Here is a 114015-nt window from a genome sequence, read left to right as displayed (position 1 = left end):
CGGCTGATCGCATCGATGCAAAAGCGTTGAAGCGGCCGCTGCATATAGCCTTCTCTCATGATGAAGAGATCGGTTGCGTCGGCGTTCGGTCGCTAATCGATGTTTTGGTGAAAGAGCAGTTCAAGGCGACGCTCTGCATCGTCGGCGAGCCGACGTCCATGTCGATTGCTCTCGGCCACAAGGGGAAGCTCGCGGCGCAGGCCCGCTTTCGAGGCGAGGCCGGTCATTCTTCGCTGGCGCCGCGTTTCGTCAATGCCATCCAGCTCGCCTGCGATTTTGTCGGCATGCTTCGCGGCTTACAAAAGGAGATCGCCGACACCGGCCGGCAGGATGCGGATTATGAGGTCCCCTACACCACAGTTCATGCTGGCAAGATCGCCGGCGGAGAAGTTCTCAATATCGTTGCCGAGAGGGCCTTGGTCGATTTCGAGATCCGCCATCTGGCGGAAGACAATGTGGAGGCTATCCTGGCCCGCATTCGCGCTTCTGCAGGTGCCGAGCCCGAAATCGAGGTCTGCAACGCCTATCCCGGGCTTGCAACATCGGACGACAGTGCCGCTACGATCTTCGGAAGGCACCTGCTCGGTGAGGCGCGAACAACCAAGGTGTCGTTCGGCACAGAGGCCGGATTGTTCGCGACAAGACTGAATCTGGAAACTGTGGTGATTGGCCCCGGCAACATGGACCAGGGGCATCAGCCGGACGAATATATTGAAGAGCAAGAGCTGCAGCGCTGCGATGCCATGATGGACCGGCTGATCGAGAAACTCTGCTGAGGATAAGGAGGCAGTTGCAGCATTCGGCAATTACGACTGCAGCACCTCAGAGGCGCTGCTCGCTTTCCTTCGAGAAGATGGAGGCAGTGGCCGGATTGAATGCCAGGCGTGCGTCGTCCGACAGCCCGCGCGCCTTTGCGGCGGGTAGGCGAACCGATAGCTTCTGCCCGGCGAGAGTAAACCAGACAAGTGTATCTGCGCCCATCGGTTCGACGAAGGTGATCGGCGCCGCAAGCGTCGGCAGGGTTGCCCGCTCGTCGGCTAGCTGGATGTCTTCGGGTCTAAAGCCGATGACGATCTCCTGGCCATCGACGGCCGGGCGTCGGAATGGATAGGCGTCGATGGGCAGAAGATGATCGCCGATGGCGGCCATCGGCTCGCCGTCCTCGATCTTGATGCGAGCGGAGAGCAGGTTCATGCCCGGCGAGCCGACGAAGCCGGCGACGAACAAGGTCTCGGGCTTCTCATAGAGTTCGTCCGGCGACGCATACTGTTCGATCTTGCCGCTCTTCATGACGGCAACGCGGGTTGCCAGCGTCATCGCTTCGATCTGGTCGTGGGTGACGTAGACGATGGTGCTGCGCAACTCCTGATGCAGCTTCTTGATCTCCAGTCGCATCTCGGTGCGTAGCTTGGCATCGAGGTTCGACAAAGGCTCGTCGAAAAGGCAGATCGGGCTGCGGCGCACCAGCGCCCGGCCGATTGCCACGCGCTGGCGCTGGCCACCGGAAAGCTGCGACGGGCGGCGATCCAGCAGCGGCGCCAGCTGCAGCAGGTTGGCAGCCCATTCGACGCGCTTGGCGATCTCCGCCTTCGGCACCTTGTTAACGCGCAGGCCGAAGCCGAGGTTCTTGCGCACCGTCATCGTTGGGTAGAGCGCGTAGGACTGAAACACCATCGACATCTTGCGGCGGCTGGAATCAACATTGGTTACATCCTGATCGCCGGCGATAATCTTGCCGGTGTCGAGATCTTCGAGCCCGGCGATGACGTTTAGCAGCGTCGACTTTCCGCAGCCGGAAGAGCCGAGGAGGACAATGAATTCGCCGCTGGCAATCGAAAGATTGATATCGCGAAGGATATGCTGCTGCCCGAAGGACTTGTTTGCATCGATAACGGAAATCTGTGTCATTGCTTTAGCCCTTCACCGCGCCGGCGGCGAGGCCGCGCGCAAAATAGCGTCCGGAAAGAATGTAGATGAGAAGCGGCGGCAGCGCGGTGAGGAAGGTCGCGGCCATGTTCACATTGTATTCTTTGACGCCGGTCGTTGTATTGACGATATTGTTGAGCTGCACCGTGATCGGCAGGTGATCTCGCCCGGCGAAGATCAGGCCCAGCAGGAAGTCGTTCCAGATGCCGGTCGCCTGCATGATGATGGCGACCACAAGGACGTTGACGGACATCGGCAGCATGATCTCGAAGAAGATCGTGAAAAAGCCGGCGCCATCCATCTTCGCCGCCTTCGAAAGCTCTGGCGATACGCCCTGGTAAAAATTGAAGAACAGCAGCGTCATGTAGGGCAGGCCGAAGATGATGTGGATCAGGATGATCCCCGGCAGCGTGCCGTAAAGGCCGACAGTGCTGAATATCCGGACGAGCGGATAGAGAATGACCTGGTAGGGAATGAAGGCGCCGAGCATCAGCGACAGCAGCATCACGCGGCTGAGTTTCGACTGCCACTGCGACAGCGCGAAGCCGGTCAGTGCGCCGAACAGGATCGAGAAGACGACGCTGGGCACGACAATCTCGACGGAGTTCCAGAAATTGCCGTGAATGCCGTTGCACTCGATACCCGTGCAGGCCGTTAGCCAGGCCTTGGTCCAGGCGTCGAAATTGAGGCTCTGGGGCAGGGTGAAGATGTTGCCGCTGCGCAGTTCGTCGGCTGTCTTCAGCGATGTGGAGATCACCAGCAGCAGCGGGATCGCGTAATAGACTACCGCGAGTGAAAGGATGATATAGAGGAGAACACGGCCGGGCTTTGTCTTGCTTGCGTGAGGCACGATGTGGACAATTGAAGCCTCGGATTGGGCGAGAGGGGTCGCAGTCATCGCTTCTGCCTCTTGAGCTCGATATAGACATAGGGGGAAAGGGCGCAGATCACCGACAGCAACATCAAGATCGCTGCAGCCGCTGCCGTGCTGATATTGGCGCGCTGGAACAGCAGGTCGACCACGAACTTTCCAGGCACATCGGTGCTGATGCCGGGGCCACCACCCGTCATGGCGACGACGAGGTCGTAGCTCTTGACCACGGCGGTTGCCAACAGGATGACGCAGGTGAGGATCAGCGGGCGCAGCATGGGCAGCACGATGCTGATGTAGGAGCGCCAGACGGGGATGCCATCGATCTTTGCGGCGCGCCAGATGTCGCTGTCGACGCCGCGAAGACCGGCGAGCATGATGGCCATGACGAGCCCCGAAGACTGCCAGATGGCGGCGATCGAAACGGCATAGATCGCCTTTTCCGGGCTCGCCAGCCAGTTGAACTGAAAGCTTTCCCAGCCGAAGCTGCGCACGAGGGCTTCAATACCAGTCGTCGGGTTCAGCAGCCATTGCCAGGCGAGGCCTGTCACGACGAAGGACATGGAAAGCGGATAGAGGAAGAAGACGCGAAAAAGCCCTTCGGCCTTGACGTTTCGATCGAGAAGCGCAGCCAACGTCGTGCCAATGACGAGCGAGCCGGCGATAAACAGACTACCGAAGATCAGCATATTGGCGAAGGCCGTGTGCCAGCGCGGCATGGACAGCAGCGTCAGATACTGGCCGAACCCGTAGAACCTATAGTTCGGCAGCATCGTCGAATGCGTGAGCGAAATATAAAACGTCCAGAGGATCGTGCCGTAGAAGCACACGGCGATAACCACGGCACTAGGCACAAGCGTCAGCTTGGCCGCCAGGTTCTTTCTAAACATTGCTTGCCCCCCGTTCGTCGACACCGCAACTCATTTACGAAACTGCCCCGGCAATCATGCCGGGGCAGCAGACACCTAGCGGCAGGACTTAGTTCCGTGCAACGATATCAGCATACTGCTTGGCAGCATCAGCAGGCGTCATCGACGGGTTGCTCCAGAACTGGGTTACCAGATCCTTGATGGCACCGACCGTTTCGCTGGTGAAGGAAAGCTCGGCGTTCGGAGCGAGTGCGTTGGGATCCTTGAGCAGCCCGGCAGCCTTCTGTGTGCAGATATCGGCGTTCGTGAGGTTTACGTCGATGCGCGGCGGTAGGGCGCCCTTGATCGCGTTGAAGGCAACCTGCGTTTCCGGCGCGATCATCACGTCGACCAGCAGCTTGCGAGCAGCGACCTGTTCGGGCTTGTCGCCAACCGGGAAGACGAAGGTATCGGAGACGATGTTCAGCACTCCGTTCGTGCCCGGTGCCAGTTCGCAGCCATAGTCCTTGCCCGGCGTCAGGCCGGCAGCCTGGAATTCGCCCTTAGCCCAGTCGCCCATGATCTGCATCGCAGCCTTGCCGGTGATGACCATATTCGTGGCGTCGTTCCAATTGCGATTGACATTGCCATCGTCGACGTAGCCGCGCAGCTTGGCGAAGGTTTCGAAGGACTTCACCATCAGCGGGCCGCCGGCGACATCGACGTCATGCTTGGTGTAGACGTCGGTGTAAAACTTGTTGCCGCCGGTTGCGATCATGATCGAGCGGAAGACGAGCGCTTCCTGCCAAGCTTGGCCGCCGAAGGCGAGCGGCACATATCCCTTTGCCTTGATCTTGTCGGCTGCGGCGAAGAACTCCTCCCAAGTTGCTGGCGGCTTTACGCCGACATCGTTCAGGACTTTAGTGGAGTACCACATCCAATTGGCAGTGCCGATATCGATCGGAACGGCGTATAGGTGACCGTCGACGCTTGCTTTGTCGACGACCAGCTTGGGCAGGAATGTCTGCCAGCCCTTGGTGGCGGCGATGTCGTCGATCGGCGCGAGGATGCCTTGGTCGACCAGCGGCTTGATTTCGCCGAGATCTACGACCATCGAGGTCGGTGCGTCGCCACCGGCAACACGACTGAGAACGGCGGCGCGGGCAGCTTCATAACCGGTGACCGGGCTGTCCTTCCACGTTCCGCCCTTCTTGGCGACGTCATCGGCGATGACCTTGATCGCAGCTGCTTCACTGCCGCTTGTCCAGTAGTGCATGACCTCGGCCGTCTGTGCAAAAGCCTGGTTCGAAAGCAGCAAGGCAATCGCGGTGCTTGCGCCGGTCAATGAAAGTTTCATTCCCATTGTGGTCCCCTTATCGGTTTTATTTCCAGGACCGAGTTAATTTTGTCATCTCAAAAATAGCAATTTTGATTTTATGTGCCATTGCGTCGCCAAAACCGATTTACTCCGATTGCTAGCCCAGGCCGCGCGCAGCTCTTCTCCAATTTGCGCCCCCGATACGGAATATCGTTGCAGGCTTTACGCCCCTCAAACGTCAACGGGCTTTCGCCAAAAACGGCTAACCACGCGCTTCGACAGCGCCGCGCAACCCTGCGAGCGAGTAGATTGAAGCGCAGCGCTATCGCACGAACAACCTCTGACGGAGCGATTCAGAGCGGACGCGATCACAGCAATGATCTAGGGCGCCCAAATATCTTCCTCGGGCCCGCCTCTACAGGCCTGACCCCGCGCCCGCATGGCAGCGGCGGCAAGGAGAAACCTGCCAGCATCGCGAGACCGCAAGACGAGGTGATCGCCGTCCAGCCAATACGGAATAGTCATCCAAGATCGTCAGCTCGGCCGCCGGAGGACGATTACCCCAACCAATATCTCGGCCCTGGCCCCTTGCGCCCAGCCACATCGGCTGGATTTGCCAGGCTACACCGGTCGATCGACAGGCAGCCGCAACCGATGCACTCGGTAAGCCCCGACCGCAGGCGCTGCAACTCGCTGATGCGCTCGTCGATGCGCTTTGCCCACTCGCCCGACAGCCGAGACCAGTCCCGACGCGACGGCACGTGATCGGACGGTAACTTGCCGAGCTCGGCGCCGATCTCCTCGAGCGTCAGCCCAATGCGCTGCGCAAAGACGATGAAGGCGATCCGGCGCAGCACGGATCGGTGATAGCGCCTGTGTCCGGAGCCCGCGCGCTCGGAGGCGATCAGCCCACGCTCCTCATAGAAGCGCAGGGCCGATGAGGCGACGCCGCTGCGCCTCGATACGTCGGTAATGGTGAGCATCGTATCCATGCACACAGGAAAGCACGATTCCCACTTGACTTCAAGTTAACTTGAACTTGTAGCAACTACTCGATCAACATTGAAGGAACATCGACAATGCAAACGAACATTAATCTTCAGGGGCTTCGTGTGGCGGTTACGGGTGGTACGTCCGGCCTCGGACTCGCGCTGGTGCGACAGCTTGCAGCAATGGGTGCACGCGTCGCCTTCGTCGCCCGAACCGCCGAAAATGTTGAACGCATCGCAGATGAGACTGGCGCACACGGCATTGTCGGCGACGTCGGCAAGAAGGAGGACATCTATGCGATCGCGCTGCAGGTCACGGCAAGCCTCGGCGAGATCGACGTCCTGATCAACAATGCATCCAGCCTTGGTCCCGTCCCTCTGGCCCTTCTTGCCGATACCGATTGCGAGGAGCTGGAAGCGGCGCTCGCCGTCAACCTCGTCGGCGCATTCCGGCTGACGAAAGCTTTGTTCGGTGCGCTTGCCGCGTCCGCCCGCGCGGGCCGCGGCGCCCTGGTGATCAACATCTCCAGCGACACGGCTGTGAATGCCTATCCCGGATGGGGCGCGTATGGTGCAAGCAAGGCCGCTCTTACCCATCTGGCGGCGATTTGGGACGAGGAGGCGAAAGCCGATGGCATAAGGCTCCTCGCGCTCGATCCCGGAGATATGGACACCCCATTGCACGCGCTGGCGCTCCCGGACGCCGATCCGTCGACCTTGAAGAGCCCCGAGCTGGCCGCTGCCGAGATCATCGAAAAGATGCTCGACGCGTTGCCGGCGCGCGATACGCTTACCACCGGAGCAGTTGCATGATTGCCGCTGACCACTCCAATCCGCACTCAGCCAGGCTGTTTGTCATCGAGGCGGACGGCACTATGCGTGACCTGCCGCGCGGTGGACTCGGGACACTATTCGATCCTGGTGATCTGGTCGTCGCCAATGACGCTGCGACTTTGCCGGCGAGCCTTCACGGCACGCATCTCCCCAGCGATCAAGCGATCGAGATTCGCCTTGCTGGCTGGGTATCACGTTCCGACCCAGCTCGCTTCGTGGCGATTGCCTTCGGGCCGGGCGATCATCGCACGCGCACCGAAGACCGGCTGCCGCCGCCGCCGCTTTCGGCAGGCGATCGCCTCCGGCTCGGCCCGCTTGAAGCGGCTATAGAGCGCCTTCGCGGCCATCCTCGCCTAGTGGAACTGCGCTTCCTAAACAACCACGCAGCGGTGCTTGCAGGACTCGCGCGGCACGGTCGGCCGATCCAATACGCGCATGTTCCCGAACCGGTGGCACTGTGGGATGTTTGGACGAAGATTGCGGCCTCGCCATTCGCGTTCGAAGCGCCGTCGGCCGGCTTCGCGCTCGACTGGCGTACGCTCCAAGCCTGGCGTCGGCGCGCCATCGGTTTCACAACACTCACGCATGCCGCTGGCGTTTCTTCCACCGGCGATCCCACGCTCGACTTGCGGCTTCCTTTCGACGAGCCCTATCGCATCCCTGAGCACACCGCGGCGCAGGTCGCGCGGGCGAAGCTGCGCGGCAGCCGCATCATCGCGATAGGAACGAGCGTCGTACGCGCGCTCGAGGCTGCCGCCAATCCCGATGGCAGTGTTCGCGCCGGAGATGGCATTGCGACAGGGCGTATCGCGCGGGGCATGCCGGTTCGCGTGGTCGATTCGATTCTCACAGGCATCCACCAGCCAGGCGAGAGCCACTTCGAGCTCCTGCGCGCCTTTGCCGACGATGCCCGACTTGCGAGGACGTCCGCAAGCCTCACTGCGTACGGCTACCGCGCGCATGAATTCGGCGATTCCATGCTGCTCAATCGCCAGCCGCTGCTTCTATCGACGGGCCGAGGCGCTTGACACGAAGCGTCTACTGGACGTGGCTATACTGGCGATGGCTTCGCCATCTAGCGAGGCGCGGGTTCGCACAACCCATGCAAGATGAGATCGACGTGAGCCTTCAGGTAGGTATCCCTGTCCAAAATGCGTCGGTCTTCAAAAATGAGTTTGAATACAAGAAAGGCGATTGCGGGTGCGATAACCGCATCGCTGAAGGCTGCCGGCGTGGGCCGGAACTCGCCATTTTTTATGCCCTCATCGAGAAGAGACTGCATTTGTCTCTCGAGAGGATCAATAAATATGTCGTGGTGTCGATCGACGATCTGGGGAAACCGCGATCCTTCGGCGATGACGAATCTTATCAGCTCCCGCAGTTTGCGATCCTTGATTATGAGATCGTAGATTAGTTCGATACGTTTCTGAAGCCGCTCCGCAGCGGTCCCTTTTATTTCATTTGAACTGGCTAAAAGCTCTTCGAGCGGCACGGAAATATGCCGGATCATCGCTTCGAAAAGCTGCTCCTTGGTCTCGAAGTAGACGTAAATAGTGCCCTTCGTTACTCCGACCCTGCTGGCAATGTCTTCAACACGTGTGGCGACATAGCCGCGCTCGACGAACTCTTCAAACGCAGCATCCAAGATCTGAACGGGTCGGCGAGCCTTTTGCTCTGCACGCGTGAGCTTCTTTTGATCATCCATATCTTCACCTTGAGCGTCATCGGTGGGTTATCGTCAAGACAATTTCTATTGACTAACGAGTCAGTCAATAATATTCCACTGGCAAACGAATGCAAGAGGGTCAAATCATGAAAACTGTCCTTGTTGCGGCCTGGCTTGGCGTCAGTGCCGTCGCGCTTGCCTCATGCGAAAAGCAAAGCGCGAGTGAGGCAAAGCCAAAGAACGTGGAGACCGTCGTGGCCAAGGTCGCGCCGGTCGTCGAAACCAGCGCCATCACCGGAGAGATCAGCGCACGCGTCGAGAGCGACCTCTCTTTCAGGGTCAGCGGGCGCATTGTCGAACGTCTCGTCGATGTTGGCTCATCGGTGAAGGAGGGGCAGGTTCTTGCCCGTATGGACGCCGAAGAACAGAAGGCGGATCTCGACGTTGCCACTGCGAACCTGCAGTCGACGCTTGCCCAGCAAACGCAGGCCCAGCTAGCCTTCGACCGGCAGCAGAATCTCTTCAAGACGCAGGTGACGACCCGTGCTGCGCTCGATCAGGCCCAAGAAGCGCTGTTGACCGCCCAGGGAAGCGTGAAATCGGCGCAAGCTCAACTCGACACGGCCCAGGACGCGCTCTCTTATACGGAACTGCGCGCCGATGCCGACGGCGTCATCACCGCCAGAAACGCCGAAGTTGGGCAGGTCGCGCAAGCGGCACAGCTGATCTTTACACTTGCCCATGACGGTCCTCGCGACGCTGTCTTCAACGTCTTTGAGTCGCTTTATCTGGGTCGAAACCTTGAAAACAAGGTCGCCGTTAGCCTCCTTTCGGCACCGTCTCACAAGGCAGAAGCTTCGGTGCGCGAAATCTCGCCCACGATCGACTCGTCGACCGGGACGATCAGGGTCAAGGTGGGTCTCGAAGGGGCGCCGGACATGCAGCTTGGCGCTCCCGTCGTCGGCTTGTTTCGGTCCGTCGCGCGAGATGCAATCGAACTGCCTTGGTCGGCAATGACCTCAAAAAGCGGGCAGCCGGCCGTTTGGATCATCGATCCTACTTCATCAAGCGTGTCTCTTCGTCAGATCGATGTCTCCGGTTATGAGACCGGCCGCTTTGCAGTGCGGGCGGGCGTGTCTCCAGGCGAGATCGTCGTCGTCGATGGCGCGAAATTCCTGCGACCGGGCCAAGCCGTCACCTACGACAAAGGAGCTGCAAAATGAATATCCGTATCACAGCCGGCCTTGCGATGCTCGGGTCATTGCTGCTGACGTCTTGCCAGAAACAGGCTGAAGCCCACTACGAGCCGCCGCGCCCCGTCCTTTCGATTGTCGCCAAGTCCACCGCGGCTTCTGCGCTGACCCTGCCGGGAACGATCGAGGCGAAGATCGAGACCCAGCTCGCATTTCGGGTTCTGGGACGGGTCATAGCGCGCAAGGTCAGCGTCGGCGACATCGTCAAGAAGGGCGACGTTGTTGCGGCGATCGATCCGCTTTCACTGGAGCTCGCGGTCAAGAGTTCGCAGTCCGAGCTTTCGAATGCCCAGGCGCAGTTGGCAAATGCCGCATCCTCCGAAGAACGCCAGCGGTCCTTGCTCGAGAGCAGATCGGGAAGTGAAGCTGCCTACGAAGAGGCGGAACTTGGGCGCAGAAGCGCGAGTGCTTCGGTTGCCAAGGCGCAGGCCAATTTGGATAAGGCCGAAGAGCAACTGGGCTACGCGCAGCTTCGCGCGGAATTCGACGGCGTCGTGACAGCGACTTCGGCCGAGGTGGGCCAGGTCGTGGCCGCGGGCCAGAGCATTGCCACCATCGCCCGCCCTGACCAGCGGGACGCCATCATCGACATACCTGTGGCAAGCTTCGATGGTCTCAAGGTGGGGTCGCCCTTCGAGGTCGCTCTCCAGTTGGATCCAACCATCCGCGCACGCGGTGTTGTCAGAGAGATCGCCCCGGAAGCTGAGGCTACGACCCGCACGCGACGCACGAAAATCACGCTCATCGATCCGCCAGCCACGTTTCGCCTAGGCTCTGTCGTCACCGCGACCGCGACCGTTGTTGCAGATCCGATGATCCTGCTGCCGTCGTCATCGGTCCTGATGAAGGACGGGAAGCCGAACGTCTGGGTTGTCGATACCGCGGCTCGCGAGGTCTCCATTCGCGCGATCAAGATCGACGGAGACCTCGTCGAGGGCGGTTCCGTGAGGATCGCCGAAGGCATCAACCCCGGCGAACGCATCGTCATTGCCGGCGTTCACAAGCTCGCCGACGGCCAAGCCGTCAGGGTAGATTAAGGAAAGACCCCGTGAAAAAATTCAACCTGTCCGACTGGGCACTCGAACATCGTTCGCTCGTCTGGTACTTCATGATCGTCTTCATTCTGGCCGGCGCATTTTCCTATATCGGGCTCGGTCGCGAAGAAGATCCAGCCTTCACCATCAAGACCATGATCATTCAGGCGCAATGGCCTGGCGCGTCAGCCGAGGAAGTGACCAAGCAGGTCACCGACCGCATCGAAAAGAAGCTCGAGGAACTGGATTCGCTCGATTATACCAAGAGCGAGACCGTTGCTGGCCAGACGACCATTTTTGTGGAGCTTCTGCCGACGACCAAGGCCAAGGATGTCAATGCCATCTGGACGCGAGTCCGCAATATGATCGGCGACATCAAGGGCGATTTTCCAAGCGGTGTCGTCGGACCGTTTTTCAACGATAGCTTCGGCGACGTCTATGGGAATATCTACGCCTTTACCAGCGATGGACTGACACAGCGCCAGCTTCGTGATCTCGTCGAGGATGCGCGCGCGAAAGTGCTGACGGTCCCTAATGTCGGCAAGGTGGATATCATCGGCGCGCAGGACGAGGCCATCTATCTCGAATTCTCCACGCGAAAGATTGCAGCTCTGGGGCTTAACCAGCAATCTGTCATCAACACGCTTCAGGCACAGAATGCCGTGACCCAGTCGGGTTTCGTCGATGCGGGTCCTGAGCGCATCGCCTTGCGGGTGAGTGGCCAGTTCACATCCGAGGAAAGCCTCAAATCGATCAATCTTCGTGTCAACGACCGCTTCTTTCCGTTGACCGACGTCGCGACGATTAAACGCGGCTATGTCGATCCTCCCTCATCCCTGTTCAGATATAATGGCCAGCCAGCCATTGGGCTTGCCATCGGCATGAAGACCGGGGCGAATCTGCTTGAATTCGGCAAGGCGCTCGACAAGGAAATTGAGCAGGTCACTGCAGATCTTCCCATCGGCGTGGACGTCCAGCGCGTTTCCGATCAGCCTGCCGTCGTCGACGATGCCGTGTCGGGCTTCACACGCGCGCTATTCGAAGCGATCGTCATCGTGCTTGCGATCAGCTTCATCAGCCTCGGCGTCCGGGCGGGGCTGGTGGTTGCCATCTCCATTCCGCTCGTGCTGGCGATCACCTTTCTCGTCATGGCCTATAGCGGCATCTCCATGCAGCGCATTTCGCTTGGGGCATTGATCATCGCTCTTGGCCTTCTCGTTGACGACGCAATGATCGCGGTGGAGATGATGGTTGCCCGGCTGGAGGTGGGCGATGATCTGAGAAAGGCAGCGACACACGTCTATACCTCGACGGCCTTCCCGATGTTGACGGGCACGCTTGTGACGGTCGCCGGCTTTATCCCCGTCGGCCTCAATACCAGTGCGGCCGGCGAATTCACTTTCACTCTTTTCGTGGTAATTGCGGTTTCACTGCTGGTTTCATGGATCGTCGCGGTGTTGTTCACGCCGCTTTTGGGCGTGACGATCCTTCCGAAGAGTATGAAATCCCACCATGATCAGAAAGGTCGCTTTGCGCGTGCCTTTTCATGGCTCCTGAACGTTGCCCTGCGTTGGCGCTGGATAACCATCGGCGCGACCGTAGCTGCGTTTGCCCTCTCCATCGGCGGGATGAGCCTGGTGCAGCAACAGTTTTTCCCTTCCTCCGACAGGCCCGAACTGATCGTCGACTGGAACCTGCCGCAGAACAGCTCGATTTCGGAGACGAACAAGCAAATGGCCAGGTTCGAACGTGAGATGCTCGCCAACAACAAGGATATCGATCACTGGACGAGCTATGTCGGACAAGGCGCTCCCCGATTCATCCTGTCCTTCGATGTCCAGACGCCCGACGTCTCGTTCGGCCAGACGGTGATCGTGACCAAGGGGCTTGACGTTCGTGACAAGGTCAAAGCCGAATTGCAGGATTATCTGACCAAGACTTTCCCCGGAACGGACGCATTCGTGAAGCTGCTCGACATCGGCCCCCCGGTCGGCAAGCCGGTGCAATACCGGATCAGCGGGCCTGATATCCAGAAGGTCCGGGACATCGCGCAGCAATTTGCAGGTATCGTCGGTCAGCATCCCTTGCTGTCCAACATGACCTTCGATTGGAACGAACCTTCGCGCGTCGTCAAAGTTGATGTTCTTCAGGACAAAGCGCGGCAATTGGGCGTCTCGTCGCAGGATATCGCAACGGCCCTCAATGGCATTGTCGAGGGTACGGCGGCGACGAATATTCGGGACGGCATCTATCTGATCGATGTGATCGGCAGGGCCCAGACGGCTGAGCGCGGTTCGATCGAGACACTGCAGAACCTTCAACTGGCGGGTTCCAACGGCAAGTCCGTGCCTCTCTCGGCAGTCGCCAATTTCCACTATGAGCTGGAACAGCCAACGATCTGGCGCCGGACACGCATACCGACCATCACCATCAAGGCTGCCGTCGTCGGATCGACGCAGCCGGCGACGATCGTCACCGAACTGCAGCCGAAAGTCGACGAATTCCGCAAGCGCCTTCCTAGCGGCTACCATATTGTCGAGGGCGGTTCGGTCGAGGAAAGTGCGAAAGCGCAGGGGCCAATCGTGGCAGTAGCGCCGCTGATGCTGTTCATCATGGCAACGATCCTGATGATCCAGTTGCAAAGTTTCAGCAGGCTCTTTCTGGTCTTTGCCGTTGCTCCCCTGGCACTGATCGGCGTTGTCGCGGCCCTGTTGCTCAGCAATGCGCCACTGGGGTTTGTCGCCATCCTGGGTGTCTTGGCGCTGATCGGCATTCTGATCCGCAACTCGGTGATTCTTGTCGTGCAGATTGAGCACCTTCGAAGCGAGGGCGTGCCGGCCTGGCAAGCCGTCATCGAAGCGACGGAGCATCGAATGCGGCCCATTATGCTGACGGCTGCCGCGGCAACGCTTGCGCTCATCCCGATCTCCAGGGAGATATTCTGGGGTCCGATGGCCTATGCGATGATGGGCGGCATTGTCGTCGGTACGGTCCTGACGCTGCTCTTCCTTCCGGCCTTGTATGTTGCCTGGTTTCGCATTCCACGACGGCCTGCAACACAGACGAGCTGATCCGATGTCACAGGTTGGAAAAACGTCTCTTGTCGGCAGCGGCCATCTGATCGTCAGCTTGCCACGTAGCCTAATCCCATTTGCTCGCAAGCGATCGTGTCTTTTTGTTCTAATGGCCCTTTCGGTATTGGCGGGTTGCGCAGGGCGGCTGGAGAATGTTCTCCAGCCCGTCGCAGCAGCGGGACCAAGCACGAGCACCGTGGACATGTTGGTGGCGACGACCCGCCGCCCGACCGACAAACCGGGCGAACTTTACTCCGGCGAGCGCGGAACGGCGATCTCTCTCAACGATATCGTCGTCTCCATTCCTCCGGATCGAAATCGCAAAGTCGGTGAAGTGCAATGGCCATCGCATGTGCCGTCCAATCCCGAAAAGGAATTTGCTGTCCTTAAGGTCGGAAGGGTGGCATCCGAGCGCAACATTCTCGAATGGTTCAGCAAGAATCGCAACGCCAAGCGGCAGGTCGTCATTTTCGTGCACGGCTTCAACAATACCTATTCCGACGCAGTCTTTCGCTTCGCGCAGATCGTTCACGATTCCCAAACGGATGCCGCGCCGATCCTCTTTACCTGGCCTTCGCGCGGCAACGTCTTCGATTACCTCTACGATAAGGAGAGCACGAATTTCTCACGGCGGGCGCTGGAGGATCTGATTCTGCAATCCGCCAAAAGTCCGGATGTCGGCGAAGTGACGATCCTCGCCCACTCCATGGGATCTTGGCTGACCGCTGAGGCGTTGCGTGGCGTTGCCATGCGCAACAAGACAATTCCGTTGAAAGTGAAGAATGTCATATTGGCATCGCCTGATATCGATATCGACGTATTTCGGCGGCAGATGATCGAGATGGGGCCGCAGCACCCTCACTTCACGATCTTTGCGTCGACGAAGGATAAGGCGCTGCAGGTTTCGCGATGGCTCTCCGGTGGCGTCACTCGTGTCGGCGGCTTCGATTCGACGCCTTACGCGGCAGATTTGGCCAATCTCGGGATTACGGTCATCGATACCAGCTCCGCCAAACCGGACGACGCGCTGGGCCACAATACGTTTGCGGACAATCGGGATATGGTCCAACTGCTTGGAAGGCGGCTGGCAGGACAGTCGTTGGACACGGAACAAGTCTCTCTTGCGGATAGAGTGGGTATGGCAGCCGTCCGAACCGCAGACTTGGCGGGTTCCGCAGCGAAAGTCGCTGTCGCAGCGCCCATGTCGCTTATCAGCGATGATGCGAGGCAGGTGTTAAAACAGCAACTTTCCTCGGGTTCATCGCCCATTATCGATGGACGTGTCTCATATTAGACCGTCTCTTAGATTCCCCGCGCAATCACGGATACTGCACTCAAGTCGAAGCGATCAATCTTTTTTCGCGCAGCCAATCAACCGTCACGCGGCTGGCTTCAAATGCCGCGGAGGAGGGCGCATGCCCTTGCAAAATCGCAAGAAGGAAGGATCCGGCGAAACGGTCGCCTGCTCCGATCGTATCGGTAGCCTCGACTGTTGCCGGCGGCTGGATATTTGTGTTCGACCGGCCGTCAAAGAGGGTGATGGGACGGGGACCATCGGTCACAACGAGTGTTCTCAGCCGGGGTCCGCACACCTGGCGGGCACGGTGCCATGCCGCCGAAATGTCGTTGGAAACGTCGCTACGGGACGTGATCACAAAGTCAGCTGGCCGCGGTGTCGCTGGGTCCAACGGAAGCTGCGAGACGATAAGGGGAATCGCCTCCAAATCGCCGACCAGTTTTTCGCCAAGGTGAACGGCGTTAACATAAGCGGCATCGGCATCTAGCGTTGAGCTTATTTCCAGAGGAATCGAGCGTGCGCGACTAGGGGCGATGATGGTCCGCTCTCCATTCGGCTCCAGGAGAATTTCCAGCGGTTCGGTCTTGCCAGGCGCCATTGTTATATGGGCGTCGTCGAAGCCCGCAGCGGAAAGCGAAGCGCGTGCCGCCCTTCCGTCTTCGTCGTCCATCAACCGGGTCACGAGCGTGACGTCGGCGTCAAGATCCAGAAGCTGGCGGCCCGTATAGTAGGCGCCGCCGCCGAGCTGGGTCCTCCTGTCGGAGAAGCGCAAGCGGGCGCCGGCTGTGAACGGGCCATCAAGCAGCCAGATGCGGTCGTGGCAAACCGATCCGATGACAAGTATACGATGCATGGCAGCCTATTTCTCGTCGATACCCGGTGCAAGCGCATCCACGATGAACCGTTGCGCAGACAGGAAAACCAGAAGCACTGGAAGGATCGAAAGGAGGCTGGTGGCCATAAGCGGACCCCAGGCTCTGTCGGCACCCTCGAGGTCGGCGAAGGTGGCGATACCGGTCGTGAGCGTCTTCTTGAATGCATCATCCAGAACAAGCTGGCCCCAGAGATAGATGTTCCAGGCACCCATGAAGGATATCACGGAGAGCGCCGCGATCGCCGGGATTACATTGGGAACGGCTATTTCGATGAATTGACGCCAGAGGTTGGCCCCGTCGATCTTTGCCGCTTCAAAGATTGACGAGGGCAACGACCGAAACGCCTGGCGCATGTAGAAGACGTAAAAGCCGATGTAGGGGATGGAAGGAATGATCATCGCGCCGTAGCTGTCGACCGCCTGCAGTTTCACCACGGCGATATAGGTTGGAATGATTGCGATAACAGTTGGAAACGACATGGTTGCGATGATGAACCAGAACAGCGCCTGCCGGCCTGGAAACTCCATGCGGCCGAAAGCATAGCCCGCGGGTACGGCGAGGATAAGCTTCCCAATGGTGATGAGCGTGGCTGTAAGAAACGAGTTCCATAGCCAGATCCAGATCGGGTGACGGCTTGCGGCGATCATAAAATTCGAGAGTGTCGGGTCGTCCGGCCAGAAACGAACCGCCTTGGCCAAAATCAAGTCGTTCGGTGTGAAGGCCGCCGTCACCATCCAAAGAAGGGGAAAAATGGTGGCGAAGCACGTGACCAGCAGTGCGGCATGAATAAATAGCCGGTGAAATGTATGGCTCGGAGTGGGACGGGAGATCATCTGTAATGCACCCGCTTTTCGCCGATGCGAAACTGCAGCCACGTGATAGCGAGCACGAGGACGATGATGATCACCGCGACGGCGCTTGCTGGTCCGAACTGGAAGAACTGTAGACCCTGCTGCCAGAGGTAGTAAACGATGCTCGAACTTCTTCCGGCGGGCCCGCCATGGGTCAAAACATCGATAACGCCAACAATGTCGTCAAGGACGTGGAAGAAAGTCGTAACGCTGATGAAGAAGGCGGTCGGCGTCATCAGCGGAAGGCTGATGGTGAAAAAGTGCAGGCGGGCGCTGGCCCCATCGAGCTGGGACGCCTCGCGTAGTACGGGCGGCAAGTTTGCGAGCGCTGCCAGCCAGAGAAGCATGTTGAGGCCGAAGGTCTTCCAGAATGTCACGACACAAACACATAGCAGCGCCAAGTCAGGGTCAGTATGCCACCTGGACGGAGGAAGTCCGAAGAAACCCAGGATTTCATTGAGAAGCCCGTTGACCGGGTTGAACAGCCAGGACCACGCGACGCCTGCCACCGAGAAGGCGACGATCGTCGGCAAGAACAGGCTGCTGCGGTAGATCGCTTGCACGGGGCTCTTGCGCACTGAGTGCAGCATCAACGCCAGGATCAACGGCAATATGATTTCGGCCGGGATGAGAACCACGCAATAAAGTAGCGTGTTCCAGGCCGACAGCCGGAAATCGGCGTTCTCCAAGACCGATGTGTAATTGTCGGGGCCGATGAAACGGATGTCAGAGGAAAGAAGATTCCAGTCCACCAGTGACAACAACACGGATGCGATCAGGGGACCGTAGAGGAAGACGGCGACGGAAAGCACGGCTGGCCCCACGAACAGGTAAGGGGCCAGCGATCGAAATTTGAGACGCATGGGTACCTAGCTTACGCTGAAATCAATCCCGCAAGTTCGTCATGGGCGCCTTTCACTCCGTCGGACACGGTTGTCTCCTTCAGAAGCATGCGCGAAACCCATTTGCGCCAAACCGCCTGACCTTCAAGACCGCGCTTGCCCGGCCAGATCGTCTCCGCCGTCAGCCCATCCGCAAGCTGCGCGGCGGCGGGCTTCATGAACTCGTTGATCAGCGGGATGTCGTGAACCGAAGTGTTGAGATAGCCGACCTGCGACCAGATCATCTGTCCTTCCTTCGAGGCACAGAATTCGAGGAAGGCGAGCGATGCTTCCGCCTGCTCTTTGTTCTTGGTGTAGACAGCGAGGAAGTTGCCGCCACTGTTCATTTTCCGCGCGTGCCCGGCGAGCCCGGGGAATTTCGTCGTAATCGCTTTCGCTTCGCCGAAGGGGAACGTGACGGCGGATGTCGAGCTGGTCGTGCAGATCGCGAGTGCTCCCGACTGGAATGCTGCTGTCTGATCTTTGTCGCTCACGGGAAGCCAGAGACCTTCATGCGCTGGCGCGCAGTATTCGGTCATACCGGCAATTGCCTCTGGGCTGTTGAGAGCAAGCTTGCCATCTGGATCGATGATGAAACCGCCCGCATTCTGAATGAAGGACTGGCTTGTCCACTCGTTGTTGGACAGGGCAATCGGCGAGCGGTAAGTCGGGTGTTTGCCCTTGAGCGCGGCATCGAGTTTTCGGGCGCTATCGTACAGCCACCTGGTGTCCGGCGTCTCCGGCAACTGAGGATCGAGGCCCGCCGCCTTCCACATTTCGCTGTTGATGTAGGTGATCGGCGTAGACATGGCCCAGGGAAGGCCAATCACGGCGCCATCGACGGTCACGAGCGGCAGAACGGAAGGCCGGAAATTGGCAAGGATTGCCTCTGCCTTCGCGGCATTGACCTCGCGAAGGTCGCGCGCGCCCAGCGTCCGTTTGGCGAAGTAGCCGAACTTCCATCCCGTGATCATCATGGCCGGGGGGCGCCCTGCTGCGACGCTGGCCACCGCCTTTGCCGTTGCCGCCTCGTAGTCGCCGTCGAACCGGTTTACCGCCGTCACGCCCAACCTCTTGGAATTAAAGGCATCAACGACCTTCTGGAACGGCTTGTCGGAGCCCCACGTGCTCGAGATGACGATCTCGGCGTCGGCAGATCTCGCTGCTCGTGCAGTGATTATGCTTGCCCCAAAGGCTAAGGTGGCCCCCGCGGCGAATTGGCGTCGGCTAATTGCAGTCATGCTTTTGGCCTCTTCATTCGAAAGAAGTAAATACATTCGAATAACTGCTATCGGAGCGGCGTAACAATCGTATGACTATCGAGATGACATCGCTTGGCGACTAGCCCATTGATTGTGGTCTTTAGGACGTTTGCCATTATTTTATGTTGAATATCGATTTCGTCGCAGATATGTGACATTCGAATGACATGGCAGATCGCATTGAGGTAGGTATGCAGAAAAAGCTGCTTCACGGGCAGTGGCGAATGGTTGAAAGCGACATCGCCGAAGATATTCTCGCTGGCCGGATTGCACCACAAACGCAACTGCCCAAAGAAACCGAGCTGATGGAGAAATTCGGTGTTGGCCGACACACGGTTCGTCGCGCCATATCACAACTTGAAACTCGCGGCCTCGTGCGGGTAGAGCAAGGGCGGGGAACGTTTGTACAAAGCCGGATTGACTACCGCCTGTCCGAAAGAACGCGCTTTTCGCAGAATCTGCTCGACCAGGGGAGGGAGACGCTTGGCCAACCGATCCATGAGGAAGTGATAGAGGCTCCCACCAAGATCGCGGAAGCGTTGCGGCTGCCGATCGGAGAGCCGGTCTATCACATCGTCAGGCGCGAGTTCGTCGACGACAAGCCAATCTCCCACTCGCACTCGTATTTTCCGGTGCGTCGCTTCCCGGGCTTCAACGATGCCCGCCGCAGTGGCCGAAGCATCACATCAATTTTGGCGGACTATGGCGTTCCGGACTACATCCGCCTTCGCACCGACATTGTTGCCAGGTTACCGACCGCCGAAGAAGCGCGACATCTCATGCAGGATCCGTCGCTTCCTGTCGTTGCTTTGAAGAAGGTCGATGTGGATCTGAAGGGTATGCCTGTTGCTTATTCCGAATCGGTTTGGCCGGGGGAGCGGGTCCAGTTTTCGATCGACAATACCAGCCAGTTGCTTGACGCTCTCGCGAGGCGAAGCGAGTCTTAAATCACGTCTAGACCGGCAACGACGCGGTCCAGCCCGCGATCAGCCCGCCACACGCAGTCCGGGACTGTCTTCCTCGACGTCACCAAGTCGCCGGTGGGACGTCCGGACTTCAAATCCCGGGAGGGGCCGAGTGACGGTCTTTGGTGGGTTCGACTCCCACTCTCTTCCGCCGTCGCCCTTCCGTCATTGACTGCCTTGTCTTCGGTTCTTCACTTCCCACGCCGAAGAGGTTGATCGAACGTGAAAGGCTGCCCCACGAGCATGAGACTGCTGAACTATTTTATGAACTAAACGTTCTTCTCTGGGGTGGACTGGGGAGGAGCGGAACGTGGCCGAAATTGAACTGAAGCTCGAAATTCCACGTGCCAACCGAAAGGCTTTTCTTACGAGCGGCGTTGTCGGCGAATCTGCAGGCTCGGTCCGTCAGCAATCGGTTTATTTTGACACGAACGACCGGACGCTGTTCAAAAAAGGCTTTACTCTGCGCGTCAGGCGATCTGGAGACGCCAGGATGCAGACAGTCAAGGCGACTGGCAAAGGTGTATCCCTGTTTGCACGGTCTGAATGGGAGACGCCGATCGTTGACGATTTGCCCGTTCTTGAGAGCACCAGCCCCATCGCCACCGAATTCGGCTTGAACTCCACCGACGTCTCGCCCCAGTTCAAGGTTTCCGTTGAGCGGCACATTTGGAATGTAAAAGAAAACAGCTCGCAAATTGAGGCTGTGCTCGACGAGGGTACGGTGATCGCGGGGGACCGGCAGACCTCAATCTGCGAGATTGAACTCGAACTCAAGGACGGCGATGCCCGCGATCTTTTCGTTCTTGCAAGAAAGTTCGAAGCGGTCGCTCCGGTGAAGTTCGGCGTGCAGTCGAAAGCGGAACGCGGATATTGGTTGATGGAGGCCGCGAAATCGGCCGTTAAAGCGGAGGCGGTCGAACTCGGTCAAGCCACCACCGCCATCAGCGCGTTCCAAACCATCGCCCAATCATGCTTCCGGCAATTCCGTCTCAACGAGACGATCCTGCTGCGAGGTAAAAGCGCGGAAGCGCTGCATCAAGCCCGCGTTGCAATCCGACGTCTGCGCTCGGCATTTTCTCTCTTCAAAGTGCTCGTTCTTGATGGTGAGGCCGGACGATTGAGCGACGAGTTTCGCTGGCTTGCACATGTATTGGGAGAAGCGAGGAACCTGGATGTATTGCTTCCCAAGGCGCAGAACGGCGAGCTTCGCCGGAAGCTCGGTACCGCACAGGAACACGCCTATGATGACGCCTTCGACGCATTGAAGTCGCCTCGAGCCAGCGCGCTGATGCTCGATTTCAACGAATGGCTTCATTGCGGGGATTACCTGAGACTGCCGGCGAGGCAGGAGGAGCGTGAAAGGTCCGCGGAGGGGTTCGCATCCGAGGCGCTCGACAAGATGCGAAAGAAGATCAAAAAGCATGGCCGTGATCTCCTCGGCGTTGACGACGAACAAAGACATCAGGTTCGCAAGGACGCGAAGAAACTGCGTTATGCAGCCGAATTCTTCGGTCCGCTCTTCACCGAAAAGCGCAGTGCGCGTCGCCATAAGCACTTCATCGCCGCCATGGAGCGTTTGCAAGATCAGCTCGGAACATTGAACGACCTTGTCATAGGCCCGGACGTTCTGGAAAAACACGGACTGCGCTCGCATCCCGAGGCGGAGACTCTCGTCTCGCATGCAAACAAGACCTCCCTGATCGAAGAGGCGCAGTCATGCCTCGATGACGTGCTCGATACGAAGCGGTTCTGGCGCTAGCCGGTTACGCGTCTAACGGCCGTTTTTCTCGTGCTTTGCGCGCTGGGAGACCTTCTATGGTGGACTTCGTTATCCGGGATAAAGGCTCCTCTGTGTCCCGGCATGCCTTAGCCCTGTCTCGCAGCGGCTCCGGCCGCGACCGTCAGGATGAAGTCGTCGAGCTCCCGTTCCAGGCTTTCGGCCGGAAGGCCAACGAACCGTCCTTCCAGGCTGATGCTGACAACACCATGAACGGCACCGAACAGGGTTCTCGCGCGGATGGCGCGCGCTGTCTCCGACATGGTCGGCTGCAGTTCGGTGAGCGGCTCGGCAATGACGCCCATCAGGAACATATGCTCTTGAAGGTGCCATTCGGGGCTCGGGCGGTCGTCTGGCGGCCGATGGTCGAAGAGTGCTTTCCATAAATTGCGATGGGCGACCGCGAACCGCAGGTAGCCGAGTGCGAGGTTGCGCAGTCGGTCCGTCGGCGTGTGATCCTTGACCTCAGCCAGCGTCAAGGAGGCCTCAAGCATCTTCAGTGTGGCCGAATTGACGTGAACGACCAAATTGTCGAGATCGGCAAAGACAGTGTAAAGGCCTCCAAGAGCGCAGCCAACATCCTGTGTGATGTCGCGCGCCCGCAGGTTGGAAAGTCCGTCGGCCGCTATGCGATTGCGTGCCGCCTCGATCAGCCGCAGCTTCAGATCCTCACGCTTTTCCAGGGTTTTTCTCGCCATTAACCATTCCAATTCGATTTTTGAACGTCGTTCAAAATTATCCTTGAACGGTGTTCACGATTCTGGCATACCTTGCTTCGTGAACATCGTTCATAAATCGGAGGCGACAAATGTTCAATTCAATTCTGACGCTTATTCGCGGTCGGGCCCACGATGCGGAGCAGGCTTTCATGGACCGCAACGCCGTGCCTCTACTCGCGCAGCAGATCCGCGACGCGGCTGGTGCCATTCAGTCGGCACGGCGGGCGGTGGCAATTGCGGTTGCGCAGAATGAGCAGGAAAAGAGCCGGCAGGCGGTGATTGTCGGTCGCATCGCGGATCTGGAAACCCGGACGATTGCTGCCTTGCAGAAGGGGAGCGGCGAGCTTGCCAGGGAAGCGGCCGAGGCGATCGCCCAGTTCGAAGCCGAGCGCGATGCTTCCGAGAAGGCGCAAGCGCAATTCACCCAGACGATCGGCAAGCTCAAGGCAACCGTTAGCGCATCGGAAGCGCGCCTGCAGGAATTGCAGCGTGGCGAGCGCCTGGCCCACGCCATCAAGGAGACCCAGAAACTCGACACCGTATGCGATAACAATTCCGGGCTGGCGACTTTGAACGACGCCGAGGAAACGCTTGCCCGCCTTCGGGCCCATCAGGATCGCTGCGAGATTGCTGCAGCGGCCATGAAGGAAATGGACGCCGCTAACCGGCCAGAAGTCGCCATCGAAAAGCTGGCCAACGCCGGCTTCGGCACGCCGCTTGGCCCTTCGGCCGACGGCGTGCTTGCCCGCCTTCGCGAACGCGCGAATTCGGCCGCCTGAGACTGAACACACCAACATATGAACATATAAAAGAGGATATGATTATGAACGACAGCTTTCAGAAACATTCCCAGGCTTGGGTCAGCTTTTCCTATATCTCCTTTGGAGTCGCCGCCTTCATGCTTTTCGTCGGGCTTTACATGATGCCGATCGATCTCTGGGGCAAAGGCTATCTGGCGATGGGTATCCTGATGCTGGTGCAGACGGCGGTCAACGTTACAAAGACGATCCGCGACAATACCGAGGCCGACAAGCTGATCCGCAAGGTCGAGGACGCCCGTACGGAGAAGCTCCTGGTCAAGTTCAATCGTGACGGTCAGGACTAATCTTTGTTAACTACGCCGCAGAGTTGTATTCGCACTCAACCTTTGCGTAATCACTCTGTGGCGTCTTGTTGGCTGAACGAGGGGGTACGCCATGCAAAAGCACCTGATGAGATCGAGGAAGTTCGCGCCACTGTTCTGGACGCAGTTCCTCACCGCCTTCAATGATAATTTCCTCAAGCAGACACTGGTTTTTGTCATTCTCGCGCAAATGGCGACAGAGGGTGCGGCGCTGGTGACGCTTGCCGGCGGCATCTTCATTGTGCCGTTTCTGCTGCTGTCGGCGATTGCCGGTGAGCTCGCCGACAAATACGACAAGGCCGAGATGGCCGAGCTTCTGAAGCGCTGCGAGCTTGGAGTGGCGGCGATCTCCGTCGTCGGTATCGCCTTCTCGTCTATCTGGATCCTGATGCTTGCCCTCTTCGGCTTTGGCGTCATTTCCTCCCTCTTTGGGCCGATCAAATACGGCATCCTGCCGGATCATTTGCAAAGCCGGGATCTTCCCAAAGCGAACGCCTGGATCGAGGGAGGCACCTTCATCGCCATTCTCACCGGCACCATGGTCGCGGCGGTCGCCTTCCGCGAGGGCGAGAATGTCTGGATCTTCGGCCCGATGATGATGGGGCTTTCCATCCTCTGCTGGTTTGCTGCGCGCATGATCCCCTCGACCGGTTCCAAGGCTCCCGATCTTGTCGTCGACACCAATGTCGTGCGTTCAAGCTGCAGGTTGGTCAACGAGCTTCGCGCCGATAGCCGCATCTGGCGTGCCTCGCTGATGAACTGCTGGTTCTGGTTCGTCGGTGCCTTCATCATGTCGATGCTGCCTGTCATGGTAACCGATATTCTCGGTGGCTCGGAAATCGTCGTTCCCGCCTATCTGGCGATCTTTGCCATATCCGTTGCCGTCGGCTCGGCCATTGCCGGATGGATGGCTGCCGGCCGCATCGTGCTTTTGCCGGCGCCTATCGGCATGCTGATCGTTGCGCTCTTTGGTCTCGATCTCGCCTGGAACCTCTGGGGCCTTCAGTCGACCGACCACGCCGAAACCATTCTCGCCTTCTTCGCCGGGCCGAAGACCTTCCGCGTTGCCATCGATCTCGCCGGCATGGCGATCGGCGGTGCCTTCCTTGCGGTTCCGACCTTTGCGGCAATGCAGAGCTGGGCACATGAGGATCGCCGTGCCCGCGTCATCGGCGCCTCGAATGTTCTCTCCGCTCTCTTCATCGCCGTCGGCCTGACGCTCGTGGCTGTCCTACAGGCTGTCGGCCTGTCGGTTCCGGTGATTATTCTCAGCATCTCCGTGCTCAACATCGCGATCGCCTGGGTCATGCTGAAGATGCTGCCGACCAACGCCTTCCGCGACCTCATCTCTATCATCTTCCGCGCCTTCATGCGGCTGGAAGTCGAAGGTCTGGAAAATATCCGCAAGGCCGGCCCCGCACCGATCATCGCCCTCAACCATGTAAGCCTGCTCGACGGCGCTCTGGCACTCGCCATCACCGAGGAAGAGCCTGTATTTGCGATCGACTATTCCTTTGCCAAGAAATGGTGGGTGCGGCCGCTGCTGACGAAGTGCAAATTCCTGCCGCTAGACCCGACAAAGCCGATGGCGACGCGCTCGCTGATCAAGGTGATCCAGGACGGCAGCCCGGTCGGCATTTTCCCCGAGGGGCGTCTGACCGTTACTGGCACGCTGATGAAGGTCTATGACGGCGCCGCCATGGTCGCCGACAAGACGGGCACCATGATTGTGCCGGTGCGTATCGACGGTCTGGAAAAGAGCTACGCCTCCTATCTGACGTCGAGCCATGTTCGCCGCTGTCTCTTTCCCAAGGTCAAAGTGACGATCCTCGAACCGGTCAAGCTCGACGTTCCGGCGGAGCTGAAGGGCAGGAAGCGTCGCATCGCGGCCGGTGCTGCCCTCTACCAGATCATGTCGACACTGATGTTCCGCACGGCCGACACCGACAACACGGTCCTCGGTCGCGTCATCGAAACCGCCCACGAATACGGCGGCAGGAGACTCGCCGTCGAGGACCCGATCGCCGGCAAGCTGTCCTATGCCAAGCTTCTCACCGGTGCTGCGGTGCTGGGTGCGAAGTTCAGGAAGATGTTCCCCAAGGAGAAGACGCTTGGCGTCATGCTGCCAAACGCGAACGGCACGGCCGCGACCGTCTTTGGCGTCATGTCGGCAGGCAAAGTTCCGGCCATGCTGAATTTCACGGCCGGCGCTACAAATATCCTTTCGGCTTGCAGGACTGCAGAGGTCAAGCATGTCCTGAGCTCGCGCGCCTTCATCACGCAGGCAAAGCTCGGCCCGGTGGTCGAGGAACTCGAAAAGCAGGTGACCTTTGTCTGGCTGGATGAGCTGCGTACGCAGGTGACCCTCCTCGATAAGATCGTCGGTCTGCTTCGCAAATATCGGCCGCTGGTCAAATGTGGTGCTGATGATCCGGCAGTGATCCTTTTCACCTCCGGCTCCGAAGGTGCGCCAAAGGGAGTGGTGCTGACTCACCGCAATATCCTGTCGAACGCGGCCCAAGCGGCTTCGCGCATCGACTTCCACCCCGGCGACAAGGTATTCAACATCCTGCCGATGTTCCACTCCTTCGGCCTAACAGCGGGCACGATCCTGCCGCTGGTCTCGGGCGTGCCAGTGTTCTTTTATCCGTCGCCGCTGCACTATCGCATCGTTCCGGAGCTGATCTACGTCTCGAACGCGAGCATCGTCTTCGGCACGGATACGTTCCTGAACGGCTATGCGCGCACCGCCCATCCTTATGACTTGAGATCGATCCGCTACATCTTCTCGGGCGCCGAGCCGGTGAAGGCGTCGACCCGGGAGGTCTATATGGAGAAATTCGGTTTGCGCATCCTCGAAGGCTATGGCGTGACCGAGGCAGCCCCGGTGATCTCGCTGAATACGCCGATGTACAATCGCTCGGGAACGGTCGGCAAGATCATGCCGGGCATGGAATGGAAGCTCGAGCCGGTTCCTGGTATCGAAGAGGGCGGCCGTCTTCTCATCCGCGGTGCCAACGTGATGGCCGGCTACCTGCGCGCCGACAATCCCGGCATCCTCGAGCCGCTGCCGGAAGGCTGGCATGATACCGGCGATATCGTCACCATCGATGAGGACGGCTTCGTGAAGATCCGCGGCCGCGCCAAGCGCTTCGCCAAGATCGGCGGCGAGATGATCTCACTTGCTGCAGTGGAAACCCTTGCCGCGCAGCTTTGGCCCGGTGCTCTCAGCGTCGTCTCCGCGGTGCCGGACCCGAAGAAAGGCGAGCGTCTCGTGCTGCTGACCGATGCGGCAAACGCCACTCGAAGTGATTTCCTGACATTCGCCAAATCGAAGGGCGCCACTGAAATGATGGTCCCTGCAGAAGTCACCGTCTGCAAGGTGCCGGTCCTCGGCTCTGGCAAGGTCGATTTTGTGGCGGCCCGCGCCATGGCGATGGATGGACTGTCGCAGTCGCAAGCGGCTTAAAATTCCGTACCTCAACGATCGTGCGGTCGATGGTTCGAACCATCGACCGCACGATGCACCAGCGTGCCGTCGGCGAGGACGGCCTGGGCGCGGATGCCGGGGCGATAGGACTCCAGGTCCCTCAGCGTCAGTTCCAGGCAATAACGCCGGCAGCGCCCGAGATAGCTGCATTTATTCAGCGAGTCCCACATTTCGGAAAGACCTGAGCGCATGTTGGCGCCGATTACCCTGCGAAAGCCGGGATAGGCGATCATCTCGGCGATACGGCGGCGGTCACGGATATGTACGATGAATTTACGAACATGCTAATTCAATGCATGATGGCAAAAAGGCGAAGTGGAACGGCATTTGGATGACCACGACAACCCCGTATTTTCGGTGTTTTTTGTTCATCTCGAGCTACCGCCTCAAGCGCCGCCCTCTTCCCTCGGTCGCCCACGTCTGCTACTATAAAGAGAATTAGGGGAGGGTAAGATGCGTATTTTCGTTCTTCTCATCGCTATAGGTCTATGCTTGTCGACCGTGGCGGCCGTTTCACCCGCGGCTATGGCAGGCCCATGCGACCCGAACGTGGCTCGCTGCTAGCAGGGATTAGCTCGGATCTACCGGCTCTGATTGGTTCTGCTTGAGAACTATGTGATTGTCTCAAGGGGGGCGGATGGATAATCCTTGGCCTGCAGATATCCCTTGGTCGCTCTGGAAGTACCAGGGTCTAAGTCTCACCGACGTGCCGCAACTTCCCATGATGGGCGTTCGGTTCGATCCGTCTTTTCTCTACGCCTTCGCTTTCGGCTGCGTTTTCGTGATGTTCTTCTCGTGGCCGCGGTTCAAAAGCAAGGGGAAGAACATCAGCGCCACATCCGAAGCGCTACGCAACTTCGACGCTACCGATCTCGGCGGCCAAAATTCACTCCACAGAGCCTATTTCATCTACGCGGGTGCGCTGCTCATCCTCTATATATCGCTCACGTTTTTCGGCAAGCTCATCTTCCAGGCAACGCAGATGATTCCCGTTGCCGGCATCTCGGTCGATATTGCCGAATTGAAGTTCGACAGCCCGCAATGGCCGCTCACGCTTGCCTTCGCCTTTGCTGGGCTCGCCGATCTGCTTCCCCCCGTGCGGCTTGCCGAAGAGTGGCTTCGAAATCGTGCTTTCCGGGCCGCGGGTATCCCCGTGCGTATCGAGCAGACGACGCGCAGCCTCATCGCCACGCTGGAGGAACCTTCGGTTCGTCTAACTCAGGATGCGAAGGGAGACCGAGGCAACAAAAGCGCGGGCTCGCTTCGTGAGTTGTTGGACGACTATCGCAAGAACTGGAACGAGCAAATCGAAGGCAATGAACGCGTCAAACGGTTACTCGGGAAGCGGATCTCCCGCAAAAAGGAGCTGCTCAACCTCCTGTCGGAAATCGAACTCCTGGTCGTTTGGGCGAAGACCACCCGTGGCAGTTGGCCAGGAGCCGAGGTGTCAACGCACGTGCGGGAGGCTGAGAGCGATTTCGTCGCCAGGGCGGATAAGCTGCTGAATGACTGTCAGCGGAGGCTGCGGGAAACTGGGGATCCAACTAAGCCAGAAGCGCATTCCAGTGAAAGGGAAGCACGGTTTGATGATTATCTTTCGCAAGTCATCAAGGACGCAACCGCTATCCGTTTTGAGCTGGTGACCTTGCTCGCGATCTTCCTCGAGCGCGATCCGGATTTTCGAGGACCGGGGAACGCGCCAAAACCGAACGATGTACATCCTATCGATGCCCTTGCCGATCTGCTGCGAGAAACAGATCGGCCCGATGCTGTCGGCAGCGGCCCCGAAGCCGGGCTTCTGGTATCGCTCATTCCAGTCTTCATCCTATTTGCAGCTGGCGCCTGGCAGGGCACGCAAGAGCTTGTCGGCCAATATGTCGAAACGACAAATTTGGCCGGCGTCCTGCTCACTGCACTTGTGGGAACGCTGACAATCGCTTCGCTTACCTGGTTGCCTCTTCTTGCTGCATTTTCGCTCCGCCAATATCGATGGGACACGAAGGATTGGGCTGGAGCCCAATCAGGCAGGGAATATAGCCATTCATCGCGATTGTCGCAGATGATGGCGTGCCTCGCACTTGCCCTGGCTGTGTCAGTCGTCGGATTAACCGGTGTCGCGATGCTGCGCGCATTCGCCGTCGCTCAGAACGCGAATTATTTCAATGCCCTGCTAGTTGGAGGATCGAGCCCCTTCATGCTCTATTATCCGACTCTTGCCGTCACCGTTATTCCCATGGTGCCTATATGCCTGATGGCAGCCGATGAGCGGGCTCGAGGCAGACCCGTGCTTGGCTATGCCGTGACTTGCGCTATTGCGGTCTTTGTGTTCTCCATCGCCCATAGTTCGTTCTGGGATCCCCGCTGGGCCGATGAATGCTTGAAAATGGCGACCATTGCGACCGCCGAATGCAGCCGGCGCACGGACACGCTCAGTCGCCTGATATTGATCATCCTGGTCTTTCTGTCGACTTGGGTTTTGGGTCAGCCCGGGTCCAGCCGCGTGCGCCTGCGGATCGACCGTAAGGCCGCCGGATTGGCCTTCAGCATCATGCTGGCGACCGCTTTTGCCTTGAGTACGCCAGTTCTCGCCAGGGAGATCAGAGTTGGCTTTCGCGACGATGTCGAGCCATTTTCCTACCTTGTCGATGACGGACGCGGAAAGCCTCACTACATCGGCTACCTGGCCGATCTGTGTCATCAGATATTCGAGGGCGGAGAGTACACGGTCGAGGAGCAGTCGGTTGAGGTGGCCGAACGTTTCAAGCTGGTGAATGGGGAACGGGTCGGCAACAAGCAACCTATCCAGGTTCTGTGTGACACGATCACCATGCGCTTTTCCGGATCGTCGCTCAGCGCTAACAGTGACGACGGTGAGGCCAAGCGTAACTGGAACAGCATTTACTCGCCCATCGTCTTCACTTCCGGCGTCTCATACCTGGATCGGTCGTCAAGGGATCCAACAACGCGCGGAGGCGACGTCGCCATTGGTTATGTCTCAGCGACCACCGCCGCTGACGTCGCTTTGAAGAGCTGTCAGGTCGACCTCTTCAAGGCGATTGCGCCTACTCAGCGAAAAGCGCTCTACGAAAGGTGCCGGTTTCTTGATGCGGCCGCCGCGGCAAAGCGCAGGATCCAGATGTTTCGGGCAAGTGGCGAGGCTCTGGAAGCCACCCAAAAAACGATAGAAAAGGCGGTGGAGAATGCTCGGATTGTGAATGGTCTGACAATTCTGCCGCCGGATGAAGCTCCATCGTTTCTCCCTCTGCCGTCCAAGGAGATGGCTAGAAAAGTGCTAGCGACGTTGAAGGAAATCTGCTCACCCGGCACGAACAATGGAGACGAGCCAGCGGAGCAAATCGAAGTGTGCAATACGGCATTCCAGGAGGCAAACCTGGAGACGCTGGAATCGGACCTTACCGATCCCGTATGCCCACCGACCAACTCAGCTGCCGAGGACAACAAGACCGATAAAAAGTCCTGGCGCGAATATCATTTCTGCCCCATGGAAAGTTATGGGGAACTCATCCAATGGTTTTGCGGCGCAAAAACGGGACTGCGGCCTATATTCATGGGCGATCGCGAGCTTATTCTCGGTAAGCTCGACACCTGGAATGCCAAGAACAGCCCATGTTCGGTTGAGCAGCCAACCGGCGCCGAATATCTGACCTACGAGCCCTATGCGTTGCTCGTAGACAGAAACGACCCCGAGCTGGTGCAGTTTGTTCAGAAACGTATCTATCAGATATTCTCCCACCGCTCGACGGCAACGGCGCTGTTTGCTTCCTATTTCCCGAAACGCAGCATGTCTCCTGCGCTCGCCTATCTCTTCCTGCTCAACGCGATTGATCCGGAGGAGGGTTATCTCGTTCCAGGCGACAGTCGTGCTGAAACGCGCAGCGATGCTGAAGAAGGCCGAACCTGGATGGTAAAAGTATACGGCGAGATAACGTCTCTATCGAGCGGTGCCGCCAGACATTTAAATGAGGTCCGCCTTGGCCTTGCCCGGATGTTCGCATTCGCGGGCCGGCTCTAATCGATTAAAATAAATTCAATCGTTTAAACTTTTTAATGCTGTGATTTACAAAGCATTTCTCCCGTGGCATTCAGCTAATGTAGTTATCAAGGAGGCCTCGATGCAAGAGCGTGATACCGTGCGGAAGGAGATACCCGCACACGTAGTCGATCGTTTGGAAAATGAGTGGCGGCTGGTTCAGGCCGAGCGCTCACCATTAAAGCCCGTTCCGAAGATCGACGGAACCGATGACATCATCTCTGCATCCACCGACGACCTCAACATGCGCTGAATACCATCGATCATCGCTCTCGGTTATCCTCAGATGGTACGAGGGAAGCCCCAGAGTTGGGGGGACAGCATCCATTTTTCGAATGCGTTATTGTCACTATCCAAATTGATCGGACCCCGATGTGCAGGGGGCCAGTCCCAGCCTGGCCTCCGCTAGCTTTTATGCGGAAATTGCAAGCGCGAGCGCGAGAAGTTCTTCGCCAGTTTTGGCTGAATGGTCCGGCTGATCGAGAACTGCCTGGCTGACGGTGTCGACGATCGCGTATTTCTCGGCTTGATAGTTCCAATATTCCGAGACGAAGTTTCGGGAAAGCCAGAAGCTGCTTTTGCCCGGAGCGCCGAGCCAACCGACGCTTCCGAGTTCTGTTGCCTGCTTGAAAAGCCGCTTCAGATGAGCACTCGAAATCATGAATTGGCTCTGGATGATTTTCGGTGAGATCGGGCCAATCAAGACTTTGTCCGAGCTGGGATCGATCTTGCTGATTCGGGAGATAAGGTAATCCATCACCACGCCACCGGAGGTCGCCCAGTTGAACAGAGCGAAGGTCACGCCGGGATTCCTCAGGCTTTCGCTGTCCAGGATCATCTTGGCGATCACAGGCTGCATTTGTAGAACTGCGCCGGCGCTGGCGGTCGTTCTGGCCATCCTGTCACCGCCGTCCAGCGCATCCAGGACGAGCAAATGCGTATAGATCCAGCGGGCCATGTAGTCATTGGTCGTCTCGGTGGGCTCAAGCAAGGTAATGCGGCGGTCGGAACTGCCGGCGGTAGGTCGAACGAAACGATAGGCAATCATTTCCTTCAGGAAGGCTGCCGCCGTATTGCGGCTCGCGATTTTGTGCTTGACCGCGAAATCAACAAACCGACCCGAATAGAGTGCCGGCACGGGGTCATCCGGATAGCCGAGAAACAGGGCGTAGCCGGCATGCGCCAGAAGCCATCTCTGCTGCGCAGCAAAAATCGAGGCTATGCGAGGGTGCTCATCGTAGATCGCCATAAGTTCATGTGCGCTATGTAATATAGCAGACAGAAAGTTCTCGTTTTGGCTGAGCTCTTTTGCTGTGAAGGCCATTGGCGCCAGCATTCTTTCATTAGTTTAGGATAAGCTAAGTCTTTGTTGTAATATAATTATGTTCCCATAAATACCAAAGTTTTGCTTGTCTTTCGAGATGCGTTGTTAAGCTTAAGGCGTCGAACACGATATGTCGCGAAGTATTGTTCATGCTATGATTGTGACGGCGCAGGCAGCGCTACTTGTCGTCGCGGTCTGCGGCTTTCGTCGCTGCGAACGCTTCTGGAAAGCCGTCGAGCAACAATTTGATCGGCATGCTTTTCCCGTCCGGAGTCGTCACGGTGACGGTGGCCGCGGCGATCTTATCTGAGTGATCGTGCATGCCTTGCTTCTGACGGGATCTGCTGCTACTGACCCGCCTATAGCTTTTGGAAGGCTAAATATCCGGTCGCAGCCCACCCGGTCAAAACAAGGGATCCAAATTATGAAGACTATCGTGATCTGCTCCGGCGGATTGGACTCCGTTTCGCTGGCCCAAAAGGTCGCCGCGGAACATCAACTCATCGGACTCGTTTCGTTCGATTACGGACAGCGGCATCGCAAGGAATTGGATTTTGCCGCCGCCTGCGCCAAGCGCCTCAGCGTGCCGCATCATATCATCGACATCACCGCCATTGGCAGGCACCTGACCGGATCGGCCCTGACGGACGATGTCGAGGTGCCGGATGGACATTATGCGGAGGAAACGATGAAGGCGACCGTCGTTCCGAACCGCAACGCAATCATGCTCGCAATCGCCTTTGGCCTTGCGGCCGCGCAAAAGGCGGATGCCGTAGCCGTTGCCGTTCATGGCGGCGACCATTTCATCTATCCGGATTGCCGCCCTGGCTTCATCGATGCCTTTCAGCAGATGCAGAACCACGCTTTGGATGGTTATGCCAGCGTTTCGCTCTATGCACCCTATGTGAACGTCTCCAAGGCAGACATCGTGACCGACGGCGTGAGGAACGGCACGCCGTTTGCCGACACCTGGTCTTGCTACAAGGGTGGCATTCGTCATTGCGGCCGTTGCGGCACCTGCGTCGAACGGCGCGAAGCTTTCCATCTCGCCGGCGTCGAAGATCCGACGGAATACGACGATCCGGATTTCTGGGTTGCGGCGACGGCAGGGTTTTCGGCTGAGGAGGTGAAGTGATGTTCCGCATCACCAAGCAATTTCATTTCTCCGCCTCGCATCAACTCAGCCACCTTCCCGCCGATCACCAATGCGCCCGGCTGCACGGGCACAATTATATCGTTGAGGTGGAGCTTTCGGCTGCTGAACTCGATGCTGACGGCTTTGTCCGTGACTATCACGAGCTTGCGCCGCTGAAGCGTTACATCGACGAGCGTTTCGACCACCGTCATCTGAACGAAGTTCTCGGTCACGACCGGGTGACGTCGGAATATCTGGCCAAGCACTTCTATGACTGGTGTAAGCAGAGGCTGCCCGAGACTTCGGCGGTGCGCGTCAGCGAGACGCCGAGGACCTGGGCGGAATATCGGCCATGAGCGAGGCGCGGGAGACCCGGATTCGCGTCAGCGAAATATTCGGACCGACTATCCAGGGCGAGGGAATATTGATCGGCCTTCCTACCGTGTTCGTCCGGACCGGAGGCTGCGATTACCGCTGCTTCTGGTGCGATACGCTGCATGCGGTCGACCGCGACTATCGCGACCAATGGCAGCCAATGTCGGTCGACGAGATCTGGCAAGAGGTGACCCGACTCTCTGGCGGCAAACCGCTGACGGTCTCTCTTTCGGGCGGCAATCCGGCGATCCAGCCGCTCGGGCCGCTGATCGCCCGCGGCCATGATCACGGCTACAGCTTTGCTCTGGAAACGCAGGCAAGCATCGCCAAAGAGTGGTTTGCCGATCTCGATGTGCTGGTGCTCAGCCCAAAGCCGCCTTCGAGCGGCATGGCAACGGATTGGGATGCCTTCGACGACTGTCTTCGTCAGGCGGCCGATAGACCGCAGATCGCGCTGAAGATCGTCGTTTTCGATGACCGCGATTATGCCTATGCTCGCGATGCCTCCGCCCGCTATCCGCGCTTGCCGGTCTATCTGCAGCCCGGCAACCACACGCCGCCTCCGCCCGAAACAGATGACGCAGCGATCGATATCGACGGCATCTTGGATCGGATGCGCTGGCTCGTGGACAGGGTGACGGCTGACGGATGGTTCGAGGCGCGGGTTCTACCGCAATTGCACGTTCTGCTTTGGGGTAACAAGCGCGGCGTTTAGCATGGATGTTTGTTTCCGCACGTCGACATAGACCCCGACGATCCAAACGTAGTGGTTGTGAAGTGGAGTTTTCAGATAATCGCGGAAATAAACTGTATCGGAGTTTAGTTTCGGCCAAAAACCTACCCGCCAGTGGCGCCGGCTACATACATTATACTCAGAATGGATGATGGGCGCCAACGGCTATCTTATGGTAAAACATAGATAATCTTTGTGGGGGTCTGGATGGTATATCTGCGTGACGCCGCAATTGCTGTGCTGAGCGTCACGCTGTTCGCTCCGCTACCTTCGAAAGCCGACGAGAAGGTCGGCGAGGCGGTCTTGATCAAAACTGAAGTCTCCGGCGCAAGCGGTCCGATGGCGGTCGATGATCCGGTCCACCGGGACGAGCGAATTCGCACGTCCATTTCCGGTCTTGGTCAGTTCACATTTCGAGATGGCACGAAATTGGCTGTCGGAGCCGGCTCCTCGGTGACCATCGACAAATTCGTCTTCGACGACTCGGGTTCAGTAAAAAAGCTCACCATTAACGCCGCGAAGGGCACTTTTCGCTGGATGAGCGGAAACTCAAACCACTCGGCCTATCAAATCGTGACGCCGGCGGGAACGATCGGTGTGCGCGGAACAGCGTTTGATTTCTATGTCGGCCCCAACGGCACGACGGCGGTAGTTCTGTTGAACGGCGCCGCTCAATTTTGCGGCGCGGGCGGCTGCAGGCAATTGAAAGCGCAATGCGACTGCGTGGTCGCCAAACGCAATGGCGAGATAAGTGATCCGCGCCGGGTCAATCGCGATATTCTCAAGACGCTCGGCAACCAGCGCGCCCTACCGTTCCTGTCCGGCGATCAAAGGCTTTCGGGAAGAATGGCTTTTGCCGGCGGCGGCGATTGTGGCCTATCGACCGCGATGAGAGACCGGCCAAACGGTACACCCCAACGCAGCGCTCCAGCCACTAGTCCCGCTCCGTCACCGCCCGACACTCCTAGTGCCCCCAGTACACCGAGCGCACCTGAATCGCCACGTGCCGAGGCGCCGGCCGCGCCCAGTACGCCCCAAACACCTAGCACACCGGACGTTCCAAGCCCGCCGAGCACACCTGACAAAGACGACGGCGATGATCATGATCATCACGGTCACCATGATCATCGCGGTCATCATGACAGCGACGGCCATGACGGCGATCATGGCGACAATGGTGGCGGGGATCACCATAGGTAGCCCAAAGCTATCTGAGCCCCGAAATCCTGTCCGCTTTCAATGATTGCGGTTACGGGCACTGGTTGCAAAATCAGCTAGAGCGGTTCAGCGTTTCGCGGAATCGCTTTCCCGCTCTATCCCTTTGTTTTTACGCATTCCGGACGGAAAACCGCTTGTCTTATGACTTTGTCTTGTTTTGAGGCGACAATGGATTGCCGCCTGTGGGCCTGAACACCCACAGACGGCGGGAGGGGTGGGATCGAGAAACCGCTGGTTTGACAGAACCGTTGCGCAGTAGGATCGCCCCTTTCTTTTCCATGAGGCCTGAACGGATAGCCGGGCTTTGACGGCCCGCATGACAAGCATGGGACACGGAAAAGATGGCTCATACGATAGCACGAACCCTCGGTATCGACATCTCGAAAGATCGCCTCGATGTCCATCTCCTGCCGGACGGCATCGACAAGCAGTTCCCCAACGACGCCAAAGGGCTGCGGGCATTGATCCGCTGGCTGTTGCCTTACGCGCCCGAGCGCATTGTCTTCGAGGCGACCGGCGCCTACCATCGGCGCCTCGAACGCATGCTGGCAACGGCGGACCTGCCCGGCGTCAAGGTGAACCCGCAGCGCCTACGCGCCTTCGCCAAAGCCTGTGGCCGGCTGGCCAAGACGGACCGCATCGACGCGCGCGTCATGGCCCGGTTCGGCACATTGATGGCCCCGGACATCCGGCCAATGCGCAGCCAAGTGCTTGATCTTCTCGCCGAACTGCTCGCCGCTCGCCGCGCGCTCGTTAAGGACCGGAACGCTCTCCTGCATCGGCAGAAGAATGTGACCATCCCCCTGCTGCAGCGCCAGGCCGAGCAACGGCTGCGGCAGGTCGACGCCCAAATCGAGGCTGTCGATGCCGAAAGCCGTCGATTGATTGCCGCCGAGCCGCAATTGCAGCGCCGTCTCGACATCCTCACCAGCATTCCCGGTATCGGGGCAACCTGCGCCCTGGCGCTGATTGCCGACATGCCGGAACTTGGAACACTGGCCAACAAACAGGCCGCCAGCCTGGCCGGTCTCGCGCCGGTCGTGCGACAGTCCGGCCAATGGAAAGGCAAAAGCTTCATTCAAGGCGGCAGGACCCAGCTTCGCCGCGCCCTCTATATGCCGGCCCTCGTCGCCATTCGCTTCAATCCACCCCTCAAGAGCAAATACCAGCAACTCACCGCCGGCGGAAAAGCCGCCAAGGCCGCCATTACCGCCATCATGCGAAAGCTCGTCATTCTCGCAAACGCACTCATCCGAGAGGATCGATTTTGGACACCTGAACACGCTTGACTAAGACGGATACTGCGCACTTTTCCTGGAATTGCTCTAGGTATCGGCATGATCGGCTCTATCTGCATGCTCATCGGCGAAGTGCGCGGCTCTGTGCGAGATATGGCCATAGAATTCCTGCAGCAACCCTGCTGCCGCGGCCTGCGCCTTGAGTTTTGCGGCGCCGATCAGTTTGCGGGTGCCCGTCGAGTGTGTTCGCAAGGCCTCGACAAGCCGCTTGTGCTCTGCGTGAAGTTCAACAAATTCGCCGGATCTTGCCAGACGTGCATCACCGATCACCGCAAAGAGCTTGGTTCGCATGCTCTTCCCCTTCAGCATTAGCGCTCCCGCTTCGAGCAGTGCGCAATCGGACAGCAGCTTTGCCGTGGGTTCGGACACCAGAACGTCGAAACTGATGTCCTTGCAGGCGGATTCGATTCGCGCGGCAATGTTCACGGCATCGCCGACTGCAGAGTAATTGAAGCGGGTCTCCGCACCCATATTGCCGACGCAGGCAAGCCCGGTATGTATGCCGATCCCTATCGCGACTTGTCGCTCATCTCCGAAGCCGAACGCATCGCTGCTGTTGAGGCGAGCAAGCGTCTCACGCATGCCCAGCGCCGCGCGCACGGCCTTGCCGGCATGGTCTGGCACATCAATGGGAGCGTTCCAGAAGGCCATGATCGAATCCCCGATGAACTTATCGAGCGTGCCGTCATTCGCGATGACATGGTGGCTCAGCGCATCTAGCAGCGTGTTGAGAAATGCGACCAAGGCGCTCGGCGTCATCTGCTCGCTGATCTGCGTGAAGTTTCGCACATCGACGAACATGACGGTCAATTCGCGCTCGTCTCCCCCGAGACGCAGGGCATTGCGCGTATGCTCGATGCGATAGAGCAGGGAAGGTGAAAGATAATGGCCGAAGGCCCGCCGCACGTCGCGCCGTTCCCGGTCTGTCACGAGAAAGCGGAATGCCGTCGCAGCGAAATGCGTGATCGATCCGGCGACGATCGGTGCCAGCGGGTCGAAGAGAAGGCCTGCGTAGAGAAAGGCGGTCCAGGAGGCGACGAGGGCGAGAAAGGTAATCAGCAGACCGCAGGCGAGCGCGACTGCCGGAGTGACGAAGGTGGTCAGGATTACCAAAAGGCTGCCCAGCACGGCGATGGACAGGATTTCCAGACCGTCTGCCCAGTCCGGTCGGGAAAGGAAGCGGCCTGAAAGGATCTGCTCGACGATCTGCGCGTGCACGGAGACACCCGGTACGTTTTCGTCCAGAGCGGTCGTGCGGATATCCTGCAGGCCAGCGGCAGATGTCCCGACGAACACGATGCTGCCTTCGATGGCGTTTTTGATATCGGCGGAGACGTCTCCTGTCGCGAGCACTTTGCTTGCGGAAATATATCTTTCTTTGGTGTCGGGGCTGACATAGAGCCAGAGCTCGCCCGCCGCGGTTACCGGCACCACGAAATCTCCGATCTTGACCCGCGTTATGGTGTTCGGCGCGTCTGACGCACTGTCCAGTATGTAGGTGGAGGCTCCCTGCGCAACCCGGAGTGCCTCGATCGCAAGGTTGGGGTAAAGCTGCTTGCTGTCGCTGAGGAAAAGCGGAACCGCGCGCACCACCGCGGACGAGGCGCCCGGATTGAGGCTGATATGCCCGATGCCGGCGGCGTTGGCTTCCAATTGCGGCTGCAGCGGTGTCGCGGCCTTGATCGCGGGCGGCGCACCGAAAGGACTTGCGCCAGTGTAGGCAAAACCGGCTTTGACAGGCGGCAGATAGTTTCCTTCGTTGGAGAGGCCGAAACCCAGCACCACAGGCCGTCCGGACAGTGATTTGGCAAATATCTCATCATTGTCAGGCAATTGGCCAAGCAGCGCCGGATCAACGCCAGGGACGTCGCGAACGACATTGCGAGGCGACAGGCGATCGGGCTCTGCGAAGAGCACATCGAAAGCGATAGCGGATGCACCCATGCCGGAGAGCCTGTCGACAAGGGCGGCAATCCGATTTCTTGGCCACGGCCATTGACCGAACTCGCGCAGCGATGCTTCGTCAATGTCGACGACCCGCACAGGCAGGTTCTCGAAGGTCCGGGGCACCAGGCGCTGATACTGGTCGAATGTCAAATTACGGGCGAGCCTTAGAAACTGGGGATCGCTTGCCCGCAGGATTGTCAACGCCGCGACAATCGCCAAGCCGATAACGACGCCAATCTGCTGCGCGCGTGTCACCATTACGATGTCGATCCCCTTCGTGCCAGCGTTCCTGGCGATAAGTAGCATGCGAAAGAAATACTAAGGTCTATTGGCCTGCCGCCGCGCCAATGAAGAATATGCTGCCTTGTTCCTGTGAATGACGCAATGATCAAAGTATCGAGGAGGTACAGACAAGGCTTCTGTGTGATCATGTCTAGCATGCGTCTCGCAGGCGCGCTCGCACGGCCTCCGATCTGTCGCTATCGATCAAGCCGATCTTTGAAATAGAAGTGACGGTGCCTGGATGGGGTCGGCGGGCATATTGCCGTAGCTCCTCGGTAGAAGCAGGTCACATGTGGGATTCACAGCGCCGGGCGCGCTTACGGAATGAGCCCTGTCTGCCGATAGGTCTGTACCGTCCGGTCGTAGATCGCGATGTCGCGACATCCGCGGGCGATGAGCTGTGCTCCCTCAATGGCCGCAAAAATCGCCATCGCGTGTTCGTTCAAGACATGCTCGGCCGCGTCAGGGTTTGCCAGTTTCAAAACGCGCGCGAGCCAGGCGACGTTCATGGCAGCGAAATTATCGACCTCGCTTCTCACCTCTGGGGGTAGATCATCCAATTCCGCGCTCATGATGCCGCACAGGCACATGCGATTTTCATTGGCGAGCGCCGCGCGAAAAACTTCAGCATATCGATCCATGCACCATTTGGGATCCTGGGATTTGACCAGCAATTCATCGAGATAGGTGGCGCCGTCCTCCGTATAGCGCCGCGCCAGTGCAGCCCCGAGAGCGCCCTTTGTCGGAAAATGATAATGCACGCTGGCGCTCTTGATACCGACATCCTTTGCAAGCTCGCGAAAACTCAGCGCGTTATAGCCGTGCGCCTGCACCGCCGCCTTTGCCACCGCCATGACCGCTTCGCGCATATCGGATTTCGTCTTCGCCATCATTGGTCCTCTGTCTATCACCCGATAGATAGTTATTGACTACGAAAAAGGGAAGCGATAACTACAGCGCTGTAGTCTATCTATCGATAGATAAAGAAAGGCAACGTCATGAAAATCTTCGATCGCCCCGGTTTTCCCAATCCGGCTCGTATTCGCATCGTTCTGGCAGAGAAGCAGCTCGAACCGCAGGTGGAGTTTGTTTCCGTCGACCTCATAGCCGCCGAGCACAAGCAACCTGCTTTCCTTGAGAAAAACCCCTCCGGCGTTCTGCCCGTGCTGCAGCTTGATGACGGCACCTTCATTGCCGAATGCACGGCAATTACCGAATATCTCGACAATCTCGATGGCGACCCGAAGCTGACTGGAAAAACGCCAAAGGAAAAAGCTCTCATCCATATGATGCAGAAAAGAGCCGAAACCGAACTGCTTGATGCGGTCGGCAACTATTTCCACTACGCCACGCCCGGCTTAGGCCACGACCTGCAGACGTTCAAGAGTCTGGAATGGGCCGGCCGCCAGGAGTGGGGCAATCGTCAGCGCGACAAGGCGCTCAACGGCATGAAATATTTCAATACGGTTCTCGAGAGCCAGCCATTCGTTGCCGGCGACGATTTCTCGATGGCTGACATTACGGTCTTTGCGGGCCTGATGTTTGCCGACGCCGCCGGCGTCGCCGTGCCGGAAAGCTTTTCGCCATTAATCATCTGGTGGGCGAAAGTCGCCGAATTGCCGAGCGTCAGCAACCGCAGCGGCCAGATGTTCGTTGCGGAGGATTTGCGCCGGCTCGGCTTTTGATGCACGCAATCTCGCAGGCCAAATTCCAGGTTGCGTCCACTATTGCTTGCTCTCCCACAAAGGCGCCGCTTTAAGCGGCGCCTTTGCTCGTGGGAACGATACTCTCATGAACGACCCCGCCACCGTCGCGTCGCGTCAAAAACTGCCTTGCGCTAAAAATTTAATTAGGTAAGTTACCTAACGAAAGCGAGGCGAGCATGATCGTTGGAATAGACATAGGCGGCACGAAGACCCACCTGATGGGCGAAGACGAACATGGCCGCATAGGGGAGCGGACGCTTGCCACTTCGGAATGGCGCGGAAGGCGGGAGGCCGAGCGCGACGCGTCGATGCTCGTCTCCCTCATCAACGGCATGGTTGGAGATCGTACGCCGGCGGCCGTGGTCGTCGGCTCGCACGGTTGTGACACCGATGAGGAGTGCTCGAGCCTGCAGGCGCAGCTTGCCGGTCAACTCTCCGGCACAGTGCTCGTTTTGAACGACTCCGAACTGCTTCTGCCGGCGGCCGGAAAACCAGACGGCATATCCGTCATTTCGGGGACGGGCTCGATCGCGGTTGGCCGAAATCGAAATCGCAAGATGATCGCTGCAGGTGGCTGGGGCTGGTATCTCGGAGACGAGGGGAGCGCGAGCGGTCTCGTCCGCGAGGCGGCCCGCGCCGTCCGCGGGTCTCTCGATGCCGGTGGGGCGCTCGATGGCCTTGGGCGTGCGCTGATGGACGCACTCGCCATCAAGAGCCCGGTCGAATTCGGGCGCGCGCTCAGCGACATAGGCTCTGCCGCAGGCATCGGTGAGCTTGCTCCAATCGTCTTTCAGGCGGCGGATGACGGTTCCTCCCTTGCATCTGGCGTGATCGAATATGGCGGCGAAACGCTTGCCCTGCTTGCCGCACGGCTGATTGCTCGGGGCGCGAAGGAAAGCGACGTGGTCACCGGCGGCGGTGTCATCACGCGGCAGCCGCGCCTCTTTGAAGCGTTCAGCAGAGCACTCGCGAACAAAGCCCCAAAGCTCAGTCTCACCCTGCTGAAAGAGCCCCCAGTCAAAGGGGCGATCCTCCTCGCGCGCCGGCTGGCGACCGGTGAACGCCCGGCGTCGCTGCCGTTGCCGCATGTCGCGGGCAAGGTTGAAACCACCGATGATGGGAGAGCAGCATGACCGCGCAAAAGATCATTCCCGCTCGCAACTGGGGCCAGAGAGCTGCTGCCACGCTGCTGATCCTAGTGGTTGGCCTGCTGGTCTTCATGGTTGCTACGAGCCGTCACATCAACTGGTCGGCCATACCGCAATACATCTTCGATGAAACCATTTTGGACGGCATCCGGCTGACGATCCTGTTCACTGTGCTGTCGATGATCATCAGCATCATCGCCGGTGCGATACTCGCGACGATGCGGCTGGCGTCCAATTCCGTCCTCTCAGGCTTTGCGAGCCTCTATATCTGGTTCTTCCGCGGGACGCCGCTGCTCGTCCAGATCATCTTCTGGTTCAACATCCAGCTATTCATTCCAAGCATCGACATAGGTTCGTTCCATCTGGACACCAACGCCATCGTGACGGCTTTCGTTGCCGCGCTGTTGGCGCTCAGCCTCAATGAGGCTGCCTACATGGCCGAGATCGTCCGCGGAGGGCTTCTGGCTGTCGACAGCGGCCAGCATGAAGCCGCCAAGGCGCTTGGCTATACCCCCGCGCAGGCAATGCTTCGCATCATCTTTCCGCAGGCGCTGCGGGTGATCATCCCGCCGATCGGCAACCAGACGATATCGATGCTGAAAACAACCTCGCTCGTTTCCGTCGTCGCTGCGCAGGATCTGCTGACGCGTGCGCAGAATATCTACGCCAAGAATTTCCTGATCATCGAACTGCTGCTGGTCGCCAGCATCTGGTACCTCGTGATGACGACGATCGCATCCTGCATCCAGTACGTCATCGAGCGACGGCTTGGCAGATCCACCCATCAGACACCAGTCGGGTGGCGCAATGCCCTACGCCTGATGCGCGCCGAAGGGAGCAACGGATGAGCGCCCCCGAAAACACCTTGTCGCCACTGATCGTCGAGGCAATCGATGTTCACAAATCCTTCGGCGTGCTCGACGTGCTGAAGGGGATCAATCTTTCCGTCCGCAAGGGCGAAGTCGTTTGCCTGCTCGGTCCGTCCGGCAGCGGAAAATCCACTTTTCTTCGGTGCATCAATCACCTGGAACGGATGACGAGCGGACGGATTCTCGTCGATGGTCAGCTCATCGGCTACCACGAACGGGGCGGCGCGCTTCACGAGATGAGCGGAAAAGAACTTGCCGTCCAGCGTCGCGACATCGGCATGGTCTTCCAGCGCTTCAATCTTTTCGCGCATCAGGACGTGCTGACCAACATTTCTCAGGCGCCCGTTCTCAACCGCGGCCAGCCGCGCAATGAGGCGCTTGCCCGCGCCCGGCAACTCCTCAAGATGGTCGATCTCGAAGGCCGGGAGGGCGCCTATCCCTACCAACTGTCCGGCGGCCAGCAACAGCGTGTCGCGATTGCCCGGGCGCTCGCGATGAACCCGAAGCTGATGCTCTTCGACGAGCCGACCTCGGCCCTCGATCCGGAGCTGGTCGGGGAAGTTCTCAATGTCATGCGCAAACTCGCGGCTGATGGCATGACCATGATCGTGGTCACCCACGAACTCTCCTTCGCGCGCGACGTCGCAGATCGCGTGGTCTTAATGGACCAGGGCATCGTCGTGGAGGAAGGACCGGCGCGCGAGGTTCTCGACCATCCAAAACACGAGCGAACGCAAGCATTTCTCAGGCGGATGCACTGACCGGTCGGCAGGCATTGGCTCGAAAGGCCGCACGTCCTCCACGTGCATCAAGAAAAGGGGAATGACATGAAAGCGAAGTTCATTTTGACAGTCATGGTTTCGGCTGTCGCAATCCTTTCGGCCGGCGTGGCGTCGGCGGCCGGCCTGGACCAGAAATTGCACGACATGCTGCCCGAGAAGATCAAGTCGGCAGGCGAAATCAAGGTCGGCACGGAGCCGCAGACGCCGCCCTATGATTTCTATGGCGACGACAACAAGACGATCATCGGCCTGGAGCGTGAGCTGCGCGACGAAATGGGCACGCGCCTCGGCGTGAAGTTCACCGATATGCCGGCCCAGTTCGCCAGCATCATTCCGGGCATTCAAGCTGGCCGCTTCGATATGGGCATGTCTGCCTTCGGCGATTTCGCCGATCGCGAAAAGATCGTCGATGTCGTGAACTACATGCTCGAGGGCACCAGCATCATCGTTCTGGATGGCAACCCGAAGGGCGTCCATAAACTGAAGGATGCCTGCGGTCTCAATGCTGGCGCCGTGCAGGGCTCGATCCCGCTGCAGCTTCTCGACAAGCAGAAAGGCCTTTGCCCGGCGGACAAACCGCTGAACGTCATGCAGTTCCCCTCCAACGACCAGATCAAGATCGCACTTCAAAGCGGTCGTGCCGATCTGTCGATGGATACGACCGGCGTTGCCGCCTACAGCCTGCAGCATCAGCCGGAAGGCAATAGGAAGCTCGAGCTGGTTGGCGGCGCACAATACGCCGTCGGTTATCAGGCGATGCTCGTCAGCAAGGAAAGCCCGCAACTGCGCGACGCGCTTGCCGCCACCATGCAGTCGATGATCGACGATGGCACCTATGCCAAGATCTTCGAAAAATGGGGCCTCGGCGAAAACAAGCTCGACAAGGTCACCATCAACGATGCCGCGCGGTTCGCCGACTACATGAAGCTCGACGATTAAGACGCAGGATCTGCAACGACGGCCGGAGGTTCCTCATCCGGCCTCTTTTTCTTTGGTTCAAGTACGGACGTAACAATGACAGACAGAGTGCCATACCGCGAAGCGATCGCCCTGCAGCCCGCAGCGCTGGATGCGTGCCTCAAAGCCGTGTCCAGCCGCCTCGAAACATTGGATGTCGCACCATTGAAGAGCGGACCGGTCGTTCTCGCCGGCATTGGTGCCAGCCTCTATGCCGCAGCCGTCGCGGCCGCACAGATGCGCAGTCAGGGCATCCGGGCCTTCGCCCTGCCGGCGACCGACCTCTACGAAGCGTCCGTTGATGCCGGCGGCGCCTACATTGCCTTCTCCGCCTCCGGCCGGAGCGAGGAACCCGCCCATGCGATGGAACTACGCCCCGCGGCTGCCACCTACGGCATCGCAAAGGCCGACGGCACGCCGCTTTCCCGTGTCGTCAAACATATGATCGCAACCGACAGCGGAACGGACAGCGGCCCGAACACGACGAGCTATCTGGGGTCGCTTCTGACGGCGGCTTTGCTTGCCGATAAAGTCGGCAAGCCGTCCGGCGTGCGTTGGTCTGAGCTTTCCGCACGTGCGGCAGCAACGCTCGATCAGACACGCAGGCAGGCGGACAAGGCCGCAAAGCTCCTGGCCGGCAAGAAATCCATCGATTGCGTCGGCGCCGGCTGCGCCTACGGCACTGCAGGCTACGCCGCGCTGCTCATCCGCGAGGCCGCGCGCGTCGCCGCGCAGGACTGGGATAGCTTGAACTTCCTGCATGGACCTATGGAGTCCAACGACAAGGACAGTGGTGTCCTGTTGTTCGGCGACGGCCGAGAAGTCAAGCTGGCGAAAGATCTCGCCGCTTTCGGCATCCCGTCCGTTCTCGTGACCTCGCGCACGGATGTCGACGACCAGGCCAATCTCGTCGTTATCCATGTGCCGGGCTTCTCGAAAGGGATTGGCGACGCTATTCTGCAGGCCATTCCAGCGCAACTCCTGATTGGCACGCTTTCGGAAGACGCGGGTCTTCCGGTCTGCAATTTCCGCTATAGGCAAACCGACACCAAGCGGGATATCTGAGCGCTATCGGATATTGATGAGATCGGCCGTCAGCGCGCCGGGATAGAGGAAGGCGGCTTTGCTGTCCTCGCCAAGCAGCCTTGCCATTGCGAAATCGATGGCAAGGCGTACCGCGCCCAACACGGTTGCCTGGTTCGACAATTGGCTGACGACCACCTCGACAGGCCAGCATAAATCGCAGATGGCCTTCGCCACGCCGGGCAGCAGAATGGCATTTTGGCCCACGCCCCCGCCCAACACGATCAGTTGCGGATCGAGGATGCTGACGCAGGCAGCGGCCAGATTTCCAATATCGCCCGCATGTTTCTCGACGATCTTGCGCGCCGTCGCGGACAAATCGACAAGCGCGAACAGCTCGCTGGCGCTTGCAGGCGGATTTCCTTCCTGCGGCGGCCATTCCTGCGCCGCGCGCTCAAGCAATGCCGCCGAGCCGAGATATGTTTCGACATGCTGCCATCTCGGCTGCTCCCGTTCGGACCAGGGAAATGGCAGATGCCCGACTTCGCCCGCCGCGCCTCTAAAGCCCCGGAAGAGCTTACCCTCGAGAACGATGCCAACACCCACTTTGACGCCGATCTGCATATAGATGGCGAAGGAATGCTGTTTCGCGGCCCCTTCGTGGTATTCCGCAAGGGCAGCACAATTGACGTTGTTCTCAAGCAGGACAGGAACGCCATAGCTGTTCTTCAGCCGCTCAAGGACGCTTATGAACGCGTCCCGATCGGGAAGCCGCTCGAGCGATGGCGAAATGATGTTCGGCAAGGCGATGGCGATTGCGCGTAGAGGCGTTGCCTTGCCCGCACAATCCGGCAGAAGCTCGGCGATCACGGTTTCAATGGTTTGGAAACGGTCCCTTCCCGATTTGTCATCCAGGGGATGGGCGACTTCGGCGAGTTTCGAGCCGTCCAGCCCGCGGGCAATCGCATGCACCTGCGTCGTGCCGCAGTCGATCCCGATCACGTAGCCCGCATTGGGGCCAAGACCATAGGAAACTGATGTTCGCCCCACTTGTCCACGGTTCACGCCCGTCGGCGCGAGCAGCCCGTAACGCTCAAGCTCAGTGACGGCGGCCGACATCGTGGGTTTGGAAAAGTGCAGCAAGGCGCTGAGTTGAGGACGGGTGGCCGGACCGTTCACTGCTATGGTCTTGAGAACGGCGCGTGCGCTATCCGTCAAAGTCGGGGAACTCGGTTCGGCAGTGGACCAGACAGGATTCAAGAAAACTCTCGATGCTCGGATTCTATTCGTTAGGCTGCCTTACCATTGGCCGTGCGAAAACTCAAACCGCTACCAAATTGGCAGGCCAGCGGGCGCGTGCGAGTAGCGCTTGCGCCTCTGACAAAGTACGGCCAATCCGCGTCAGCGGATGATGCGAACGCACATCGGCGTGCCGACTTCAATCGCATGACCGGTATCTGAAAGCGCACCCGTCGCGATATTCCGCTCAAAGATCGAAATGCGATCGGAATTCTGGTTCGCGCAGAACAGATGCCAGCCGGACGGCGTTAGTGCGAGATTGCGTGGTGTGATGCCGCCACAGGGAAAGAAGTTGACGAGCGAAAGCTTGCCATCTTCCGGATCGGCTTCGAACGCCACGATGCTGTCATGGCCGCGATTGGAACCGTAAACGAAGCGTCCGTCGGGCGAGATCTGAATGTCTGCGCAATGGTTCTGCGACCGGGCTTCTGCGGGAACGGCCGGTTGTACGTCACATAGCGTAAGCGGGCCATCTGCGGCGTTGATCGCGTAGCTTGCGACGGTCGAGTCGAGCTCGTTCATCACAAACAAAAACCGGCCATTCGGGTGGAGGGCGACGTGACGAGGACCGCTGCCCGGCGCCGTCTTCGTCTCCGTTAGCGGCTCCAAAGCGCCTTCCCGCGTCAGCCGATAAGAGGCAAGGCTGTCGGTTCCGAGGTCGGCGACGATGACGATATCCTCGGCGATTTGTGTGACGCTATGGGCATGGCTGCGCTCCTGTCGCTCGTTGTTTGGCCCGGTGCCTGTTCTTGCGGCACTAGCGAGGGGCGGCGTTAGGCCGCCGTCATCGCGGAGCCCGTAGACCACAACCGCTTGGTCCGGGCCGCTGGAGCCCATGGCGTAGTTGACAAGGAGCAGTCTGCGATCGTCCCTTGTTACAGTGTTCTGGGCGGTGATGCTGCCGAGTGTCGGCTGCGTGTTGATATAGGTAAGTGTGCCGGCGTCGCGGTCGAAGCGGAACGCAGTGACCAGGCCTTCTTTCCAGCCGAAGACTTCAGAATTCGCATAGATGTGATTTCCGCCGGCAGCTACGGACAGGAATGTCGGATTTTCGATCTCAGGCGCATTTGCGAGCTTCTCGATCGCAAGTGTCTCCTCATCGAAACGATAGGCTGACAGGCCTTCGCCCCGGGCACCTTGAAAATAGGGCGCTTCGCGATTCAGCGTTCCGACGAAGACCAGAAATTGCATACCCATCGCATTCCTCCTCTGCAGCCGATATCCCTGCGCGCGACCCCCGCTTCCGCCGCGCTCAAACCAACGTCCGAACGATATACTGCCGGCTGGGGAACGAAGCGAGCGCCTTTCATCCTACTTGCCAAATTATTCCATATGTGAAAAGACTATTCACCTAAGAAGATGTATCTGCTCAGGAGGATGGCAGTCGAAGCTTCACGATCGCCTGCCGAGCGCGATGCGCCTTTTTCCAAAGATCATTCTTGGGAGTGCAAGGGAATCGAGCCGGCGTGGGCTGGCTTAACATGTGGAGGAGAGCGATTATGAAACGAGTTCTGACCGGTGCGGCGGCGATCGCCGCTGCCCTGTCGATCGGTGCCCAAGCGCATGCTGCAGATGTGGCTTCGGTGGTCAGCGGGCTACCGGACCCGCTCAAAGCCCAATACGACGGCGCGCCGCAGAAGATCCTGCCCTCGGCGTGGGACAACTGGACCCCGCCGCCGAAGCCCTGGAAGTGGTGCCATTCGGAATCCTATCAGGGCAATCCCTGGCGTGTGACGGTGACCAAGGAGCTGAAGCGCCTGGTCGACGGACTGATCAAGGATGGGGTCGTCTCAAGCTTCGAGGTGTCGGATTCGAACAATGACGTCAGCCAGCAGATCAACCAGATCCGCGCCTTCATCGACAAGAAGTGCACCATCATCACGTCTATTCCGGGTTCTGCCACCGCGCTCGACGACGCCGTCGATGCCGCTGCCAAGGCAGGCATCCCCTTCATTACCGCTGCCGGTTCGGTCACAAGCCCGAATGCGATCAATGTCGATTCCAACTATGCCCGCTGGGGCTATGATATGATGTCGGCCATCAACAAGTCGCTTCCGAACGGCGGCAACGTGCTGATGGTCGAAGGCATTGCCGGTCATCCGATCGTTGCCCAGGAACGCCAAGGTGCCGACAAGGCGCTGGCGGAGGACAAGAAGCTCAAGGTCGCGCGCAGCGTCAACGGCAACTGGACGGCCAACGTCACCAAGACCGTCGTCCTGCAGGCGATCGCCACCAACCCGGCCAAGATCGATGCCGTCTGGTCGACGGGCAGCGAAAGCCGTGTCATCGCCGAAGCCTTCGCCCAGGCCGAACGCCCCGCGCCTCTGATCACCGGCTCGCTTACCGGCGACGCGCTCGGCTATTGGAAGGCGAATCCGAACAAGTACCGTTTCGAAGGTCATGCGCTGCTGCCGCACTGGACGGCTCAGACGCTCTTCCGCGTCGGAGCCCGTATGCTGGACGGCCAAAAGCCGAAGCTCAACACGCTGATGATCCCGATCCCAGCCGTCCATGAAGCCGATCTCGGAAAATGGTATAAGGACTGCATGACGCCGGATGCCGTCTCGATCTTCCCGGTCCCGCCGACCGATCCGATGCCGGAAGACCTGCTCGACGCCTATTTTGCGGGTGCCAAGCCAACCATCGGCTGGGATTATTCGAAAACGCCGGATGCCTGCGCAAAGTGATCAATGTGGGATCGCAGTCCTCGTACCTGCGATCCCTTCCTTCACGAGTGAGAAATGCTGGAAATCGAAAACGTCTCGAAGCGTTACGGCGAGACCGTGGCCATTTCAGAAGCCACGATCACCTTCCGGGCGGGAACGGTGCACACGATCCTGGGTGAGAATGGCTCGGGAAAAAGCACGATGGTCAAGCTGCTGTCCGGCATCGTTCAGCCGGACGGCGGCATGATCCGCCTCGACGGGCGGCCGTTTGCCGGCAATGCGCCGGCCGATTTCCAGAGGGTAGGTTTTGCGACCGTTTTTCAGGAGGTGCTGATCGCTCCTGACCGGACTGTCACCGACAACATCCTTCTTGGCCTGGACGGCCTGATCAGCCGCCGTATCCCGCGGGACAAGCGGCGGGAAACCGCTGCTGCGGCTCTTGGCCGTTTCGCGGTGACGGAGGTTCCGCTTGATGCTGCTGCCGGCTCGCTGCCGCTGGCGGCACAGCAACTCATCGTGCTGGCGCGCGCCGTGGTGCGAAAACCGCGGATTCTGATTCTGGACGAAGTCACCGCGGCTCTCGACTATGCCGATCGCGAATCGGTCTTCAAGCTGATGCGGCAATTGGCGGCTGAGGGATGCCTGCTGCTGTTCATCACCCATCGCATGGACGAGGTCATGTCCTTGTCCGACCGCATCTCGATCCTGCGCGGCGGCAAGGTCGTCAAGACGGAAGATTGCGGCGTGTCGACGCCCGCCGACCTGCTCAAAGCCATGGCGCCGCAGACCGCAGCGGAGCTTTCCGATGCCTGACCGTATCTCGCTTGAAACCAAGGGCGTCGTCATCCACCAGGGTGCAACGCCGATTTCGCAAACGATCCATCCCGGCGAGATCGTCGGCCTTGCGGGGCTGGACGGACATGGGCAGGAGCGTTTCCTTGAGGTGCTCGCAGGGTTGCAGGCGCCTTTTTCGGGTGAAGTCTTACTGGACAAGGCCGGCCGCAGTACGGCGATCGGCGGTTTTCGCAAGGCCGTCGCCAACGGCGTTGCCTATCTGCCGCGCGACCGGCGGGCGACAGGCATCTTTCCCACGCAATCCGTGCTCGACAATTTTGCGATTTCGACCGTCGGGCGTGACGCCCGTCTCGGCTTGATCAGCTTCGCCAGCCGCCGTCGCCGCTACGAGACCTATCGCGAAAAACTGTCGATTTCCGCGCCGAAACCGACCGCTGCAATTACCGCGCTTTCCGGCGGCAATCAGCAGAAGGTGCTTCTGGCGCGCGCGCTGGCGCTGGAGCCCGGTGTGCTCTTGCTGAACGATCCCACCCGCGGTGTCGATGTCGCGACACGCCATGTTCTTTACGATGTCTTCCGGGAGCTGGCGCGAGAAGGCATGGCGCTCGTCATTCTGTCCAGCGAAATCGAGGAAATCCTTCTGCTGTGCGGGCGCGTATTGGTTTTCCGGGAAAATCACGTGGCGGCGGAAATGAGCGGAGAGACCATGACGACCGAAAACGTCATCGCGGCCATGTTCGGACGGGCGGCATGACCATGAGGCCCTTGTCGACCCTATCGACGATCCTGCGCAGCGCCGGTTTTGCGCTCGTTCTGCTGATCGTGCTTCTCGCCATCAATCTCTATCTCAATCCGGCGCGTTTCGCGCCTGCCGCCTGGGGAACACTGATCGGTCTTGCGGCGCCGCTGATCGGTGCTGCTCTCGCCTCCGCGCCGGTCATCCTCGGCGGTCGCGGCGGTATCGATATTTCCGTCGGGCCGCTTATGGGTTTCGTCAACGCGATTGTCATCCAGACGCTGTTTCTGTCGGCGGGGATCTCCTCGCCCTTCGTCCTCATTCCGGCAGCACTTGTCGTCGGCGCGTCCATCGGCGCGATCAACGGTTTCATGACGACCGTCGTTCGCATCCAGCCGATCGTTGCCACGCTCGGCACCTATCTGGTGCTGACGGGTGTCACTCTGACGATCCTTCCGGCGCCCGTCGGTCCGGCTCCGGACTGGCTGAAAGCCATGTCGAGTTCCTATTCGGTTCTGCCATTAGCCGTCATTGCGGTTGCCTGGTGGCTGATCCGGCGATTGCCTTACTATGATCAGCTGATGGCGATCGGCAGCGATGACCGCGCCGCTTACACTGCCGGGGTGGACGTCACCCGCGTGCGCTTTGTCGCCCACGTCATCACCGGCGTCTTTGCCAGCATCGCCGGGCTGATGCTGACCGCGCTGATCGGCTCCGCAGACCCGAATATCGGACAGACCTATACGCTGATCGCCATCGCCGCCGTCGCGCTCGGCGGCATCAGCCTCGCGGGCGGTCGCGGCGGCCTTGTCGGTGCGGCGATCGGTGCGATCGATATCTTCCTGCTGCAGAGCGTGCTGACATCGTTCAATGTTTCCACCTATGTCCTGCAGATCGCTTACGGCGCCATCCTGGTGGCTGCGGTCGTTTTGACGGCGATACAGGAACGCGCCGTCAAGGGGAGCGCGCTATGACCAGCTTGAAGAGCTTTATCGGCAGCACCGGCGGCAGGATTTTCGGCGCCTTCGTGATCGCGGCACTATTGCATCTGGCAGGCACGGTGCTGATCGACGGCTATTCCTCCTCCTTTTCGATCCGCGCCATGCTCGTCATTGCTTCGCTGCTGGCGGTGGCCTGTGTCGGTCAAACGCTGGTCGTGATCCTCGGAGGCATCGATCTTTCCATTCCCTTTGTCATCGGTTTCGCCAACGTGACGGCCGCGCAGCTCTATGGCGAACAATGGAATTTTGGCGTCGTCTGCCTCATCGTGGTGGCAATTGCGATCCTGATCGGTGCCTTCAATGGTTATGTGGCCCGTAGGCTCGAGATCCATCCGCTGATCGTCACCCTCGGCTCGGGTATGGTCGTCCAGGGCTGCGTGCTGTTGTGGACGGCCGGTTTTCCCTCCGGTTCGGCACCGCGGGCCGTTTCGGATTTCGTTTCGATCGGTGGTTCGGTCGGTCCCCTGCCGTTTCCCTGGATTGTTCCGGCAATTCTAGTACTCACGATCTGCATCATCGCGGTGCTCGCCCGATCGCCTTACGGACGCAGGCTCTATGCACTCGGCAGCAATCCGGGCGCGGCGCCGCTCGCTCTCATTGATCCGGTCCGCATGTGGGTCGTAACCTTCGCAATCAGCGCCGTTTTTGCGGCTGTCGCCGGCGTCCTGTTGCTCGGCTTCACCGGTTCGGCCTATGGCGATGTCGGGCAGCCCTATCTGTTTCAGACGATTGCCGCCGTGGTAGTCGGCGGGGCTGCCCTAGTCGGCGGGCGCGGCAGCTACCTTGGCACGATTGCCGGTGTGCTGGTGCTGACCGAGATCAACACGCTGCTGATCGGGCTCGGTCTGCAACCTGCAGCCGTCCAGGCCGCCCTGGGCTTCATCATCGTCGTTTTGGTCTCGTTCTACGGGCGTGAGCGCCATATCCGCACGACGATCTGACACGATATTCAATGAAGATGGCGCGCATTCCCGCGCGCCGATTGTTTTCGCGTTTTTTTTCAAAGCGCGGCCATCGGATGCGGCGATCCGTCGTAAGCACCCCAGACCGACTGGTCGAAACAGATAACCGAGCCGGTCATGAGACCGGACTCGGCCGACGACAGATAGGCGCAGGCGCGGGCCACTTCTTGCGGGTCGACCAGACGGCCGAAGGGCTGGCTCGCTGCCGCCTTTTCCAGCCAGTCGGCGGGCGCATCGTGATATTCCCGCTGGATCCGGTCTTCGCCTTCTGAGGCCATCCAGCCGATGTTGAGGCCGTTGACGCGGATACGGTTGCGCAGCAGCGCGTAGGCGGTATTTTTCGTCAGTGTTTCCAGCGCGCCCTTGGAGGCGCAATAGGCAACGATGAAGGGTTGGCCTGCTTTGGCCGACATCGAGCCGATATTGACAATCGTGCCTTCGATCTTCTCGCGCCGCATGACTTTGACGGTTTCCTGCATCAGGAAGAACGGTGCCCGGACATTGACGGCGAACATGGCGTCGAAAAGCTCGGGACTGGTGTCTAGAATTGTGCCGCGATCGGTGATGGCGGCGGCATTCACCAGCGCATCGATGCGACCGAAGGTCCGGTCACAGACGTGCACGACATTGCGCGCATCCTCCACCTTGCCGAGATCGGCTTTGACGTAAACGACTTCGGCGCTTGTTGCGGCCGAAATCTCCTGCGCCTTGGCTTTGCCCTTCGCCTCGTTGCGGCCGCAGATGACGATGCCTTTGGCGCCGCGCTCGGCAAAGAGGCGGGCAATTGTGGCGCCGAGCCCCTGGGTACCGCCGGTGACGATTGCGATCTTGCCGTCGAGACGGCTGTAGTCTGTGCTCATGTGGTTTCCTCCCGGAATGGTCTGATGCGATATGCGGAAAGCCCCTCGCGATACGAGAGGCTTTGGTGTGGTGGATGGCCGGTGCCTTTGGCGGTCGTCAGGTCAGTTTCTTCTCGGCCTGTTCCGCGAGGGCTTTCGTGAAAGCTTCGTCGCTCCAGCTTTCTTGTAGCGCCTCATGCATCAGTTGAGCCTGCGTCTTCGGGGCAAGGCCGCCGAGGGGTGGGTCACGGTCGAGGTTGGTGGGGAAGGAATAGCCTTCGGCGCAGGCGGCAATTGCGTTCGACACTTCGGTCTCGGAGAGCTTGCCTGCCGATTTCAGCGCTTTCAGCGCCGGAAACAGCCGCACGCTCATGCGTTCGCGATTGACCGTCTCCATGGCGCGGCCGAAGGCGGAGGAAACCTGCAACAGATTTGCCACGCGCTTGATATCCGCCGAGCGGTTGTTGCCGGCCGCATGGAAGAGAGCGGGATTGAAGAAGACGACATCACCTTTTTCGAGCGGAAGCTGGATATGGTTGCGATCGAAATAGTCGCGGAATTCCTGACGCTTCAGTGCGAGATAGCCGGGCACGTAAGTCTGGCTGTGCGGCAAGAAAAGCGTCGGCCCGCTTTCGAGCGGCATATCGCAATGGGCAACTGCGCCCTGCAACGTCAGAACGGGCGAAAGCCTGTGCACATGGGCCGGAAATTGCTCGATCACCTTCGACGACTGAAAACCGAGATGATAGTCGCGGTGAGCGGATTGTGCTGCACCACCCGGATTGACGCGATTGACCTGCGCGGTCATTTGATAGCTTGGCCCGAGCCAGGCTTCGCTTGCGATGGCGATAATGGCATTGCCGTAATATTCCGCGAAGTTTTCGGGATCGGCGAGGCAATGTTTTTCCAGCGAATTCCAGATACGGTCGTTGGCGCCAGGCTTGGCGAAATGATCCCCGCCGCCGGTGGCCGTGCGGTGCTGCTGCTCGATGATATCGTCGAAAATCGCGCTGGCGCGATCAATGACGGAGAGATCCTCGTAGGCACGTTTGAAGACGACGACGCCCGGGCCCTCGCCAAAGGCCTCACAGATTTCAGCGAGCACGGCGCGACGACCTTGTGGGATCGCAATATCAGCCAGAACCTTGCGGCTGTCATAGATCAGGACATTTTTCTCGACGCGATCGGCGGTTGGATAGTCGGAAAGCGAGGTGGTCTTTTCAGCCAGCGCTCGGAAATCGCCAAGGTCGCAGGCGTCCTCGGTCAGCCAGACGCGGTCGGCACGCTGCTTCTGAAGATTGTCGGTTTTCATCAGATGTTCCTCCATCTCTGATGAAGCCACTATACGGCAGATGCCGGTGTGTTATAGATCACGAATCCATCAAAAAACCATCAGAATGAACCTCGTGTCACATCCATTTCTCGTCAAGGACATCGCTTTCCAAGCCGGGCTCAGCACCGCCACTGTCGACCGGGTGCTGAACGGACGGGCAGGCGTGCGGCGGCAGACCGAGATGCGGGTGAAGGCGGCGATTGCCGAGTTGGAAAAGCAGCAGGCGGGTGTCACAGCGAGCGGACGGACACTGGCGATCGATATCGTCATGGAGACGCCGGAGCGTTTTTCCGACGCCGTGCGTGCCGCCTTCGAAGCAGAAGTGACGACCTTTCTGCCGACGGTTTTTCGCTGCCGGTTTCATTTCGCAGAAATCATGAAGCCCATTGAATTGGTGCAACTGCTTGATCGCATCCGGCTGCGCGGCACCCATGGAATTGTGCTGAAGGCTCCGGATATTCCCGAGATTGCTGCTGCGGTCGAGCGCGCGACCAAAACCGGCATCACCGTCGTCACACTGGTGACGGACCTGCCGAATTCTTCCCGTGCGGTCTACGCCGGCGCCGATAATCGCGCGGCTGGGGAGACGGCGGCCTACCTTATCGGCAACCGCTTCGATGGAGCCGCCGCCAGGGTGCTTGTGACACTGTCGAGCGGCCGCTTTCGCGGCGAGGAGGAGCGGGAGATAGGCTTTCGCCGCGTTCTTCGCGAGCGCTATCCTGAGATCGGCGTTGCCGAGATCAGCGAAGGTCACGGCGCCGATGCCGCCACTGGGATCCTTGCCGCTCGTGCCATCGCGGCGGATGCGATGATCAATGCGGTCTATTCCATCGGTGGCGGAAACAGGGCCGTGCTCGCCGCCTTCGAAGAGGCTGGGAGGGAAATCCGCATTTTTGTCGCGCATGATCTCGATGCCGACAATCGCGCACTGCTTGCTGCGGGCAAGATCGGTTTCGTGTTGCATCACGACCTGCGAACGGATGCGCGTTCGGCATTTCGGGCAATTATGAGCGGTCTGGTGAAAGAACGTGCCGCGCCGGCGGTACTATCCGCAGTCGAAATTATCACGCCGTATAATATGCCCGCGAACAACTGATTTGGCGGCGCTTTCGTCGTTTAGCGCCGCCCTCCCACTTCGTCGATGTGATAGAGAAGGTCGGCCGGATCTTCGTAGACGCGGATCGCCCTGGCGTCCTTGAGTTCTTCCCGGCCATAGCCACCGCTGAGCAGCCCGACCCCGAGCGCCTTGCAGCGCGTCGCCGCAAGCATGTCCCAGATGCTGTCTCCGACGACGACTGAATTTTCTATCGCAACGCCCAGAGCTTCTGCGGCCGCAATAAACAGGTCCGGGTCGGGCTTGGCATATTTGACCTTGTCTCGGGTGATGATCGGAAAAGCTTCCGGGTCGATCCCCAAGGCAGCAATATTGACCGCTGCCGTCTCCATGCGGCCACTTGTGGCGATCGCGAACGGGATCCCGGCGTCCGAAAGCCATTGCAGAAGTTCGCTTGCGCCGGGAAGAGGGCGTATCTGGGCGCCGAGGCGGCGATAGGCCTCGGCGTGAAGTTGCCGCAACCGCTCATTCGTGTCGTCGGTTATCGACATACCGGTTTCACGAAGCAACTGATTGGTGAACAGCCCGCCACTCATGCCGATTTTTCTATGGATACGCCATATTGAGAGGTCTATGCCCTCGGCGTCCAAGGCCTCTTTCCAGGCAAGCACATGCTGATAGACGCTGTCTACCAACGTGCCGTCAAGATCGAATAGAAAGGCATGTTCAATGCGCATCGAGCTCTCCATGGTCCAGATCTAGAGGCAAGAGGATAGGCATCAATGGGGAAGTGTAGAAGAGGCTTTTCTGCTGTTGCCGTCAAGTTCGGCGCCGATGCTACGCCACGAGCGAGAGCCTGGCGTAGCATCGGCTACCTGCAGCTTCCGATGCCTCTACGAGGCGATATTCGCCATGTGGTCCAGCTCCTTAGCGGCGTCATCAGGTAGCACCAGTGCGGCGGCGGCGAGATTTTCTCGCAGATGACCGACGGACGAGGTGCCGGGTATCAAAAGGATGTTTGGCGCGCGGCGCAGCAGCCAGGCGAGCGCCACTTGCATGGGCGTGGCGCCGAGGTGTGCGGCGACCTCGGACAAAGTGGACGATTGCAGTGGGGTGAACCCGCCCAGCGGAAAGAACGGCACGTAGGCGATGCCGTCGCGGGCAAGATCGTCGATCAGCGCATCGTCGGCCCGATGCGCGAGATTGTACTGGTTTTGCACGCAGACAATCTCGGTGATCCGACGACCTTCGGCGATTTGTGTGGGCGTGACGTTGCTCAGCCCGATGTGACGGACCAGACCTTGCCGTTGGAGATCGGCCAAGACCGTCAGAGGCGCTTCGATCGACCCTTCGGCAGGGCCATGCACGTCGAACACGATGCGAAGATTGACCACCTCCATCACATCCAGGCTCAGATTGCGGAGATTGTCGTGCACCGCCTTTGTCAGTTCTTCGCGGGAGAAGGCCGGGTTCCATGATCCATCCGCGCCGCGCCGTGCGCCGATCTTGGTGACGATGACCAGATCGTCGCGATAGGGGTGGAGCGCTTCGCGGATGATTTGGTTGGTAACATGCGGGCCGTAGAAGTCGCTGGTGTCGATGTGGTTTACGCCACTCTCGACCGCTTCACGCAGCACGATCAGCGCCGCTTCATGATCCCGAGGCGGGCCAAACACACCCGGCCCCGCAAGTTGCATGGCGCCGTAGCCGAGCCGCTTCACGCTGTGCTTGCCGAGGGTAAACATGCCGGATTGATCGATTGTGGACATGAGCTAACTCCTTTCAAGAGATGACAGCAAAAAGATAGGCGTTGTCGCAATGCATGAAAATTGGATACAACCGGTACAGGTTGTGCGGAATGGCGAACAATGAAGGTCGATCTCGGTGATCTCAATGCCTTTGTGGCGGTAGCGCGTGCAGGCGGCTTTCGCGAGGGAGCGCGTGCAAGCGGTAGCAGCGCCTCCTTTCTCAGTGAAGCGGTTCGCCGTCTCGAAACACAGCTGGGCGTCAGACTGTTCAACCGCACAACGCGCAGTGTCGTCCCAACTGAGGCGGGCAAAGGTTTGCTGGAGCGGCTCGGCCCGGCTTTGATCGAGGTGGAGTCGGCCCTCGACGTCGTCAACCGATTTCGCGACAGGCCGGCAGGTACGTTGCGTCTTAATGTGCCGGTCAGCGCCGCGCGGTTGGTGCTCCCCAGCATCATTCCTGCATTCCTTGCCGCCTATCCCGACATCCGACTCGAAGTAATCACCGAGGAGAGCTTCGTCGACGTGCTGGCTGCCGGCTGCGACGCCGGCATCCGATATGACGAGCGGCTGGAGCAGGATATGATCGCGGTGCCGATCGGACCGCGCTTCCAGCGCTTCGCCGTCGCAGCCTCCCCGGCCTACCTCGATTGCCATGGTCGGCCGCAGCACCCGAGCGAGCTGCTCGGCCACGCCTGCATCTTGGGTCGCTTCTCCAGCGGTGCGATGACGACGCCGTGGGAGTTCGAGCGCGGAGGCGAGGTGTTGCGGGTCGATTGCACTGGGCCACTGATTGTCCGGTTGGGTGGCGCGACCGATCTTGCGGTCGATGCGGCGATCGCCGGGACGGGGATCGTCTACCTCTTCGAAGACTGGTTGCGTCCGTTTCTTGACAGCGGCGCACTCGAGCCGATCCTCGAACCATGGTGGCAGCGCTTCTCGGGGCCGTTCCTTTACTATCCCGGACGGCGCCTCGTGCCCGCGCCGCTAAGGGCATTCATCGACTTCGTCAGGGTATCGGCTCAGCGGGCTTGACGTCCGTCGGCGCACGGTATGCCGTCTCAGCTTTGACGGTAGAACAACATATTAGGATCGCCGTTCCGGCGTGATCACATATTCGGCCGCCTGCACGGCGCGCGTCACGATGAAGTTCACCGTGAGATAGATGGCCGCAGCGCAGATGAAAACCTCTATGGGACGATAGGTTTCGGCGATAATTCCGGCCGCAATGCCTGTGACTTCCATCAGGGTGACGGTCGAAGCGAGTGACGATGCCTTGACGATCAGGATGATTTCATTGCCGTAGGCCGGCAGAGCCTGCCTTAAGGCAAGAGGGGCAATGATATGGCGAAATGTCAGGGATCGTGACATGCCGCAGGCCCGCGCAGCCTCGACCATTCCCTTCGGTACCGACAGGAATCCGCCGCGAAATACCTCACTCGCATAGGCCGCAGTGTTCAGCGAAAGAGCCAGTGAGGCGCACCAGAAAGGATCGCGCAGATAAGGCCAGAGAATGCTTCTGCGCAGTTCCGGAAACTGGCTAAGACCGTAATAGATCAGAAAGATCTGCACCAGCAGAGGAGACCCCCTGAAGCAGAAAATATAGAAGCGTGCCGGCCAGTCAAAAAAGCGATTGGAAGACAAGCGCATCGCTGCCAGGACAAGCGCCAGTATCAAGCCCGCGACCGTCGCAATTCCGGTGAGGGCAAGTGTCAGCGGCATACCGCCGAGTAGTTGGCGAAAGGTATCAGCAAAAAACGCGAAGTCGATCATCGCCGGGCCACCCCGCGATAGGACCGGGTCTCGGCAAGACGGAAAGCGCTGCTCGAGGCTGACGTGATGACCAGATAAAGTGCGGCAGCAACGACATAGAACAGAAAGGGCTCTCGCGTGCTGCCGGCGCCGATCTGCGCCTGACGGATCAGTTCAACAAGGCCGGTGACAGAAATCAGCGCAGAATCCTTCAGCACGAGCTGCCAGATATTGCCGAGGCCCGGCAGGGCAAAGCGCAATATCTGCGGTGCCAGCACAAGGCGAAACGTGTGCCATCGGGACAGGCCAAGGGACTTGGCGGCTTCCGCTTGTCCGGTGGAAACGGCGAGATAGGCTCCGCGCAGCACTTCTGTCTGATAGGCGCCGGCGACGATGCCAAGCGCCAGCGTTCCGGTGAGAAAGGCGGGAAGTCCCAGGAACTGGCTGGACCCGAAGAACCGCGCGATGGAGGTTAGGAGAACGCTGCCGCCGAAATAGAAGAGATAGATGATCAGCAGATCCGGCAGGCCGCGCAGGACCGTTGTGTAGACATCCGCGGACGTTCGAGCCCAACGACGCCTGGAGAGCTTCGCACGTGCGCCCATTATGCCGAAGACGGCACCAAGGGCAAAGCCGCTAAGCGCGACCGCAAAGGTAACGCCGGTCGCCAGCAGCAGTGCGAGCCCCCATCCGCGGGGTCCGAAGCCGATAATTTCCATGATGGAAGGAATATGCGCCTGCATCGGTATCAGTGAGCGTCAAACTTTGAATTGAAAGCCGTCGACGACGAGAGCTTGCCCGGTCATGAACAGCGGTTCGGACGTTGCCAGGAAAACAACGAGGTTTGCCACGTCGTCGGCACAGCCAAGGCGACCCAACGCAATGCCCGATACGGTTTCCGCTTCGCGCTCACCCGTAAAAAGCGTGTCGATCTCGGTCTGGATGACGCCGGGGCAGATCGCGTTGATGGAGATGCTTGGTCCCAGTTCCTTGGCCAGCGCCCGCGTCATTCCAAGAATACCGGCTTTGGCCGAGGCATAGGCAAACTTGCTGACCGCGGCCGTCACTCCGCCGGAGAGTGCGTTCAGCGAAGAGATGCTCGTAATCCGGCCACCACCTTGGGCGAGCATAATGGGGGCGGCATGATGAATATAGTTGAAGCAGCTCTTCAGATTGATCGCAATCGTTCGATCAAAAGACGCCTCCGTGATCTCCAGGATGCCGGTCGGGTTCGATGCGCCGGCGTTATTCAGCAGAAAGTCGACGCGACCGAACGCCTTCTCCACATCTGACACGATCTCACCAGCACGAGCGAAATCGGAAACATCCGCCTGATGGACGATTGCACGGCGACCGATGGCCCGAATGGCCGACGCCGTCGCCTGCATCTCTGGCTCAAGCAGATCGACAAGCGCAATGTCGAAACCGGCTTTGGCCAACCCGATGGCGCAAGCCTTGCCAATGCCTCTTGCGCCACCCGTCACGATTGCGGTCCGATCCATTTGCATTCATCCTTTCGATCTCGATGTCGGCCATTCAGCCCTTGACATTGGCAGTGTTATCGATTGAACTTCATTCCACAATAGAAATATGGTTCACATACATGAACAATGACGTTAAATCGGCCGGCCGTATACTGGAGCTTCTGGAGCTGCTGGCGCGCGCGAGCGAACCGCTTACGCTGCGCCAGATCGTGGCGGAACTCGATTATCCCAAAAGCAGTGCATTCAACCTGCTTCAGACGCTCGTGTCGCGTGGCTATGCCGTGCGTGAGGAACCGGAACGTTATCGCCTGAATGAAGCTTGCCGCAGCGGGCCAGGTTGGACGTCCGGAAGAGATGCGCAGCTCATCGCGATCGCACAGCCCATATTGCAGAAGCTGAGGGATGATACCGGCGAGAGCACCTTCCTCGGCGTTCCTTCACCCGGCCGGCGGGTGAAGACGATCGCCAAGTGCGTCAGCAAACAGACGATCCGTTACGATTCCGAGCTTGCCGGCTCTTTCCCGTCCTATTGCAGCGCCATAGGCCGCGTACTCCTTGCCGCATTGGAGCCGAGGCTGATCGACGAATATCTCGCATCCGAACGCCTTGTGAAACATACCGACTACACGGTTGTCGATCGCGGCGAGATCAGGCGGATCATCGCCGAAACGCGCAGTCTGGGCTATTCCATCAGCGATCAGGAAGTCGAAATCGGCGGCTCCGGGCTGGCGGCGCCGGTCCATGATTTGACCGGCAAGGTCGTGGGCGCCCTCAATGTCGCGGTCGTTACGGCACGCTTTGCTATGAATCGCGACAGGATCATCGACGCGCTTCTTCAGTGCGCCAGAGAGTTCGATCTGCGCAACGGCTTCAAGGGTGAAATTCCGGCGATCGAACAGAGGTGAAGGGGATATCTCAAATGCACATCGACTTTGCGGGCCGCACCGTTCTGATCACCGGAGCCGCGCGCGGCATCGGCCACGGGATAGCAAGGGCGTTTGTCGAAAGCGGCGCCAATGTCGTCGCGACCGATATTCTGCGTGAGGAGATCGAAACGATGGTCTCGAGCGATGGCGCCGGCACATTGAAAACCAGCTTTCTCGATGTGACCGACAGGGCAAGCATAGACGCGGTCGTCGGCAGTATCGAAGCCGAGCAGGGAGGCGTGGACATTCTGGTCCATGTCGCCGGAGGCGTGCTCGGACAAAGACATCGACCCGCCGAAGAGGTGCCGCTCGAAGATTGGGATGCGATCTATGATGTCAACGTCCGCGGAGCTTTTTCGGTTGCGCAGGCCGCAATCCCGGGCATGAAATCCCGAGGCTATGGCCGCATTATCGCAATTTCCAGCGGAGCCGGCCTCGGCGTTAGCATGACAGGCATTCAGGCCTATGCCAGCGCGAAGGCGGCGCAATTGGGCCTCATCCGGCAACTTGCCCATGAACTCGGTCCCTGTGGCATTACGGCCAATGCCGTAGCACCTGGCTTTCTGCGCACCAGTCCTGACTACGAGCGCCAATGGGCATCCTATGGCGAGGAAAAGCAGCAGGCGGTGATCCGTTCGGTTGCGCGCCGACGGCTCGGAAAGCCCGAGGATATCGCGGCCGCAACCCTCTTCCTGGCGTCCGACGCAGCGGACTGGATTACCGGCCAGGTCCTTTCGGTCGATGGCGGCCATTTCTGAAAATCGGAGTGTGAAATGACATATGATGCGGCAAGCCCCGAAGCCAAGGCGCTGGAACCCTGGCAATGGCCGGAGGAACAATGGCGCAAGACGGTCGGAAGAGTTTCTGCCGGACGCAGGCTAGCGCCTGAAACCTGGCCCGATGGAGCGAAATGCGCCGTAGCTCTCTCGTTCGACTCGGACCATGAAACATCCGAATTGAGGGACGGCGGTCAATCCACCAGCCGCCTGTCGCAAGGTCAGTACGGTCCGCGGCAGGGCATTCCCCGGATTTCCGGCCTGCTGGAGAAGCACGCGGTTTCCGCGACCTTCTTCGTACCGGCCGTCTCAGCGCTGCTCTATCCCGATGAGCAGCGTGCGCTCGTCGCAGGAGGGCATGAAATCGGCATCCACGGATGGATCCATGAGCGCAACACAATCCTGCCGGTTGAAGCGGAACGCGATCTGCAGATGCGCGCGGCCGATACCCTGGAAAAGGTGACCGGCAGGCGACCGGTGGGCATCCGCACGCCCTCCTGGGATTTCAGCCCCAACACGTTGCAGATCACCCGTGAAATGGGCCTTCTCTACGATTCCTCCCTCATGGCCGACGACGATTGCTATGAATTGCTGATGGACGGAGAGCGGACGGGCGTTGTGGAGCTACCCGTCGAATGGATTCGCGACGACGCTGTCTATATGGACATGAACCGCTGGACGGGCTTGCGCCCCTATACATCGCCTGAGGCGGTCTTCAACATCTTCTGGCGCGAATTCCAGCAGGCGAAAGCCGAAGGCGGCCTTTTCCAACTGACGATGCATCCCGACATCATCGGCCACCGTTCGCGCATCTGGATTCTGGACGAGCTCCTGACGCGCATTCGTGCCGAAAAGGACGTCTGGTTTGCGACCCACGAACAGGTCGTTCGTTACGTCGGGAAGGACGCCGGCCTTTAAGGCCGGTTTGCAGGTACGCAAAAGCCGGCCGCGTGAATGCGGCCGGCTTTTCCAATGAGTGCGCCTGTATTCAAGCTTTCGGCTTAGGGCTCACGTCGATCTTGAACCACTTCATAGAAAGCTTCTTGAGCGTACCGTCGGCAACGGCTTCACCGATGGCTTTGCTGAGGATAGCTTGCAGATCGGAATCGCCCTTGCGGACCCCGAAGCAGACATCCGTCGCCATGACGCCGCCCGTAAAGAGGGGGCCGACGATCGCGAGGTCCTCATTGCCCGGCTTGGAAACGACGCTGTTCAGATAGACGATATTGTTGAATTCGGCGTCAATGCGGCCGGAGGCGAGATCGAGGTCCGTTTGCTCAGACGACTTGTAGGTGCGTACCTGAATGACATCGCCGAAGGTCTGTTCCATGAATTGCTGCTGGCTGGTCGATAGCGGGGCGCCGACGATCTTACCGTCCAGAGCCTTGTGCAGCTCATCAATGATCGGCTTTGCGGAGCCATCATTGACGTTGACCGCCTCGCCGCCATGCGGCAGCGACCCAAGCGATCCGGATTTGGAAACCAGGAGCGCGTTCGCCGTAACGGCATAGGGAACAGTGAAATCGATGACCTTGCGGCGGCTCTCGTTCGGTCCCATCGTCAATACCGCATCGAATTTGCCGGCGTTGAGGCTCGGAATTTGGCTATCCCAGTCCTGCGCGATGATGTGGCACGTCAGGTTTGCGCGCTTGCAGACCTCGTTGGCGACATCGATGTCGTAACCGCTGAGCGTTCCATCAGATCCCGACATATTGAAGGGCGGGAATGCTCCTTCCACGCCAATATTGACTTCCTTCCAGTCTTTGGCCTCAGCGCCAACGGCGATCAGCACGCAGAGGGCGACCATCGCACTTTTGGTAACGGTGGAGAATTTTGTCATCAGTCTTCCTTTCTCTGGGGGCGGGCCGGTTACGCGTCGCGCTCCGGCATCATTGTCGAACTTAGCCGCCTCAACTGTCCGATTAGCCCTGGCGTTCGTCAAGAAGAATTCGGTTCATATATATGAACAAAGGCGAGCTAGATTGGCCCTATAAGCCATAACTTCAATGCTTTATTCGCAGCCGTGCGGGCTCTTCGCGATATAGCTTTTCGCGGAATGAGATCGGTTGCAGATCTATGAATCCGGCTCAGGTCGCCGGCGCGGGCCGATGGCAGTGCAAGCCGCTGGATCTGCCCTCTAGCGTGCCGTTTCCAGGACCTGCAACATGGCGGTAATGTAGCCATAGGTGAAAGCGAAGGCGGTATTTTCCGGATCTCGCCCTGAAATGCGCGGCACGTGGTCCGGCATGATCATATATTGGTATCCGACTTCGGCGTATGTTTTCAGCGAACCCCACATGTCCATGTCGCCTTCCTCCGGAAAGGTCTCCATGAAGGAAAGCTTGCCGCCGCGGATATTGCGAAAGTGGACGTTGAAGAGCTTGCCCCGCTCTCCAAACCAGCGGATGACGTCGAAAATTTCCTCTGCCGGATTATCGAGCATCTCGCCGACCGTGCCCTGGCAGAAGTTCAGACCGTGATAGGGGCTTTCGTGCATCTGCACGAATTTCTTCAAGCCTTCGACGCTTCCAAGAACGCGCGTGACCCCGCGATAACCGGGCGGCGTATAGGGATCATGCGGGTGGCAGGCAAGCCGCACTTTGCAAGCCTCGGCAACGGGAACGACGCGCGACAGGAAATAATCGATGCGCTCCCAATTCTCCTCCTCGCTGAGAATGCCGGCGATCGAGGGCGGTGCATCGTGATCAGCCTTTTCCCACCGAAATGCTTCGTTCTTCGATCCGCCGCGGCCAGTTTCCAATGCGGTGCGGGGAATGCCGATAATATTGAGATTGTATTTGACAGAGGGTATGCCGGCAGCGGCGGCATTCTCGATCAGGCGGCAGATGGAGTCGACCTGGCGGTCGCGGTTCGGTCCGGCTGTCAGGATGTCCGGACTATATTGCTGCTCGATCACGCGCGAGCTCAGCGGGAGCTGGATCATATCGAGATTGAGGCCAAAGCTTTCGATATGCTCGCGGTGGGCTTTGAGAATATCCAGCGTCCAGTCGTGTGGATTGCCTGCCGGATCGGCATTAACATGCTTGATCCCCAACTGCGACATGACGCGATAGTCATCATCGTCCCGAGCCTGGAACTGCGTGCCGACATACATATGAAATCCTCTCCTCGAATCTCTTGAATGCTAAGCACCGGGAGCGCGAATTCATCCCCGCAAACGCATTCGCGGCAATCCGCCGCGGCTGCGCAGGCGAACGCTTCAAGACGCAGTCGGAGGCGGTGCAGCCACGGATCCACGCTGGATCAGACTTGTTTTGACGGTCGCGCGCTCCACGGGCAGTTCCTTGCCGTTCAGCCGGGAAATCAGTCTTTCGGCCGCCTTTTTTCCCATCTCGTATACCGGCTGGTCGACGACGGTGATCGGCGGCGTGGTGACCGTGGTCCAGTCCGCATCCAGGAAGGAGATCATCGATAGGTCTCGGGGGATGGACAGGCCGAATGATTGGAGTGACCTGAACAATCTGAGCCCGATGAGACTGTCTGAGGCCACCAGAGCCGTTGGCGGCGATACTTCTTCAAGCAGGCGTTTCAGGACCGCATCCGTCCGTTCCTGGTCGGTGGCGCCGAGCCTTACATAATGCTGCGCATTCTTTAGTCCTGCATCCGTCAGCACGCTCAAAAAACCTTCCACGCGCTCCCGCACCGCGGAATTCGAAAGCTGGCGGCTGTCCGTGATTTGGTCGTTATCGGCATCGAGCGCGGATATATAGGCAATACGGCGGTGCCCCACCTCCAACAGATGTCGTGTCGCCGCTATCGCGGCGTCGCGGTCGTCGCCGGTCACCGAGTCGACCCCGAGCTCCGGAATACTTCTATCGAACAGAACCAAGGGGACGCCCACGCGGCGAACATCCTGCAGGTGCTCCATCCGGTCACATCGCGAAGGCGTCACGATGAGGCCGTCAACGCGTTTGCCGATGAGTAGGTCAACGGCCGATTTCTCGGCATCCAGCTCTTCTCCCGAATTTGCGATGATGACATTGAAGCCGGCCACGCGAGCGACGTCGCTGATGCCGCGAACCGCGAGACTGAAGAACGCATTCTCGATATCGCCGACCACGACTCCGATAATGCCGGATTTTCCGGTGGTCATGCTGCGGGCGAGTTCGTTCGGCCGATAGTCGAGTGCTGTCGCTGCGGCCATCACCTGTACTCGGATCTTGTCGCTGACCACACCATAGCCGCCCAGAACACGGGCGGCGGTGGCCTTTGAGACCTTTGCCGCCTTTGCAACATCGGCGACGGTGACTGAGCGTTTCGGAGCGACGAAATTTTCCATACGGCGACGACTACAAGAGTTGTTGACGGGAGGTCAATCTCAAGTTAACAAATGTCAATTGAGACCGGTCTCTTTCTATATGAGACCGGTCTCTTGTTCAAATTATTCCTTCGGCGTTGTTCGACGAAGGACCGGACAAACATGCATTAAATGCCGATAAGAGCACCCCTTCAGAGCGGAGAACGAACATGAACAAAACTGGCATATTCGCGGCCTTCATCGCTCCCGTGCGAGCTGGCGTACTGGCGTATTTTCTTGCGGCTGGCATCGGGTCTGCAGCCGCAGCCGACAATCCCTACAATCTCATCGATCCCCAGGTCATCAGTGTAGGCACGATGGGAGATTCCAAGCCCTATACATTTGCGACGGCCGACGGCCAGTTCACCGGTTTCGACATCGAACTTTTCTTGAACGTAGCGTCCCGCATAGGCTTTCCGAAAGATAAGGTCACCTTCACCGGCCAGGAATTTTCGGCATTGCTGCCATCCGTCGCCAACGAGCGGTTTGACGTAGCAGTTGCCGCGATCGGAACCACCGAGGCGCGCAAGAAAACGGTGGATTTCTCGGACGGCTATCTCGCCGGTTATCTTTCCGTTCTGACGCCGGATGCCGGCATCAAGGATGCCGGCGGCCTCAGAGGCAAGCGTCTCGGCGTTGTCCAGGGTACCTTACAGGAAGTATACGCCACCAAGAACTTTGCCGGCACCGATCTCGTAAAATTCCCCGATAACAATTCGGCGGTGGCCGCACTCAATAACGGCACGATCGATGCGCACTTCCTCGATTACGAAGCGGCAAAGCAATATGGCGAACGTTATCCGGCGCTGAAAGTCGCCGTGAACATTCCCTCCTTCGATGCGCCCGCCGGTTTCGTGGTTAAGAAAGGAAATGACGCCTTCCGCGCGGCGTTGAATACCGCGCTTCATCAGGCGATGCAGGACGGCACCTGGAAGACGCTCTATGAAAAGTGGTTTCCCGGCTCGCCGATGCCGGACCAATATCTCCCCAAGAAGTGAAGCTGCGAGCCGCCCGCGTTTGTCGGGCGGCCCCACGGTGGCATTGCTGATTTCCGGCCGGACAGCCGCATCTGCATGCCCGCAAACTCATGGGGAACTGGATGAATTGGCTTGAAAATCTCCGCCGGAGCTTCCTGGATTGGGATGCCATGGCGGACGTGTTGCCGAGCATGATCAGCGTCGGCCTGAAGAACACGCTGATCCTGGCCGCCGCTTCGACGGTGCTTGGCGTCATCATCGGCATGGTGCTGGCCGTCATGGGCATATCGCAATCGCGTTGGCTGCGCCTGCCGGCACGCATCTATACCGATATCTTCCGGGGTCTGCCGGCCATCGTGACGATCCTGATCATCGGTCAGGGCTTCGCGCGCATCGGGCGCGAAATATTCGGTCCGTCGCCATTTCCGCTCGGCATCATCGCGCTCAGCCTAATTGCCGGCGCCTATGTCGGCGAAATCTTCCGTTCCGGCATTCAAAGCGTCGAACGCGGTCAGATGGAAGCCTGCCGTGCGCTCAGCATGAGTTACGGACAAGGGATGCGGCTGATCGTCATCCCGCAAGGCGTGCGGCGTGTTCTGCCCGCTCTCGTCAATCAGTTCATCGGAAACGTCAAGGATTCCAGCCTTGTCTATTTTCTGGGGTTACTTGCCTCCGAGCGCGAGATTTTCCGCGTCGGGCAGGATCAGGCCGTCGTCACGGGAAATCTGTCGCCCTTGCTGCTTGCGGGCGTGTTCTACCTCGTTATCACCGTGCCGCTCACTCATTTCGTCAACTACATCGACGCGAGGCTGCGGCTTGGACGGCAGGGGCGCGGTTCCGGCGCTGCCAGCGGGCTTGTCGAAGTGAGCGAATTGCAGGCTGCCTCCGGCACGCAGACCGCGACCGACGCCGTTAACACCAGCCATGGGCCGCGCTTCAAGGGAGGCGCCCTCAAGATCCGTGATTTGAGCATGGCCTATGGCGATCTCGAGGTGCTGAAGGGGATCGATCTCGACATCGCTCCCGGCACAGTCACCTGTATCATCGGGCCGTCGGGTTCGGGCAAATCAACGCTTCTGCGGTGCCTGAACAGGCTGGTGGAGCCTAGGCGCGGCGATATCCTGCTCGATGGCGAAAGTATTCTTGCGATGAAACCGGAAGGCCTGCGCCGCCGGGTCGGCATGGTGTTCCAGCACTTCAACCTGTTTCCCGATCACACCGCGCTCGAAAACGTCATGCTCTCGCTGACAAAGATCAAGGGGATGCCGAAGAGCGAAGCGCTGCGGATCGCAAAAGCGCGGCTTGACGAGGTGGGTCTTGCAGCACGCAGCGATCACCGGCCGGCGGGCCTGTCGGGCGGGCAACAACAGCGTGTTGCCATTGCACGCGCACTGGCGATGAATCCCGAAGTTGTTCTGTTCGACGAGGTAACAAGTGCGCTCGATCCGGAACTGGTCAAAGGCGTCCTCGGCCTGATGGCAAACCTCGGCCGCCAGGGCATGACGATGGCTGTCGTGACCCACGAAATGGGATTTGCCCGTAAAGTTGCCGATCAGGTCGTGTTCATGGACGAGGGTCGTATCATCGAATCCGGCAAGCCACAGCAGATCTTCGACAATCCTAAAAGCGAACGGCTGAAGCGCTTCCTTGCGGAAGTCCTCTGACATGCCCTGGCTCACCGCATCGCGGCGGCCGCAGCTTTCTCCCATCAAGCAACGTCAATAGATAAGGTTACCCAACATGCATGCTTCCACTAAGCCTTCGAAGGTCATCGTCGTCGGTGGCGGGATTTTTGGAGTCTCAACGGCCGTTCACCTCGCGCGGCTCGGTGTCCGTACCGTCCTGATCAATGATGGTCCGCTGGCGAACGGCGCATCCGGCCGCTCGCTCGCCTGGCTCAACTCGGCGCGCAAGCGTTCCGATGCCTATCATCGGTTGCGCCTGGCCGGTATCGACCGTTATCGGACGCTTGCCGCCAAATATCCGGACGCGCCATGGCTGCGTTTCGACGGCGGTTTGACCTGGGATGCGGACGACGCCAGCAACGAGATTGCCGAAGTTTTCGAATACGAACGCAATCTCGGCTACCATGCGCAATTGCTCGCCCCGTCAAAGATCGCAGAAACGACGCCGGGCGTCGATGCACGCTCCGTGACGTCGCAGGGCGCCATCTTCAATCCTGGCGAAGGCTGGGTCGATCTGCCGTCGCTGATCGACGTTCTCGCCGAGGAATTCACGGCGCTCGGCGGCGAAATCGTGACCGATGCGGGACGCGCAACCGTCAATGTCGAAGAGGGTCGCGCTTGCGGCGTAACGACAGCAAACGGTGCTCGCTGGGATGCGGATACGGTGCTGCTTGCCGCAGGCGGAGAGGTTCCCGCAATTGTTGCTGAGGCCGGGCCGCATATTGGCGATGGAACGCCTGTTGCACTTCTCGTCAGAACGAAGCCGGTCAATCACGGGCTGAAAGCAGTCCTGAACACGCCGCGCGTAGCCATTCGGCCGACACCGGACCGTGCCTTGGCGCTCGATTCCGCCTGGTCGGAGGAAGAGGTGGGCATGGGACCAGATGGAAGCTACGAGGTCAAATCCTCCACGCTCGAAGGACTGCTGCGAGAGGCATCCAAGGTACTCGAAGGCAATCCGGTGCTGGAAATGGAAGACTACGGTGTGGGGTTGAAGCCCATTCCTGGCGATGGCGAGCCTGTTTTAGGGGAGTTGCAGTCCATTCCTGGCTATTTCGTCGCGTTCAGCCATAGCGGTGCGACGCTCGGTCTGATCGCCGGCGAGTTGCTCGCCGATGAAATCGCCACCGGAAAGCGTCACCCGCTGCTTGCCAATTTCCGGCCGGAGCGCTTTTCCAAGTAGTTTAGCAAGTGGCTGGAAACCCCGCTGTCTCGGCGGGGTCCTCCTTCCAACCTGCGGCCGATGTCGCTGATTTCGTTACCCGAATACCCTACAAGCGTTGCTGGGTAACCTTGTCGAAGAAGTGAATATTCGGCGATTTAAGAGAAAGCTTCACCGTTTGGTTCGGCGTCAACTCGGCGCGTTCTCTCATGACCCAAGTGATTTCCTTGCCTTCCACCTCCAAGGCTACATGGGTCTCGGATCCGGTTGGCTCAACCACGGTGACGGTTGCCGGCACGCCGCCGTCGGTCGCAAAAGATATATCTTCCGGACGAATGCCGATGATCACGTCCCTGCCATCCGCTTGCGCCGGCGCGTTCACGAGTTCGACGGACGTGCCGGTCGGCAATACGAGGGTCGGCTTTGGACCGCCCGTCAGCCGCCCTTCCAGGAAATTCATCGCCGGCGACCCAAGGAAGCCCGCCACGAACACATTTCTAGGCCGATCGTAGAGCTCAAGCGGTGTTCCGATCTGCTCGACTTTCCCGCCCTGCAGCACGACGATCTTGTCGGCCATCGTCATCGCTTCGATCTGGTCGTGCGTGACGTAGACGATCGTCGTCTTCAGCCGCTGGTGCAGCGCCTTGATTTCGGCGCGCATCTTGACGCGCAATTTGGCATCGAGGTTGGAAAGCGGTTCATCGAACAAGAAAACTTTCGGATCGCGTACGATAGCGCGTCCCATGGCGACACGCTGACGCTGGCCGCCGGAAAGCTGCGCAGGTTTGCGCCCCAGCAGTGGCTGAAGTCCGAGGATCTGTGCCGCCTCGCCGACTTTCTTTTCGATCTCGGGACGCTTCGCGCCGGCAAGCTCCAGCGCAAAGCCCATATTCTGGGCGACCGTCATCTGCGGATAAAGCGCATAGTTCTGGAAGACCATCGCGATGTCGCGGTCCTTCGGCGGCAGATTGTTGACCACGCGGCCACCGATCGAGATCTCGCCGCCTGTGATGTCCTCCAATCCCGCGATCATCCGCAGAAGCGTTGACTTGCCGCAACCCGATGGCCCGACGAGAATGACGAATTCGCCGTCCGAAATGTCCACGTCGACGCCATGGATGATATCCACTGCTCCGTAGGATTTCCTGACGTTCTTGATGGTCAATCCGGACATGACATTCTTCCCCTGAGGATCGATCAGTGCTTCTTGCGGATACGCAGCGCCTGGTATGGTCTGCCCGGCAGCTCCACGCCGAAGGCGGCATCCGCCTTGCCACCGCGCACGATCGCGCCGTGCCGCGTCGGATGCGGAATCGGTGCCTCCACCTTTTTCGCCGGCGTGATCGTCATCTCCCATGTGTCGATGATGTCGACGTCATAGTCGGTTCCATCCAGCGGCAAGCCCGTGGACCAGATGACGGGCTGATGTTCGCCGAGATAGATATAGCGAAGGTCGCCGTCGCGTGCGCCGGAAACGCGCGTCCAAGGCCATTCGCCGAACGATGCCATCGGCTCGAGGCCGTTGACGACATCCTGCTCCAGCAGGTCGCGCAGGAAACCGATGCGCTTCCATGCTTCGCCGCGCAGTTCGCCGCCCTTGGCCCACCAGATCAGATCTTGCGGATGCGAATAGGTTTCGCCATGGCCTGCATACCCGCCGCGCGTTACCGTGATCCAGAAGCGATGCACCAGTTCCTGCGCCGTCAGGTTGCCCCAGGACTGGACGATGTTGCCCTCGTATTCCGGCTCGTCGTTGACGACCGGCTTGCCATAGGCTTCGCGCCATTCCTGCGTCCGCTTCACATCCCAGTTCTGGATGCAGGTGTGCGTCACCCAGGGCTTGCGATGATCGAAGTTCATCGACGGCTCGCCGTTATGGATGGACTTCAGGTGGCCGTAGGGATCGTTCTCTTCGAGGATGTGGAAATAGCGGTCCCACTGCGGCAGCGGCTTGGTGTCCAGGAGGAAATCATACTCGTTGGCAAGAGCCCACCAGACGTTGCGATAGGCTGCAAGGCGCGCCGCAAGATAGGCGACGTAGCGGAAATCCTGCTCGGCCGACATGTCGGCATAACCCCAGCGATCGTAGGGGTGGAACATGATGATGTCGGCTTCGATACCAAGCTCGCAGAGCGCGGCCACCTGCTTTTCGAAATGCCGGAAGAGAACAGGGTTCGGCCGATCGAAATCCTCTTTGCCATCGGCGCCCTTTTCGAAGCAGGGATAAAGCGGCTCGTTGACGTTATAGGGATAGTCCTTCGGGAATACGCCCATGCGGATCTTGTTGAAGCGCGATTTCTTCAGCGTCTTAAGCGTCCGGGCCTGCATCTCCAGCGGCTGATGCGTCCAGGCATAGCAGGTCGTGCCGAACGAGAGGAAAGGTTTGCCGTCGGCATAGGCGAAGTGGAACTTGTTGCGCACGTGCACCGGGCCGTGGTTACCCTCAGACGGCTTGGTCGCGACAAACGAACCGGTCTTGCCATTCAACTCCGCCGTCTTCGAACGCGTGCGGAACGACCATTCCCCTTCATTGTCGGGCATGAAGCGAATGCGATACACGCCGTCGCCATCGTAGAAGCCGGGTACGCGGATCTCGCGGCTGTTCTGGCTGAACACGGCATCGAATGTCACGTCGAGATAGGGATTGCCGCCCGAAGGGCCGTTGAAAGCCGCCTCGAAGACGCCCCATTTTTCGACGGTTGCATTGGACATGATATTCTCCTCGAAAGACTTGCCGAATAGGTTGGTTGATCAGCCCTTGACGGCGCCGGAGGTGAGGCCGGAGACGAAGTATCGCTGGAAGATGAGGTAGACGAGCGTTGCCGGCAGCACGGTCATGACGATCGCGGCGTTGAGCTGCCCGTAGTCATTGGAGAACTGCCCCTGGAAAGACATGAGGCCGAGCGGCAGCGTCCACATGTGCTGGTCCTGCAGAAGCACGAGCGCCATTGCGAACTCATTCCATGTGGAAACGAAATCCAGGATCAGCAGCGCCGCCAGGACCGGTAGGCAGACCGGCAGGAATATCCGGCGGAAGATGGTGAAGTGGCTTGCGCCGTCGATCAGCGCAGCTTCCGACAGTTCCTTCGGAATACCTCTGAAGAAGCCATGCAGGATGAAGACCTGATAGGGCACGCCGAAGGCGATGTAGGGCAGGATGACGCCGGGATAGGTGTCGATCAGGCCGAGCGAATTGACCAGCGTAAACAGCGGCGCCAGCATGACCTGAAAGGGAATCATCGTGCCGAAGATGACGAGGAGCAGCAGCACCTTGCTGAATCTCAGCCGGATCTTGGCGAGCGCATAGGCTGCCATCGCCGACAGGATGAGCCCGAGCGGCACCTTGATGACGGTGATGATCGTGCTGTTCAGGAAGGCACTGGCGAAGTTGCCGCGACCCCAGGCGCTCGAATAATTCTCGAAAGCCGGATTGAGCGGAGGCACGAAGGCGCCTGTCGTCGTCACATCTGCCTGCGTTTTCAACGAAGTGAAGACGATGAAGACGAAGGGCGCAAGCCAGATCGCGGCGACGACGAGAAGCGCGATCCACAGGCCGATCAGAACAGGGTCCCGCTTGCGCTTTGCCGGGGTGATGGTCTCTAAGCCGTCCGACATGGATGTTGCCGATGCTGCCGTCATTGTTCGGCCTCCTCATGCTTCTGCGTCCATCGCAGGTAGGGAATGACGATGGCGATGGTGATGAGCAGCAAAACGACAGAGATTGCGGCGCCGCGGCCGAAATCGAAGATCTGCATGGCTTGCGTGAAAGCCCAGAGCGCCAGCATTTGCGTGGATTGCGCCGGTCCGCCGCCCGTCAGGCCATAGACGATGTCGAAGGCCTTCAGCGATGAGATGACCGACAGCACCAGAACGATGGTCAGCGTTGTGCGCAGCGCGGGGAGGGTGACGTATCGGAAGATATTCCAGCGCCCGGCACCATCGATGCGTGCGGCCTCGACCAGCGTCTGAGAAACATTCTGCAGGCCTGCGAGAAACAGAACCATGGAGAAGCCGACGGATTGCCAGAGATAGGCGACGAAGACCGAATAGAGCGCAATGTCCTTGTTGCCGAGCCAGTCCTGGATCCAGTCCTGCAGCCCCATCGACGTCAGGATCTCGGTGAAAAGGCCGAAGAAGGGATCATACATCCACTTCCACATGGTTGCGACCGCGATCGGGGCGATAATGACCGGTAGATAGAAAATCGCGCGGAAGGTATTGCGGGCGAAAAGCTTCTGATTGAGGCTCAGCGCCAGCAGCAGGCCGATCATGGGTGGGAAAATCACGCACATGATCGTCCAGATCACCGTGTTGCGGAAGGCGACCCAGAAGACGGGATCCTGCGTGAAAATATATTGATAGTTCGCCAGGCCGACGAATGGGCGTTGGGGATCGAGACCGTTCCATTTCTGGAAGCTCAGCACCACTACGTTCAGCATCGGATAAAGCGCGAAAATCGCGTAGATCAGCATGGCCGGGGCGAGCAGGATCGCTGCCTGAACGCGCGGGTCATGTGTTCGATTGCGGAATGACATTCTGATTGCTCCCGGCGGCAACTGACGCGTGGGCATAGTGTGAGGGAAGCCGTCCACCGCGATTGGCAATCGGAGTGGCGGCCTCCCTCAAGGGATCAGGTGCGACCAGAGATGAAGGTCTGCAACTGCTTGGCAGCATCGGCCGGCTGGATATTGCCGGCAGCGACGTCGTTGATCACCCGGAAGTATTCGGTGGTGACGTCAAGCGGGAACGCCTGGTCGCCATTCATGTAGACTTTGCTGTAGGTCTTGAAGATATCCAGCCATTTCGCCTCGAGCGGCTTCTGGTCGGCGTACTGGACATTCTTGTTGACCGAGATCGAGCTGATCTGTCCGACGAGATCCTGCTGCACCTTGGTCGACAGGAAATAGTCGAGGAACTTCGCAGCGAGATCCGGATCCTTGCTCTTGGTGCTGACGTAGTTGTACTCGGCGAAGCCATAGAGACGGTTGGTGTTCGTCGGGAACGGCACGACGCCGTAATCGTCGGGGTTGACCTTGCTGCCGCTCAGCTGGCTGACCAGCCAGTCGCCTTCGAGCATCATCGCGGCGCGGCCGGCGACGAACAGCGTGTAGGACTGCTGGTTGCTGATGCCCATAAAGGGCTTCAGCGTGTAGTCCTTGGTCCACTTGGCAAATTCGGCGAAGGCATCGGTCGCGCAGGGCTCCTTGGTCCAATCGGCCTTCATAGCCATCAGCGCGTCGTGCTTGTCGGCGCCGCATTTGGTTTCGAGTAGCACGTCCATCAGGCGCATGACGTGCCAATTGACCGAGCCGCCGAAAGTGAAGGCCGGAATTCCAGCCGCCTTGAGCTTGTCGGCAGCCGCCAGCAATTCTTCGTAGGTCTTCGGCTCCTCGGTGATACCGGCCTTCTGGAAGAGCTTCTTATTGTAATAGATCGCCTCGCCCTTGAAGGTGAAGGGCACGCCATGCTTGCCGCCGGGGTAGAGATCGGCAAAGGCGGCGGCAGACGGAAGCAGCTCGTCGTTCCACTTGTACTGAGTGTAGTATTTGTCCAGCGGCAGCGACAGACCGGCCTTTACGTATTCGCCACCAAGGCCAAGCCCGGCCCAGCTAAAATAGATATCTGGTCCCTTGCTGGAGCCTGCCGCGACGCGAAGCGCGGTCTTGTGTTCATCGACGCCGCGCTGGACGATTTCGATATGCGTGCCGGGATTGGCCGCCTCGAAATCCGTCGCCACTTTCTTGAGGGCACCGTTTGCTGCGCCATTGTCGAAATTCAGCGTCCACAGTGTCAGATCCTGCGCCTGGACACTCGTCGCCGCAAAAGCCGCTGCGGCAATTGCAATCGCGCCAAATCGTTTCGCATATTTGGAGTTGATGTTCATTTCCGGTCCTCCTCATGAACAATGCTGAGGGCGGTTTTGGCAAATCAGCCGACACATGTCAACTGGTATGATGAGGTCATCATCATTAAGGTGAGAAGAAGGTCTGGAAGCACGAGACTACGATAGTTGCCGAAGCGGCGCCGGGATCGATGTGACCCAGTGCGCGTTCGCCGAGCCTGGAGGAGCGGCCCTTTGTGGCGATCATATCCTTCGTTGCTTCCGTCCCGGCCTCGGCGGCTGCCAGAGCTTCCGAAAGACAGGTCGCCAGCGGCATTCTATTTTCCCGCGCAGCCCCGCAGGCGGCGGCAGCGGGAGCCCAGGCGTCGACCATGGTCTTTTCCCCGATCTCCGCCTTGCCACGGTCCTGAATGCCTTTGGCGAGCGCAATAAACACATCGACCAGGTCATCATCGGTTAGGAATTCCTTACCTTTTGCCGAGGCACCCGCGCGCATCAAAGCGGTTGCATAGAGAGGGCCGGAGGAAGCTCCGACGGCATTCAGGAATGCCTTCGCAGCCGTATTGAAGACGAGCGTCGGGTCCGATGTCGCCGAATCCAGGACCGCAGCCGCTTTGGCGGCCGCCGAAAAGCCAAGCTCCATGGCGATGCCGTGATCGGCATCGCCAATCACGCCGTCGAGTTCGCATAAACGGCTCTTTTCGCGGGTCATCGCCTCCGCGATGAGGTTCAGAAGGGATTTCAGATCGTCAACGGTTATTGTCCTTGTCATCGGCTTGCTTCACCCGAACGGAACATGACGCAATCACAGGGGTGGTCGATCAGCCGCTGCAATTCATCGTCCAAATGCATCAGCGTAATCGACGCGCCGGCCATCTCCAGCGAGGTGCAGTAATTTCCAACCAGGGACAAGTGGATTTCTATGCCGGCTGCATCGAGCATCATCTTGACCTTCCGCATCATGATGTAGAGCTCCATCAACGGTGTCGAGCCGAGCGAGTTGACAAGCACGGCCACACGGTCGCCCCGCTCGGCCTTCATCTCGCCGAGGATTCTATCGAGCAGTTCGCTAGTCACCTGATCGGCCGGCTTGAGCGGACCGCGAGCAACGCCCGGTTCGCCGTGAATACCCATGCCAATTTCCATCTCGTCGTCGCCAAGTTGAAAGTTTGGCTTCAGCGTCTGGGGCAGTGAACAGGGCGATAGGGCAACGCCCATCGTGTAGGTCCGGTCATTTGCCCATCGTGCGACCCGCTCCACCTCGTCCAGGCTGTACATCAGATCGCAGGCGGCACCGGCCGCCTTGAAGATGAAGACATTGCCGGCAACGCCACGCCTGCGTTCTCGCTGCTCGATGGGGGCGGAGGCGACATCGTCCGTGGTCAGCACCGTGCGGGCTTCGATGTCGTCCATGGCGAGCATCTCGGCGGCCATGTCGAAATTCATGACGTCGCCGGCATAATTGCCATACATGAACAGGACGCCGGCGCCGCCATCGACCGCCTTGGCGCATTCAATGATCGGGTCTGGTGGCGGAGAGGCAAAGACATTTCCGATTGCTGCCGCGTCGGCAAGCCCCTTGCCGACAAAGCCGAGGAATGTCGGCTCGTGCCCCGAGCCGCCGCCGATGACCAGGCCGACCTTGCCGGGCCTGGGCCCCTCGTTCGCAACGATCGACCGCGGCGATCCCTCTACGACGCGAAGGTGGCGGGGATGGGCGGCGAGAATACCCGCCAGCATTTCGTCCACGGCCGCCGCGCCGTCATTGATAAGCTTCTTCGTCTTCACGCTGAGCCTCCCGGTCATCTCGATTCGGGAGAGTAAGTTGCGCGTCTCGGATGTTAGGTCAATCCACTCTCATGTTCGCCCTTACAAGATGCAGGAATAGAAAAATCGTCGCCCTGTCGTCAGGGCGTTTCGTTTGGTGTGGATGCATCCTGGGGAAAGCAGGAAGCACGGTCATATAACGACGGTTGATCATGCTCTGATGCGCGGGTTGGTTACCGCCGGACCTGATGCGTCGCGGAGCTTCCTCTGTCTAGTTCGCAGCGTCGGAATGTAACCGGCTGATAGTGGAATCGAGGGTTCTCCTGCCGTGACCGTGCCCCCAGCCTTGCCCAGGCGCATATGGCTTTTTGACTCTTCTGTCCTCCTTGTTGAGTTCAGGATTGAGCTATACTCAACGCGGTGAGACCTGGCATGCAATCGCCCAGACGAATCCGGATAATTCGCGAGCGATCGCCGTGGTTACGGTCGTTGCCGGCTTTCCGGCCTTCGTGAGCTTGCGATAGCGGCCGCACAGCCGCTCCTGCGCCTTCCATGCCGTGTCGCGGATCGCTTTTGGGAGCTGCTCCTGGCGGATCAACTGATCACGGCTGATCTTTGCGGGAAACCGATAACTCCAAGCGGCTTCAATCAGCATTCGACGCGCCGTTGTATTGCCTGCTTTTGTAATGCCGCCCTGCCGCCGAGTTCCACCGCTTGAATGCTCCGATGGTACCAGCCCGAGATAGGCCATTAATTGGCGCGGGTTTGTGAAGCGGCTGAGATCGCCCAATTCGGCAATCATCGTAGCGGCCGTCACCAGAGCCATGCCGCGCAGTGATTGCAGCGCGACGACCACCGGAGCCAATGACCAGTCACTCAACATGGTCTCGATCTGCTTCGTCAGCCGATCCCGCCGCTCAGTTGCCGCCTCGATTGTGGCGATGTGATCCTGGAGAACGATTTGGTGGATTGGCTGTTCAAAGCAAAGACCGGCCAACCAACGGCGGTGCATCTGCGTCCAGGCCGGCCGGCTGTAGTGAAAGCCATGACGAAGCAGAAATCCGCTGAGCTGCTGGCGCGCTTGCCGCAAGCTGCGCACAGCGGCAAGCCGTGCCCGAACCAGATCACGCATCGCCTCATGGGCTGTATCTGGTATCCAAACAGCGCTCAGTTCTCCAGCGCGATGAAGTCTTGCCAGATTGTTGGCATCCCGACGGTCTGTCTTGATGCGATCGCCTGGTTTGTGCGGGATCAAAGAAGGGGCGACGACCACGCAATCATGACCTGCGGCAGACAGTTGCCGCTGAATGCCGTAGCCGCAAGGTCCCGCTTCGTAGCAAAACTTCAATGTCCGACCCGGCTGCGAAAGCTTGGCCAGCATGCGGGTCAAGGCCGTTGGCGTATTGACGATCTGGCCAAACGCGCGCGCGTCACCGCGCCCACCGCCGTCAGCGAGCGCCACCGCGATCGTCTCTTTGTGAACATCCAATCCGACATATGTGATAGTCTCGTCCATGGCCCGTCTCCTATGCATGAGGCTCTACGAGGGCATCGCTCTCGCAACCCTCGATACCTGCATATTGTGAGACGGGTCACCCGGTCCCAGGCGAACATTTAGTCTAGCGTTATCGAGACGGCCGCATAGGGCTCCAAATTGGAGACTCCGCTCTTCAGTTCGTCGGCGGGGCGGAAGGATCCCAGTTCGACCTGCTGTGCTATGGGTGTCACGTTTACCAGGAGCAACTGAGGAGCTTCCTTGCCTGGCGCAGCGACGAAAGCCAGGACTGCCGTAGGATCGGATGATGCGCATTCCTGCCATTGGCTTCCGGCAAGTCGGGCGAGTGTCGCGACCGTGTTGAAGATCGGGCGTCTACCACCGGGTGGAGACGGTTCACTCGCGCTGGCGATCACGCCGAACGGCCCGGTCAGCGCCGAAAGCGTCAAGCATTCCAATCCGGCATCGAGCACTTTAGCCGCATAGCCAAGAGCGAAAGCTTCCGCGAAACGACCATTGTGGCGGGGATCGGTATTTGCCATCGGAATGCGGCCACCAGCGGGATTGTCCATCGTCCGGCTGCCGTAAGGGTTCTGGCGCATCGGAATGGTCGAGGGGCCGATGCGGTAGGGCTTGTCGCCGTAGATGGCGCGCACCGAGCGCGTGATGAACGGCAGTGCTTCCAGCGTCTGCATGACGCTGAGATCATCGGCCGCGTGGACGATCGGGTTCGTGCAATGGGTGACGAAATCGAGCGGTCCGGAAGGGACGCGCTTGCGATTGAGTTCGGTGAAATAGCTAAGCATACCACCGCCAAGCCGGGCACCCGGAAAGGCGGACCGTGCTGCCGCATAGATCTCTTCAAGTGGCGGGCATGCCGGCCATTGACTGCCCGGAGGGGTCGATTGTCTGTCGACGGAAGGGGATATGACGATCGCGTCTGGTTTGAAACCCGCCTCCTGCATCGAGGCTGCAATCTCCTGCGCTTCGCTCAGCGGCGACTGTCGGCACGGCAATGCGATTTCGAGGGTTGACGTGCCGGCATGAAGCCGGGCGATGGCGTCGAATATCTCGAAGGCGGCTGCGTCATGACCGGAATTCGGGTCGAAATGAAAGAGCAATTCCTGCGACCCGATCTCCGCCAATACGTCGTGAGCTTCAAGCGTCGCTTTCGCCTCTTCCGGCGTGATGACCAGCCCGATCGATGGCATCGTGCCGCGCTTGTCCCCCTTCGTGATCGTGACAGCTCGGCCGTCAGGCGAGACGGATGCGGGCGTGGTCAATGTCTCACGCTTGTCGGCGATGTTAAGAACGATCCGCTGTCTGACAGCTTGGCTGGCCGGAATTTGATACGGCCAGGGGAGTGCCAGGGGGCGGACATAGGTCTTGTAGGAGGCATCCGACCAGTTGCGCTGATCTTCCATCTCGAAGGTATCGCCTTCCATGCGGCATTCCGCCGTGACAAGCGGCATGACCGTATGCGTAATCGCACGCATATCCTTGAAGGGCTGCCATGGCTCGATAAGATCGGGAAAGCGCGTGTTCTCGCGACGACCGTCGACATGTTCCACCGAGACCAGTGCACCCGCTACGCCTACGATCGGATGAAGGATACAGAACCCGCAACGGTTCGTCTCGAAGCCGGTTTTGGATATTGCTTCCGCTTCGAAGACCACAGCACCTCCGGCTTCGGCGGATATATTTACACGGATTTCAAGGTCCGTGTCGTCGGGACCCGTACAGTGCGCAAGGTAACTCACTGAAAATGCATCGCCGCGCTGATCGATCGTCAGGCCCGATATCCGCGGGGCGTAGGTGCCCCAATCACGGTCGCGGATCAGATAGGAGACAGCGCGGAGCACCTCGGTTCCATCATACGTGATCGTGCGGAGATTGCCGTCCTTGAAATCGACGGCAAGCTTGCCGGCGGTGAGCCGCACCGGCGGAATTTCGGTTTCGCCCGTACCAAAAAGTTGAAATGGGTCGATTGCAGCGGTCATCGCAGCATTGCTCCAATATCGACCGTCCTTCCGTTGGCAGCACTGTCGTAGGCCGCTTCGACCAGCGCGAAGGTCTTCAGATTGTCCGCGCCCGATGTGGACGTTTCGCCGTCCGATGCGAGGCGGTCCGTCCAGTGCTGCTGGATGGCAAGGACACTTTCCTGAATGTTATGCCATGGACGGGAAGCCCAGGAGAGAAGCTTGGGCGAGGCATCTGAAATCGTCGTACCTTCGGGGCTGTTGACCTCGAGGCGGTAGCCCTGCGAGAGCCGGATCGTTCCTAGCGTTCCGTCGATCTCGATCAGTGTTTCGGGAAAAGGTTCCGTCCCAAGCTTCGTTGCGTAGCTCACATCGACGATTGACGTCGCACCATTCTGATGGTCGAGTATGATCGTCGCGACATCTTCGCCCTTGATTTTCGGATTGACGCGTTTGGTACGCGCGGTGAGCGTCGTGACGTCGCCGAGAATGAAGCGAGCGATATCGAGGGTATGGATACCGAGATCTTCAATGATGAAGCGCTCGCCTTCGGCGAGATAGGGTTGGCCCGAAAAGACATCGTAGCCGGAGCGGAAGGAAAAACGGCCCCAGAACGGTTCGCCGACCGCCCCCGATTGAAGAGCACTCTTCACTGCCTGTATCGGTGTCTGCCAACGGAAATTCTCGTGAACCATCAGAGGAATTCCGGCGTCGGCGCAGGCTTTCACCATGGCTTTGGCGTCGCTCAATGTCTTCGCAAAAGGTTTTTGGCAGATGGCGGGGACTTTATGGGCCGCTGCCATTTCCACCAGCGCGCGGTGGCTTTGCACCGTTGTCGCGATATCGACGAAATCGAAGCCGCCATCGGCAAAAAGAGCCGCCGCATCGCTGTAACGACGTTCGACGCCGAACTGATCGCCGACAATTTTCAGTCGCTCTGGATCACGGTCACAGATCGCGACGATCTCCGCGCCATCGACGTCCTTCCACGCATGCATCTGATTGACCGCGAAGAAACCGCAGCCAATGAGCGCACCCTTGAGTTCCGTCATTCTTAACCTGCCTTTGCCATTTGCATGAGTGTCACACGCTGTTGCAGACGCCGCTGCGCCTGGTCGACGACCACCGCGATGATGATGACCAGCCCTTTGATGACCATCTGCCAGAAGGATGAAACCCCCATCATCACCAATCCGTCGGACAGGATGCCGATGACGAAAGCGCCGATAATCGTGCCTCCGATCGTGCCGCGTCCGCCGGACATCGAGGTGCCGCCGAGGACGGCCGCTGCGATCGCATTCAGCTCGAAGCTTTCGCCTGTCGCGGGATGCGCCGCCATCAGCTCCGACGAAATGACGATGCCGACGATGGCTGCGCACAGTCCGGAGAACATGTAGACGAAGATCTTCACCAGATCGACACGAATGCCGGACATGCGCGCCGCGCGCTCATTGCCGCCGACGGCGAAGATATGCCGGCCGATCGGCGTCGAGCGGGCGACATAAGCGGCAGCCAGCGCAAGAACGATGAGAATCCAGATGGAAACGGGCAGGCCGAGCAGCCTTCCGGCGCCAAAGACATCGAAACCGGTGGTGTCGAATTCCGGCCTGCCGACCAGGTTCGGAAAGGTTTGGCCGTCGGAAGACAGCAATGCCATGCCGCGCGCGATGTAAAGCGTTCCGAGCGTCGCGATGAAGGGCGCAACGTTGAGTTTGGTGATAAGCAATCCGTTGATCAGCCCGATCCCAATACCGACGGCAAGGGTGATGAGCACGATCTCGTAGAGGTTGAAATATACGGTATATCCGATCGGCAATTCGACGCCGTTGAGGATAAGCGCGCCAGTGACCATGCCGCACAGGCCGACGATCGAGCCGACCGAAAGGTCGATGCCGCCGGTGATGATGACGAAGGTCATGCCCATCGCCAGGAAGGCATTGAGCGCAACGTGCTTCGACATCAGGATCATGTTGGCCGTCGAGGTGAAGTTCGGCGCGAAGATGGCGAAGAAGATGATCACGGCAAAGAGGGCGATGAAGGTCCTGAGTTTCATCAACGTCAGGAGTATGGAGCCGTTCGACCGTTTGGCCGCAAATGAAGACGATGTATCCGCGGTCATGACGCGAGTTCCCTTGTATGTCCGTGTCCCTTGGCCGATGCCGCGACGATGGCCTCTTCCGTCGCCTCGTTTCTGTCGAAGACGGCGACCAACTGGCCGTTGCTCAAGACAGCGATGCGGTCGGAAAGCGCCATGACCTCTTCAAGGTCGGAAGTTGAAAACAGGATTGCGAGACCCTTGCCGGCGAGCCTGCGCATGGTGCGGAAAACATCAGCCTTGGCTCCGACGTCGATACCCCGGCTCGGCTCGTCCATCAGGAGGACCTTGGGATCTGTCATTAGCGCCTTGCCAATGACGACCTTCTGCTGGTTGCCGCCGGACATCGATGTCACCTCGAAATCGGGATTGGGCGCCTTGATCGAGAGATCGCGGATCATGTCGCGAGTGGCCGTCGTTTCGGCACCGGCATCGATATGAAAAAAGAAGCGTGCAAAGCGTCCGAGGCTCGCAAGCGTCAGGTTGCTAGCGATCGAGAGTACCTGCACCAGTCCCTCGCGTTGCCGGTCCTCAGGGATCAGCGCCAGGCCGCGCCGGATTCGCCGGGTGGTGTCGCGTTCGCGAACTTCGACGCCGTCGATAAAAATCTTGCCGGTCGAATGCATGTGCCTGCCCATCACGCATTCGAAGAACTCACTACGGCCTGCGCCCATCAAGCCATAGATGCCCAGAATCTCGCCTGCGCGAACGGAGAGCGAGACGTGATCGACTGCAAGACCCCCGGTTGGCCGTGGCAGGCTGATGTCCTCGGCACGGAAGGCTTCCTTGCCGATCGCATGGCCGCTGTCTTTGGCAAAATCCTTTGCATCCGATCCGATCATCGATCGGACGATCCATTTCGTATCGATATCGCGGACCATCGCCTGGCCGGTGATCTGTCCATCGCGCAGCACGGTGATGTAATCGCCGATCCGCATCAGCTCTTCCAGCCGGTGCGAAATATAGACGATCGCGACGCCCTGCGCCTTCAGTTCGGCGATCACCTTGAAAAGGATGTCGACCTCTGCCGCCGAAAGCGCCGATGTTGGCTCGTCCATGATCAGGATGCGGGCATTCAGCGAAATGGCCTTGGCGATTTCGACAAGCTGTTGCTGCCCGATCGGCAGATCCTCGATCATGGTCTCGGCATTGACGCCGGCGTCCAGCTTCTTGAGAAATTCGTTGGCCTTGGCAATCTGCGCCTTGTGATCGATGCCGAAAACGCCGCGTGTGATTTCGCGCGTCGCAAAAATATTTTCGGCGACCGTCATGTTGGCGAAAAGATTGAGCTCCTGGAAAATCATGCCGATGCCGCGCGCCTGCGCGTCGGCCGGACTGTCGAAATGAACGGCTTCGCCCTCCAAGAGGATACGACCGGCGGTTGGACGCTCGACGCCTGCTATGATTTTCATCAGCGTCGATTTGCCGGCCCCGTTTTCCCCAACCAGCACATTGACCGCGCCGCGTCGCAGTTCGAGGTTGGCGCGCTTGACCGCGACGATGCCCGAATAGACCTTGGACACGTCCTCGAGACGAAGGATGATGTCTTCCTGGGTCGTATCGCTCATGATCCTTGTCCCAAGGCCAGCGCCGACGGGGTAATCAGGGGAAGCTGGCCGGATGCGGGCAGCGGAAACGCGCCGGTTACATCGACCGTCTTTCCGATCAGGCCGTCCCTCGGCAAAGCGGCGAGAAAGGACGTGTTCACCTTCTCATTGAATGCTTTGCCGAATTGCGCCCATTCGATTTGGTTCTTGAATTCGTTGAAGTCCACGAAATCCAAGGCGTCGCGCAGCGCCGTGCCGCGGATTGCTGGGCCGATCTGAACCTTCGCATCGGCCTTGCCATCACCGTCGACATCGACATCGACCGTTGCGGCACGGGACGCCGTGTCGGCGGCGACGATCTTGCCCTTGACCTTCACGGCATAGGTCCAGGGCGACGTACTCTGTTTGCGCGGATTGCCGTATTTTGCGCCGGCTTCGTCGGGGCTCGATGCCGCAGCCTGCACCACCGTTTTGAGATCGCCGGCACGCTTCTCGAGGTCTGGCACCGCCTGCCACTGCCAGATCGCATCGACCTTGGCTGCGGGATCGAAGGCGCTTTTGGCCGCTTGGGCCGCCTTTTCCTCGGCCGTCGGCGTCTTGATGATCTTACAGCCGGGCAGTGCTGCGGCCAGCATGACAGCCACAACAGCGCCTCTGATCCTCAACATGCAATGCACCTCAATTTCAAAGAAAAAAGTCAGGAGAGCGTGGCTTTGTCACGCCCTCCGCAGTGCTCGCTTCGCCGTCAATTCTTCAGTGCGAAGGTCTCAAGCTTGTCGGCGTTGCCCGCATTGATGAGAACGCAATCCATGAGCTGCTTCTCTTCCTTCGGAGTCGTCTTGTTCTTGATGTACGCATCGGCCTGCTGAACCGCCATTTGTGCCTGCGCATAGGCAGGCTGCAGCACGGTCGCCTTGATGCCGCCTGCCTTGATCGAGTCACGCACGTCGTTGGAACCGTCGAAGCCGACGACGATCACATCCTTGCGGCCGGCGGCCTGAAGTGCTGCGATCGCGCCCATCGCCATGGTGTCATTGCCCGAGATCACGCCCTTGATGTCCGGATTCGCCTGCAGGATGGTTTCCATCTTCCCATAGGCTTCTGTCTGGCTCCAGTTCGCCGATTGCTTGGCGACCAGTTTCAGGTCCGGATAGTCATCGATGACGTCGTGATAACCCTGCGAGCGGATGCCGGCATTGGTGTCAGATTCCTTGCCCACCAGCTCAACGTAGTTGCCCTTCTCACCCATGAGCTTGACGAATTCCTGCGCGCCGAGTTGGGCACCCTGATAGTTGTTGGAAACGATCTGGGCGAGGGCAACGCCAGTTGCGTTGATTTCGCGGTCGATGAGGAAGGACGGGATGCCGGCATCCTTGGCCTTCTTGACCGCAGCTACGGTCGCGTCGGCACCGGCATTGTCGAGGATGATGGCCTTGGCACCACGTCCGATTGCCGTGTCGATGACTTCCGACTGTTTGTTGGCGTCGTCGTCATGCGTCATGACGAGCGTTTCGTAGCCCAAATCCTTCGCCTTGGCTTCGGCGCCGACGGCTTCGGCCTTGAAGAAGGGATTGTCGTGCGCGGGCGTGATGATGGCGATCAGGTCTGCCGAGAAGGCTGGCATTGCGGTGCCCAAGGCAAGAGCGCCGGCAAAGGCGGCAAGTGTCAGTTTGCGTGTCGGTTTCATGGTTTCCTCCCGATTATGAAACAGGCCCTATTCCCGGTAGGGCGGTGAAGGGAGGGGCTAGCCCTCCCGGGATTTCGCTCACGTGATGCGACGGATGCTGTCTGCGATCTCCTTGGGTTCAAAGACATTCTTCCAGTCATCGCGCATCAGCGCGGGGATGCCGAATTCGATTGCCTTGTTGCAGGCATCCGAAAACACACCCTCGACCTCGTTGAAGATCACGGCGCCGAGAACATTCATGTGGCCGAGCAGGAAATCGCGGGCGGCCTGTTCCGGTACGCCACGCGCGACGCACTCATCCATGGCCTGCCGCATTACGACGAGCAGCGATGCGCAGACAGTTTCCGAAAGCCCCGGCTCAAGCATCGCCATCTGCTCGACCGTGACCCGGTGCGAGCGCATGACCGGCGCCCAGATGACCTTGGCGATCTCCTCCCCGAGCGCATAGGCCCCTTCCGGCCCCTGCATCAGCGCGGACACGATATGCTGCTTGGCAAAGAGACCGCCGAAGTGGTCGTTCTTCGCCTGCATATCGGTTTCGTCGTTGAAGATGGGCGGATGGCAGGGGTGGGTAACGAAATAGGTCAGGTCGTCGCGCTTCGGCAGGTGGCCTGCAAAAGGTGCGGCTGCGTCCAGCGCGATCACCATCGTCCCCGGTTTCAGCTTGTCGGCGATACCGGCGACAACCTTGCCGATGGCCGTGTCCGGAACGGCCAGAATGACCACTTCGGCGCTATTGAGGGCGTCGTCCACAGGCACGCATGACAGATCGAGATCGTTCTTCAGGCGCGCCTTGCCGGCATCGCTCACTTCGACGTGACGGACATCGAAGCGCGAACCCTTCAGATTTTTGGAAAGCCGGTACCCCATTTTTCCGCCGGCACCGAAAAGAGCAATTGCAGTCATGTTTTCTACCTCGTCGATTTTCAGATTGTGGTATCGCAAGTGGTATAATGAGTCAATGAGCACGCCATCATCTTTAATGATAGCGCTCACTTTTTTAAGCGCTTCTTCCGTCCCGGATCTGTACGAAATAGCCGTCCGTTCCGACTTGCCCGCCCTTCAGCGCAATCTGCAATCCATTGGTCGGGGCGTAGCTGCCGTGAGCCATACAAAGCGGCGATCCCGGTGTCTGCGGGAGAGGGAGCAGCGTCGTCAGTGCTGCCACGCGCAATTCCTTCAGCGCATGGCTCGACGTGTCGCCGCCGGCGATGACCGCACGGGCCAGCTTTTCACTTTCCACGAGGCGGCGCAGAATAGTGCCAAGCGCCTGGCCGAGCCGATGCCGGGCGCCGGGGACACGATCGATAGCGTCACCACGATCGGCCGAAGGACCAAGCGCCGTATGCAGGATGACGCTGCGGCTGGTCTTCAGGCTGGCAATGCCGGCATTGATCGCATCTTCAATCGCCCGGTCAGCGCTTTCGCCGATGATTGCCAGAGGATCAACCTCAATGCCGTCGAAACCGTCGGTCATCGCTTGGCGTATCTGCCGTTCGGTTGTCGGCGAGACACTGCCGGAAACCACCGCGAGGCGTTCGACCTTTCCGGGCGGGGTGAAAACCGGACGCTCGCCGATCAAGCCCTTATCGCGCCACGCGCTCAAGAGCGCGTATTCCACACCGGAGGAGCCGGCGACGAAGAAACCGTCATTTGCCCTAAGTCGCCAAAGCTGCTTTCCGACGGCCGCCTGTATTTCAGGACTGTCGACATCCATAAGCATGATGCCGTCGGCCTTGGCTGCAAGTTCGTTGACCCGTTGGTCGGCATCTGCGGATGCCACCATCATGAGATCGGCAAGGCTGACGGGGAGGGAGGTCTGTTTTTCGAGATGCAGCGTCAGATCGGCTTCATCCATCGGGGTGACCGGATGACGGCTCATCACCGGATGGCGGTCGATGCGATAGACCTTGCCCTGATAGGCGGCGAAGAGGTGGCCGAAGGCGGTATAGCGTTTGAGCTGCGGTGCGCCGACCACGACCGGAACGAAGGATTGAGCAAAAAGCTCCCTGCCGATCTCGATCGCCTTGCCGATATTGCCGATCCGCGGACTGGAATCGAAGGTTGAGCAGACCTTGTAGTGGCATATCTCTGCCCCGAGGCCTTTCAGCCACTCGAATGTCGGAACAAGGTGTTGCTGCATCCACTCCGGGGTTTCACTGCGGCTTGTCCCGGCAATGCCGATGGCTCGACATTGGCTGAACCGCTCCAGCAGCGCTGCATCGGGGATACCGAGAAAAAGCACTGTCGGGACGCCGTTCGATGCCAAGGCTTCCATCACATCGGTGGAGCCGGTGAAGTCGTCGCCGTAATAGCTGATGAGAAGATTGCCCATCGCCGTCACGCGCCCTTGCCGTCGCTGAATTTCGCGATCGAAGCGGCGAGCTCCGGATGGTCCTTGGCATAGTCTTCAAGCGGGATATCGGCGACCGCCGCCTGCCAGGCCTGCTGGATCGCACGAACGCCTGCAGCCGGACCAAAGGGGTGGCTGACGATGCCGCCGCCGCAGAGATAGAGCAAATCCGTCGTCCGGCCGGTGCGCTGGTAGGTTTCCGGAGCCTGGCCGCCCCATTGGCCCGAGCCGGCAACCGGAAGCGGGCAATCGGATGGATCGAATAGCGGCGTGCTGACAGCCTTGAAGGACTCCACAAAGCTTTCGTCCGGTTCCCAATATTTGACGCGGATGCCGTTGATCTGGAATTGATCGACGCCGAGCAGGCGCCAGAACTGCTGATAGACCTTGAAATCCATACCGGCGCCGGGATGGCGCGTCAGAACATCCCAGCCGTTGCGATGGGCATGCAGTACCAGTCCCGAACGCTTGCGGAGAAAGCTCATGCCGCCAAAACCGATGGAATTGATATTGACGACGGCACAGTTGCCGCCCGCCTTCACGACAAGGTCGTGGTTGCGCATCATCTCGTCGGGATCGGCGTGAGAAATGCCGAAGGCATACATCACCTTTTTTCCGGTCTTTTGTTCGTGATCGAGGATCAGCGGCATGATCGCCTCGACACGCTCCTTGAGAGGCGAGTATGCAGGGCTCATCAGCTTTTCGTCGTCCTTGATGAAATCGACGCCGGAACTGATAAGCTCGCCGACCAGTTCGGCCGTCTCGGTTGGGCGAAGGCCGAGCGCCGGCTTGACGATCGTGCCGATGATGGGGCGTCCATCGACGCCTGTCAGGCGCTTGCTTCCGGCAACACCGAATTGCGGACCTGGGTGGGCGCCACGAAAGGCCTCCGGCAGCTTCATGTCGACAATACGGATGCCCGTCATGCCCTTGATCGAGTAGACCCCGCCGATGGCAATCGTCATCAGGGCAGAGAGATCGGTGCCGATGGCGTCGAGCGGAAAGGCGATATCGACGTCGGCGCGACTGAGGGGGTCGCGGCCTTCTGCTACTTCCGGCCATGTCGGCCGTTCCACATCCTCGAGCCGCCGAATACCCAGGACCCGCGCAGCCACCCGCGATTTCAGCTCTTCCGTCTCGCCGGGAACCGGCACGAAGGTGCCCGTCGACTGATCGCTGGCGATCTTGTCGGCCATCGCTTCGATGCTGCCGGGCGTTTCGATACGGTAGGTGATGATAATGTTCATAAGCAGCCGGTTGCTCCTCTCGCCGACGATTTTGTCGTGGCGTCAACTCGTGATCTGGTATAATGAGTATTCCAACTTGTGCAACGATTTTTTTGTTCAGTAGGCTTTCAATCGTTTTGAACGGGCTTCCTCAGCGTTGTTTGAAATTGCATAAGGGAGAAAAGCTTTGAGCCAGCGAGATGTCATGAGCCAGCCAATCGAACAGATCGTACGTCGGAAGCTCTCTGACGAAGTATTCGACCGGTTAGAGCGGTTGATTACGTCGGGAGAACTCAAGCCCGGCGATGAGATGCCTTCCGAGCGTGTTCTCATGGAGCGTTTTGGCGTTGGGCGCCCGGCGATCCGCGAGGCGATGCAATCCCTCGCCAGCATGGGATTGGTCAGTATCTCGCATGGTGAGCGCGCAAAAGTCCTTAAACTGACGGCGAAGTCGATTTTCCGACAGGTTGATTTGACCGCGAAGATCATGCTGTCCCAGTCTTCGGACTCTCTCGAACATCTGAAGAGCGCGCGCATATTCTTCGAGCGCGGCATGGCCCGGGAGGCCGCTCCGCGCGCCACTGAAAAAGACATTGCCGATCTCAGAGATATTATCGAACGTCAGCGGGCATCGCTGGGACACGCCGAAGAATTCATTTCGGCTGACATGCAGTTTCACACGCGGATTGCTCAGATTTCCGGAAACCCGATCTTCGTCGCCGTCAGCGAAGCAATGCTGGCATGGCTGAAGACCTACCATACGGAGATGCTGATCTGGACTGGCAAGGAAAAGTTCACGCTTGTCGAACACGAAGAAATATTGGAGCGGCTTTCCGTCCATGATGCAGACGGCGCGGAAGCGGCCGTCCTGAAGCATCTGGAGAGGTCAAGAGCCCTTTACAGCAAATAAAAGCGATTGGCTTTCTGTCCGGCGCCGTCCTCGGTGATCCTCCGGAAGACAAGAGATAAAACCTCCCGCCTCGGCCCGCGTCGCCAAGACGCGACAGGTGCGGCAAATGTGCACCGCAGCAAAAAACTTCAGCCCCTGGGGTTTACAAGCCATCCCTTGAATGGGACTCTTGCAGGTGAGAGCTGCTTGATGCGCGCAGGCCATTTGTCACGCGCGATGACGGTGCAAATGCCTAAATGGCAGGGTGTGCACCGTTAGATGGGCGCTTATCAACCAAACCAATCCGAGGCCGAAATGCGATTTTCGCATTGCGTTCGGCTGTCGATGCCGCGCGCTTACGTGCCGGCGCTGGCATAAGCACAATTGGGTTTTGCGATGAGACTTGTTTTAACACGCACTTTTCTTTGTGTTCCCGTATGTGCAGCGCCGCTTTTACAGACGGCTGACGCCAGCGATCTGGTGATCTGGTCACCGGCAAAGGTCGCCCCGCGAGCCTACCAGACGACAATCGGCTTTCGACTGCCGATGGCCTGGGAGATGAGCGCCGGTGCGGATCTCGGTCTCGCAGGCGCGGCCGGCGGAAAGATTCTAAGCGGTTCCGAACTCGCCACGCTGTGGGGAAAAGCGGTCGACGATCGCAGCAATCTTGCCGGCGAATCTCGCCGCGAGGTGGCGGTGAGGATGGATACGCTGAGGAGCAGCGGAACGCTGTACTTTGGCAATTCACGAAAATGGATCTTTTCCGATAATCTCGACATGCAGACGTTACGCTCGCTGAACCTGAGCTATGTGACGACGCAGGCCGCGCCGGCTTCCGTCACCGCCTCGCAAGGGGTGACGATGATCTTTCCCTCGAGCGGAACGTCGATTTCGGCGAGTGGCGCAGTGACGGACCTCCATGGTGCCTTTTCCAGCACGCTGGCGTTCAACCAGCCGATCGCGCCCAATCTCAATTTCAGCGCTTTGTTCAACGATCCGCTGACGTTAACGCCCTCGGGCGATGTACGGGTGGATTATCGCATCAAATGGTAGCAGATGCAGTTCATGGGGCGCTTATGCCGCGATTAGGTTGGCTCAGCGGTCGCAGATGACATCGAGGAGCTGGGGTCGGAAGCGCCGTTGGCGTCAATGTGCCGATTCCGATGAAGCCGCCCCTTTGTTCCGAGATGATTGCGCCCCTTGATTCCGGGATGATCTCGCCCCCTGTTTAGTGGGGTCTGCAGGCGATGATTGTTGTCAGTCCATTTAGGCGGGGTGTCAAGCTTTTCGGGGCAGGTTTCGGCGTAGGCTATCGCCGCTCAATTCGATGCGATGGGCGTTGTGAACGAGGCGATCCAGGATGGCATCAGCATAAGTCGGGTTTCCTATGACGTCGTGCCATGCCGACACCGGAAGTTGGCTGGTAATGATGGTTGATCTGCGGCCGTAGCGATCTTCCAGGATTTCGAGGAGGTCGTGCCGGGCCTGTTCGTTGAGCGGTTCGAGACCCCAGTCGTCGAGGATCAGGACTTGAACATGGCCCAGGGTACGTTGCAGCCGAGCATACCTGCCGTCGCCGCGAGCAAGTGCGAGCTGAGCAAACAGTCGTGGGACACGCTGATAGAGAACGGAACGATCGTCACGGCAAGCCTTGTGGCCGAGAGCGCAGGCTAACCAGCTTTTTCCGACACCCGAGGGTCCGCAAATGGCCAGATTGTCATGAGCGTTGATCCAGTCGCCGCCGAGCAGCTTCATGAAGAGCGCGCGATCAAGGCCGCGCTCGCTGCGGTAGTCGACATCTTCCGGGGTGGCCTGGTGGCGAAGCTTGGCAAACCTGAGGCGTGCGGCAAGCTTACGATCGTAGCGGGAACTCCACTCCCGTTCGAGCAGCAGTCCTAGCCACTCGGCATGCGAGAGATGTTCGGCTTCGCCGTTGGTGACGAGCTCCCCGAAGGCCTTTGCCATGCCGGCCAGGCCCATGGAATTGAGTTTGTCGAGTGTTGGATGGGCAAGCATTCTTTGTTCTCCTTAGTGGTAATAGCGAGGTCCACGGATGTTTTCGTGTTGGATAGGCTCATGCGAAGGTGGTCCATTGGTGGAGGCGGCTCGATCGAGATGATTGTCGAGGATGGAGCGCACCGAACCGTAGGTCCGGGCCCCGATCTCAAGCGCACGGCTGCAAGCAGCGTTCACTCTGTCGCGGCCAAAGCTTTTGTTCAGGCGGATAATTCCCATGCAGGCTCGAAAGCCCTGCTCCGGGTGCGGCCTGTCGGCGAGGATCTTCTCACACAGCAATGCAACCTCCGGCCCGATGGAAGAGGCCTCGCGTTGAATGCGTTCGATCGTCCAGTCGGCAAAGCGGCGGTGGGCCGAGGGCATGTGATCGGGGATTGTGGTGTGCTTGCCGTTACCGCTGGAGCGGCGATGAGCGGCTATTCGCTCGCCTTTGTGGAATATCTCGATCGTATTGGCGGTGATGCGCGCCTCGACTTGCTCGCGAGCAAAGCGATAGGGAACGGAGTAATAATGCCGCTCGATCTCGACGTGGTAATCCAATCCAGCACGCCGGATACGCCATTCCGCAAAGACATAGCGTTCAACGGGCAATGGCCTTAAAGCGGGCCGGTCGAGCTCTTCGAACAATTGGCGGCGCGTGACGCCAACCCGGCGAAGGACACGCCTGTCGTTCAAATCATATAGCAAGTCGGCAATCGCCGCATTGACTTCGGCCAGACTGTAGAAGGTGCGATGGCGGAGGCGGCCCAGCAGCCAACGCTCGACGATACGAACCGCAGCCTCGACTTTCGCCTTGTCGCGGGGGCGTCTCGGCCTCGTCGGCAGGACGGCGCTGCCATAATGCGCTGCCATCGCGCAATACGTCCGGTTGACCTGGGGATCGAAGTGGCACGCCTTGATGATCGCCACCTTGGCATTGTCGGGAACCAGCAACGCCGGCGCACCGCCGAAGAACTCCAGCGCCTGAACATGGCATTCGACCCAGTCCGGAAGCGTCTCGGTCCAGCGCGCCTGCGCGAACGAAAGACTGGATGCCCCCAGGACAGCGACAAATAAATGGGCCTGCCGTGTTTTGCCCGACAGCCGATCAACGACAACAGTGACCGTGTCGCCGGCGTAGTCGACGAACAATTTGTCGCCCGCCATATGATCCTGCCGCATCGTCACCGGCAGCTTCAACGCCCAGCCGCGATAGAGGTCACAATATCGGCTGTAGCGGTAACCATCGGGATAACGGCTTATGTATTCGTCCCAGAGAATTTGCAGCGTCACGTGCTTGCGCTTGAGCTCGCGATGGACTTGCACCCAGTCAGGCTCCGGTGCGCGACGATGACCCGTCTTCGTCCCAGCCGCACGGTAGAGCGCCGCCTCCAGGACGGCATCACTCACGTCATCATCCAACGGCCACGAAAGCCCCGCAGCCGCCGCCCGTCGCAGCGTCTCGCGCACCGTCGAGGCTGCTGCTCCGACCCGAACCGCAATCGATTTGTGGCCCAGCCCTTGCTCGGACCGATATCTCAGTATCTCGCGGACACGCCGCATCTCCAGTCTCTCCGCAGGCATCCCGTTCCTTCCTTGTCATCATTGACGGAAGGAACTTCACACCGGCAGAACACCCTTGCCACATCCCTCCGTAGGGGGCGGCATCATCTCGGAACAAGGGGGCGACTAATTCTCGGAATTGGGGGGCGACATCATTTCGGAATCAGGGGGCGGATTGCCTCGGAATTTGCAGTCAATGCGCCCAGTCCTGGCACACGCCAGCCCCGGCGCCCAGAGGCGCCGGGTTTGTGTCTTGCTTGGGAGGTGATTGGAAAGCGGATCGAGCTCTCCAATATTCGATTAGTTGAGTATCCGGATCACCTTCCGTGAAGAGGGCTCAACGATAACCCGTTCGTGGTTGACCACGGCGTAGGCGAATCTTGGATTGTCCGGGACTCTTCTCACTACGACCGTTTCAGGCAACGGCTGGCCGACCACGACTCTTTGCCTGATAACAACGGAATCGTCTGATATCGGCTGTTCGCGCACGTAGGTGACAACCTGTCGTGGCGGATCGATCGCGGTACCGACAATGGCTCCCGCAACACCGCCGATTGCGGCCCCGACTGGACCGCCTACGACGGCACCTGTGACCGCCCCGCCTGCGGCGCCGGTGACTGTCGATGACTGAGCAAAAGCATACCCGCTCGCCAATGCAAGGGAGACGGCTGCTATACTAAGTACCTTCGCTTTCATCAGATTCTCCTTTGGGTTTCCTATTCGTCCGCGGGTAGCGGAGCCTAGGCAAAACAGCTGGGAGACGTGTCCGTTCCAGGTTTGGGGCTTCAGTCGAGGTGAGGTGGGACCTTTGTCCCACCTGGTTCGGACTAAGGTCCCACAACACCCAAAGAACTATCGCAGATTGTATTCAGCGATCACGCTTGCCTGATGCAAGCCGGTTGGCCGGATGATGTCCGTGCCTTGCCAAAGTGCTGAAACGAGCAACGCTTCAGCTCGATACACAGGAGCCAGAGTTGAAGGTTCCCTTACGGCCTTGGCTGAAACGACAAGGAACAAAGAGTGCGGCGATTAGTTGAGCGTGTTGTTTTCAAATCGCAGCGAGCCCCGATGCTCGATAAACACCCCTTGCTCGACACCGGTTCTTCCTTCAACCGTGCGCCGCCCGCATTGAAGGGCGGCTCCGGCGGTGTTCCTCTATCGTGCCGATGATCTTCGCTTAGGAGCAGCAACAAGGCCCTCTCGCTGCATCTTCTTCCGGGCGGCTTTGCGATATCTGCTGATTGCCTGCGCCTTTTCCCGAATGCGGCGTTCGGAGGGCTTCTCATAAGCCCGCCGCTGCTTCAGTTCCCGAAACAGCCCTTCGCGCTGCATCTTTCTTTTCAGCGCCCTGATTGCCTGCTCGACATTGTTGTCTCTAACCAGAACTTGCATTCTGTTCTCCTTTTTGTTGCGGTTGGTACAGTGGTTGCCGGTCAGCCAAGTTGTTCGGCGATCAGGTCCTGCAGTTCTCGGCGTGTGAGAAGGCAGGGATACGGCTTCCAGTTCTTGTCAGGCCGGTTTGCGGCCTCATCGCGCTCGCGCGGCTTTGCCGCCGCGGGCGCGGCAGCGATGTTCGGTTTGTTCAATAGAAATCCTCCGCCGACCATCCGGCCGGCGTAAACGATAAGGAATAGTGGGAATGCCCATCACGCAAATGAGCACTGGGCACTAGAGCGCGTCGCGATCTCTGGGATTCGCTTCTTGCGCTTCAGACTCTTGTTTTTGCGCATGTCACCATCGCAAAACCGCTGCGCACTTTTGCGCGACATGCTTTGGAGCCGCTAACAATGCCCCTGCTGTGCTTCCAGCGAAGCATTTGCTTCGACGCGGCAGAAATCCGCGTGGCCTTGCGAGCTCATGCCATTAGATGGGTAGCGGGCTAAGCCTTTGCAAGACGGAGAGGCGACGCTTACCTCGCCTCGCTCTTCTGACTATTCATGGCGCTCCGTCACCCGATCGCCCCATGGCTCCATCCACGCCAGTTCCTTTTGGAGACGATTCCGCTCGGCGACATGCATCAGTTGCAGTTCCTCAAAGGTCGACAAGAGCTGGCGAGCTTGCGAGGTATCGTGTTGACCCCGCGCAAGTTCGAAGATGATTTGCTTTTGCCGAATGATATGTCTGCGGCCTTGCGCCACATGCTGCTTCGCTAATTTTAGATGCTGCTCTAGCAGTTCCCTATCCATGCGTAATTGTACACCTCAGATGATGTTCTTGCATCCGGTTCTCTCAAGCGCAAAAGCCGAGTTTGGGGCAAAGACGTCAGGACGGATCTTTGAACTGTCATCACATTCGACCGTTTATCGCCGGCAGCTCGCAAAAATTACCGCCACCGTGGTTGTTTCGGCGGTGCGTTAGCATGTAGCTCGTGAAGCGGAGCGCGCGGACCCAAAAGCTTGACCAGCTTCTTGGTTTCAGCTGCGTCAACGCCGTGTTTCTTGCAATGCTGCTCGACGTCTAGCTCGCGGGGGCCTGGCCGTTTGACCTGTCGGTTTTGGATATTCTTCATCGGACATTCCTCCTGATGCAGGAACGCTGCCAGGATGCTTATGGTTCATAAGTTATTTCTAAATAAAAATGGCCGGGAGGATGCATCATCCTCGTTGAGTCGCTGCAATGATGTCTGGCCGCGAATAGCTAGGCTGGCGGGAGGCCGAAGGCCGAAAACAATTTGGAGCCAAGTGGCGGCACATAGACCGTCAGAGAGGCAATTCCACCTTCAGCAGGTTCGATCACATGTAGGGAATGGGCTTGCCACACAGGGTCACGGAGGCTGCTCGCATAGACCGCGACCGCCGGCTGGGCGTTGGCTCCGATTGCCACCGTGCGGAAGCCGCCGAAATTGGCCCAGACAGTCTCGAAGAATCCGCGGATCGCTTCGCGTCCTTGATACCATTCCCGCCAGGGCGGCATGTGATAAGTGGCATCTTCCCGCAAAAGCTCGATGAAGCCGTCGAGGTTGGCGGCCTGCCAGGCCTGCATATAGCGTTCGAGCAGTAGGCCTTCTTCGGGTTTCGGTTGCGGTCGACGCTCGGGACGTCCCTGAGGATAGTGCGCTGCCAGCGTTGCGCGGGCCCGCTGCAATGCGCTGTTGATCGAGGCGGTCGACCCACCGAGCAACTGGGCTGTCTCGGCAGCCGACCACCCCAGGACGTCCGAAAGCAGCAGAGAGGCCCGCTGCCTTGGCGGCAGAACCTGGATGGCAGCGACGAAGGCAAGTTGCACGGCCTCGCGGGTCTCATACCGTGCTTCCGGACCGGGATCGCCATCAACGAGGTCTGGAAGCTCCGCGTCAGGGTAAGGCTCCAGCCAGGTGTGTTCGGCTGTAGGCCCGCCTGTGGCTCGCCCTTGGGAGGGCGTTTGTCCCGGCACTTGCAGAATTCGATCTGTCCTCGATCTCGCCTTGAGGGCGTTGAGGCAACTGTTGGTCGCGATCGTGTAGAGCCAGCCGCGAACCGAACCTCGCCCATCGAACGCCGATCTCGCACGCCAAGCGCGAAGAAGCGTATCCTGGACGAGGTCGTCCGCCTCGTGCAGTGAGCCCATCATGCGATAACAGTGGAGCTTGATCTCCCGGCGATGGGTTTTCGTAAACTGTTCGAAGGCCAGCCGATCAAGGATCGGCTGGTCCCGTTGGTGTGCGGGCTCGCGAGGTGCGTGAGAGTCTGTCATGCGGATTTCCTCATTCTGAGTCCGGTTTGCATTACGCGCGCCTCAGGCGGTCGGCGCAAGGCCGCTCCCGCTGACGGCAAAAGAACCGACTTGCGATTTTCCCGTGACGAGAGCGATCACTGCCCTTCCAACATCGGCCGGCGTTTGCATGTCGGTCATGCCCGCGATGAAGTCCGCGGGCTTGATGCCAGAATAGGCCGCAAAACCGTCAACGCCCGCCTTGCCTACGCCGGTGTCCGGCATGATGCGCATCGGCGCGAGGTCCATGAAATGCAGGCCAAGTCCGCGCCGATCCGATTCCTTTTGACAGTAGCCGGCCAGGAACATCTGCATGCGCTTTGCACCGGCATAGCCGCCGCAAAACGGTGGCCCTCCGCTCAAGGCGGCGCCACTGGAGATCAAGACAATCCGGGTTCCTGGCTTGAGCGGCCCCCGCAGAGCAGCCCCGCAAAACAGGAACGACGCCTTGACGTCCGTCTCCCAGTTCGCGGAGAACGCCCGCCAGCTTAGTTCATGCACAGGCGCAGCGGGAGGGATAGCGCCTGCGCAGATCACCAGCACATGTGGCTCCAGCGCGGCGAAGACTTCTTCGGGTGCCGAATCCGCGGTTGCGTCGACCGCGAGCGTCTTCACGCCCGGAGCCTCTCGGGCAAATTGCACCAGGGCGAGCTCCCCGCGCGCGACGGCCAACACCGCCGCTCCTTCGTTCAGTGCGGCTTCTGCGATCGAACGTCCGACACCCCGGCTCGCTCCCACGACCACAATATTCTGACCTTGTAAGGATCCCATGGATCACCTCTCTGCCTGGGCCGCCGGACCATTCAAGCGCGCCCACTGATTAGGACAGCTCGGGCAGGCGAAAATCATCGGTGCTGGGTCTGAAATTTTTCAGGTGTTGGCTGGCCGGCACCAAGCGCCGTCGCGCGTAGGCGACGCGTCAAGCCTGGGGACGCCCTGACGGACGTCCTCGATGGTCGCGAATCAGGAACGGTCGCTTTATTCAGAAAAATGCCTGCGGCTTCCCATGACGGTGATATGTTTTTCACAAGGACCGCTCCACTGGACATCATTTCGCTGTTTGGGCCTCTCAACAGCGGCGATAAGCCGGGCTATCTTGCCACCGCACGGGGCGGCTCGTGGAATTATCGGAGGAATTTTAATGCTCTTGGGTGTGATTGCCGACGACTTCACCGGCGCGAGTGACATAGCAAACACCATCGCGAAAGGGTACGGCGCATCGGCAGGGCTTTCGACGACCCAGTTCCTGGGCATCCCCGATAAGCCCGCGCCGGCCGATTGTGAAGCCGGGGTCGTGGCTTTGAAAACGCGCTCGATACCCGCCACGGAGGCAGTCGCGCAATCCCTGCGGGCCTTAACATGGCTCCGGGAGCAGGGATGTCGGCAGATCGTGTTCAAATATTGCTCCACCTTTGATTCGACCCCGGAAGGCAACATCGGCCCGGTAGGGGAGGCTCTGGCATCCGCTCTTGGAGCGAAGGGCGTCATCGTTTGCCCGGCCTTTCCGGGTGCGGGTCGGACGCTTTATCAAGGAAATCTCTTTGTGGGCGACGTCCCGCTCAACGAGTCCAGCCTGCGCACCCACCCGTTGAATCCGATGACGGACAGTGACCTGCGACGGTGGCTGCGGCTTCAATGCCGAGAGCCGGTCGGCTTCGTTCCCTGGCGCGTCGTGCGCGACGGCGGAAACGCCATCCGGAACGCTCTCGATGAGGCCTCCCGTCAGAGCGCGGTCCTTGTCGTCGTCGACGCGATCTCGGACGAGGACCTGCTGGAGATCGGTGCGGCGGCTGCAGGAGTGCCTCTGCTGACCGGCGGCTCGGGCATTGCGCTTGGGCTCGCAAAGAACTTCGCCGCTGAGAGAGTGGCAAAGCCGGTGGGCGGCGGGTTTGAAGGTGTTGCGGGGCCGGAGGCTGTTCTTGCAGGTAGTTGTTCGCAGGCGACGCTGCAGCAAATCGCCTACCACGCCCAATACCATCCGGTGATGCCGATTGCGGTGGAAGCGGTGATGGACGGCGCTCTCGATGTTCATGCAGTAACTGATTTCGTGCTTGCGCATGTTGGGGAGGCGCCGCTCGCTTATTCCTCCGATACACCGGAGAAGGTCGCCGCCCTACAGGAACGCTACGGCCGGGAGACCGTTGCAGGACATCTGGACAATCTGTTTGCGGCAGTTGCCCGAAAGCTCGTCAGTCGGGGCATCAGGCGTCTGGTTGTTGCCGGCGGCGAGACATCTGGCGCCGTCGTCTCGGCGCTTGATCTGGATGCCTTGACGATCGGGCCGGAGATTGCGCCGGGCGTGCCCGTGTTGACAAACAGGGCACCGCTGGCCCTGGCGTTGAAATCGGGCAATTTCGGACAGCGGGATTTTTTTGAACGCGCTCTTGCCCTTATGGAGGGCAAGCAACCGGAGGGAGGGATGCTTACGTGACGGAGGCAAAAATTCGAGAGGAATTGGTGCAGTTCTCGAAATCACTGTTCGAACGCGGTTATTCGGTCGGGTCGGCCGGCAATATCAGCGTTGCCGTGGACGATGGGATCCTGATCACCCCCACGAATTCTAGTCTGGGATTTCTTGATCCGGCCAGGATCTCAAAACTGGATCGCAACGGCGTCCATATCTCCGGCGACAAGCCGTCGAAAGAGGTCTTCCTGCACCGGGCCTTCCATGAGACACGGGCTGGGACCGGTGCGGTTGTGCATCTACATTCGACCTATGCCACCGCTTTGTCATGCCTTTCCGATGTCGATCCTGACAATTGCATCGAGCCGATCACGCCTTATGTCGTCATGCGCGTCGGCCAAGTGAAGCTTCTCCCCTATGTGAGGCCGGGGGATCCCGCCATGGGCGACATGATCCGGGCGCTGAAAGGCGAGGTCACCGCCGTTCTTCTTGCCAATCATGGGCCGGTGGTCGCGGGTCCTGATCTCAGAGGTGCTGTCTTTGCTGCCGAAGAGCTGGAAGAAACCGCAAAACTTATCATGATGGTCCGTCAACTTCCGCATAACAGGTTGAGCGCGGCCCAAATCGAAGAGCTGCTCGTTACATTCGGAAAAAGCTGATAATGTACCTTCGCCTTCGCGGACTGGCCTTCCGTTCGAATGCCGCCTCAAGCGCTGCGATGTGAGTTCCGCTTCGATCCGCGACGTTCACGCCGCTCTGCCTCGGATCGGTGTGAACGGCCATTGTGCTGAGCTGGTGCAAGCCGCCGGTTTTCCATCAGGTGTTGAAGGGTTAATGGCCTAAAATCACTACATTTTTTCAACGGATCGCTACATTTTTTTAACTAGGTCACTTCATTCGATGTTGTAGTTTTGATGGCACAACCACCTCGAAAGCGAGGTGACCATGAAAGAGCTCACAGTTTCATCGCGGATTATCAAATCCGTCTTTTTCCATCCTGACGATGGCCGTCTTTATATTCGCTTCAAGAACGGCGAGGAGCGTCTCTTTACGGGCGTTCCGGAAGAGGCTGCTTTGGCAATGGTAGCGGCCACCTCCCCCGGCCAGCACTATATTGAACATATTCGTACCCGCTTCGAGCGCGTTGCTTAGGCGCTCAATGTTGGATGACGGGCTATAGATGTAGCCCATATCCCGCAGGGTTCTCTGCAAACAGCGCGCTCCATTTCGCCGAGCAAAGGCGCAAGCATGTCAATCGAAGCAAATACCTAACCAGAGCCTGTTTTGCGTGTATTTCGCAAACAATGGTTGAACGTTTGACAGCACTAATTTCATTAGCATAATGTAAATGAGAATTTGCAAATTCCCGTTGCTGCAGCGTTGCTCGCGGCGGGATTGCCGTTCGGAATCGAGCAAGTGCAGCGGCCTGAGTTCGTTATTTATTAAATTATTGATGTTTCATATTAGAAATAGCCATTTGATGCTTGCTGCATGGCAAGCATCGGGGGTGTTGGTCCGTTAAGTCCGAAGACGAGAGGAAATTGAAAGCGATTACGAAGCCGGAAAGTTCCCAGGATAAGACGGAGACCGGAATGGCAGCCAGTAGCGTTTTTAAGTCCGATATATCCGTGCCAGCCGGTAGTGCACATGAAGTGCTTTTTTCGTTTTATGACAGCGATTTCAATCTCATAATGTCTTCCGAGAGGTTCAGAACTTTCTACGGCGACGACAAGACCTCTCATGCCACTCTGTTTGGAATATACCCGGAACTGCAGGATCCGGGCATGAATATATTCGCGGAACAGACGAGCAATATTGGATGGCCGCGGAATGTGCAGGTCCAAAGAACAGGCGAGGCGCTATCGGACCTCATTCTATTTCGGCCGACCAATGGTTTCGCGGTTATTGAAACGAGGAACTCGCTTCAGCAGGATCCTTCGTCCGAGGAAGCAGACAGGGCGCTTCTGCTGCATGAAGCCAACCATGACGCCTTGACCGATCTACCGAACCGGCGACAGTTCGGTGCACGACTGCGCGATGCCTTATCAGACGGAAAAACGGCCATCGCGCTGATGCAGTTGGATCTCGACGAGTTCAAGCCGATCAACGATACTCTGGGCCATGCCGCAGGCGATATCGTCTTGCAGCAAACCGCCGAGCGCATCCGCAACGTTCTGGGACCGGGTGAAACGGCCTACCGGTTGGCCGGCGACGAGTTTGCCATAATTCAGCTGCGGAATGACCAGCCGGCAGAGGCGGAGCGGTTGGCGGATTCGCTAGTAACCGCTTTTAAAAGGCCATTCCTGGTGAATGGCATCGCAGTGTTTTCAGGCGCAAGTATCGGTGTCGCGCTTGCTCCTCGCGATGGCAACGAGGAAGACCAACTTATGCGCGCCGCCGATATCGCTCTTTACGCTGCAAAAAGTGAGGGAAGGGGGCGCGCGCGAACATTTGAGCCCGCCATGATGATGGTTTTGGAACAGAGAGAGTTGCTACGACGGAGCCTGCGCGTCGCGCTTCAACATCGCGAATTTTTTATTGAATACCAGCCGTTGGTGGACTCTTCGGGTTCTGTCGTCGGCTTCGAGGCGCTGTTGCGATGGCAGCATCCGATCATGGGTACCATCCCACCCTCGGCGTTCATACCAGTGGCGGAGGCCGACGGAATGATGCCGGAGATCGGTCAGTGGGTGTTGGAAGAAGCCTGCCGGCAGGCAATGAATTGGCCGTCACACTGTACGGTCGCGGTAAATCTCTCGCCTGCAGAATTCTTGACGGGAGGCTTCACCGACCGAGTATCGCAGACGCTCGACACGATCGGATTTCCGGCTGAACGCCTTGAGCTCGAAATCACCGAAGGTGTTTTGCTCGAACGTACGATCAATAATCTCGATACGTTGAATACCCTAAATGTCCTCGGTATTCAGATATCGCTCGATGACTTTGGCACCGAATATTCTTCTCTGAGCTATCTGAAGAATTTTCCCTTCGACTCCATCAAGATCGACAAGTATTTCATAAAAGATCTGACGAGCGACCCCAAAAGCCAGACCATCGTCCGCTTTATCGTTGCGCTGGCACATGGGCTGGGAATGAAGGTCACCGCCGAAGGCGTGGAAGATCAAGCTCAAGTCACTTGGCTCATTGCTGCCGGCTGCGATCGTTTGCAAGGATATTTTCTTGGCCAACCTCTGCCCGCATCTTCGATCCTGGCGTTTCTGCGGAGCAACGACAAGATGGGATGGCACAGCCGCGAAAAATAAACAGTGGGAACTCGAGGGACCAGTCGAACTGGCCCCTCGGAAGGTCGCGAATATTTGACAATTCAGGGGGATCGGCCTTGAGCGAGCAGAGCACGGACCGCACCGCTTTACCATTTCATCCGATGCTGGAGCTGGAAATGGAAATGGAAATTTTCATGTCGGATTGGCTCCATTGCAATCAGTTGTCGAATTACGTTGCACGCATGGTGAGCCATGATCGAAGCGATCCGGTCCGGCACGCCAATCTCCTTTCATCCGCGCTGAACGAGCTTTTTGAGATCTCCTTCCGCTCGGGCAGTGCTCCCGGGCGACTTCACTGCGATATTTCCCGAGGGGACCACTTGGAGCGGATCTCTCTGACCTTTCCATGTGCTCCCGAGCAACAGCATCTGTACCGTGATGCATCTACCAAGGCTTCAGGAGGCGGTGCTCTGGAAAGATACCTCGACGCACTCGCCGACGAAAACTCAGTCCAGGAAGACATCATCCTGCTCGGCTTAGCGATCAACTATGACGCGTCGCTATTGTTGCGGGAGGTGGAGGGCCGGGCTCTGACGGTGATATTGGACATTCCAGTGGAGGGATTACTGAATTGAGTTCGCACGAACCGGTTCCGCTGTTTTCGGCTCAGTTCGACCTAAACAGTCAGGAGTTTTCGCTTTCAGGCATCCTGCGACCGCTGTCGCCTATCGAAATCGCGGAAACGACCACCCTGCTCGAAAAGAGCATCAATCAAGTCAGAGGCGTGCTCTACATAAATGTCAAACGCCTCATTCATATGAATGCGACGGCGTATCACGCCTTGGCGCGCCTGTTGGTCAATGCCAGCCGCGCGCGGCGAGATATTCGCTTCGTCGTGGTGACGTCCAGTGTCGTTGGCTGGGCGACCAGGACGTTCCATCACTTAAGCGCTATCGAACCGAAGATCGCCGTCGAAGCGTATGATTCCGCTTTTTATCCGGGCCAGACTTTCGTCGAAAACCAGAGCTTCATTCCCATCTTGCGGACCCAGACGAAAATGACCTGGCGTCATGAACGCGATATCTTGCCGCGCCATGGCATGCGCGCCGGTATTGCTATGGCCGATATTTGCTGCGGGATCGGCGATTTCGCCGTGTTGGTCCATAAGGAGTTCAAGCCGGCAAGAATCGTAGCGCTCGATCATTCGGCCGTCAGTCTCGACTATGCACGCAAGGTCGCCGCCGATTTCGATATCCGCGATATCGAATATACCTATGGCGACGCATCCGAGATGCTGCTCGAAGATAACCAGTTTGACCTGGTGACCTGTCGCCATTCGCTGCAAATCTTCAATCGGCCCGATATACTGCTCAAGGAGCTCTATCGCATCTGCAAGCCCGGCGGGCGTGTCTACATAACCAACGAAAAGAATTCCCATTGTCTTGGTGAGCCACGGGCAGCAAGCATACAATGGACCTATAACGAGGTGGCGACGCTGTTCAGCCATTTCGACATGGATGTCGAAATGGGCCCGAAAAGCCGCCGGCTCCTGCGAGATGCAGGTTTCGAGGCCATCGAGATGGAAAGCTTCATGGTCAGCAACCTCGATGGCGATCCGCAAGACTTTGCGGATGTCGTTGCCGCCTGGGAGGACGTCTATGCCGGCGAGATGTCTGTTCGCCGGGGCGACACATCGGAATTCATCAAGCGTTTCCGCCAGGGCTTCCAGGATCACATCTTCGCCGCCCTTCATCCGAAAGGTTATGCCGGCTGGCCCATATGGGCGGCCTCCGGGCGGAAGCCGCTATGAACAGGAAAATTGGTCGATTTGCCCTTCCCAGCATCTGGTCGTTCCGAGCGAAATTTGTCCTTGTCGTCGGAGGTGCCGTCCTTTTTGACCTTCTCGTCAGCGGCGGATTGGCATTGTGGAACGTGCAGCGATTGTCCCGCGACGCCACATCTGAAGTGGGCCAGGGTCTTGAACGGGCGAGCCAGGATTATATCCGATCCTATGCGGACTCGACGGCCGCCCGCGTCGGGCTGCTTCTCAATCAAGTGCATTCAGACGTCAAAACACTCGCAGGCGTTCTTCAGTCGCAGATAGATCATCCCAACCGAAACGATGCGATCGCCGAGGCGCTGGCGCGGTCCGAACCTGGCGCCATCAACCTCACTTACGATCCAAAAGGCCGATGGGCCCAGAATCTTCCGGGCTCGACATCCGTCATCAGCGTTTGGGGCTATCTGCTGGACCAAAATCATCAGCCGCTGCCCGAGGTGCAAAAAGACATAGAGACCAGCACTGTTGTCGATCTTGTCGCGCCGAACCTGCTGACGAGCGGCTACCCCAAGTTGCAGATGTATTATATCGGCCCAAAACAGCGCCCGATCTTCAGGACGGTGCCGTATACCGACCAGGCCCAGACCTTTGATCGCCTCTATCCGGGTCACAACGACGCCAATTTTTGGGATTTTTTCTTTCCGGGCCTATACGAATCCTGGCAGCAATGGGCTCGTGAGCCGGGCACGCGCCCCGTCGCGGACGACATCACGCAGACCGCACCCTACACCGACGCCATTACGGGCAAGCTAATCGTCAGCTTCTTCGATCCCCTCTGGACTCCCGACCGCAAGGACGTTGCCGGCATCGGCGGGGCCGATATCACCTTGGACCAACTGGCCGGAATCGTCGAAAGCGTGAAGGTTGCCGATACCGGTTTCGGCTTCCTGACGATGTCGAATGGCAATGTGGTTGCCATCAACCACGCAGGCGAGAAGATTATCGGCCTGCGATCATCGAGCGACACCGGCGATAAGGGCGTCACCGGTCTCGACCGCTCGTTCCACAACAGCACGCAAAAGGCGATGGCGACGCTCCCATTGGACCGCGATGGTGTCATTCAGCATATTATGCTGGACGAACAAGGGCAGAAGATCCCCTACCTGGTTGTTGTTAAACAGATAGCACCGACGAACCTCTGGGTTTCCGGGCCGGTTCAAAAGGAAGCGATGTCGCTCGGAATCGTCGTGCCGGAGCGGGAGATCTATGCCTCGCTGTTTGCCGCACAGGATGAAATATCGCGTGCGACAAATCGCATTCTTCTCTATCAGATCCTTGCGATCTCCATTTCGCTGATGATTGTCACCGCGGCGGTCTTTGCGGTTTCGAAACGGATTACTAGCGGCATCAGCGCGCTCGCGAGTGCCGCGCGGCGTATTCAGGCCAAGGACTATTCGGTGAGGGTCGATATCTCATCGCGCGACGAGGTGGGCGAGGCCGGCGTTGCATTCAACCGCATGGCAGAGGAGATAAGTTTTCACACCGAAAACCTCGAATTGCTCGTAGAGGAAAGAACAAAGGAAATCGCCGAGGCGAAAGAGGAAATCTCGGTGCTGAACACGCAATTGAAGAGCGAGAACCTTCGTCTTGGCGCCGAGCTGGCCGTCGCGCAGCGGATACAGCTCATGGTCCTGCCGCGCCAGAACGAACTGGCGGCCATCGAACAGTTGGAGATCGCCGCCTTTATGCGCCCCGCCGATGAGGTCGGCGGCGATTATTACGATATCCTGCAAGATGGAAAAAGGCTGAAGATCGGAATAGGGGACGTTACCGGTCACGGCCTTGAAAGCGGCGTGCTCATGCTGATGGTCCAGTCCGTGGCGCGTGCATTGCAGGAGGCGGGAGAGACTGATCCGGCGAAATTCCTGAACGACCTCAACCGCACGATTTACAAGAATATCGAACGAACGAAGACCGACAAGCACCTGACTCTTGCCTTTCTCGACTATGATGGGGAGCGATTGACGCTCTCCGGCCAACACGAGGATCTGATTGTGGTGAGACAAGGCGGAGAGGTTGAGAGGATTGAAACCGCTGACCTTGGGCTTCCTGTCGGGCTCGATTCAGATATCTCCGAGTTTGTCGATACCAAAGACGTCACGTTCGGAAGCGGCGACATCATCATTCTGCATACGGACGGCGTTACGGAAGCCGAAAACCGGCAGGGCGAATTGTATGGAATTGAGCGGCTTTGTGAATCGGCCCGTGGCCTTTACGGCGGCAGCGCTCAGGATGTGATGAACGGCATTCTGGACAACCTCATGACTTATATTGGGTCGCAGAAGATTCACGATGACATAACTCTGGTTGTAATGAGACATAGGTGATAACATGGCGATCGTCGTGTTTGGGCTGGCAGATCTTGTAACAAGCAGTGCAGGCAGCGCCACTTTTCTCAGATTGCTTGACGGACCACTCGATCTGAGTTGGTCCCATTGTTCGATGACATCCGACTTTATCGCTGAAATAACGGCTTTGCGTTACAGGCGCTTACGTCAGGTGTACCATCAGGTGCGCCACGACATTGGTTACGTAGCCAATGAACTTATCGAAAATGCTGTGAAGTTCCGCGTGTCCGGGGAGATTGATATTTCGGCTTCCATCGACGGAGAACGGTTTCGGATGAAGGTTTCGAATTTTATCGACAACGAAAATGCAACGCGTTTTCAGCATCTGCTTGAGCAGATAACCGCCGATAATCCTGGGGAGCTGCTCATCCGGCAAATTGAGAAGAATGCGGCGCTGGCGTTTGGCACGGAGTCCGGCCTTGGACTACTGACGCTGATGAGCGACTATGACACTGAATTGGCGTGGGTTTTTGATGCGAACCGGCCGAGCGGTCGAACGCGTCTGGAGACCTATGCTTCCTTACCAGTTCCTTCCGTCCCAAATGGCTGAGTTTTGACCATGGAAATCAGAGGAGAGGCGTTTCGCGTTTGGACTGAAGGATACGTTGTGTTCTTCGACGGTTCCTTGCGTTTGTCGGGATCGGATGCCTACGCTCCGATCTTTCAGTTGGCGATGGATCTGCTCGGGAAAAATCCTGAGCGGCTGACACTCGATCTCACGGGGCTTCAGTTTCTGAATTCGTCGGGTATAAACCTGCTCGCGAAACTGACGATAGAGGCCCGCAAACGCGCCGACGTGCACATGACGGTGCGCGGTTCCAACCAGATTTCGTGGCAACTGAAATCTCTGCCGAACTTGAAGAAGCTTTATCGCGACCTCGATTTACGGCTCAGCTAATATTACAATGATTGCGACATTTGGTTCTGACTTGGAGAGCCGAATCGCGTAAGCTTTCGATGACGGATTACTTATCGCGGGGGCGGGCGCCGTTTTCAGGATAAAGGCAGGGTTGCATAAAATCTCGCAGTGATTGAGGATTTGACACAATTAGCCCTTCCGATGTACTTATAAGTTACTAACATACGAAATTCAATTGACCCGACAACGCCGTTCGGTTGTATCGTTTCCGTTGTCTGGAAATTCGCATAAAAGATTTGGCGGCCCCGCCCACAGTCGAAAACAGTGACTGAGAACAGCATCGCTGGAGGCGCTTCCCATTATGTCCAAGGCTGTTTCCGATCGCGGACTGAGTTTTGCCGCACAAAAGGTCAGCCAAATCGATGTTCCGGAGAAAGTGCTCTATTGGGAGTGCTTCGCGCGGATTTCAGACGCTCATGGTGTCGTTCACAGCGCAAGCGCGTTTGCACCTTATCTGGAGTCTTCCCTCGCTTCCTTCGATCTTGATGCGCGCATGCTGGACCTCATTCTGTCGAGACTGGCCAAAGATCAAGATCTTGTGCTCGGATGCAACATCTCGGCCGCCAATTTGGCCGACCGAGACCACTGGAGACAGATTCTCCGCCAAATCGAGCGCCGTTCAGAACTCGCTCCACGACTTATCCTTGAAATTACGGAGACCTATCCGCTGGTGAGCGAGGGTGTCGACAGGCTGGCAGCCGTTCGCGCGCTTGGCTGCCGTGTGGCCATCGATAATTTCGGAGCAGGTATGGCGACGCCTGCGCGGCTGCTGACAGTCCCGGCCGATATAATCAAGATCGAAGCTTCGCTGGTGCGGAATGTCCGGATGTCCGAAAAGGGACAGAACAGCCTGCACTATCTCGTCGGCTTTGCCTCCTGTGTTGCCCCGACCATCGTTGCCGAAGGCATCGAAAAGGAAGAGCACCTGGATGCTGCCCGCGCTTCTGGCGCGACTCACGTGCAAGGTTTTCTGTTCGGAAAGCCAGCCGGCTTGCCAAATCAGTGATCTGAGTCGGAAGGCGATTGCTCAGGCCTTTCACAGCAAGCGGCCAACTTGCCGCTTTCGGCGTTCCGCTATCGATGACGTCATAATAGAAGCTATCAGTTCTCGTGGCCGCTCCAATTTTTGGTGCCTCGTTAATATAGGTTGGATCGGCAATCACTGCCGCAAGTCTCTGATATCACGCAATAAAATTTCCACCATGGTGATGCGATGCCGGATGTGATCTCGATCGCATTAACTATTTGTTAACCATAGCGGCGGTACACAGAGTCAACGAATTATTCACACAGATGACCAAAGTGCTAACAGACGCTCGCTCGATCCGCATCAAAGGCCGTTCTTTCCTGGCGGTCATGCTTTCCCCGGATCTTCCCATCGAAGATTGGTTGATCAGGCTCGATGATCTCGCCGCGCGTTCGGCGGGCTTCTTTTTAGGACGTCCGGTCGTGCTCGACCTGACGGACCTGTCGATTGACCGCTCGCAGTTGAAGGAGCTGATCGCCGAGCTTGCCCGGCGCAATGTCAGCATCATGGGTATCGAGGGTGCGCGCCCTTCAATCCTGGGGCCGGGCATGCCTCCCGCGCTCAAAGGTGGTCGGCCGGTTTCCGATATCGAGGTGCCTGTAAACGAGGTTCCTGTTAAGGAACCGGTTGTCGAAGTGCAGAGCAGACCAGCAGCGGTCGAGACTCGTCCGGCAATGCAATCCATTGTCATCAGGGAACCGGTACGTTCGGGTCAATCGGTGATCTTCCCGGAAGGGGATGTCACCGTCGTCGGATCGGTTGCTTCAGGCGCGGAGATCATCGCCGGAGGGTCGGTCCATATCTACGGCAGTTTGCGCGGCCGAGCCATGGCGGGGTCGCTTGGAAACGCGTCGGCGCGCATCTTCTGCCGGAAGCTTGAGGCGGAATTGGTCGCGATCGACGGCATCTATAAAATGGCAGAAGACATGGCCCCCAACCTTCGCGGACAGGCTGTCCAGCTCTGGCTCGAAGGCGACGCGATCATGGCAGAGAAACTTATCTGAGCCGGCAGCCGGCCAGGACAGAGGAGAGCAAGATGGGGAAAGTCATCGTAGTCACGTCAGGCAAGGGCGGGGTTGGCAAGACGACCTCGACTGCCGCGCTTGGAGCGGCTCTGGCGCAGAGGAATGATAAGGTCGTCGTCGTCGATTTTGACGTCGGGCTGAGGAATCTCGATCTTGTCATGGGCGCCGAACGGAGGGTCGTCTACGACCTGATCAATGTCATACATGGCGACGCCAAGCTCCCCCAGGCGCTGATCCGCGACAAGAGACTGGATACGCTGTTTTTGCTGCCGGCCTCGCAAACCCGGGACAAGGACAACTTGACGGCGGAAGGTGTCGAACGGGTCATAAATGACTTGAAGCAACACTTTGATTGGATCATCTGCGACAGTCCCGCAGGGATCGAACGCGGCGCTACTCTCGCCATGCGCCACGCGGATACGGCGGTGGTTGTTACCAACCCGGAGGTCTCGTCGGTGCGCGACTCGGACCGCATCATTGGCTTGCTGGATTCCAAGACAGCCAAGGCTGAGCGCGGCGAGCGGATCGAGAAGCATCTGCTCCTGACCCGTTACGACGCCAACCGCGCCGAGCGGGGCGATATGCTCAAGGTCGACGATGTGCTGGAGATACTGTCTATTCCGCTCCTCGGCATCATTCCGGAAAGCTCGGATGTTCTACGAGCGTCCAATATCGGCGCCCCTGTCACGCTGGCCGACAGCCGCAGTGCACCCGCTATGGCTTATTTCGACGCGGCGCGCCGGCTCACCGGCGAAGTTCTGCCGATCACGATTCCTGGCGAAAGGCGGAACATATTCGGCAAGATATTCGGACGGAGGGCGGCATGAACATTTTTCGTCTTTTCAGCAAGCAAAGAACCGCACCAGCGGCTCGAGAACGCTTGCAGGTACTTCTTGCCCACGAACGCTCGTCGGCAGGCTCTGACCTGGTATCGCTGCTGCGGGAGGAAATCCTTGGCGTGATAGCAAAGCACGTGCAGCTCGAGGGCGACAAGGTGCAAGTCAAGATGGATTGCAACGAGCACGTCTCGACCCTGGAAATCGACGTCGAAATTCCGCTGAACGCAGTTGTCCAGGCTGCTTGAAGAGTCGCTTGGGCGGTTGCCAAAGCGCCGGCTTTGCCCGAGCAGTTGAACTAGTAGGCTGTGAACCCATAAAGACCGAGATCGGGTGGATCGCGGCCTGCCCGCTTCTTGCGATCGGAAGGGACAGGCCGCCGTCGGAGGGCGCTATTTCAACGGCAGAAACAGCTCGACCACCACTTCATGCGCCGGCACCTCCGGGATGAGAGAAAGCTGCCGTCGGCAATAGATCGGGAAGTCGCGTGCCTCCTCGCCGCTGGCCGGAAGCCAGTCCCGGTAGAGGAAGAGCGCAGCGGGCTCGAGATTCTGGGTATTGCCAGGGTAACGCAGCACCGCGCAGCGTCCGCCGGGAATCACACCGGCCTTCATCTGTGCGTCGTCCGGCGCGATCGGCTGGTTGGTCCCGATACACAGGTCCATGGCATAGTCGGCCGGGACCGCGGGGACCCTTTCGGAACGGAAGACCGTGAAAGTCGGGCTGGTCTCTGGCGATAGGCCCGCGGCCTTGCGCCAGGCACGGAACCGCTCGAAGGTGGCTTCGAGCGTCGCTCGGTCGCCCCGATGCTCCATGACCGCCACCGGCGTGGGGGGCACCTCGCGGATTG

Annotated in this window: 108 protein-coding genes (2 of these 108 running past the window's edge); 53 read left to right on the top strand and 55 right to left on the bottom strand. The window is 58.9% G+C overall.

Annotated elements, in window-relative coordinates; genetic code table 11:
• On the top strand, positions 1-776 hold the 3' portion of the coding sequence (gene argE, locus CCGE525_RS32755) for an acetylornithine deacetylase (protein WP_120708761.1). The gene continues 334 nt to the left of window position 1, outside the view; only the last 776 of its 1110 coding nucleotides appear in the window; its start codon lies off the left edge, out of view; its stop codon occupies positions 774-776.
• A 46-nt stretch (positions 777-822) separates the two neighbouring features.
• Here the strand turns inward: argE and CCGE525_RS32750 are convergent, their stop codons facing one another.
• The 5 genes from CCGE525_RS32750 to soxR form a co-directional block, all read right to left on the bottom strand.
• Positions 823-1908, bottom strand: a complete 1086-nt coding sequence (locus CCGE525_RS32750; protein WP_120708326.1) for an ABC transporter ATP-binding protein — start codon at positions 1906-1908, stop codon at positions 823-825.
• A 4-nt stretch (positions 1909-1912) separates the two neighbouring features.
• The gene (locus CCGE525_RS32745) at positions 1913-2824 is read right to left on the bottom strand and encodes a carbohydrate ABC transporter permease (protein WP_120708325.1); all 912 of its coding nucleotides are present in this window, start codon (positions 2822-2824) and stop codon (positions 1913-1915) included.
• On the bottom strand, positions 2821-3687 hold the full coding sequence (locus CCGE525_RS32740; RefSeq protein WP_120708324.1) for a carbohydrate ABC transporter permease: 867 nt from the start codon (positions 3685-3687) through the stop codon (positions 2821-2823). Before CCGE525_RS32740 ends, CCGE525_RS32745 begins: the two co-directional genes overlap by 4 nt.
• Before the next feature lie 88 nt (positions 3688-3775).
• The gene (locus tag CCGE525_RS32735) at positions 3776-5008 is read right to left on the bottom strand and encodes an ABC transporter substrate-binding protein (protein ID WP_120708323.1); all 1233 of its coding nucleotides are present in this window, start codon (positions 5006-5008) and stop codon (positions 3776-3778) included.
• A gap of 512 nt (positions 5009-5520) precedes the next feature.
• On the bottom strand, positions 5521-5955 hold the full coding sequence (gene soxR, locus CCGE525_RS32730; RefSeq protein ID WP_120708322.1) for a redox-sensitive transcriptional activator SoxR: 435 nt from the start codon (positions 5953-5955) through the stop codon (positions 5521-5523).
• An 87-nt stretch (positions 5956-6042) separates the two neighbouring features.
• Between soxR and CCGE525_RS32725 the strand changes: the two genes are divergently transcribed.
• Both CCGE525_RS32725 and CCGE525_RS32720 read left to right on the top strand, forming a co-directional pair.
• Positions 6043-6765: an SDR family NAD(P)-dependent oxidoreductase gene (locus tag CCGE525_RS32725; RefSeq protein WP_120708321.1), complete on the top strand. Its 723-nt coding sequence runs from the start codon at positions 6043-6045 to the stop codon at positions 6763-6765.
• Entirely contained in the window at positions 6762-7814 is a 1053-nt protein-coding gene (locus tag CCGE525_RS32720) for an S-adenosylmethionine:tRNA ribosyltransferase-isomerase (RefSeq protein WP_120708320.1), read from the top strand. Before CCGE525_RS32725 ends, CCGE525_RS32720 begins: the two co-directional genes overlap by 4 nt.
• 47 nt (positions 7815-7861) lie before the next feature.
• Here the strand turns inward: CCGE525_RS32720 and CCGE525_RS32715 are convergent, their stop codons facing one another.
• Entirely contained in the window at positions 7862-8491 is a 630-nt protein-coding gene (locus CCGE525_RS32715) for a TetR/AcrR family transcriptional regulator (RefSeq protein ID WP_120708319.1), read from the bottom strand.
• A gap of 107 nt (positions 8492-8598) precedes the next feature.
• Between CCGE525_RS32715 and CCGE525_RS32710 the strand changes: the two genes are divergently transcribed.
• The 4 genes from CCGE525_RS32710 to CCGE525_RS32695 all read left to right on the top strand — a co-directional run bounded on the left by CCGE525_RS32710 (position 8599) and on the right by CCGE525_RS32695 (position 15107).
• A complete protein-coding gene (locus CCGE525_RS32710) occupies positions 8599-9675 on the top strand; it encodes an efflux RND transporter periplasmic adaptor subunit (RefSeq protein WP_120708760.1) in 1077 nt (358 codons plus the stop codon).
• Entirely contained in the window at positions 9672-10742 is a 1071-nt protein-coding gene (locus tag CCGE525_RS32705) for an efflux RND transporter periplasmic adaptor subunit (protein WP_120708318.1), read from the top strand. Before CCGE525_RS32710 ends, CCGE525_RS32705 begins: the two co-directional genes overlap by 4 nt.
• An 11-nt stretch (positions 10743-10753) precedes the next feature.
• Positions 10754-13810: an efflux RND transporter permease subunit gene (locus CCGE525_RS32700; RefSeq protein WP_120708317.1), complete on the top strand. Its 3057-nt coding sequence runs from the start codon at positions 10754-10756 to the stop codon at positions 13808-13810.
• 205 nt (positions 13811-14015) lie between these two features.
• Complete coding sequence (locus CCGE525_RS32695; protein WP_425375909.1) at positions 14016-15107, top strand: alpha/beta hydrolase; 1092 nt, start codon at positions 14016-14018, stop codon at positions 15105-15107.
• Between the two features lie 40 nt (positions 15108-15147).
• On the opposite strand, the gene CCGE525_RS32690 is transcribed toward CCGE525_RS32695, so the two are convergent.
• From CCGE525_RS32690 to CCGE525_RS32675, 4 genes are read right to left on the bottom strand one after another with little or no spacing between them, the layout of a single operon-like run.
• Entirely contained in the window at positions 15148-15963 is an 816-nt protein-coding gene (locus tag CCGE525_RS32690; RefSeq protein ID WP_162950371.1) for a PfkB family carbohydrate kinase, read from the bottom strand.
• A gap of 6 nt (positions 15964-15969) precedes the next feature.
• Complete coding sequence (locus CCGE525_RS32685; protein ID WP_245472236.1) at positions 15970-16818, bottom strand: carbohydrate ABC transporter permease; 849 nt, start codon at positions 16816-16818, stop codon at positions 15970-15972.
• Positions 16815-17699 carry a carbohydrate ABC transporter permease gene (locus CCGE525_RS39250; protein ID WP_120708314.1) on the bottom strand — a complete coding sequence of 295 codons (885 nt, stop codon included), beginning with the start codon at positions 17697-17699 and terminating at the stop codon, positions 16815-16817. Before CCGE525_RS39250 ends, CCGE525_RS32685 begins: the two co-directional genes overlap by 4 nt.
• An 11-nt stretch (positions 17700-17710) precedes the next feature.
• Positions 17711-18958 carry an extracellular solute-binding protein gene (locus tag CCGE525_RS32675; RefSeq protein WP_162950370.1) on the bottom strand — a complete coding sequence of 416 codons (1248 nt, stop codon included), beginning with the start codon at positions 18956-18958 and terminating at the stop codon, positions 17711-17713.
• Between the two features lie 212 nt (positions 18959-19170).
• Between CCGE525_RS32675 and phnF the strand changes: the two genes are divergently transcribed.
• Complete coding sequence (gene phnF / locus CCGE525_RS32670; RefSeq protein ID WP_120708312.1) at positions 19171-19926, top strand: phosphonate metabolism transcriptional regulator PhnF; 756 nt, start codon at positions 19171-19173, stop codon at positions 19924-19926.
• A gap of 328 nt (positions 19927-20254) precedes the next feature.
• The gene (locus tag CCGE525_RS32665; RefSeq protein ID WP_120708311.1) at positions 20255-21706 is read left to right on the top strand and encodes a CYTH and CHAD domain-containing protein; all 1452 of its coding nucleotides are present in this window, start codon (positions 20255-20257) and stop codon (positions 21704-21706) included.
• A gap of 107 nt (positions 21707-21813) precedes the next feature.
• Here the strand turns inward: CCGE525_RS32665 and CCGE525_RS32660 are convergent, their stop codons facing one another.
• Positions 21814-22422 carry a TetR/AcrR family transcriptional regulator gene (locus tag CCGE525_RS32660; RefSeq protein WP_120708310.1) on the bottom strand — a complete coding sequence of 203 codons (609 nt, stop codon included), beginning with the start codon at positions 22420-22422 and terminating at the stop codon, positions 21814-21816.
• Between the two features lie 110 nt (positions 22423-22532).
• Between CCGE525_RS32660 and CCGE525_RS32655 the strand changes: the two genes are divergently transcribed.
• From CCGE525_RS32655 to CCGE525_RS32645, 3 genes are all read left to right on the top strand, one after another.
• Positions 22533-23222, top strand: coding sequence for a PspA/IM30 family protein (locus tag CCGE525_RS32655; protein ID WP_120708309.1), 690 nt, complete (start codon positions 22533-22535; stop codon positions 23220-23222).
• Between the two features lie 44 nt (positions 23223-23266).
• On the top strand, positions 23267-23548 hold the full coding sequence (locus tag CCGE525_RS32650) for a YiaA/YiaB family inner membrane protein (RefSeq protein WP_120708308.1): 282 nt from the start codon (positions 23267-23269) through the stop codon (positions 23546-23548).
• Between the two features lie 91 nt (positions 23549-23639).
• On the top strand, positions 23640-27035 hold the full coding sequence (locus CCGE525_RS32645; RefSeq protein WP_120708307.1) for an acyl-[ACP]--phospholipid O-acyltransferase: 3396 nt from the start codon (positions 23640-23642) through the stop codon (positions 27033-27035).
• An 11-nt stretch (positions 27036-27046) separates the two neighbouring features.
• Here the strand turns inward: CCGE525_RS32645 and CCGE525_RS32640 are convergent, their stop codons facing one another.
• Positions 27047-27289, bottom strand: a complete 243-nt coding sequence (locus CCGE525_RS32640; RefSeq protein WP_120708306.1) for a hypothetical protein — start codon at positions 27287-27289, stop codon at positions 27047-27049.
• Positions 27290-28209: 920 nt separating this feature from the next.
• On the opposite strand from CCGE525_RS32640, the gene CCGE525_RS32635 reads away from it, so the two are divergent.
• Together CCGE525_RS32635 and CCGE525_RS38565 are read left to right on the top strand one after the other, a co-directional pair.
• Complete coding sequence (locus CCGE525_RS32635) at positions 28210-31089, top strand: type 2 periplasmic-binding domain-containing protein (protein WP_245472235.1); 2880 nt, start codon at positions 28210-28212, stop codon at positions 31087-31089.
• A gap of 100 nt (positions 31090-31189) precedes the next feature.
• A complete protein-coding gene (locus CCGE525_RS38565) occupies positions 31190-31360 on the top strand; it encodes a hypothetical protein (protein WP_162950261.1) in 171 nt (56 codons plus the stop codon).
• A gap of 159 nt (positions 31361-31519) precedes the next feature.
• On the opposite strand, the gene CCGE525_RS32630 is transcribed toward CCGE525_RS38565, so the two are convergent.
• Positions 31520-32431 (bottom strand): hypothetical protein, encoded by a 912-nt coding sequence (locus CCGE525_RS32630; protein WP_120708758.1) that lies wholly within the window; start codon positions 32429-32431, stop codon positions 31520-31522.
• 178 nt (positions 32432-32609) lie between these two features.
• Positions 32610-32753 carry an invasion associated locus B family protein gene (locus CCGE525_RS38560; protein WP_162950369.1) on the bottom strand — a complete coding sequence of 48 codons (144 nt, stop codon included), beginning with the start codon at positions 32751-32753 and terminating at the stop codon, positions 32610-32612.
• 102 nt (positions 32754-32855) lie between these two features.
• On the opposite strand from CCGE525_RS38560, the gene queC reads away from it, so the two are divergent.
• The 5 genes from queC to CCGE525_RS32605 all read left to right on the top strand — a co-directional run bounded on the left by queC (position 32856) and on the right by CCGE525_RS32605 (position 37181).
• A complete protein-coding gene (queC, locus tag CCGE525_RS32625; protein WP_120708305.1) occupies positions 32856-33566 on the top strand; it encodes a 7-cyano-7-deazaguanine synthase QueC in 711 nt (236 codons plus the stop codon).
• Positions 33566-33922, top strand: a complete 357-nt coding sequence (gene queD, locus CCGE525_RS32620; RefSeq protein WP_120708304.1) for a 6-carboxytetrahydropterin synthase QueD — start codon at positions 33566-33568, stop codon at positions 33920-33922. Before queC ends, queD begins: the two co-directional genes overlap by 1 nt.
• The gene (gene queE, locus CCGE525_RS32615) at positions 33919-34656 is read left to right on the top strand and encodes a 7-carboxy-7-deazaguanine synthase QueE (protein WP_120708303.1); all 738 of its coding nucleotides are present in this window, start codon (positions 33919-33921) and stop codon (positions 34654-34656) included. Before queD ends, queE begins: the two co-directional genes overlap by 4 nt.
• A 225-nt stretch (positions 34657-34881) precedes the next feature.
• On the top strand, positions 34882-35874 hold the full coding sequence (locus tag CCGE525_RS32610; RefSeq protein ID WP_120708302.1) for a FecR family protein: 993 nt from the start codon (positions 34882-34884) through the stop codon (positions 35872-35874).
• A 359-nt stretch (positions 35875-36233) separates the two neighbouring features.
• Positions 36234-37181: an IS110 family RNA-guided transposase gene (locus tag CCGE525_RS32605; protein WP_120703185.1), complete on the top strand. Its 948-nt coding sequence runs from the start codon at positions 36234-36236 to the stop codon at positions 37179-37181.
• 36 nt (positions 37182-37217) lie between these two features.
• Here the strand turns inward: CCGE525_RS32605 and CCGE525_RS32600 are convergent, their stop codons facing one another.
• Together CCGE525_RS32600 and CCGE525_RS32595 are read right to left on the bottom strand one after the other, a co-directional pair.
• Positions 37218-39395 carry a CHASE2 domain-containing protein gene (locus tag CCGE525_RS32600; RefSeq protein ID WP_281024667.1) on the bottom strand — a complete coding sequence of 726 codons (2178 nt, stop codon included), beginning with the start codon at positions 39393-39395 and terminating at the stop codon, positions 37218-37220.
• Positions 39396-39736: 341 nt separating this feature from the next.
• Positions 39737-40312, bottom strand: a complete 576-nt coding sequence (locus CCGE525_RS32595; protein WP_120708301.1) for a TetR/AcrR family transcriptional regulator — start codon at positions 40310-40312, stop codon at positions 39737-39739.
• 105 nt (positions 40313-40417) lie between these two features.
• On the opposite strand from CCGE525_RS32595, the gene CCGE525_RS32590 reads away from it, so the two are divergent.
• The 6 genes from CCGE525_RS32590 to CCGE525_RS32565 all read left to right on the top strand — a co-directional run bounded on the left by CCGE525_RS32590 (position 40418) and on the right by CCGE525_RS32565 (position 45946).
• Positions 40418-41104 (top strand): glutathione S-transferase family protein, encoded by a 687-nt coding sequence (locus CCGE525_RS32590; protein ID WP_120708300.1) that lies wholly within the window; start codon positions 40418-40420, stop codon positions 41102-41104.
• Positions 41105-41301: 197 nt separating this feature from the next.
• Positions 41302-42258, top strand: coding sequence for a BadF/BadG/BcrA/BcrD ATPase family protein (locus tag CCGE525_RS32585; RefSeq protein ID WP_120708299.1), 957 nt, complete (start codon positions 41302-41304; stop codon positions 42256-42258).
• Entirely contained in the window at positions 42255-43121 is an 867-nt protein-coding gene (locus CCGE525_RS32580) for an amino acid ABC transporter permease (protein WP_120708298.1), read from the top strand. The genes CCGE525_RS32585 and CCGE525_RS32580 overlap by 4 nt, the downstream gene beginning before the upstream one ends.
• Positions 43118-43903 carry an amino acid ABC transporter ATP-binding protein gene (locus CCGE525_RS32575; RefSeq protein ID WP_120708297.1) on the top strand — a complete coding sequence of 262 codons (786 nt, stop codon included), beginning with the start codon at positions 43118-43120 and terminating at the stop codon, positions 43901-43903. Before CCGE525_RS32580 ends, CCGE525_RS32575 begins: the two co-directional genes overlap by 4 nt.
• A 66-nt stretch (positions 43904-43969) precedes the next feature.
• On the top strand, positions 43970-44863 hold the full coding sequence (locus CCGE525_RS32570; RefSeq protein ID WP_245472234.1) for an ABC transporter substrate-binding protein: 894 nt from the start codon (positions 43970-43972) through the stop codon (positions 44861-44863).
• Between the two features lie 75 nt (positions 44864-44938).
• On the top strand, positions 44939-45946 hold the full coding sequence (locus CCGE525_RS32565; RefSeq protein ID WP_120708296.1) for an SIS domain-containing protein: 1008 nt from the start codon (positions 44939-44941) through the stop codon (positions 45944-45946).
• A 3-nt stretch (positions 45947-45949) separates the two neighbouring features.
• Here the strand turns inward: CCGE525_RS32565 and CCGE525_RS32560 are convergent, their stop codons facing one another.
• Both CCGE525_RS32560 and CCGE525_RS32555 read right to left on the bottom strand, forming a co-directional pair.
• Positions 45950-47122, bottom strand: coding sequence for an ROK family transcriptional regulator (locus CCGE525_RS32560; protein ID WP_162950368.1), 1173 nt, complete (start codon positions 47120-47122; stop codon positions 45950-45952).
• Positions 47123-47305: 183 nt separating this feature from the next.
• Positions 47306-48400: a lactonase family protein gene (locus CCGE525_RS32555; protein WP_120708294.1), complete on the bottom strand. Its 1095-nt coding sequence runs from the start codon at positions 48398-48400 to the stop codon at positions 47306-47308.
• A gap of 302 nt (positions 48401-48702) precedes the next feature.
• Between CCGE525_RS32555 and CCGE525_RS32550 the strand changes: the two genes are divergently transcribed.
• From CCGE525_RS32550 to CCGE525_RS32530, 5 genes are read left to right on the top strand one after another with little or no spacing between them, the layout of a single operon-like run.
• Complete coding sequence (locus CCGE525_RS32550; RefSeq protein WP_120708293.1) at positions 48703-49890, top strand: substrate-binding domain-containing protein; 1188 nt, start codon at positions 48703-48705, stop codon at positions 49888-49890.
• Between the two features lie 54 nt (positions 49891-49944).
• Entirely contained in the window at positions 49945-50682 is a 738-nt protein-coding gene (locus tag CCGE525_RS32545) for an ATP-binding cassette domain-containing protein (RefSeq protein WP_120708292.1), read from the top strand.
• A complete protein-coding gene (locus CCGE525_RS32540; protein WP_120708291.1) occupies positions 50675-51418 on the top strand; it encodes an ATP-binding cassette domain-containing protein in 744 nt (247 codons plus the stop codon). Before CCGE525_RS32545 ends, CCGE525_RS32540 begins: the two co-directional genes overlap by 8 nt.
• Entirely contained in the window at positions 51415-52374 is a 960-nt protein-coding gene (locus tag CCGE525_RS32535; RefSeq protein ID WP_245472233.1) for an ABC transporter permease, read from the top strand. Before CCGE525_RS32540 ends, CCGE525_RS32535 begins: the two co-directional genes overlap by 4 nt.
• Complete coding sequence (locus CCGE525_RS32530) at positions 52371-53342, top strand: ABC transporter permease (protein WP_120708290.1); 972 nt, start codon at positions 52371-52373, stop codon at positions 53340-53342. Before CCGE525_RS32535 ends, CCGE525_RS32530 begins: the two co-directional genes overlap by 4 nt.
• Before the next feature lie 59 nt (positions 53343-53401).
• Here the strand turns inward: CCGE525_RS32530 and CCGE525_RS32525 are convergent, their stop codons facing one another.
• Positions 53402-54223, bottom strand: a complete 822-nt coding sequence (locus CCGE525_RS32525; protein ID WP_120708289.1) for an SDR family oxidoreductase — start codon at positions 54221-54223, stop codon at positions 53402-53404.
• A gap of 97 nt (positions 54224-54320) precedes the next feature.
• Positions 54321-55514 carry a phytanoyl-CoA dioxygenase family protein gene (locus tag CCGE525_RS32520; RefSeq protein ID WP_120708288.1) on the bottom strand — a complete coding sequence of 398 codons (1194 nt, stop codon included), beginning with the start codon at positions 55512-55514 and terminating at the stop codon, positions 54321-54323.
• A 94-nt stretch (positions 55515-55608) separates the two neighbouring features.
• Here CCGE525_RS32520 and CCGE525_RS32515 point away from each other — a divergent pair, with 94 nt between their 5' ends.
• A complete protein-coding gene (locus CCGE525_RS32515; RefSeq protein WP_120708754.1) occupies positions 55609-56631 on the top strand; it encodes a LacI family DNA-binding transcriptional regulator in 1023 nt (340 codons plus the stop codon).
• Between the two features lie 20 nt (positions 56632-56651).
• On the opposite strand, the gene CCGE525_RS32510 is transcribed toward CCGE525_RS32515, so the two are convergent.
• Together CCGE525_RS32510 and CCGE525_RS32505 are read right to left on the bottom strand one after the other, a co-directional pair.
• Complete coding sequence (locus CCGE525_RS32510) at positions 56652-57326, bottom strand: HAD family hydrolase (protein WP_120708287.1); 675 nt, start codon at positions 57324-57326, stop codon at positions 56652-56654.
• A 156-nt stretch (positions 57327-57482) separates the two neighbouring features.
• Positions 57483-58358, bottom strand: coding sequence for an aldo/keto reductase family oxidoreductase (locus CCGE525_RS32505; RefSeq protein WP_120708286.1), 876 nt, complete (start codon positions 58356-58358; stop codon positions 57483-57485).
• 99 nt (positions 58359-58457) lie between these two features.
• On the opposite strand from CCGE525_RS32505, the gene CCGE525_RS32500 reads away from it, so the two are divergent.
• Positions 58458-59369: a LysR family transcriptional regulator gene (locus CCGE525_RS32500; RefSeq protein WP_120708285.1), complete on the top strand. Its 912-nt coding sequence runs from the start codon at positions 58458-58460 to the stop codon at positions 59367-59369.
• A 51-nt stretch (positions 59370-59420) separates the two neighbouring features.
• On the opposite strand, the gene CCGE525_RS32495 is transcribed toward CCGE525_RS32500, so the two are convergent.
• From CCGE525_RS32495 to CCGE525_RS32485, 3 genes are read right to left on the bottom strand one after another with little or no spacing between them, the layout of a single operon-like run.
• Positions 59421-60107 carry an ABC transporter permease gene (locus CCGE525_RS32495; RefSeq protein WP_120708284.1) on the bottom strand — a complete coding sequence of 229 codons (687 nt, stop codon included), beginning with the start codon at positions 60105-60107 and terminating at the stop codon, positions 59421-59423.
• Positions 60104-60829: an ABC transporter permease gene (locus tag CCGE525_RS32490; RefSeq protein ID WP_245472232.1), complete on the bottom strand. Its 726-nt coding sequence runs from the start codon at positions 60827-60829 to the stop codon at positions 60104-60106. The genes CCGE525_RS32495 and CCGE525_RS32490 overlap by 4 nt, the downstream gene beginning before the upstream one ends.
• A 15-nt stretch (positions 60830-60844) precedes the next feature.
• Positions 60845-61588 (bottom strand): SDR family NAD(P)-dependent oxidoreductase, encoded by a 744-nt coding sequence (locus CCGE525_RS32485; protein ID WP_245472231.1) that lies wholly within the window; start codon positions 61586-61588, stop codon positions 60845-60847.
• A 101-nt stretch (positions 61589-61689) separates the two neighbouring features.
• On the opposite strand from CCGE525_RS32485, the gene CCGE525_RS32480 reads away from it, so the two are divergent.
• From CCGE525_RS32480 to CCGE525_RS32470, 3 genes are read left to right on the top strand one after another with little or no spacing between them, the layout of a single operon-like run.
• Positions 61690-62475, top strand: coding sequence for an IclR family transcriptional regulator (locus CCGE525_RS32480; RefSeq protein WP_120708282.1), 786 nt, complete (start codon positions 61690-61692; stop codon positions 62473-62475).
• A gap of 14 nt (positions 62476-62489) precedes the next feature.
• Entirely contained in the window at positions 62490-63254 is a 765-nt protein-coding gene (locus tag CCGE525_RS32475; RefSeq protein ID WP_120708281.1) for an SDR family NAD(P)-dependent oxidoreductase, read from the top strand.
• A 15-nt stretch (positions 63255-63269) separates the two neighbouring features.
• Positions 63270-64190, top strand: coding sequence for a polysaccharide deacetylase family protein (locus CCGE525_RS32470; RefSeq protein WP_120708280.1), 921 nt, complete (start codon positions 63270-63272; stop codon positions 64188-64190).
• Positions 64191-64260: 70 nt separating this feature from the next.
• Here CCGE525_RS32470 and CCGE525_RS32465 read toward each other — a convergent pair whose 3' ends face one another.
• The 3 genes from CCGE525_RS32465 to CCGE525_RS32455 form a co-directional block, all read right to left on the bottom strand.
• On the bottom strand, positions 64261-65112 hold the full coding sequence (locus CCGE525_RS32465; RefSeq protein ID WP_120708279.1) for a transporter substrate-binding domain-containing protein: 852 nt from the start codon (positions 65110-65112) through the stop codon (positions 64261-64263).
• 297 nt (positions 65113-65409) lie between these two features.
• Positions 65410-66387 (bottom strand): mannonate dehydratase, encoded by a 978-nt coding sequence (locus CCGE525_RS32460; protein ID WP_120708278.1) that lies wholly within the window; start codon positions 66385-66387, stop codon positions 65410-65412.
• Positions 66388-66492: 105 nt separating this feature from the next.
• Complete coding sequence (locus tag CCGE525_RS32455; protein ID WP_120708277.1) at positions 66493-67572, bottom strand: LacI family DNA-binding transcriptional regulator; 1080 nt, start codon at positions 67570-67572, stop codon at positions 66493-66495.
• A gap of 188 nt (positions 67573-67760) precedes the next feature.
• Between CCGE525_RS32455 and CCGE525_RS32450 the strand changes: the two genes are divergently transcribed.
• The 3 genes from CCGE525_RS32450 to CCGE525_RS32440 all read left to right on the top strand — a co-directional run bounded on the left by CCGE525_RS32450 (position 67761) and on the right by CCGE525_RS32440 (position 71435).
• Positions 67761-68588, top strand: a complete 828-nt coding sequence (locus tag CCGE525_RS32450; protein WP_120708276.1) for an ABC transporter substrate-binding protein — start codon at positions 67761-67763, stop codon at positions 68586-68588.
• Positions 68589-68689: 101 nt separating this feature from the next.
• A complete protein-coding gene (locus CCGE525_RS39625) occupies positions 68690-70231 on the top strand; it encodes an amino acid ABC transporter permease/ATP-binding protein (protein WP_120708275.1) in 1542 nt (513 codons plus the stop codon).
• 76 nt (positions 70232-70307) lie between these two features.
• The gene (locus tag CCGE525_RS32440) at positions 70308-71435 is read left to right on the top strand and encodes an NAD(P)/FAD-dependent oxidoreductase (protein WP_120708274.1); all 1128 of its coding nucleotides are present in this window, start codon (positions 70308-70310) and stop codon (positions 71433-71435) included.
• 88 nt (positions 71436-71523) lie between these two features.
• On the opposite strand, the gene CCGE525_RS32435 is transcribed toward CCGE525_RS32440, so the two are convergent.
• From CCGE525_RS32435 to oiaX, 17 genes are all read right to left on the bottom strand, one after another.
• A complete protein-coding gene (locus tag CCGE525_RS32435) occupies positions 71524-72588 on the bottom strand; it encodes an ABC transporter ATP-binding protein (protein ID WP_120708273.1) in 1065 nt (354 codons plus the stop codon).
• A gap of 23 nt (positions 72589-72611) precedes the next feature.
• The gene (locus tag CCGE525_RS32430; RefSeq protein WP_120708272.1) at positions 72612-74126 is read right to left on the bottom strand and encodes a DUF5060 domain-containing protein; all 1515 of its coding nucleotides are present in this window, start codon (positions 74124-74126) and stop codon (positions 72612-72614) included.
• Positions 74127-74165: 39 nt separating this feature from the next.
• On the bottom strand, positions 74166-75053 hold the full coding sequence (locus tag CCGE525_RS32425; RefSeq protein WP_120708271.1) for a carbohydrate ABC transporter permease: 888 nt from the start codon (positions 75051-75053) through the stop codon (positions 74166-74168).
• Entirely contained in the window at positions 75050-75949 is a 900-nt protein-coding gene (locus CCGE525_RS32420) for a carbohydrate ABC transporter permease (protein WP_120708270.1), read from the bottom strand. The genes CCGE525_RS32425 and CCGE525_RS32420 overlap by 4 nt, the downstream gene beginning before the upstream one ends.
• A gap of 95 nt (positions 75950-76044) precedes the next feature.
• Complete coding sequence (locus CCGE525_RS32415) at positions 76045-77298, bottom strand: ABC transporter substrate-binding protein (protein ID WP_120708269.1); 1254 nt, start codon at positions 77296-77298, stop codon at positions 76045-76047.
• 85 nt (positions 77299-77383) lie between these two features.
• Positions 77384-78028 (bottom strand): dihydroxyacetone kinase subunit DhaL, encoded by a 645-nt coding sequence (gene dhaL / locus CCGE525_RS32410; protein ID WP_120708268.1) that lies wholly within the window; start codon positions 78026-78028, stop codon positions 77384-77386.
• On the bottom strand, positions 78025-79044 hold the full coding sequence (locus CCGE525_RS32405; RefSeq protein ID WP_120708267.1) for a dihydroxyacetone kinase subunit DhaK: 1020 nt from the start codon (positions 79042-79044) through the stop codon (positions 78025-78027). Before CCGE525_RS32405 ends, dhaL begins: the two co-directional genes overlap by 4 nt.
• Before the next feature lie 391 nt (positions 79045-79435).
• Positions 79436-80539, bottom strand: coding sequence for an IS110 family RNA-guided transposase (locus CCGE525_RS32400; protein ID WP_120702917.1), 1104 nt, complete (start codon positions 80537-80539; stop codon positions 79436-79438).
• A 98-nt stretch (positions 80540-80637) separates the two neighbouring features.
• A complete protein-coding gene (apnL, locus tag CCGE525_RS32395; protein ID WP_120708266.1) occupies positions 80638-82518 on the bottom strand; it encodes a D-apionate lactonase in 1881 nt (626 codons plus the stop codon).
• Positions 82515-83549, bottom strand: a complete 1035-nt coding sequence (locus tag CCGE525_RS32390) for a Gfo/Idh/MocA family protein (protein WP_120708265.1) — start codon at positions 83547-83549, stop codon at positions 82515-82517. Before CCGE525_RS32390 ends, apnL begins: the two co-directional genes overlap by 4 nt.
• 2 nt (positions 83550-83551) lie before the next feature.
• A complete protein-coding gene (locus CCGE525_RS32385; RefSeq protein WP_120708264.1) occupies positions 83552-84616 on the bottom strand; it encodes an ABC transporter permease in 1065 nt (354 codons plus the stop codon).
• Positions 84613-86160: a sugar ABC transporter ATP-binding protein gene (locus tag CCGE525_RS32380; RefSeq protein WP_120708263.1), complete on the bottom strand. Its 1548-nt coding sequence runs from the start codon at positions 86158-86160 to the stop codon at positions 84613-84615. The genes CCGE525_RS32385 and CCGE525_RS32380 overlap by 4 nt, the downstream gene beginning before the upstream one ends.
• Positions 86157-86807, bottom strand: coding sequence for a DUF2291 family protein (locus tag CCGE525_RS32375; RefSeq protein WP_120708262.1), 651 nt, complete (start codon positions 86805-86807; stop codon positions 86157-86159). Before CCGE525_RS32375 ends, CCGE525_RS32380 begins: the two co-directional genes overlap by 4 nt.
• Before the next feature lie 77 nt (positions 86808-86884).
• Entirely contained in the window at positions 86885-87826 is a 942-nt protein-coding gene (locus CCGE525_RS32370; protein ID WP_120708261.1) for a D-ribose ABC transporter substrate-binding protein, read from the bottom strand.
• Between the two features lie 78 nt (positions 87827-87904).
• A complete protein-coding gene (locus CCGE525_RS32365) occupies positions 87905-88732 on the bottom strand; it encodes a phosphogluconate dehydrogenase C-terminal domain-containing protein (RefSeq protein ID WP_120708260.1) in 828 nt (275 codons plus the stop codon).
• A gap of 94 nt (positions 88733-88826) precedes the next feature.
• Positions 88827-90161 carry a four-carbon acid sugar kinase family protein gene (locus tag CCGE525_RS32360; protein ID WP_120708259.1) on the bottom strand — a complete coding sequence of 445 codons (1335 nt, stop codon included), beginning with the start codon at positions 90159-90161 and terminating at the stop codon, positions 88827-88829.
• Positions 90162-90166: 5 nt separating this feature from the next.
• The gene (oiaX, locus tag CCGE525_RS32355; protein ID WP_120708258.1) at positions 90167-91426 is read right to left on the bottom strand and encodes a 3-oxo-isoapionate-4-phosphate decarboxylase OiaX; all 1260 of its coding nucleotides are present in this window, start codon (positions 91424-91426) and stop codon (positions 90167-90169) included.
• 184 nt (positions 91427-91610) lie between these two features.
• On the opposite strand from oiaX, the gene CCGE525_RS32350 reads away from it, so the two are divergent.
• Both CCGE525_RS32350 and CCGE525_RS32345 read left to right on the top strand, forming a co-directional pair.
• Positions 91611-92315, top strand: coding sequence for a transcriptional regulator NanR (locus tag CCGE525_RS32350; RefSeq protein WP_120708257.1), 705 nt, complete (start codon positions 91611-91613; stop codon positions 92313-92315).
• A gap of 375 nt (positions 92316-92690) precedes the next feature.
• A complete protein-coding gene (locus CCGE525_RS32345; protein WP_245472230.1) occupies positions 92691-93347 on the top strand; it encodes a hypothetical protein in 657 nt (218 codons plus the stop codon).
• Positions 93348-93572: 225 nt separating this feature from the next.
• Here the strand turns inward: CCGE525_RS32345 and istB are convergent, their stop codons facing one another.
• The 9 genes from istB to CCGE525_RS32300 form a co-directional block, all read right to left on the bottom strand.
• Entirely contained in the window at positions 93573-94310 is a 738-nt protein-coding gene (istB, locus tag CCGE525_RS32340) for an IS21-like element helper ATPase IstB (RefSeq protein ID WP_120702904.1), read from the bottom strand.
• A 12-nt stretch (positions 94311-94322) separates the two neighbouring features.
• A complete protein-coding gene (gene istA / locus CCGE525_RS32335; RefSeq protein ID WP_120703235.1) occupies positions 94323-95852 on the bottom strand; it encodes an IS21 family transposase in 1530 nt (509 codons plus the stop codon).
• A 300-nt stretch (positions 95853-96152) separates the two neighbouring features.
• Positions 96153-96548 carry a DUF1236 domain-containing protein gene (locus tag CCGE525_RS32325; RefSeq protein WP_120708256.1) on the bottom strand — a complete coding sequence of 132 codons (396 nt, stop codon included), beginning with the start codon at positions 96546-96548 and terminating at the stop codon, positions 96153-96155.
• A 459-nt stretch (positions 96549-97007) separates the two neighbouring features.
• Positions 97008-97244 (bottom strand): 30S ribosomal protein S21, encoded by a 237-nt coding sequence (gene rpsU, locus CCGE525_RS32320; RefSeq protein WP_120708255.1) that lies wholly within the window; start codon positions 97242-97244, stop codon positions 97008-97010.
• A 41-nt stretch (positions 97245-97285) separates the two neighbouring features.
• Entirely contained in the window at positions 97286-97438 is a 153-nt protein-coding gene (locus CCGE525_RS38555) for a hypothetical protein (RefSeq protein ID WP_162950367.1), read from the bottom strand.
• Between the two features lie 345 nt (positions 97439-97783).
• Complete coding sequence (locus tag CCGE525_RS32315) at positions 97784-98038, bottom strand: hypothetical protein (protein ID WP_120708254.1); 255 nt, start codon at positions 98036-98038, stop codon at positions 97784-97786.
• 137 nt (positions 98039-98175) lie between these two features.
• Positions 98176-98361 carry a hypothetical protein gene (locus tag CCGE525_RS39750; RefSeq protein ID WP_120708253.1) on the bottom strand — a complete coding sequence of 62 codons (186 nt, stop codon included), beginning with the start codon at positions 98359-98361 and terminating at the stop codon, positions 98176-98178.
• A 128-nt stretch (positions 98362-98489) separates the two neighbouring features.
• The gene (locus CCGE525_RS32305) at positions 98490-99524 is read right to left on the bottom strand and encodes an RNA polymerase subunit sigma-70 (RefSeq protein WP_120708252.1); all 1035 of its coding nucleotides are present in this window, start codon (positions 99522-99524) and stop codon (positions 98490-98492) included.
• Positions 99525-99566: 42 nt separating this feature from the next.
• A complete protein-coding gene (locus CCGE525_RS32300; protein WP_120708251.1) occupies positions 99567-100313 on the bottom strand; it encodes an SDR family NAD(P)-dependent oxidoreductase in 747 nt (248 codons plus the stop codon).
• Between the two features lie 370 nt (positions 100314-100683).
• Between CCGE525_RS32300 and otnK the strand changes: the two genes are divergently transcribed.
• From otnK to minE, 13 genes are all read left to right on the top strand, one after another.
• A complete protein-coding gene (gene otnK, locus CCGE525_RS32295; protein WP_120708250.1) occupies positions 100684-101973 on the top strand; it encodes a 3-oxo-tetronate kinase in 1290 nt (429 codons plus the stop codon).
• On the top strand, positions 101970-102605 hold the full coding sequence (gene otnC, locus CCGE525_RS32290) for a 3-oxo-tetronate 4-phosphate decarboxylase (RefSeq protein ID WP_120708249.1): 636 nt from the start codon (positions 101970-101972) through the stop codon (positions 102603-102605). The genes otnK and otnC overlap by 4 nt, the downstream gene beginning before the upstream one ends.
• Before the next feature lie 286 nt (positions 102606-102891).
• Complete coding sequence (locus CCGE525_RS32285) at positions 102892-103098, top strand: KTSC domain-containing protein (RefSeq protein WP_120708248.1); 207 nt, start codon at positions 102892-102894, stop codon at positions 103096-103098.
• A gap of 440 nt (positions 103099-103538) precedes the next feature.
• Complete coding sequence (locus CCGE525_RS32280; RefSeq protein ID WP_120708247.1) at positions 103539-105209, top strand: putative bifunctional diguanylate cyclase/phosphodiesterase; 1671 nt, start codon at positions 103539-103541, stop codon at positions 105207-105209.
• 77 nt (positions 105210-105286) lie between these two features.
• Complete coding sequence (locus tag CCGE525_RS32275; protein ID WP_245472229.1) at positions 105287-105805, top strand: ubiquinone biosynthesis methyltransferase UbiE; 519 nt, start codon at positions 105287-105289, stop codon at positions 105803-105805.
• The gene (locus tag CCGE525_RS32270) at positions 105802-106980 is read left to right on the top strand and encodes a class I SAM-dependent methyltransferase (protein ID WP_120708246.1); all 1179 of its coding nucleotides are present in this window, start codon (positions 105802-105804) and stop codon (positions 106978-106980) included. The genes CCGE525_RS32275 and CCGE525_RS32270 overlap by 4 nt, the downstream gene beginning before the upstream one ends.
• Positions 106977-109337: a SpoIIE family protein phosphatase gene (locus CCGE525_RS32265; RefSeq protein WP_120708751.1), complete on the top strand. Its 2361-nt coding sequence runs from the start codon at positions 106977-106979 to the stop codon at positions 109335-109337. The genes CCGE525_RS32270 and CCGE525_RS32265 overlap by 4 nt, the downstream gene beginning before the upstream one ends.
• Before the next feature lie 4 nt (positions 109338-109341).
• Complete coding sequence (locus CCGE525_RS32260; protein WP_120708245.1) at positions 109342-109908, top strand: slr1658 superfamily regulator; 567 nt, start codon at positions 109342-109344, stop codon at positions 109906-109908.
• A 9-nt stretch (positions 109909-109917) separates the two neighbouring features.
• Positions 109918-110256 carry a slr1659 superfamily regulator gene (locus CCGE525_RS32255; protein ID WP_120708244.1) on the top strand — a complete coding sequence of 113 codons (339 nt, stop codon included), beginning with the start codon at positions 109918-109920 and terminating at the stop codon, positions 110254-110256.
• A 322-nt stretch (positions 110257-110578) separates the two neighbouring features.
• Positions 110579-111283, top strand: a complete 705-nt coding sequence (locus tag CCGE525_RS32250; protein ID WP_120708243.1) for an EAL domain-containing protein — start codon at positions 110579-110581, stop codon at positions 111281-111283.
• A 287-nt stretch (positions 111284-111570) separates the two neighbouring features.
• Positions 111571-112308: a septum site-determining protein MinC gene (gene minC, locus CCGE525_RS32245; RefSeq protein WP_120708242.1), complete on the top strand. Its 738-nt coding sequence runs from the start codon at positions 111571-111573 to the stop codon at positions 112306-112308.
• A 32-nt stretch (positions 112309-112340) separates the two neighbouring features.
• Positions 112341-113156, top strand: coding sequence for a septum site-determining protein MinD (minD, locus tag CCGE525_RS32240; protein WP_120708241.1), 816 nt, complete (start codon positions 112341-112343; stop codon positions 113154-113156).
• Positions 113153-113413: a cell division topological specificity factor MinE gene (gene minE, locus CCGE525_RS32235; protein ID WP_120708240.1), complete on the top strand. Its 261-nt coding sequence runs from the start codon at positions 113153-113155 to the stop codon at positions 113411-113413. Before minD ends, minE begins: the two co-directional genes overlap by 4 nt.
• 144 nt (positions 113414-113557) lie before the next feature.
• Here the strand turns inward: minE and CCGE525_RS32230 are convergent, their stop codons facing one another.
• Positions 113558-114015: the 3' portion of an AraC family transcriptional regulator gene (locus CCGE525_RS32230; RefSeq protein WP_120708239.1), read on the bottom strand. The gene runs 427 nt beyond the window's last position; only the last 458 of its 885 coding nucleotides appear in the window; its start codon lies off the right edge, out of view; it ends in the stop codon at positions 113558-113560.

The sequence above is a fragment of the Rhizobium jaguaris genome, assembly GCF_003627755.1.
GTDB lineage: Bacteria > Pseudomonadota > Alphaproteobacteria > Rhizobiales > Rhizobiaceae > Rhizobium > Rhizobium jaguaris.
Note: the sequence above shows the minus strand (reverse complement) of the source record. Positions and strands in the feature narration are given on the sequence as shown.

Coding starts and splice junctions, on each gene's coding strand:
- CCGE525_RS32750 (WP_120708326.1), bottom strand. CDS start 1,908: ATGACACAGATTTCCGTTATCGATGCAAACAAGTCCTTCGGGCAGCAG.
- CCGE525_RS32745 (WP_120708325.1), bottom strand. CDS start 2,824: ATGACTGCGACCCCTCTCGCCCAATCCGAGGCTTCAATTGTCCACATC.
- CCGE525_RS32740 (WP_120708324.1), bottom strand. CDS start 3,687: ATGTTTAGAAAGAACCTGGCGGCCAAGCTGACGCTTGTGCCTAGTGCC.
- CCGE525_RS32735 (WP_120708323.1), bottom strand. CDS start 5,008: ATGGGAATGAAACTTTCATTGACCGGCGCAAGCACCGCGATTGCCTTG.
- soxR (WP_120708322.1), bottom strand. CDS start 5,955: ATGGATACGATGCTCACCATTACCGACGTATCGAGGCGCAGCGGCGTC.
- CCGE525_RS32725 (WP_120708321.1), top strand. CDS start 6,043: ATGCAAACGAACATTAATCTTCAGGGGCTTCGTGTGGCGGTTACGGGT.
- CCGE525_RS32720 (WP_120708320.1), top strand. CDS start 6,762: ATGATTGCCGCTGACCACTCCAATCCGCACTCAGCCAGGCTGTTTGTC.
- CCGE525_RS32715 (WP_120708319.1), bottom strand. CDS start 8,491: ATGGATGATCAAAAGAAGCTCACGCGTGCAGAGCAAAAGGCTCGCCGA.
- CCGE525_RS32710 (WP_120708760.1), top strand. CDS start 8,599: ATGAAAACTGTCCTTGTTGCGGCCTGGCTTGGCGTCAGTGCCGTCGCG.
- CCGE525_RS32705 (WP_120708318.1), top strand. CDS start 9,672: ATGAATATCCGTATCACAGCCGGCCTTGCGATGCTCGGGTCATTGCTG.
- CCGE525_RS32695 (WP_425375909.1), top strand. CDS start 14,016: ATGTTGGTGGCGACGACCCGCCGCCCGACCGACAAACCGGGCGAACTT.
- CCGE525_RS32690 (WP_162950371.1), bottom strand. CDS start 15,963: ATGCATCGTATACTTGTCATCGGATCGGTTTGCCACGACCGCATCTGG.
- CCGE525_RS32685 (WP_245472236.1), bottom strand. CDS start 16,818: ATGATCTCCCGTCCCACTCCGAGCCATACATTTCACCGGCTATTTATT.
- CCGE525_RS39250 (WP_120708314.1), bottom strand. CDS start 17,699: ATGCGTCTCAAATTTCGATCGCTGGCCCCTTACCTGTTCGTGGGGCCA.
- CCGE525_RS32675 (WP_162950370.1), bottom strand. CDS start 18,958: ATGACTGCAATTAGCCGACGCCAATTCGCCGCGGGGGCCACCTTAGCC.
- phnF (WP_120708312.1), top strand. CDS start 19,171: ATGCAGAAAAAGCTGCTTCACGGGCAGTGGCGAATGGTTGAAAGCGAC.
- CCGE525_RS32660 (WP_120708310.1), bottom strand. CDS start 22,422: ATGGCGAGAAAAACCCTGGAAAAGCGTGAGGATCTGAAGCTGCGGCTG.
- CCGE525_RS32655 (WP_120708309.1), top strand. CDS start 22,533: ATGTTCAATTCAATTCTGACGCTTATTCGCGGTCGGGCCCACGATGCG.
- CCGE525_RS32650 (WP_120708308.1), top strand. CDS start 23,267: ATGAACGACAGCTTTCAGAAACATTCCCAGGCTTGGGTCAGCTTTTCC.
- CCGE525_RS32645 (WP_120708307.1), top strand. CDS start 23,640: ATGCAAAAGCACCTGATGAGATCGAGGAAGTTCGCGCCACTGTTCTGG.
- CCGE525_RS32640 (WP_120708306.1), bottom strand. CDS start 27,289: ATGATCGCCTATCCCGGCTTTCGCAGGGTAATCGGCGCCAACATGCGC.
- CCGE525_RS38565 (WP_162950261.1), top strand. CDS start 31,190: ATGCAAGAGCGTGATACCGTGCGGAAGGAGATACCCGCACACGTAGTC.
- CCGE525_RS32630 (WP_120708758.1), bottom strand. CDS start 32,431: ATGGCCTTCACAGCAAAAGAGCTCAGCCAAAACGAGAACTTTCTGTCT.
- CCGE525_RS38560 (WP_162950369.1), bottom strand. CDS start 32,753: ATGCACGATCACTCAGATAAGATCGCCGCGGCCACCGTCACCGTGACG.
- queC (WP_120708305.1), top strand. CDS start 32,856: ATGAAGACTATCGTGATCTGCTCCGGCGGATTGGACTCCGTTTCGCTG.
- queD (WP_120708304.1), top strand. CDS start 33,566: ATGTTCCGCATCACCAAGCAATTTCATTTCTCCGCCTCGCATCAACTC.
- queE (WP_120708303.1), top strand. CDS start 33,919: ATGAGCGAGGCGCGGGAGACCCGGATTCGCGTCAGCGAAATATTCGGA.
- CCGE525_RS32610 (WP_120708302.1), top strand. CDS start 34,882: ATGGTATATCTGCGTGACGCCGCAATTGCTGTGCTGAGCGTCACGCTG.
- CCGE525_RS32605 (WP_120703185.1), top strand. CDS start 36,234: ATGGCTCATACGATAGCACGAACCCTCGGTATCGACATCTCGAAAGAT.
- CCGE525_RS32600 (WP_281024667.1), bottom strand. CDS start 39,395: ATGGTGACACGCGCGCAGCAGATTGGCGTCGTTATCGGCTTGGCGATT.
- CCGE525_RS32595 (WP_120708301.1), bottom strand. CDS start 40,312: ATGATGGCGAAGACGAAATCCGATATGCGCGAAGCGGTCATGGCGGTG.
- CCGE525_RS32590 (WP_120708300.1), top strand. CDS start 40,418: ATGAAAATCTTCGATCGCCCCGGTTTTCCCAATCCGGCTCGTATTCGC.
- CCGE525_RS32585 (WP_120708299.1), top strand. CDS start 41,302: ATGATCGTTGGAATAGACATAGGCGGCACGAAGACCCACCTGATGGGC.
- CCGE525_RS32580 (WP_120708298.1), top strand. CDS start 42,255: ATGACCGCGCAAAAGATCATTCCCGCTCGCAACTGGGGCCAGAGAGCT.
- CCGE525_RS32575 (WP_120708297.1), top strand. CDS start 43,118: ATGAGCGCCCCCGAAAACACCTTGTCGCCACTGATCGTCGAGGCAATC.
- CCGE525_RS32570 (WP_245472234.1), top strand. CDS start 43,970: ATGAAAGCGAAGTTCATTTTGACAGTCATGGTTTCGGCTGTCGCAATC.
- CCGE525_RS32565 (WP_120708296.1), top strand. CDS start 44,939: ATGACAGACAGAGTGCCATACCGCGAAGCGATCGCCCTGCAGCCCGCA.
- CCGE525_RS32555 (WP_120708294.1), bottom strand. CDS start 48,400: ATGGGTATGCAATTTCTGGTCTTCGTCGGAACGCTGAATCGCGAAGCG.
- CCGE525_RS32550 (WP_120708293.1), top strand. CDS start 48,703: ATGAAACGAGTTCTGACCGGTGCGGCGGCGATCGCCGCTGCCCTGTCG.
- CCGE525_RS32545 (WP_120708292.1), top strand. CDS start 49,945: ATGCTGGAAATCGAAAACGTCTCGAAGCGTTACGGCGAGACCGTGGCC.
- CCGE525_RS32540 (WP_120708291.1), top strand. CDS start 50,675: ATGCCTGACCGTATCTCGCTTGAAACCAAGGGCGTCGTCATCCACCAG.
- CCGE525_RS32535 (WP_245472233.1), top strand. CDS start 51,415: ATGACCATGAGGCCCTTGTCGACCCTATCGACGATCCTGCGCAGCGCC.
- CCGE525_RS32530 (WP_120708290.1), top strand. CDS start 52,371: ATGACCAGCTTGAAGAGCTTTATCGGCAGCACCGGCGGCAGGATTTTC.
- CCGE525_RS32525 (WP_120708289.1), bottom strand. CDS start 54,223: ATGAGCACAGACTACAGCCGTCTCGACGGCAAGATCGCAATCGTCACC.
- CCGE525_RS32520 (WP_120708288.1), bottom strand. CDS start 55,514: ATGAAAACCGACAATCTTCAGAAGCAGCGTGCCGACCGCGTCTGGCTG.
- CCGE525_RS32510 (WP_120708287.1), bottom strand. CDS start 57,326: ATGCGCATTGAACATGCCTTTCTATTCGATCTTGACGGCACGTTGGTA.
- CCGE525_RS32505 (WP_120708286.1), bottom strand. CDS start 58,358: ATGTCCACAATCGATCAATCCGGCATGTTTACCCTCGGCAAGCACAGC.
- CCGE525_RS32500 (WP_120708285.1), top strand. CDS start 58,458: ATGAAGGTCGATCTCGGTGATCTCAATGCCTTTGTGGCGGTAGCGCGT.
- CCGE525_RS32495 (WP_120708284.1), bottom strand. CDS start 60,107: ATGATCGACTTCGCGTTTTTTGCTGATACCTTTCGCCAACTACTCGGC.
- CCGE525_RS32490 (WP_245472232.1), bottom strand. CDS start 60,829: ATGCAGGCGCATATTCCTTCCATCATGGAAATTATCGGCTTCGGACCC.
- CCGE525_RS32485 (WP_245472231.1), bottom strand. CDS start 61,588: ATGGATCGGACCGCAATCGTGACGGGTGGCGCAAGAGGCATTGGCAAG.
- CCGE525_RS32480 (WP_120708282.1), top strand. CDS start 61,690: ATGAACAATGACGTTAAATCGGCCGGCCGTATACTGGAGCTTCTGGAG.
- CCGE525_RS32475 (WP_120708281.1), top strand. CDS start 62,490: ATGCACATCGACTTTGCGGGCCGCACCGTTCTGATCACCGGAGCCGCG.
- CCGE525_RS32470 (WP_120708280.1), top strand. CDS start 63,270: ATGACATATGATGCGGCAAGCCCCGAAGCCAAGGCGCTGGAACCCTGG.
- CCGE525_RS32465 (WP_120708279.1), bottom strand. CDS start 65,112: ATGACAAAATTCTCCACCGTTACCAAAAGTGCGATGGTCGCCCTCTGC.
- CCGE525_RS32460 (WP_120708278.1), bottom strand. CDS start 66,387: ATGTATGTCGGCACGCAGTTCCAGGCTCGGGACGATGATGACTATCGC.
- CCGE525_RS32455 (WP_120708277.1), bottom strand. CDS start 67,572: ATGGAAAATTTCGTCGCTCCGAAACGCTCAGTCACCGTCGCCGATGTT.
- CCGE525_RS32450 (WP_120708276.1), top strand. CDS start 67,761: ATGAACAAAACTGGCATATTCGCGGCCTTCATCGCTCCCGTGCGAGCT.
- CCGE525_RS39625 (WP_120708275.1), top strand. CDS start 68,690: ATGAATTGGCTTGAAAATCTCCGCCGGAGCTTCCTGGATTGGGATGCC.
- CCGE525_RS32440 (WP_120708274.1), top strand. CDS start 70,308: ATGCATGCTTCCACTAAGCCTTCGAAGGTCATCGTCGTCGGTGGCGGG.
- CCGE525_RS32435 (WP_120708273.1), bottom strand. CDS start 72,588: ATGTCCGGATTGACCATCAAGAACGTCAGGAAATCCTACGGAGCAGTG.
- CCGE525_RS32430 (WP_120708272.1), bottom strand. CDS start 74,126: ATGTCCAATGCAACCGTCGAAAAATGGGGCGTCTTCGAGGCGGCTTTC.
- CCGE525_RS32425 (WP_120708271.1), bottom strand. CDS start 75,053: ATGACGGCAGCATCGGCAACATCCATGTCGGACGGCTTAGAGACCATC.
- CCGE525_RS32420 (WP_120708270.1), bottom strand. CDS start 75,949: ATGTCATTCCGCAATCGAACACATGACCCGCGCGTTCAGGCAGCGATC.
- CCGE525_RS32415 (WP_120708269.1), bottom strand. CDS start 77,298: ATGAACATCAACTCCAAATATGCGAAACGATTTGGCGCGATTGCAATT.
- dhaL (WP_120708268.1), bottom strand. CDS start 78,028: ATGACAAGGACAATAACCGTTGACGATCTGAAATCCCTTCTGAACCTC.
- CCGE525_RS32400 (WP_120702917.1), bottom strand. CDS start 80,539: ATGGACGAGACTATCACATATGTCGGATTGGATGTTCACAAAGAGACG.
- apnL (WP_120708266.1), bottom strand. CDS start 82,518: ATGACCGCTGCAATCGACCCATTTCAACTTTTTGGTACGGGCGAAACC.
- CCGE525_RS32390 (WP_120708265.1), bottom strand. CDS start 83,549: ATGACGGAACTCAAGGGTGCGCTCATTGGCTGCGGTTTCTTCGCGGTC.
- CCGE525_RS32385 (WP_120708264.1), bottom strand. CDS start 84,616: ATGACCGCGGATACATCGTCTTCATTTGCGGCCAAACGGTCGAACGGC.
- CCGE525_RS32380 (WP_120708263.1), bottom strand. CDS start 86,160: ATGAGCGATACGACCCAGGAAGACATCATCCTTCGTCTCGAGGACGTG.
- CCGE525_RS32375 (WP_120708262.1), bottom strand. CDS start 86,807: ATGTTGAGGATCAGAGGCGCTGTTGTGGCTGTCATGCTGGCCGCAGCA.
- CCGE525_RS32370 (WP_120708261.1), bottom strand. CDS start 87,826: ATGAAACCGACACGCAAACTGACACTTGCCGCCTTTGCCGGCGCTCTT.
- CCGE525_RS32365 (WP_120708260.1), bottom strand. CDS start 88,732: ATGACTGCAATTGCTCTTTTCGGTGCCGGCGGAAAAATGGGGTACCGG.
- CCGE525_RS32360 (WP_120708259.1), bottom strand. CDS start 90,161: ATGGGCAATCTTCTCATCAGCTATTACGGCGACGACTTCACCGGCTCC.
- oiaX (WP_120708258.1), bottom strand. CDS start 91,426: ATGAACATTATCATCACCTACCGTATCGAAACGCCCGGCAGCATCGAA.
- CCGE525_RS32350 (WP_120708257.1), top strand. CDS start 91,611: ATGAGCCAGCCAATCGAACAGATCGTACGTCGGAAGCTCTCTGACGAA.
- CCGE525_RS32345 (WP_245472230.1), top strand. CDS start 92,691: ATGAGACTTGTTTTAACACGCACTTTTCTTTGTGTTCCCGTATGTGCA.
- istB (WP_120702904.1), bottom strand. CDS start 94,310: ATGCTTGCCCATCCAACACTCGACAAACTCAATTCCATGGGCCTGGCC.
- istA (WP_120703235.1), bottom strand. CDS start 95,852: ATGCGGCGTGTCCGCGAGATACTGAGATATCGGTCCGAGCAAGGGCTG.
- CCGE525_RS32325 (WP_120708256.1), bottom strand. CDS start 96,548: ATGAAAGCGAAGGTACTTAGTATAGCAGCCGTCTCCCTTGCATTGGCG.
- rpsU (WP_120708255.1), bottom strand. CDS start 97,244: ATGCAAGTTCTGGTTAGAGACAACAATGTCGAGCAGGCAATCAGGGCG.
- CCGE525_RS32315 (WP_120708254.1), bottom strand. CDS start 98,038: ATGGATAGGGAACTGCTAGAGCAGCATCTAAAATTAGCGAAGCAGCAT.
- CCGE525_RS39750 (WP_120708253.1), bottom strand. CDS start 98,361: ATGAAGAATATCCAAAACCGACAGGTCAAACGGCCAGGCCCCCGCGAG.
- CCGE525_RS32305 (WP_120708252.1), bottom strand. CDS start 99,524: ATGACAGACTCTCACGCACCTCGCGAGCCCGCACACCAACGGGACCAG.
- CCGE525_RS32300 (WP_120708251.1), bottom strand. CDS start 100,313: ATGGGATCCTTACAAGGTCAGAATATTGTGGTCGTGGGAGCGAGCCGG.
- otnK (WP_120708250.1), top strand. CDS start 100,684: ATGCTCTTGGGTGTGATTGCCGACGACTTCACCGGCGCGAGTGACATA.
- CCGE525_RS32285 (WP_120708248.1), top strand. CDS start 102,892: ATGAAAGAGCTCACAGTTTCATCGCGGATTATCAAATCCGTCTTTTTC.
- CCGE525_RS32280 (WP_120708247.1), top strand. CDS start 103,539: ATGGCAGCCAGTAGCGTTTTTAAGTCCGATATATCCGTGCCAGCCGGT.
- CCGE525_RS32265 (WP_120708751.1), top strand. CDS start 106,977: ATGAACAGGAAAATTGGTCGATTTGCCCTTCCCAGCATCTGGTCGTTC.
- CCGE525_RS32260 (WP_120708245.1), top strand. CDS start 109,342: ATGGCGATCGTCGTGTTTGGGCTGGCAGATCTTGTAACAAGCAGTGCA.
- CCGE525_RS32255 (WP_120708244.1), top strand. CDS start 109,918: ATGGAAATCAGAGGAGAGGCGTTTCGCGTTTGGACTGAAGGATACGTT.
- CCGE525_RS32250 (WP_120708243.1), top strand. CDS start 110,579: ATGTCCAAGGCTGTTTCCGATCGCGGACTGAGTTTTGCCGCACAAAAG.
- minC (WP_120708242.1), top strand. CDS start 111,571: ATGACCAAAGTGCTAACAGACGCTCGCTCGATCCGCATCAAAGGCCGT.
- minD (WP_120708241.1), top strand. CDS start 112,341: ATGGGGAAAGTCATCGTAGTCACGTCAGGCAAGGGCGGGGTTGGCAAG.
- minE (WP_120708240.1), top strand. CDS start 113,153: ATGAACATTTTTCGTCTTTTCAGCAAGCAAAGAACCGCACCAGCGGCT.